The 112,421-nt window shown below is 70.2% G+C and carries 104 protein-coding genes, 1 tRNA gene and 2 pseudogenes (1 of these 107 running past the window's edge); 36 read left to right on the top strand and 71 right to left on the bottom strand.

Translation table 11 applies throughout. From position 1 onward, the window contains the following. Both glgB and ACZ418_RS39880 read left to right on the top strand, forming a co-directional pair. Positions 1 to 1,189: the 3' portion of a 1,4-alpha-glucan branching enzyme gene (gene glgB, locus ACZ418_RS39885; protein ID WP_468372983.1), read on the top strand. 1,031 nt of this gene lie to the left of the window's left edge; the window shows 1,189 of its 2,220 coding nt (coding positions 1,032-2,220); the start codon falls outside the window, past its left edge; the stop codon is at positions 1,187 to 1,189. A 66-nt stretch (positions 1,190 to 1,255) separates the two neighbouring features. Then, positions 1,256 to 2,122, top strand: coding sequence for a hypothetical protein (locus ACZ418_RS39880; protein ID WP_468372965.1), 867 nt, complete (start codon positions 1,256 to 1,258; stop codon positions 2,120 to 2,122). On the opposite strand, the gene ACZ418_RS39875 is transcribed toward ACZ418_RS39880, so the two are convergent. The 6 genes and pseudogenes from ACZ418_RS39875 to ACZ418_RS39850 all read right to left on the bottom strand — a co-directional run bounded on the left by ACZ418_RS39875 (position 2,109) and on the right by ACZ418_RS39850 (position 8,733). After that, positions 2,109 to 4,349 carry a HelD family protein gene (locus ACZ418_RS39875; protein ID WP_468372962.1) on the bottom strand — a complete coding sequence of 747 codons (2,241 nt, stop codon included), beginning with the start codon at positions 4,347 to 4,349 and terminating at the stop codon, positions 2,109 to 2,111. The two genes, ACZ418_RS39880 and ACZ418_RS39875, sit on opposite strands and share 14 nt — an antisense overlap. A gap of 168 nt (positions 4,350 to 4,517) precedes the next feature. Next, the gene (gene trxA, locus ACZ418_RS39870; RefSeq protein WP_468372960.1) at positions 4,518 to 4,850 is read right to left on the bottom strand and encodes a thioredoxin; all 333 of its coding nucleotides are present in this window, start codon (positions 4,848 to 4,850) and stop codon (positions 4,518 to 4,520) included. Further along, positions 4,847 to 5,275: a MerR family transcriptional regulator gene (locus tag ACZ418_RS39865; protein WP_468372958.1), complete on the bottom strand. Its 429-nt coding sequence runs from the start codon at positions 5,273 to 5,275 to the stop codon at positions 4,847 to 4,849. The genes trxA and ACZ418_RS39865 overlap by 4 nt, the downstream gene beginning before the upstream one ends. Positions 5,276 to 5,326: 51 nt before the next feature. After that, a pseudogene (locus ACZ418_RS39860) lies at positions 5,327 to 5,719 on the bottom strand (Lrp/AsnC family transcriptional regulator). Positions 5,720 to 6,179: 460 nt separating this feature from the next. After that, positions 6,180 to 6,944, bottom strand: a complete 765-nt coding sequence (locus ACZ418_RS39855) for a DUF2127 domain-containing protein (protein ID WP_468372956.1) — start codon at positions 6,942 to 6,944, stop codon at positions 6,180 to 6,182. A 115-nt stretch (positions 6,945 to 7,059) separates the two neighbouring features. Beyond that, a complete protein-coding gene (locus tag ACZ418_RS39850; protein WP_468372954.1) occupies positions 7,060 to 8,733 on the bottom strand; it encodes an MFS transporter in 1,674 nt (557 codons plus the stop codon). Between the two features lie 174 nt (positions 8,734 to 8,907). Between ACZ418_RS39850 and ACZ418_RS39845 the strand changes: the two genes are divergently transcribed. Continuing rightward, entirely contained in the window at positions 8,908 to 9,531 is a 624-nt protein-coding gene (locus ACZ418_RS39845) for a TetR/AcrR family transcriptional regulator (protein ID WP_468372952.1), read from the top strand. Positions 9,532 to 9,648: 117 nt separating this feature from the next. Here ACZ418_RS39845 and ACZ418_RS39840 read toward each other — a convergent pair whose 3' ends face one another. Further along, positions 9,649 to 11,028, bottom strand: coding sequence for a cation:dicarboxylate symporter family transporter (locus ACZ418_RS39840; protein ID WP_468372951.1), 1,380 nt, complete (start codon positions 11,026 to 11,028; stop codon positions 9,649 to 9,651). Between the two features lie 155 nt (positions 11,029 to 11,183). On the opposite strand from ACZ418_RS39840, the gene ACZ418_RS39835 reads away from it, so the two are divergent. From ACZ418_RS39835 to ACZ418_RS39825, 3 genes are all read left to right on the top strand, one after another. Further along, positions 11,184 to 12,815, top strand: a complete 1,632-nt coding sequence (locus tag ACZ418_RS39835) for an ATP-binding protein (RefSeq protein ID WP_468372949.1) — start codon at positions 11,184 to 11,186, stop codon at positions 12,813 to 12,815. After that, positions 12,812 to 13,504: a response regulator gene (locus ACZ418_RS39830; RefSeq protein WP_468372948.1), complete on the top strand. Its 693-nt coding sequence runs from the start codon at positions 12,812 to 12,814 to the stop codon at positions 13,502 to 13,504. Before ACZ418_RS39835 ends, ACZ418_RS39830 begins: the two co-directional genes overlap by 4 nt. 571 nt (positions 13,505 to 14,075) lie before the next feature. Beyond that, on the top strand, positions 14,076 to 14,765 hold the full coding sequence (locus ACZ418_RS39825) for a helix-turn-helix domain-containing protein (RefSeq protein ID WP_468372945.1): 690 nt from the start codon (positions 14,076 to 14,078) through the stop codon (positions 14,763 to 14,765). Here ACZ418_RS39825 and ACZ418_RS39820 read toward each other — a convergent pair. Further along, positions 14,762 to 15,787: an ATP-dependent 6-phosphofructokinase gene (locus ACZ418_RS39820; protein WP_468372942.1), complete on the bottom strand. Its 1,026-nt coding sequence runs from the start codon at positions 15,785 to 15,787 to the stop codon at positions 14,762 to 14,764. The two genes, ACZ418_RS39825 and ACZ418_RS39820, sit on opposite strands and share 4 nt — an antisense overlap. A 231-nt stretch (positions 15,788 to 16,018) precedes the next feature. Between ACZ418_RS39820 and pta the strand changes: the two genes are divergently transcribed. From pta to pyk, 3 genes are all read left to right on the top strand, one after another. Continuing rightward, on the top strand, positions 16,019 to 18,094 hold the full coding sequence (pta, locus tag ACZ418_RS39815; RefSeq protein WP_468372941.1) for a phosphate acetyltransferase: 2,076 nt from the start codon (positions 16,019 to 16,021) through the stop codon (positions 18,092 to 18,094). 23 nt (positions 18,095 to 18,117) lie between these two features. Further along, complete coding sequence (locus ACZ418_RS39810; protein ID WP_468372938.1) at positions 18,118 to 19,338, top strand: acetate kinase; 1,221 nt, start codon at positions 18,118 to 18,120, stop codon at positions 19,336 to 19,338. An 87-nt stretch (positions 19,339 to 19,425) separates the two neighbouring features. Next, positions 19,426 to 20,856, top strand: coding sequence for a pyruvate kinase (pyk, locus tag ACZ418_RS39805; RefSeq protein ID WP_468372936.1), 1,431 nt, complete (start codon positions 19,426 to 19,428; stop codon positions 20,854 to 20,856). 98 nt (positions 20,857 to 20,954) lie between these two features. Here the strand turns inward: pyk and ACZ418_RS39800 are convergent, their stop codons facing one another. From ACZ418_RS39800 to ACZ418_RS39785, 4 genes are all read right to left on the bottom strand, one after another. Next, positions 20,955 to 22,337, bottom strand: a complete 1,383-nt coding sequence (locus tag ACZ418_RS39800; RefSeq protein ID WP_468372933.1) for a hypothetical protein — start codon at positions 22,335 to 22,337, stop codon at positions 20,955 to 20,957. Beyond that, entirely contained in the window at positions 22,327 to 22,881 is a 555-nt protein-coding gene (locus ACZ418_RS39795; protein ID WP_468372931.1) for a DUF6114 domain-containing protein, read from the bottom strand. The genes ACZ418_RS39800 and ACZ418_RS39795 overlap by 11 nt, the downstream gene beginning before the upstream one ends. A gap of 117 nt (positions 22,882 to 22,998) precedes the next feature. Next, positions 22,999 to 23,637: a DUF6230 family protein gene (locus tag ACZ418_RS39790; protein ID WP_468372929.1), complete on the bottom strand. Its 639-nt coding sequence runs from the start codon at positions 23,635 to 23,637 to the stop codon at positions 22,999 to 23,001. A gap of 623 nt (positions 23,638 to 24,260) precedes the next feature. Continuing rightward, positions 24,261 to 25,229 (bottom strand): tetratricopeptide repeat protein, encoded by a 969-nt coding sequence (locus tag ACZ418_RS39785; protein WP_468372926.1) that lies wholly within the window; start codon positions 25,227 to 25,229, stop codon positions 24,261 to 24,263. A gap of 234 nt (positions 25,230 to 25,463) precedes the next feature. Between ACZ418_RS39785 and ACZ418_RS39780 the strand changes: the two genes are divergently transcribed. After that, complete coding sequence (locus ACZ418_RS39780; protein ID WP_468372923.1) at positions 25,464 to 26,081, top strand: TetR/AcrR family transcriptional regulator; 618 nt, start codon at positions 25,464 to 25,466, stop codon at positions 26,079 to 26,081. A gap of 6 nt (positions 26,082 to 26,087) precedes the next feature. Here ACZ418_RS39780 and ACZ418_RS39775 read toward each other — a convergent pair whose 3' ends face one another. From ACZ418_RS39775 to ACZ418_RS39750, 6 genes are all read right to left on the bottom strand, one after another. Next, positions 26,088 to 27,788, bottom strand: a complete 1,701-nt coding sequence (locus tag ACZ418_RS39775) for an acyl-CoA mutase large subunit family protein (RefSeq protein WP_468372921.1) — start codon at positions 27,786 to 27,788, stop codon at positions 26,088 to 26,090. Between the two features lie 86 nt (positions 27,789 to 27,874). Then, the gene (locus ACZ418_RS39770) at positions 27,875 to 28,213 is read right to left on the bottom strand and encodes a DUF3817 domain-containing protein (RefSeq protein WP_468372918.1); all 339 of its coding nucleotides are present in this window, start codon (positions 28,211 to 28,213) and stop codon (positions 27,875 to 27,877) included. Positions 28,214 to 28,256: 43 nt separating this feature from the next. Beyond that, on the bottom strand, positions 28,257 to 28,766 hold the full coding sequence (locus ACZ418_RS39765) for a MarR family winged helix-turn-helix transcriptional regulator (protein WP_228623622.1): 510 nt from the start codon (positions 28,764 to 28,766) through the stop codon (positions 28,257 to 28,259). Positions 28,767 to 28,928: 162 nt separating this feature from the next. Then, positions 28,929 to 29,687: a hypothetical protein gene (locus ACZ418_RS39760; RefSeq protein ID WP_468372915.1), complete on the bottom strand. Its 759-nt coding sequence runs from the start codon at positions 29,685 to 29,687 to the stop codon at positions 28,929 to 28,931. 97 nt (positions 29,688 to 29,784) lie between these two features. Continuing rightward, positions 29,785 to 30,078, bottom strand: coding sequence for an MTH1187 family thiamine-binding protein (locus tag ACZ418_RS39755; protein ID WP_468372912.1), 294 nt, complete (start codon positions 30,076 to 30,078; stop codon positions 29,785 to 29,787). Further along, on the bottom strand, positions 30,075 to 30,425 hold the full coding sequence (locus ACZ418_RS39750) for a DUF3817 domain-containing protein (RefSeq protein ID WP_468372909.1): 351 nt from the start codon (positions 30,423 to 30,425) through the stop codon (positions 30,075 to 30,077). Before ACZ418_RS39750 ends, ACZ418_RS39755 begins: the two co-directional genes overlap by 4 nt. 181 nt (positions 30,426 to 30,606) lie before the next feature. On the opposite strand from ACZ418_RS39750, the gene ACZ418_RS39745 reads away from it, so the two are divergent. The 4 genes from ACZ418_RS39745 to ACZ418_RS39730 all read left to right on the top strand — a co-directional run bounded on the left by ACZ418_RS39745 (position 30,607) and on the right by ACZ418_RS39730 (position 33,268). After that, positions 30,607 to 31,239 (top strand): AIM24 family protein, encoded by a 633-nt coding sequence (locus ACZ418_RS39745; RefSeq protein WP_468372981.1) that lies wholly within the window; start codon positions 30,607 to 30,609, stop codon positions 31,237 to 31,239. A 2-nt stretch (positions 31,240 to 31,241) separates the two neighbouring features. Further along, positions 31,242 to 31,892, top strand: a complete 651-nt coding sequence (locus ACZ418_RS39740; RefSeq protein WP_468372906.1) for an AIM24 family protein — start codon at positions 31,242 to 31,244, stop codon at positions 31,890 to 31,892. Beyond that, positions 31,889 to 32,698 (top strand): AIM24 family protein, encoded by an 810-nt coding sequence (locus tag ACZ418_RS39735; RefSeq protein ID WP_468372903.1) that lies wholly within the window; start codon positions 31,889 to 31,891, stop codon positions 32,696 to 32,698. Before ACZ418_RS39740 ends, ACZ418_RS39735 begins: the two co-directional genes overlap by 4 nt. 93 nt (positions 32,699 to 32,791) lie before the next feature. After that, complete coding sequence (locus tag ACZ418_RS39730) at positions 32,792 to 33,268, top strand: MarR family winged helix-turn-helix transcriptional regulator (protein ID WP_388620939.1); 477 nt, start codon at positions 32,792 to 32,794, stop codon at positions 33,266 to 33,268. A 107-nt stretch (positions 33,269 to 33,375) separates the two neighbouring features. On the opposite strand, the gene ACZ418_RS39725 is transcribed toward ACZ418_RS39730, so the two are convergent. The 3 genes from ACZ418_RS39725 to ACZ418_RS39715 all read right to left on the bottom strand — a co-directional run bounded on the left by ACZ418_RS39725 (position 33,376) and on the right by ACZ418_RS39715 (position 36,952). Then, positions 33,376 to 34,575: an MFS transporter gene (locus ACZ418_RS39725; protein WP_468372899.1), complete on the bottom strand. Its 1,200-nt coding sequence runs from the start codon at positions 34,573 to 34,575 to the stop codon at positions 33,376 to 33,378. Between the two features lie 149 nt (positions 34,576 to 34,724). Beyond that, complete coding sequence (meaB, locus tag ACZ418_RS39720; RefSeq protein WP_468372897.1) at positions 34,725 to 35,681, bottom strand: methylmalonyl Co-A mutase-associated GTPase MeaB; 957 nt, start codon at positions 35,679 to 35,681, stop codon at positions 34,725 to 34,727. A gap of 71 nt (positions 35,682 to 35,752) precedes the next feature. Beyond that, positions 35,753 to 36,952 carry an acetyl-CoA C-acetyltransferase gene (locus ACZ418_RS39715; protein ID WP_468372894.1) on the bottom strand — a complete coding sequence of 400 codons (1,200 nt, stop codon included), beginning with the start codon at positions 36,950 to 36,952 and terminating at the stop codon, positions 35,753 to 35,755. A 149-nt stretch (positions 36,953 to 37,101) separates the two neighbouring features. On the opposite strand from ACZ418_RS39715, the gene mce reads away from it, so the two are divergent. The 9 genes from mce (at position 37,102) to ACZ418_RS39670 (ending at position 52,481) form a co-directional block, all read left to right on the top strand. After that, positions 37,102 to 37,542 carry a methylmalonyl-CoA epimerase gene (gene mce, locus ACZ418_RS39710; RefSeq protein WP_388620931.1) on the top strand — a complete coding sequence of 147 codons (441 nt, stop codon included), beginning with the start codon at positions 37,102 to 37,104 and terminating at the stop codon, positions 37,540 to 37,542. Positions 37,543 to 37,748: 206 nt separating this feature from the next. Then, the gene (gene scy, locus ACZ418_RS39705) at positions 37,749 to 41,663 is read left to right on the top strand and encodes a polarized growth protein Scy (protein WP_468372891.1); all 3,915 of its coding nucleotides are present in this window, start codon (positions 37,749 to 37,751) and stop codon (positions 41,661 to 41,663) included. Between the two features lie 182 nt (positions 41,664 to 41,845). Beyond that, positions 41,846 to 42,781 carry a cellulose-binding protein gene (locus ACZ418_RS39700; protein ID WP_468372889.1) on the top strand — a complete coding sequence of 312 codons (936 nt, stop codon included), beginning with the start codon at positions 41,846 to 41,848 and terminating at the stop codon, positions 42,779 to 42,781. An 84-nt stretch (positions 42,782 to 42,865) separates the two neighbouring features. Then, complete coding sequence (locus ACZ418_RS39695; protein WP_468372886.1) at positions 42,866 to 43,819, top strand: ABC transporter ATP-binding protein; 954 nt, start codon at positions 42,866 to 42,868, stop codon at positions 43,817 to 43,819. 5 nt (positions 43,820 to 43,824) lie between these two features. Further along, positions 43,825 to 44,595 carry an ABC transporter permease gene (locus ACZ418_RS39690; RefSeq protein WP_468372883.1) on the top strand — a complete coding sequence of 257 codons (771 nt, stop codon included), beginning with the start codon at positions 43,825 to 43,827 and terminating at the stop codon, positions 44,593 to 44,595. Positions 44,596 to 44,725: 130 nt separating this feature from the next. Beyond that, on the top strand, positions 44,726 to 46,030 hold the full coding sequence (locus ACZ418_RS39685) for an ABC transporter ATP-binding protein (protein ID WP_468372880.1): 1,305 nt from the start codon (positions 44,726 to 44,728) through the stop codon (positions 46,028 to 46,030). Beyond that, the gene (locus ACZ418_RS39680; protein WP_468372878.1) at positions 46,027 to 46,914 is read left to right on the top strand and encodes an ABC transporter permease; all 888 of its coding nucleotides are present in this window, start codon (positions 46,027 to 46,029) and stop codon (positions 46,912 to 46,914) included. The genes ACZ418_RS39685 and ACZ418_RS39680 overlap by 4 nt, the downstream gene beginning before the upstream one ends. A 611-nt stretch (positions 46,915 to 47,525) precedes the next feature. After that, positions 47,526 to 51,980: an RICIN domain-containing protein gene (locus tag ACZ418_RS39675; RefSeq protein ID WP_468372876.1), complete on the top strand. Its 4,455-nt coding sequence runs from the start codon at positions 47,526 to 47,528 to the stop codon at positions 51,978 to 51,980. A gap of 108 nt (positions 51,981 to 52,088) precedes the next feature. Continuing rightward, the gene (locus ACZ418_RS39670; RefSeq protein WP_468372873.1) at positions 52,089 to 52,481 is read left to right on the top strand and encodes a hypothetical protein; all 393 of its coding nucleotides are present in this window, start codon (positions 52,089 to 52,091) and stop codon (positions 52,479 to 52,481) included. A 66-nt stretch (positions 52,482 to 52,547) separates the two neighbouring features. Here ACZ418_RS39670 and ACZ418_RS39665 read toward each other — a convergent pair whose 3' ends face one another. Further along, positions 52,548 to 52,880, bottom strand: a complete 333-nt coding sequence (locus ACZ418_RS39665) for an ATP/GTP-binding protein (protein ID WP_468372870.1) — start codon at positions 52,878 to 52,880, stop codon at positions 52,548 to 52,550. Positions 52,881 to 53,102: 222 nt separating this feature from the next. Between ACZ418_RS39665 and ACZ418_RS39660 the strand changes: the two genes are divergently transcribed. Next, on the top strand, positions 53,103 to 54,131 hold the full coding sequence (locus tag ACZ418_RS39660) for an LLM class flavin-dependent oxidoreductase (protein WP_468372867.1): 1,029 nt from the start codon (positions 53,103 to 53,105) through the stop codon (positions 54,129 to 54,131). 117 nt (positions 54,132 to 54,248) lie between these two features. Here ACZ418_RS39660 and ACZ418_RS39655 read toward each other — a convergent pair whose 3' ends face one another. Beyond that, on the bottom strand, positions 54,249 to 54,641 hold the full coding sequence (locus ACZ418_RS39655; protein WP_030656147.1) for an SCO5389 family protein: 393 nt from the start codon (positions 54,639 to 54,641) through the stop codon (positions 54,249 to 54,251). A 276-nt stretch (positions 54,642 to 54,917) separates the two neighbouring features. Between ACZ418_RS39655 and nucS the strand changes: the two genes are divergently transcribed. Further along, the gene (gene nucS, locus ACZ418_RS39650) at positions 54,918 to 55,589 is read left to right on the top strand and encodes an endonuclease NucS (RefSeq protein ID WP_468372864.1); all 672 of its coding nucleotides are present in this window, start codon (positions 54,918 to 54,920) and stop codon (positions 55,587 to 55,589) included. Between the two features lie 20 nt (positions 55,590 to 55,609). On the opposite strand, the gene ACZ418_RS39645 is transcribed toward nucS, so the two are convergent. The 3 genes from ACZ418_RS39645 to ACZ418_RS39635 form a co-directional block, all read right to left on the bottom strand. Further along, on the bottom strand, positions 55,610 to 58,024 hold the full coding sequence (locus tag ACZ418_RS39645; protein WP_468372979.1) for an ATP-binding protein: 2,415 nt from the start codon (positions 58,022 to 58,024) through the stop codon (positions 55,610 to 55,612). Positions 58,025 to 58,314: 290 nt separating this feature from the next. Then, complete coding sequence (locus ACZ418_RS39640; RefSeq protein ID WP_468372862.1) at positions 58,315 to 58,638, bottom strand: STAS domain-containing protein; 324 nt, start codon at positions 58,636 to 58,638, stop codon at positions 58,315 to 58,317. A gap of 163 nt (positions 58,639 to 58,801) precedes the next feature. Next, a complete protein-coding gene (locus ACZ418_RS39635; protein ID WP_468372860.1) occupies positions 58,802 to 59,650 on the bottom strand; it encodes a 3-hydroxyacyl-CoA dehydrogenase family protein in 849 nt (282 codons plus the stop codon). A 240-nt stretch (positions 59,651 to 59,890) separates the two neighbouring features. On the opposite strand from ACZ418_RS39635, the gene ACZ418_RS39630 reads away from it, so the two are divergent. Next, positions 59,891 to 60,742 carry a helix-turn-helix domain-containing protein gene (locus ACZ418_RS39630; protein ID WP_468372858.1) on the top strand — a complete coding sequence of 284 codons (852 nt, stop codon included), beginning with the start codon at positions 59,891 to 59,893 and terminating at the stop codon, positions 60,740 to 60,742. Next, on the top strand, positions 60,715 to 60,921 hold the full coding sequence (locus tag ACZ418_RS39625) for a DUF397 domain-containing protein (protein ID WP_468372855.1): 207 nt from the start codon (positions 60,715 to 60,717) through the stop codon (positions 60,919 to 60,921). The genes ACZ418_RS39630 and ACZ418_RS39625 overlap by 28 nt, the downstream gene beginning before the upstream one ends. Positions 60,922 to 60,942: 21 nt before the next feature. On the opposite strand, the gene ACZ418_RS39620 is transcribed toward ACZ418_RS39625, so the two are convergent. Then, entirely contained in the window at positions 60,943 to 61,593 is a 651-nt protein-coding gene (locus ACZ418_RS39620; protein WP_468372852.1) for a TetR/AcrR family transcriptional regulator, read from the bottom strand. Positions 61,594 to 61,691: 98 nt separating this feature from the next. Between ACZ418_RS39620 and ACZ418_RS39615 the strand changes: the two genes are divergently transcribed. Genes ACZ418_RS39615 through ACZ418_RS39605 form a run of 3 tightly spaced genes read left to right on the top strand, consistent with a single transcriptional unit; the run spans position 61,692 to position 63,822 of the window. Next, entirely contained in the window at positions 61,692 to 62,477 is a 786-nt protein-coding gene (locus ACZ418_RS39615) for an ABC transporter ATP-binding protein (protein WP_468372849.1), read from the top strand. A gap of 9 nt (positions 62,478 to 62,486) precedes the next feature. Beyond that, positions 62,487 to 63,236 (top strand): ABC transporter permease, encoded by a 750-nt coding sequence (locus ACZ418_RS39610; RefSeq protein ID WP_468372847.1) that lies wholly within the window; start codon positions 62,487 to 62,489, stop codon positions 63,234 to 63,236. Positions 63,237 to 63,249: 13 nt separating this feature from the next. Next, positions 63,250 to 63,822 carry a cob(I)yrinic acid a,c-diamide adenosyltransferase gene (locus ACZ418_RS39605; protein WP_468372844.1) on the top strand — a complete coding sequence of 191 codons (573 nt, stop codon included), beginning with the start codon at positions 63,250 to 63,252 and terminating at the stop codon, positions 63,820 to 63,822. A gap of 178 nt (positions 63,823 to 64,000) precedes the next feature. Here ACZ418_RS39605 and ACZ418_RS39600 read toward each other — a convergent pair whose 3' ends face one another. From ACZ418_RS39600 to ACZ418_RS39580, 5 genes are all read right to left on the bottom strand, one after another. Further along, on the bottom strand, positions 64,001 to 64,204 hold the full coding sequence (locus tag ACZ418_RS39600) for a hypothetical protein (RefSeq protein WP_468372842.1): 204 nt from the start codon (positions 64,202 to 64,204) through the stop codon (positions 64,001 to 64,003). Next, positions 64,204 to 64,620: a hypothetical protein gene (locus tag ACZ418_RS39595; RefSeq protein WP_468372840.1), complete on the bottom strand. Its 417-nt coding sequence runs from the start codon at positions 64,618 to 64,620 to the stop codon at positions 64,204 to 64,206. The genes ACZ418_RS39600 and ACZ418_RS39595 overlap by 1 nt, the downstream gene beginning before the upstream one ends. Positions 64,621 to 64,683: 63 nt before the next feature. Next, the gene (locus tag ACZ418_RS39590) at positions 64,684 to 66,147 is read right to left on the bottom strand and encodes an ATP-binding protein (protein WP_468372838.1); all 1,464 of its coding nucleotides are present in this window, start codon (positions 66,145 to 66,147) and stop codon (positions 64,684 to 64,686) included. After that, positions 66,144 to 66,839, bottom strand: a complete 696-nt coding sequence (locus ACZ418_RS39585; protein WP_468372836.1) for a response regulator transcription factor — start codon at positions 66,837 to 66,839, stop codon at positions 66,144 to 66,146. Before ACZ418_RS39585 ends, ACZ418_RS39590 begins: the two co-directional genes overlap by 4 nt. Positions 66,840 to 66,913: 74 nt before the next feature. Further along, positions 66,914 to 67,486: a hypothetical protein gene (locus ACZ418_RS39580; protein ID WP_468372834.1), complete on the bottom strand. Its 573-nt coding sequence runs from the start codon at positions 67,484 to 67,486 to the stop codon at positions 66,914 to 66,916. 172 nt (positions 67,487 to 67,658) lie between these two features. Between ACZ418_RS39580 and ACZ418_RS39575 the strand changes: the two genes are divergently transcribed. The 3 genes from ACZ418_RS39575 to ACZ418_RS39565 all read left to right on the top strand — a co-directional run bounded on the left by ACZ418_RS39575 (position 67,659) and on the right by ACZ418_RS39565 (position 71,438). After that, complete coding sequence (locus ACZ418_RS39575; protein WP_468372832.1) at positions 67,659 to 68,831, top strand: sensor histidine kinase; 1,173 nt, start codon at positions 67,659 to 67,661, stop codon at positions 68,829 to 68,831. Beyond that, positions 68,828 to 69,478, top strand: a complete 651-nt coding sequence (locus ACZ418_RS39570; protein ID WP_468372829.1) for a response regulator — start codon at positions 68,828 to 68,830, stop codon at positions 69,476 to 69,478. Before ACZ418_RS39575 ends, ACZ418_RS39570 begins: the two co-directional genes overlap by 4 nt. 139 nt (positions 69,479 to 69,617) lie before the next feature. After that, a complete protein-coding gene (locus ACZ418_RS39565; RefSeq protein ID WP_468372827.1) occupies positions 69,618 to 71,438 on the top strand; it encodes a glycosyl hydrolase family 18 protein in 1,821 nt (606 codons plus the stop codon). 7 nt (positions 71,439 to 71,445) lie between these two features. On the opposite strand, the gene ACZ418_RS39560 is transcribed toward ACZ418_RS39565, so the two are convergent. The 28 genes and pseudogenes from ACZ418_RS39560 to ACZ418_RS39425 form a co-directional block, all read right to left on the bottom strand. Beyond that, complete coding sequence (locus ACZ418_RS39560; RefSeq protein ID WP_330337788.1) at positions 71,446 to 71,892, bottom strand: DUF2550 domain-containing protein; 447 nt, start codon at positions 71,890 to 71,892, stop codon at positions 71,446 to 71,448. Between the two features lie 154 nt (positions 71,893 to 72,046). Then, complete coding sequence (locus tag ACZ418_RS39555; RefSeq protein WP_031171909.1) at positions 72,047 to 72,421, bottom strand: F0F1 ATP synthase subunit epsilon; 375 nt, start codon at positions 72,419 to 72,421, stop codon at positions 72,047 to 72,049. A 111-nt stretch (positions 72,422 to 72,532) separates the two neighbouring features. After that, on the bottom strand, positions 72,533 to 73,969 hold the full coding sequence (atpD, locus tag ACZ418_RS39550; protein WP_451005122.1) for a F0F1 ATP synthase subunit beta: 1,437 nt from the start codon (positions 73,967 to 73,969) through the stop codon (positions 72,533 to 72,535). Continuing rightward, positions 73,970 to 74,887: a F0F1 ATP synthase subunit gamma gene (locus ACZ418_RS39545; RefSeq protein ID WP_468372823.1), complete on the bottom strand. Its 918-nt coding sequence runs from the start codon at positions 74,885 to 74,887 to the stop codon at positions 73,970 to 73,972. Between the two features lie 21 nt (positions 74,888 to 74,908). Next, positions 74,909 to 76,501, bottom strand: coding sequence for a F0F1 ATP synthase subunit alpha (gene atpA / locus ACZ418_RS39540; protein ID WP_388620888.1), 1,593 nt, complete (start codon positions 76,499 to 76,501; stop codon positions 74,909 to 74,911). A gap of 132 nt (positions 76,502 to 76,633) precedes the next feature. Then, on the bottom strand, positions 76,634 to 77,449 hold the full coding sequence (locus ACZ418_RS39535; protein WP_468372821.1) for a F0F1 ATP synthase subunit delta: 816 nt from the start codon (positions 77,447 to 77,449) through the stop codon (positions 76,634 to 76,636). Beyond that, entirely contained in the window at positions 77,446 to 77,997 is a 552-nt protein-coding gene (locus ACZ418_RS39530) for a F0F1 ATP synthase subunit B (protein WP_468372819.1), read from the bottom strand. Before ACZ418_RS39530 ends, ACZ418_RS39535 begins: the two co-directional genes overlap by 4 nt. A 38-nt stretch (positions 77,998 to 78,035) precedes the next feature. After that, positions 78,036 to 78,275, bottom strand: a complete 240-nt coding sequence (locus ACZ418_RS39525) for an ATP synthase subunit c family protein (RefSeq protein ID WP_053670587.1) — start codon at positions 78,273 to 78,275, stop codon at positions 78,036 to 78,038. A gap of 69 nt (positions 78,276 to 78,344) precedes the next feature. Next, the gene (gene atpB / locus ACZ418_RS39520) at positions 78,345 to 79,115 is read right to left on the bottom strand and encodes a F0F1 ATP synthase subunit A (protein WP_468372976.1); all 771 of its coding nucleotides are present in this window, start codon (positions 79,113 to 79,115) and stop codon (positions 78,345 to 78,347) included. Positions 79,116 to 79,388: 273 nt separating this feature from the next. Next, positions 79,389 to 79,826 carry a hypothetical protein gene (locus tag ACZ418_RS39515; protein ID WP_468372817.1) on the bottom strand — a complete coding sequence of 146 codons (438 nt, stop codon included), beginning with the start codon at positions 79,824 to 79,826 and terminating at the stop codon, positions 79,389 to 79,391. Positions 79,827 to 80,127: 301 nt separating this feature from the next. Next, a complete protein-coding gene (locus tag ACZ418_RS39510) occupies positions 80,128 to 81,447 on the bottom strand; it encodes an MraY family glycosyltransferase (protein ID WP_468372815.1) in 1,320 nt (439 codons plus the stop codon). A gap of 267 nt (positions 81,448 to 81,714) precedes the next feature. Next, positions 81,715 to 82,677 (bottom strand): hypothetical protein, encoded by a 963-nt coding sequence (locus ACZ418_RS39505; RefSeq protein WP_468372813.1) that lies wholly within the window; start codon positions 82,675 to 82,677, stop codon positions 81,715 to 81,717. A 97-nt stretch (positions 82,678 to 82,774) separates the two neighbouring features. Then, positions 82,775 to 83,167, bottom strand: coding sequence for a peptidase inhibitor family I36 protein (locus ACZ418_RS39500; RefSeq protein ID WP_468372811.1), 393 nt, complete (start codon positions 83,165 to 83,167; stop codon positions 82,775 to 82,777). 184 nt (positions 83,168 to 83,351) lie between these two features. Further along, positions 83,352 to 84,590: a serine hydroxymethyltransferase gene (locus tag ACZ418_RS39495; protein ID WP_468372809.1), complete on the bottom strand. Its 1,239-nt coding sequence runs from the start codon at positions 84,588 to 84,590 to the stop codon at positions 83,352 to 83,354. 90 nt (positions 84,591 to 84,680) lie between these two features. Next, a complete protein-coding gene (locus ACZ418_RS39490; RefSeq protein WP_468372807.1) occupies positions 84,681 to 85,358 on the bottom strand; it encodes an arsenate reductase/protein-tyrosine-phosphatase family protein in 678 nt (225 codons plus the stop codon). Next, positions 85,355 to 86,002: an L-threonylcarbamoyladenylate synthase gene (locus tag ACZ418_RS39485; protein ID WP_468372805.1), complete on the bottom strand. Its 648-nt coding sequence runs from the start codon at positions 86,000 to 86,002 to the stop codon at positions 85,355 to 85,357. The genes ACZ418_RS39490 and ACZ418_RS39485 overlap by 4 nt, the downstream gene beginning before the upstream one ends. A 61-nt stretch (positions 86,003 to 86,063) precedes the next feature. Next, positions 86,064 to 86,909 (bottom strand): peptide chain release factor N(5)-glutamine methyltransferase, encoded by an 846-nt coding sequence (gene prmC / locus ACZ418_RS39480; RefSeq protein WP_351799915.1) that lies wholly within the window; start codon positions 86,907 to 86,909, stop codon positions 86,064 to 86,066. A gap of 31 nt (positions 86,910 to 86,940) precedes the next feature. Then, complete coding sequence (gene prfA / locus ACZ418_RS39475; RefSeq protein WP_468372802.1) at positions 86,941 to 88,008, bottom strand: peptide chain release factor 1; 1,068 nt, start codon at positions 88,006 to 88,008, stop codon at positions 86,941 to 86,943. A gap of 105 nt (positions 88,009 to 88,113) precedes the next feature. Next, positions 88,114 to 88,335 (bottom strand): 50S ribosomal protein L31, encoded by a 222-nt coding sequence (rpmE, locus tag ACZ418_RS39470; protein ID WP_030740744.1) that lies wholly within the window; start codon positions 88,333 to 88,335, stop codon positions 88,114 to 88,116. 223 nt (positions 88,336 to 88,558) lie between these two features. Further along, positions 88,559 to 89,674 carry an LCP family protein gene (locus tag ACZ418_RS39465; RefSeq protein WP_468372799.1) on the bottom strand — a complete coding sequence of 372 codons (1,116 nt, stop codon included), beginning with the start codon at positions 89,672 to 89,674 and terminating at the stop codon, positions 88,559 to 88,561. A 196-nt stretch (positions 89,675 to 89,870) separates the two neighbouring features. Next, entirely contained in the window at positions 89,871 to 91,727 is a 1,857-nt protein-coding gene (locus ACZ418_RS39460; RefSeq protein ID WP_468372797.1) for a trypsin-like serine protease, read from the bottom strand. Positions 91,728 to 91,856: 129 nt separating this feature from the next. Further along, complete coding sequence (gene rho / locus ACZ418_RS39455; protein WP_468372794.1) at positions 91,857 to 93,830, bottom strand: transcription termination factor Rho; 1,974 nt, start codon at positions 93,828 to 93,830, stop codon at positions 91,857 to 91,859. Positions 93,831 to 94,235: 405 nt separating this feature from the next. Continuing rightward, on the bottom strand, positions 94,236 to 95,153 hold the full coding sequence (gene thrB, locus ACZ418_RS39450) for a homoserine kinase (RefSeq protein ID WP_388620867.1): 918 nt from the start codon (positions 95,151 to 95,153) through the stop codon (positions 94,236 to 94,238). 229 nt (positions 95,154 to 95,382) lie between these two features. After that, positions 95,383 to 96,441 (bottom strand): threonine synthase, encoded by a 1,059-nt coding sequence (gene thrC / locus ACZ418_RS39445; RefSeq protein ID WP_468372791.1) that lies wholly within the window; start codon positions 96,439 to 96,441, stop codon positions 95,383 to 95,385. Between the two features lie 6 nt (positions 96,442 to 96,447). Then, positions 96,448 to 97,737 (bottom strand): homoserine dehydrogenase, encoded by a 1,290-nt coding sequence (locus ACZ418_RS39440; RefSeq protein ID WP_468372973.1) that lies wholly within the window; start codon positions 97,735 to 97,737, stop codon positions 96,448 to 96,450. A gap of 146 nt (positions 97,738 to 97,883) precedes the next feature. Continuing rightward, positions 97,884 to 99,275, bottom strand: a complete 1,392-nt coding sequence (lysA, locus tag ACZ418_RS39435; RefSeq protein WP_468372788.1) for a diaminopimelate decarboxylase — start codon at positions 99,273 to 99,275, stop codon at positions 97,884 to 97,886. Positions 99,276 to 99,327: 52 nt separating this feature from the next. Further along, positions 99,328 to 100,365 carry an ArgS-related anticodon-binding protein NrtL gene (nrtL, locus tag ACZ418_RS39430; protein ID WP_468372787.1) on the bottom strand — a complete coding sequence of 346 codons (1,038 nt, stop codon included), beginning with the start codon at positions 100,363 to 100,365 and terminating at the stop codon, positions 99,328 to 99,330. A 351-nt stretch (positions 100,366 to 100,716) separates the two neighbouring features. Continuing rightward, positions 100,717 to 101,214 (bottom strand): annotated as a pseudogene (locus ACZ418_RS39425) (response regulator); the annotation flags it as partial. A 140-nt stretch (positions 101,215 to 101,354) separates the two neighbouring features. Between ACZ418_RS39425 and ACZ418_RS39420 the strand changes: the two are divergent. From ACZ418_RS39420 to ACZ418_RS39410, 3 genes are all read left to right on the top strand, one after another. Then, positions 101,355 to 101,426 (top strand) — tRNA-Arg (locus ACZ418_RS39420). Positions 101,427 to 101,620: 194 nt separating this feature from the next. Then, complete coding sequence (locus tag ACZ418_RS39415) at positions 101,621 to 101,929, top strand: PadR family transcriptional regulator (protein WP_468372784.1); 309 nt, start codon at positions 101,621 to 101,623, stop codon at positions 101,927 to 101,929. Then, on the top strand, positions 101,929 to 102,786 hold the full coding sequence (locus tag ACZ418_RS39410; RefSeq protein ID WP_468372783.1) for an NACHT domain-containing protein: 858 nt from the start codon (positions 101,929 to 101,931) through the stop codon (positions 102,784 to 102,786). Before ACZ418_RS39415 ends, ACZ418_RS39410 begins: the two co-directional genes overlap by 1 nt. A gap of 57 nt (positions 102,787 to 102,843) precedes the next feature. Here the strand turns inward: ACZ418_RS39410 and ACZ418_RS39405 are convergent, their stop codons facing one another. The 11 genes from ACZ418_RS39405 to ACZ418_RS39355 all read right to left on the bottom strand — a co-directional run bounded on the left by ACZ418_RS39405 (position 102,844) and on the right by ACZ418_RS39355 (position 112,255). Beyond that, positions 102,844 to 104,307 carry a tyrosine-type recombinase/integrase gene (locus ACZ418_RS39405; RefSeq protein ID WP_468372781.1) on the bottom strand — a complete coding sequence of 488 codons (1,464 nt, stop codon included), beginning with the start codon at positions 104,305 to 104,307 and terminating at the stop codon, positions 102,844 to 102,846. Next, entirely contained in the window at positions 104,304 to 104,498 is a 195-nt protein-coding gene (locus ACZ418_RS39400; RefSeq protein WP_468372779.1) for a helix-turn-helix transcriptional regulator, read from the bottom strand. Before ACZ418_RS39400 ends, ACZ418_RS39405 begins: the two co-directional genes overlap by 4 nt. Then, positions 104,495 to 105,652, bottom strand: a complete 1,158-nt coding sequence (locus ACZ418_RS39395) for an AAA family ATPase (protein WP_468372777.1) — start codon at positions 105,650 to 105,652, stop codon at positions 104,495 to 104,497. The genes ACZ418_RS39400 and ACZ418_RS39395 overlap by 4 nt, the downstream gene beginning before the upstream one ends. Further along, positions 105,649 to 106,548 carry a bifunctional DNA primase/polymerase gene (locus ACZ418_RS39390; protein ID WP_468372775.1) on the bottom strand — a complete coding sequence of 300 codons (900 nt, stop codon included), beginning with the start codon at positions 106,546 to 106,548 and terminating at the stop codon, positions 105,649 to 105,651. Before ACZ418_RS39390 ends, ACZ418_RS39395 begins: the two co-directional genes overlap by 4 nt. Before the next feature lie 90 nt (positions 106,549 to 106,638). Further along, positions 106,639 to 107,148 (bottom strand): hypothetical protein, encoded by a 510-nt coding sequence (locus tag ACZ418_RS39385; protein ID WP_468372773.1) that lies wholly within the window; start codon positions 107,146 to 107,148, stop codon positions 106,639 to 106,641. Positions 107,149 to 107,351: 203 nt separating this feature from the next. Next, the gene (locus ACZ418_RS39380; protein ID WP_468372771.1) at positions 107,352 to 107,603 is read right to left on the bottom strand and encodes a hypothetical protein; all 252 of its coding nucleotides are present in this window, start codon (positions 107,601 to 107,603) and stop codon (positions 107,352 to 107,354) included. A 139-nt stretch (positions 107,604 to 107,742) separates the two neighbouring features. Beyond that, a complete protein-coding gene (locus tag ACZ418_RS39375; RefSeq protein ID WP_468372768.1) occupies positions 107,743 to 109,998 on the bottom strand; it encodes a P-loop NTPase family protein in 2,256 nt (751 codons plus the stop codon). An 82-nt stretch (positions 109,999 to 110,080) separates the two neighbouring features. Further along, positions 110,081 to 110,464, bottom strand: coding sequence for an RRQRL motif-containing zinc-binding protein (locus ACZ418_RS39370; RefSeq protein WP_468372765.1), 384 nt, complete (start codon positions 110,462 to 110,464; stop codon positions 110,081 to 110,083). Next, a complete protein-coding gene (locus ACZ418_RS39365; RefSeq protein WP_468372764.1) occupies positions 110,464 to 111,114 on the bottom strand; it encodes a GGDEF domain-containing protein in 651 nt (216 codons plus the stop codon). Before ACZ418_RS39365 ends, ACZ418_RS39370 begins: the two co-directional genes overlap by 1 nt. After that, positions 111,111 to 112,112, bottom strand: coding sequence for a DUF2637 domain-containing protein (locus ACZ418_RS39360; RefSeq protein WP_468372761.1), 1,002 nt, complete (start codon positions 112,110 to 112,112; stop codon positions 111,111 to 111,113). The genes ACZ418_RS39365 and ACZ418_RS39360 overlap by 4 nt, the downstream gene beginning before the upstream one ends. Next, positions 112,109 to 112,255 (bottom strand): hypothetical protein, encoded by a 147-nt coding sequence (locus ACZ418_RS39355; protein WP_361303375.1) that lies wholly within the window; start codon positions 112,253 to 112,255, stop codon positions 112,109 to 112,111. Before ACZ418_RS39355 ends, ACZ418_RS39360 begins: the two co-directional genes overlap by 4 nt. Positions 112,256 to 112,421 lie beyond the last annotated feature (166 nt).

The raw sequence follows: 112,421 nt of genomic DNA, 5'->3' as shown, positions 1-112,421 counted from the left end.
CCCGCGCGACGACTGGGCACTGGCCGAGTTCGACGGGCGCCCGCTGTACGAGCACCACGATCCGCTGCGGGCCGCACATCCGGACTGGGGCACACTGGAGTTCGACTTCGGCCGCCGCGAGGTGCGCAACTTCCTGGTGGCGAACGCCGTGTACTGGTGCGAGGAGTTCCACATCGACGGGCTGCGCGTGGACGCGGTCGCCTCGATGCTCTACCTGGACTACTCGCGCGAGCCGGGCCAGTGGACCCCGAACGAGCACGGCGGCCGGGAGAACCTGGACGCGGTGGCGTTCCTGCAGGAGATGAACGCCACGGTCTACCGGCGCTGCCCGGGTGTGGTGACCATCGCCGAGGAGTCGACGGCCTGGGACGGCGTCACCCGCCCCACCCACCACAAGGGCCCGAGCGGCTTCGGCGGGCTCGGCTTCGGCCTGAAGTGGAACATGGGCTGGATGCACGACTCGCTGGAGTACATGACCCACGAGCCGGTGCACCGCAAGTACCACCACCATGAGATGACCTTCTCGATGGTGTACGCGTACAGCGAGAACTACGTCCTGCCCATCTCCCACGACGAGGTCGTGCACGGCAAGCGGTCCCTGGTGTCGAAGATGCCGGGCGACTGGTGGCAGCAGCGGGCCGACCATCGCGCGTACCTGGGGTTCATGTGGGCCCACCCGGGCAAGCAACTGCTCTTCATGGGGCAGGAGTTCGCGCAGGGTGCCGAGTGGTCCGAGGCGCACGGCCCCGACTGGTGGCTGCTCGACCCGTCCTACGGCGCCGAGGCCGACCACCGGGGCGTACGGGATCTCGTACGGGACCTGAACGCGCTGTACCGGGCGACCCCGGCCCTGTGGCAGCGGGACACCGACCCGGCGGGCTTCCAGTGGATCACCGGGGACGCGGCGGACGACAACGTCTTCGCCTTCCTGCGCCTCGACGCCGACGGCAACCCGCTCCTCGCGGTCTCCCACATGTCCCCGGTGATCCGCCACGACTACCGGCTCGGGGTCCCCGAGGACGTGCCCGCCTGGCACGAGTCGCTGAACACGGACGCCGCGCGGTACGGCGGCGGCGATGTCACCAACCCCGACATCATCAAACCGGAGCCCCAGGCCTGGCACGGCCGCCCGGCGAGCATCCGGCTGACCCTGCCGCCGCTGGCCACGGTCTGGCTCCGGCCCGCCTGACCGGGCGGCGCGCGCCTTATAGTGCCCCCAGGTCAACTTGGGTGTACCACGGGGGGATTGAGGCACGTGCGACCGTACAGATCACTGACCGCTCTGCTGTGCGCCGTGGCCGTTCTGTTGCTGAGCGGCTGCGGCACCCGGGTGGCAGGGCCAGGCGGAGGGGCGTCCGCCACGGAGACCGGGCCGATCCCGTGGACCCTCGGGCAGCCCTCCCGGGTCATCGCCGCCCGGCTCGACGCCGACCATCGCACGCTGAGCGTCGACGCGGACGTGCCCAGCGGCGCGTATCCCTGCATGCGGGACTTCAAGGCGGTGGACACCGACGCCCAGTACGGCAGCGTGCCGGGCACCGTGCACGTGCAGCTCACCTTCAGCTCCACCTCCCTCGACCGGCGTTCCGGGTGCACCAAGGAGAGGACGGCCACGGCTCGAGTACGACTGCCCGAGCCGCTGGGCGAGCGGGAGCTGGTGGTCGACAACGACACGGTCTTCACCGCCGACGGCGCGAAGCCGCCCGCACTGCGGCTGTGCGGGCGGCTGGGCTGCCATCCGCCGGCCACCGGCTGCACCACCGCCTCCTACGAGCAGGCGATGATCGCCGCCGACGCGCCCATGCACTCCTACCGTGACGCCGAGCACTGCGACGGGAAGTGGCTGGTGCTGGACTTCTCCTGGCGTACGGGACCGGCGTGCGACGCCGACAACAAGGACCCCGCCTGCACGTCCGGGCTCGGCGACCGCTACTTCTTCCGGGCCGAGCGCTCCGGCTGGCAGCCGTTCTTCGAGAGCGCGGCCGGCGGGTGCCGGGCCGTGCAGCACAGGGAACCGGCCTTCCCGACCGCGCTGTGCGCGAATCTGGCCCCGCTGTCCTCCTCGCTGCACCCGAGCTACCCGCCGCCGTCTCCCACCGGCGGTTCCTCTACTCCCCGGTGACGCCCGCGGCCAGCGCCTTGGGCAGCTCGTCCGTGTACAGCACCCCGAGCCGCTGGGTGGCCCGGGTCAGGGCGACGTACAGGTCGCTCGTGCCGTAGCGGGCCGGTTCCACCACCAGGACCGAGTCGAATTCGAGGCCCTTGGCCTGGCGGGGGTCGAGCAGCACGACCGTACGGGTCAGGTCGGGCTCGGCGCCCGCCGTGACGCCGTCCAGCCGGGCGGCCAGCGAGCGGTGCAGCTCGCGCGGGGCGATGACGGCGAGGCGGCCCTCGGCCGGGGTGAGTTCGGCGACCGCCTTGGCCACGGCCTCGGGCAGGTCGCCGTCGGCCCGCCGCACCCAGGGCCGTACCCCGGTCGACCGGACCGAGCTCGGCGGCTCGAAGTCCGGGTTCTCGGCGCGCACCACGGCCGCGGCCAGCTCCATGATCTCGGCCGGGGTGCGGTAGTTGACGCCGAGCCGGGTGTGCTCCCAGCGGTCCTCGACATAGGGGGTGAGGATGTCCGCCCAGGAGCCGACACCGGCCGCCTCGGCGGTCTGGGCGGGGTCGCCGACCAGGGTCATCGAGCGGGTCGGGCTGCGCCGCATCAGCAGCCGCCAGGCCATCGGCGACAGCTCCTGCGCCTCGTCCACGATGATGTGCCCGAACGCCCAGGTCCGGTCGGCCGCGGCGCGCTCGGCGGCGCTGCGGTGGTCCGCCTCCTCGTGCCGCTCGGCGAACCGCTCGGCGTCGATGATGTCGTGCGCCGACAGCACCTCCGACGCGTCCGGGTCACCGTCCTCCTTGTCCTCGAACTCGTAGGTCCGGGAGGCGTACGACACGTCCAGCACGCCCTGCGCGTAGGCGATCTGGGTCTCTCGTTCGCGCTCGGCACGGGCCCGTGCCGAGCGCTCGTCCTCGCCGAGAAGTTCGGCCGCCTCGTCCAGGAGGGGGACGTCGGCGACGGTCCAGGCGCGGGTCACCGGGCGGCGGATCGCATCCGCGTCCGTCTGAGGCAGGTAGCCGTCCGGCTCCGCGAGGAAGTCGGCGACGAGCCGCTGCGGGGTGACCCTCGGCCACAGCTGGTCGATCGCGGACCAGACCTCGGGGTTCTCGGCGAGTTCGTCGCGGATCTGGGTGATGTCGGAGGCGTCGAGCAGGCTGGAGCCGTCGTACGGGTCGGTGCCGACGCGTTCGGCGTACAGCTCGGTGAGGGTGTTGAGGATGTGGCCCTCGAAGTACTCGCGGGCGGCGTTGTGCGGCAGCTTGGCGGCGCGGGTGCGCTCCCGGGCGACGGAGACCAGTCCGTCGTCGAGCATCAGGACCTCGCGGTCGTGCTCGATGGCGATGACCGGGTCCGGCAGGGCCTGCCGGTCGCGTACGACGGCGGCGAGCACGTCGGCCATGTCGGCGCGGCCCTTCACGGCGGCCGCCTCGGCGGTGTCGGTCGCGGTCGCCTTCACGCCGGGGAACAGCTCGCCGACCGTGGCCAGCAGCACCCCGGTCTCGCCGAGGGAGGGCAGCACCTCGCCGATGTAGCCGAGGAAGGCCGGGTTGGGGCCGACGATCAGCACGGCCCGGCGGGCCAGCAGCTCGCGGTACTCGTAGAGGAGGTAGGCGGCTCGGTGCAGCGCGACCGCGGTCTTGCCGGTGCCGGGCCCGCCCTCGACGACCAGCACCCCGCGGTACGGCGCCCGGATGATCTGGTCCTGCTCGGCCTGGATGGTCTGCACGATGTCGCTCATGCGGCCGGTGCGTGCCGAGTTCAGCGCGGCCAGCAGCACGGCGTCGCCGTGGTGGTCCTCGTACCCGGTGCGGGTGGCGTCGCCGAGGTCGAGGATCTCGTCGTGCAGGGAGGTCACGGTCCGGCCCTCGGTGCTGATGTGCCGGCGGCGGCGCAGGCCCATCGGGGTGTGACCGGTGGCCAGGTAGAAGGGGCGGGCGACGTCGGCCCGCCAGTCGATGAGGACGGGGGTGCGCTCGGCGTCGTCCTCGCGCAGCCCGATCCGGCCGATGTGGTGGGCGGTGCCGTCGGCCAGGTCGATCCGGCCGAAGCAGAGCGAGCCGTCGACGGCGTTCAGCGCGGCGAGCAGCCCCGAGCGCTCGGCGACCAGGATGTCCCGCTCCAGCCGGGCCTGCATGGGCTTGTCGCCCTGGGCGAGCGCGTCCGCGACCGAGGTCTCGGTCTCGCCGCGCAGCATGTCCACGCGCGCGTACAGTCCGTCGATGAATTCCTGCTCGTGCCGCAATTCATCGTCTGGAAATTCGGTGTTTGACAATTCCGCTCCCGCCCGGATATACTGTGCCCAGTGAACTTCTCCGTGACTTGTCGAAATGAAGTCACGAACCACTGAATATACGCAGAGAAATCCCCCGAGCGCAATTGCTCAGGGGATTTTTTCGTGGGCGGCTCCGCTTTACAGCACGTCGGCCAGTTCCTCCAGCAGCCGCCGCTTGGGCCGGGCCCCCACCATGGACCGCACCGGCTCACCGTCCCGGAAGACCATCAGGGTCGGCGTGGACAGCACCCCGTAGGCGACCGTCGTCCCCGGATTGCGGTCGACGTCGATCTGTACGATCTTCAGTCGGCCGCCCTCCTCGAGGGCGATGTCCTTCAGCACCGGCGCGAGCTGCCGGCACGGGCCGCACCAGTCGGCCGTGAACTGCACCAGCACGGGCAGGTCCGAGCCCCGTACCTCCGTCTCGAAATCCGCGTCCGTCACCTCGGTCAGTCCGCTCACCAAGCTCATCGCGAAAGCCCTCCCAGCTCGCACACGGGCTCCGGGCCACCCGGAACCAGCGCCTCGGCGGCCAGCGCGTCACGGGCCGATTCGGCCCGCCGCAGTTGCCCGGCGACCGTCTCCCGCACCGCCGACAGCTGCCCGATGAGCGCGTCCAGCTCCGCCAGCTTGCGGCGGTAGACCTGGAGCGAGGCCGAACAGGAGTCACCGTCCGGGTGCCCGGCGCGCAGGCACTCCACGAAGGGGCGGGTCTCCTCCAGCTCGAAGCCGAAGTCCTGCAGCGTCCGGATCTGCTGGAGCAGCCTGACGTCGCTCTCGTCGTAGGTGCGGTGTCCCCTGTCGTCGCGCCGGGCGGGCAGCAGCCCCCGTGCCTCGTAGTAGCGCAGGGTGCGGGTGCTGGTCCCGGCCCGTGCGGCCAGCTCGCCGATTCGCATGTCCACGACCGTAGGTGTTGACGTCGGCGTCAAGGCAAGCGGTGCCTGCCTTCAGGCCGGCGGCAGCGCCGAGGTCTGCTCCAGGACCTCCTCCAGGTGCGCGGTGTCGGTGACGGCGACCTTGAGGATCCAGCAGTCCTCGCCGACCACGTGGTGCACCTCGGTGATCTCGGGGCGCTCGATCAGCTCCAGGGTCCTCGGGTGCTTGAGGGTGTAGCCGCCGTGCGGATCGACCCGGATGAAGGCCTGGATGCCCTAGCCGAGCCGGGCGGGCGCGACCCGGGCGCCGTACCCCTCGACCACGCCGGCCGCCTCCAGCCGGCGCACCCGTTCGGCCACCGCCGCCGGACTCGGACTGACCTGCCGGCCCAGCTCACTGAGCTTGATCCGCCCGTCGGTCTGGAGCAGCTGGAGGATCTGCCGGTCGACCGCGTCGAACACCACCGGTGTTTCGTTGGCGACGGCCCGCAGATGCCGGGGTTCCTTCGGTGTGGTGGCCGCCTCGGCGGCCGAGGCGACGATCTCCGGGGCCGGGCGGCGCGGAGTGGTCGCGTGGCGGGCGGCGAGGTCCGCCGGGGCTGGATCGGGGCGGGCGGTCCAGGCGTCCTCGGGCAGCAGGGCCTCCCGGGAGCCGTAGCCGTCGGCCAGGACCCGCAGGAAGTCGCAGAGGCTCCCGGCGACCACACCGGCCTCGCCCTCGGAGCCCAGGAACACGGCCGGCTGCTCGGCCAGGGGCCGGCCCGGCCGGGCACACCACACCTGGTTGAGGTGGCCGAGGTGAGCTCCGACTACGACGACGGCAACGGCGTCGACTTCGAGCCGCACGAGGCCTTCGACTCCGCCGGGGACACCACCCACTGGCCGGTCGGCGGCAGACGGCGGTCGTCCTCGGTCCCGAGGCGCGTCAGACGGTCACCCCCGCCGACTCCTCGACCTCCATCAGGGAGGCGCTGTGCCGCTCCTCCTCGAAGGCCCTGCGGCCGCCGCGCAGCCCGAACAGGCGCTTGGCCAGGGCGATGTAGAGGACCGCGAGGATGTTGAGGACGAGGGTGGCGATCTTCAGATAGCTGACCTTCTCGGTGAGTTCGTAGATCTCCAGGGGGAGGAAGGCGGCGGTGGCGACCACCGTCAGATACTCCGCCCAGCGCTTGGCGTACCAGAGGCCGACCGCCTCGACCAGCTCGATCAGGGCGTAGGCCAGCAGCAGGGCGGCGACCAGCAGCAGCGTGGAGTGCTTGTAGCCGAACGCCTTCTGGATGGAGCCGACCACCGGTGAGTGGTCGAGGTCGTAGTGGAAGTGCCTGAAGACCGGACGGAAGACGTCCAGGTTCTCGTTGAACAGCCGGCGCACCGCGTCCTGGCTGTTGCTGAACTTCCACACCGCGACCGCGACCAGCACGATGAACACCCCGCGCACGGCCCGCTCGATCGAGAGGAAGCGCAGGATGAACAGATCGCGGAGCACCTTGCCGCGCGGCACCAGCGGGGCGTCCGCGGCCGGTCCCGAGCCGTGCGGCTCACCGAGCACGAAGTCACCGCAGCGCAGGCAGCGCCACACCTCCCCGAGCGCGGTCTCGGCGTGCAGCCGGATCCGCAGCCGGGGGTCGTCGGGCGCGTAGGTCACGTGCCCCTTGCGCGCGCAGGTCCGCCGATCCCAGTCGATCTTCATTCCCCCGTGCCTCCACTTACACGTACTGACTCGTCACACGTATCTGACGCCACGCACGAACGTGCCGTTCCGGTTGCTTCGGAGCGGCACGTTAGTCGATGGAGGCGGGAATCGGTCAGCCTGCCGAGCTGTGCGCCAGTTCCTTCTCCTCGGTCTTCACCTCCGGCGCGGCGGCTTCACGGCGTGGCAGCAGGACGGACACGAGGACCGTGCCGATGCCGAGGATCACCGCGCCGACCATGCTGGTGTGTGCGACGGCGGAGGAGAAGGAGGAGCCGACCGCGTCGGCCATCTGCCGGGCGCCCGCGGCGAGTTCGGTGGCCTGCTGCTTGAGCTGTGCGGCCTGCTGCGGGTCCTTGGCGTGGGCCGCCTGTGCGGCCAGTGCGTGCGCCTTGTCGCCGATGCCCTGCGCCACCGCGTACCCGGCGCCGACCGAGTCCTGCGCGGTGTCCAGGGCGCTCGCCGGGAGCTTGCTGCCCGCGGTGGCGTCCCTGAGGTGGTTGCCGTACGACGTGGCGAGCAGCGAGCCGAGGATCGCGATGCCGAGGGAACCGCCGAGCTCCAGCGAGGTGTCGTTGACCGCGCCGCCGACGCCGAGCTCGGACTCGGGGAAGGCGCCCATGATCGCGTCGGTGCAGGGCGAGAGGGCGAGGCCGATGGCGAGGCCGAGGATGATCAGGGGGGCCAGGAAGTCGGTGTACGTCGAGGCCGCGTCGACCCGGGTCAGCAGCGCCAGGGCCGTCGTACCGCCGACCATGCCCGCCGCGACGGTCCACTTCATGCCGACGCGCGGGGTGAGCCAGCCGGTCAGCGCCGAGCCGACGAAGACCGCGCCGGCCAGCGGCAGCATGCGTACGCCGGTCTCCAGGGCGTCGTAGCCGAGGACGAACTGCAGATGCTGGGTGAGGTAGTAGAAGGCGCCGAAGACGGCGAGGAAGAACAGGGCGACGGCCAGGTTGGAGCCGGCGAAGCGGCGGGCGGTGAAGCGGCGCACGTCGAGGATCGGGCGGGGGTGGCGCAGCTCCCAGGCGACGAAGGCGACCAGGCCGAGGCCCGCGACCACCGCCGCCGTGACGGCCTTGACGCCCCAGCCGAAGTGCGGGCCCTCGATGATCATGTAGACCAGCGAGCCGGTCCAGATCACCGACAGCAGTCCGCCGACGTAGTCGATGCGGTCGTGGTGACCGGCCTTGGAGGGCGGGACCAGGACGAAGGCGGCGACGAGAGCCACGGCCGCGATGGGCACGTTGATCAGGAAGGTCGAGGACCAGCCGTGGTCGCGCAGCAGGGCCCCGGCGACGACCGGTCCGGCGGCGATGGCGAGGCCGGCGGTGGCGGTCCACAGGGTGATCGCCTTGGCCCGCTCGGCGCGCGGGAAGGTCGCGGCGAGCAGGGAGAGCGTGGCGGGCATGATCAGCGCCGCGCCGACGCCCATCACGGCACGGGCCGCGATGACGGTCGCCGCGCTGTCGGCGAGGTACCCGAAGACCGCACCGCCGCCGAAGACGACGAGGCCGAGGACGAGCGCGCCGCGCCGGCTGTACTTGTCGCCGATGGCGCCGAGCAGCAGCATCAGCGCCGCGTAGGGGACGGTGTAGCCGTCGATCACCCACTGCAGGTCGGCGCTGGTCAGCCCGAGGTCCTTGGTCATGTCGGGCGCGGCGACCGTGAGGGCGGTGTTCGCCATCACGATGATCAGCAGGCTCAGGCAGAGCACAAGCAGCGCCCACCAGCGCCGGGCGTAGGGGCGCTCCATCTTCTCGACCGGTTCGGTCATGACGAGTCGCATGGCAGGGGTCGCCTTCCTCAGGTGTGCGACGAGTACGTGGTGCAGGGCATGGATTTGCACAGTGGCGTGCAATTGCACAACCATGTGCAATGTACGTGGTTGCACAGCACTGTGCAAGTCGATGCGGAGGCAGAGGGAAGGCGGAGGGCAGAGGGAAGGCGGAGGGAAGGCAGAATGGCGGCCATGACCACGGGTAACACCAGCCGCGCCGACGCCAACCGGCGCCGCATCCTCGACGTCGCCCTCGCCGAACTGCTGCGCGATCCCGACGCCTCCATGGACCAGATCGCGCGCGCCGCGGGCGTCGTACGACGGACGGTGTACGGCCATTTCCCCAGCCGTGAAACGCTGATCAGCACCCTCGTCGACGGGGCCGTGGCGGCGCTGGCGGACGCGGACGCCCACGCCCGTGACGGGGTGACGGACCCGGCGGAGGCGGTGGCCCGCTCGGTGCTCGCCATCGGGGAGATCGCCGACCGCTACCGGCTGCTGATCGCCCTGGCCCAGCGCACGGTCACCGTCCAGGGCATCCGCGAGCGCCTCGCCCCGCTGCGCGAGGGCAAGGTCCAACTGCTCCAGCAGGGCCTGGATCAGGGCGTGTTCCGCTCACCCCTGCCGGCGCCGGCGCTGGCGTACGTGCACGAGCAGGTGATCATGGCGGTGATGGAGGCGGTGAACGACGGCCTCCTGGAAGCACGGGAGGCGGGCCGCTCGGCCACGGTCACGGTGCTGACCGCGGCGGGCGTACCCGCCTCGACGGCCACCGAGCTGGTGGCCAGGGTGAGTGAAGCGAAATGACAGCAGCCGGGCGGCTGAGGTACGGGGGGAGCCCCAGCCGCCCGGCGGTGGTTCCCGGATGCCCGGCCCGGGTTCAGGCGGGGCCGGACATCCGGAGTTTCCTTCGGGTGATCGGGATCAGGCCTTGGCCAGCTCCCCTTCCCTCGGCTCAGGAACATCGGCCACGGAGCCCCGGCCCTCGTCCATCAGCGTGGTCTCGTCGAACGGCAGCTCACCCGCGAGAACCTGCCGCACTCGCTCCTTGTCGATCTCCTTCGTCCACGTGCCCACCAGCACCGTGGCGACCGCGTTGCCCGCGAAGTTCGTCAGCGCACGGGCCTCGCTCATGAACCGGTCGATGCCGACGATCAGCCCGACCCCGTCGACCAGCGCGGGCTTGTGCGACTGCAGACCGCCGGCCAGCGTGGCGAGACCGGCGCCGCTGACGCCCGCCGCGCCCTTGGACGCCAGCAGCAGGAAGAGCAGCAGCGGGATCTGCTCGCCGATGGACATCGGCGTACCCAGGGCGTCCGCGATGTACAGCGAGGCCATGGTCATGTAGATCATCGTGCCGTCGAGGTTGAAGGAGTAACCGGTCGGCACCGTGATACCGACGACCGGCTTGCTGACGCCCAGGTGCTCCATCTTCGCGATCAGCCGCGGCAGCGCGGACTCGGAGGAGGAGGTGGACAGGATCAGCAGGAACTCCCGCCCCAGGTACTTGAAGAGGGTGAAGACGTTCAGACCCGCGACGACCCGGAGGATCGCGCCGAGCACCACGAAGACGAACAGCACACAGGTGACGTAGAAACCGAGCATCAGCACGGCGAGGCTCTTCAGCGCGTCCAGCCCGGCGGAACCGGTGACGGCCGCGATCGCGCCGAAGGCGCCGATCGGCGCGGCCCACATGACCATGGACAGGATGCGGAAGACGAGCCGCTGGATGTGCTCGATGCCGCGCAGCACCGGCTGCCCGACCGAACCCATGGCCTGCAGCGCGAACCCGGCGAGCAGGGCCACCAGCAGCGTCTGGAGGACCTGGCCCTCGGTGAAGGCGGAGACGAACGTGGTCGGGATGATCGACAGCACGAAGTCGACGGGCGGCAGCGCGTCCGGGGACACCTGGGCGTGCCCGGTCTGCTTGATCGCGTTCGTCAGGTGCAGCCCGTCACCGGGGTGCAGCACATTGCCGACGACGAGCCCGATGGTGAGCGCGACGAGCGACATCACGAGGAAGTAGCCGAGGGCGATACCGCCGACGGCGCCGACCTTGGTGGCCTTCCGTACGGACCCGATCCCGAGCACGATGGTGCAGAAGATGATCGGCGAGATCATCATCTTGATCAGGTTCACGAAACCGGTACCGAGCGGTTTCAGCTGGACCGCGGCGTCGGGCCAGATGAGGCCCACGGCGATACCGAGCGCGACCGCCACGATGACGGCGATGTACAGATAGTGGGTCCGGTCCCGCTTCACGCGGGGTGCGGCAGGTGCCGTATCGGGGGTTATGGCGGCCACGACTGCCCTCCTTGACGTCTTCGTCGGTGAACAACCGGCGTGCGGCTCACGTCCGGGCGTTGCTTGGGGAATGCCGTGACTATCTCCCGGCCTGTGAGGGCGGTCACCCTTCCGTTCATTTAGTTCACGCTTAACCGGAGAGGCACACTGCTGACATGCGCTTCCCGTCCCTCCCCCGTCCTCGCAGCCTCGCGGGCCAGCTGTTCGCCATGCAGGCCGTGCTGATAGCGGTGGTCGTGGCCGGGTACGCGCTGTTCACCTACGTCAGCGACCAGCGGCAGGCCGAGGACGCGGCGGTGCGCCAGGTCACCGCGGTGGCCCGCTCGATCGCGGACGCCCCCTCGGTCCGCTCGGCGATCCACACCTCCCGCCCCACGGCGGAACTGGAGCCGTACGCGCTGATGGTCATGCGGGACGCGGACGTCGACTTCGTCACGATCATGAACCCGGCGGGCATCCGCTGGACCCACCCCGACCGGAAACAGATCGGCAAACGCTTCCTCGGCCGTATCGGCCCCGCCCTGCACGGCCACACCTTCACCGAGACCTACACCGGCACCCTCGGCCCCTCCGTCCGCGCGGTCACCCCGGTCGAGGAGAACGGCCGCGTCATCGGCCTGGTCAGCGCCGGCATCAAGGTCGAGGCGATCAGCGCCCGGGTCCAGGGCCAGGTCACGGCCCTGCTCGGCGTCGCGGGTGCCACCCTGCTGCTGGGCGCGGTCGGCACCTACGTGATCAACGCACGCCTTCGCCGTCACACCCACGGCATGAACGCCACCGAACTGAGCCGGATGCACGACTACCACCAGGCGGCGCTGCACGCCGTCCGCGAGGGCCTGCTGATGCTGGACGGGCAGTACAGGGTGGCGCTGATCAACGACGGCGGACGGGAGCTGCTGGGCCTGGGGGCTCCGGACACGGAGCTGATCGGCAGCTCGGTGGCCGACCTGGGCCTGCCGGCCCCGCTGACCGGCGCGCTGCTGTCCTCCGAGCCCCGGGTGGACGAGGTGCATCTGACGGCGTCCCGGGTCCTGGTGGTGAACACCTCCCCGGTGTCGGGCGGAGAGCGCCGGGGAACGGTGGTCACTCTGCGCGACGTGACGGAACTCCAGTCCCTGATGGGCGAGTTGGACTCGGAGCGGGGCTTCACCCAGGCGCTGCGCTCGCAGGCGCACGAGGCCGCCAACCGCCTGCACACGGTGGTGTCGCTGATCGAGCTGGGCCGGGCCGAGGAGGCGGTGGACTTCGCCACGGCGGAACTGGAGCTGGCCCAGGCGCTGACCGACCAGGTGGTCGCGGCGGTCGGCGAACCGGTGCTCGCCGCGCTGCTGCTCGGCAAGACGGCCCAGGCCAACGAGCGAGGCGTGGAACTGGTGGTGTCCGAGGACAGCCGCCTGGACGACGGCCTGCTCCCGGCCGACCTGTCCGCCCGCGACCTCGTGACCATCCTCGGCAACCTGATCGACAACGCGGTGGACGCGGCGCAGGGCAGCGTCCGGGCGCGGGTGACGGTGACGGCGTACGCCTCCGACACCGAGGTGGTCCTCAGGGTGTCCGACACGGGCCCCGGGGTCGACCCGGACCATGCCGACCTGGTATTCCAGCGGGGGTTCTCGACGAAGCCGGCCGGGCCCGGCGGACGGGGCCTCGGGCTGGCCCTGGTCCGGCAGGCGGTGACCCGCCACGAGGGCACGTTGACGGTGGCGGAGTCCGACGAGGATGGCGAGGGCGGAGCGGTGTTCGAGGTCCGGTTGCCACTGCGCACCCCTACGGGTGGCAGCAGATGACGAACGAGCAGCAGCCCATCCGCGTCCTGGTCGTCGAGGACGACCCGGTGGCCGCCGACGCGCACGTCATGTACGTCGGCCGGGTGCCGGGATTCCTCGCGGTCGGCAAGGCGCACACGGGCGCGGAGGCGCGGCGTTTCCTGGACCGCACGCCCGTGGACCTGCTCCTCCTGGACCTGCATCTGCCGGATGTGCACGGCCTGCAGCTGGCCCGCTCCCTGCGCGCGGCCGGCCATCACGCGGACGTCATAGCGGTCACGTCGGCCCGGGACCTGGCGGTGGTGCGCGAGGGCGTCTCGCTGGGCGTCGTCCAGTACGTCCTGAAGCCCTTCACCTTCGCCACGCTCCGGGACCGCCTGGTCCGCTACGCCGAGTTCCGTGCGGCGGTGGGCGAGGCGAGCGGCCAGGACGAGGTCGACCGCGCACTGGCGGCCCTGCGGGCCCCGTCGCCCGCCGCCCTGCCGAAGGGCCTGAGCGGGCCGACGCTGGAGCGGGTGACGGGAGCACTGCGCGAAGCCCCCGAGGGGCTGACCGCAGCCGCGCTGGCCGAGACGGTCGGCATCTCCCGGATCACCGCGCGACGGTACCTGGAGCACCTGGTGGAGGCGGGGCGGGCGGGCCGGAGTCCGTTGTACGGGCAGGTGGGGAGGCCTGAGTTGGTTTATCGGTGGGTGGTGCAGGGGCGGTGAGGGCGGCCGCGCGGGCGCGGGCTGCGGCGGCCTGGACGTGGGCGCCGGCCGGGACTGCAGGAGACGGCCTGGAAGTCGTGCCGATGCCGCCGAGCCCGGACACTGCGGTGACGAGGACGGCCTGCCCGGCGCCGGATCCGGCGGGATCCAGTGCGGCGCTCAGTCGCCTCAACTCCTCGTCACGACCGGTGAATCCGGCCACCCGGGGTGGCAGGGCGTCCAGGGCGGTGGGCGCCGGCGCCTGTTGCTTGTACTCCGCCTTGCCGATGACGGGCCCGCGGAAGTCCCCGCCCCGGAATTCGACGTGATCGCTCACCCGGCCGTACTCCCCACCCCGAACGGTCGCCTACACCCGCGCCAACGCCCCAGCCGAGCCGCCCAAGCCCGCACTGCCGCCGAGAACTTGGAATAGGGCCTCGCCGCCGGGGGCGGTCAAGGGGTGAGCCGGAAGGGTGTTCCGTCCGTTACATACCGAACATACCGAACGGCCGGAACTGTACGTTCGGACAATCCGTGATCCTGGCTGAACAGACCGTAGCCATCGCGTCACAGCGGCCCTAGCTTGTGCGAGGTGCGCCAACCCTCAGCTCCCCCCTTCAACGCCCCGGCGGCCCGCCGGCTGCGCGCCGCGCTCGGCATGGGCCCCGAGCACGTCGCCTACGGCTTGCGGGCCTCGTACGGGCTGCCGTACGTCACACCCGATCTGGTGATCGCGTGGGAACGCGGCGCCGCCGCCCCCAGCCACCCGGAACTCACCGCGCTGGCCGGCGTGCTGTGGTGTTCCCCGGGCGAACTCCTCGGCCGGCCGCAGACCCTGCGCGAGCACCGCATCGCCCGCGCGGTCGCGCCCGAGGACGTCGCCCGTGCGGTGGACATGGACCTGCGCACCTATGTGCGCATGGAGGAGAGCGGGCAGTGGCGCGGCAACGAGCGCCAGTCGGCCGCGCTCGCCAGGGTGCTGGATCTCGCCCTGCCCGACTTCGTCGCCGTCACCGGCCGCGAGGCGAAGCTCGCCGACCTGCTGCAGAGCGCGGTGACCACGCGCTGGCAGGCCTATGTGCGTCCGGTGCGCAAGCTGGCACCCGTGGAGGCGGACGTCCTCGAAGGGGTGCTGGAGGAGCTCCACCAGGACTATCAGGGGCACATGGCCGCCACCCTCAGCTGGGGCGGCGGCAGCAGAAGCGCCAGCGAGTCCGGCCGGGACTTCCTCGACCGGATCGTGGAGAACTTCTGGGCGGCGGTGGAGAAGCGGACCGCTTAGAAGACCGACTCCGCCTCGTCCATGCGGTCCTTGGGCACCGTCTTCAGCTCGGTGACCGCCTCCGCGAGCGGCACCATCACGATGTCGGTGCCGCGCAGCGCGGTCATCCTGCCGAACTCGCCGCGGTGCGCGGCCTCGACGGCGTGCCAGCCGAAGCGGGTGGCGAGGACACGGTCGTAGGCGGTGGGGACGCCGCCGCGCTGCACGTGGCCGAGGATGACCGGCTTGGCCTCCTTGCCGAGGCGCCGCTCCAGCTCGTACGCCAGCGCGGTGCCGATGCCCTGGAAGCGCTCGTGGCCGTACTGGTCGATCTCGCCCTTGCCGTAGTCCATGGTGCCCTCGGCGGGGTGGGCGCCCTCGGCGACGCAGATGACGGCGAACTTCTTGCCGCGGTCGAAGCGCTCCTCGACCATCTTGACCAGGTCGGCGGGGTCGAAGGGGCGCTCGGGCAGGCAGATGCCGTGGGCGCCGGCGGCCATGCCGGACTCCAGGGCGATCCAGCCCGCGTGCCGGCCCATGACCTCGACGACCATCACGCGCTGGTGGGACTCGGCCGTGGTCTTCAGGCGGTCCATCGCCTCCGTCGCGACGCCGACGGCCGTGTCGAAGCCGAAGGTGCGGTCGGTGGAGGAGATGTCGTTGTCGATGGTCTTGGGGACGCCGACGACCGGGAGGCCCGCGTCGGAGAGCATGCGGGCCGCGGTCAGCGTGCCCTCGCCGCCGATCGGGATCAGCGCGTCGATGCCGAACTCCTCGACCATGTCGGCGGCGCCTTCGCAGGCCTCGCGCAGCCGGTCGCGCTCCAGCCGGGAGGAGCCGAGGATGGTGCCGCCGCGGGCCAGGATGCCGCCGACCGCGTCCAGGTCGAGGGTGCGGTAGTGCCGGTCGAGCAGACCCCGGTAGCCGTCCTCGAAGCCGATGACCTCGTCGCCGTACTGCGCAACCGCCCGGTGCACGACCGACCGGATCACGGCGTTCAGGCCGGGGCAGTCGCCGCCTGCGGTGAGAACTCCGATGCGCATCGTGCTGTGTCTCCTGCTCGCTGTCGTTACCGGTGAGCCGGTGTCGATTGTTTCACGTCCGCCGGGGCGGTGAGGCACTTGACGGGCGCCTTATCCGGTAGCAGGGGTATTGTCAAGAGGGTTCTGCTCACCTTGGTGGGCGATTTTTATGCCGAAGACGCGACATCCAAGACATCCAAGACATCCAAGCAAGACATACAAGTCACACGAACAGAGGAACGGAGTAGACGCGTGACGCGCAGCGTGTACGTGACCGGGATCGACCGCGGTGACGGCCGCCAGGTCGTGGAGCTGGGGGTCATGGAGCTCCTGACCCGGCAGGTCGACCGGGTGGGCGTGTTCCGTCCGCTCGTGCACGGCGGCCCCGACCGGCTGTTCGAGCTGCTGCGGGCGCGGTACCGCCTCTCCCAGGACCCGGCGACCGTCTACGGCATGGACTACCACGAGGCGTCCGCGCTCCAGGCCGAGCAGGGCACCGACGAGCTGGTCTCCGTGCTGGTCGACCGCTTCCACCTGGTGGCGCGTGACTACGACGTCGTCCTCGTCCTCGGCACCGACTTCGCCGACACCCAGCTGCCGGACGAGCTGTCCCTGAACGCCCGCCTCGCCAACGAGTTCGGTGCCTCCGTGATCCCGGTGGTCGGCGGCCGCGGGCAGACCACCGAGTCGGTGCTCGCCGAGACCCGCAACGCCTACCGCGCCTACGACGGCCTGGGCTGCGACGTGCTGGCGATGGTCACCAACCGGGTGGCCCGCGAGGACCGTGACGAGATCGCCGAGCGGCTGGCGGACCGGCTGCCGGTGCCCTGCTACGTCGTCCCCGACGAGCCCGCGCTGTCCGCGCCGACCGTCGCCCAGATCGCCCAGGCCCTCGACGCCAAGGTGCTGCTGGGCGACGACTCCGGGCTCGCCCGGGACGCCCTCGGCTTCGTCTTCGGCGGTGCGATGCTGCCGAACCTGCTCGGCGCACTGACCCCGGGCTGCCTGGTCGTGACCCCGGGCGACCGCGCCGACCTGGTCGTCGGCTCGCTGGCCGCGCACAGCGCCGGTACCCCGCCGATAGCCGGCGTGCTGCTGACCCTGAACGAGGTGCCGAGCGAGGAGATCCTCACCCTCGCCGCCCGCCTCGCCCCGGGCACCCCGGTGCTCTCCGTGACGGGCAACAGCTTCCCCACCGCCGAGCGGCTGTTCTCCCTGGAGGGCAAGCTGAACGCGGCCACCCCGCGCAAGGCGGAGCGGGCGCTCGGCCTGTTCGAGCGGTACGCCGACACCGCCGGCCTGGCCGCGCGCGTGAGCGCCCCCAGCACCGACCGGGTCACCCCGATGATGTTCGAGCACAAGCTGCTGGAGCAGGCCCGCGCCGACAAGCGCCGGGTCGTCCTTCCCGAGGGCACCGAGGAACGGGTGCTGCACGCGGCCGAGGTGCTGCTGCGCCGGGGCGTGTGCGACCTGACCCTGCTCGGCCCGGTCGACCAGATCCGCAAGAAGGCCGCCGACCTCGGCATCGACCTCGGCGACACCCAGCTGATCGACCCGGCCACCTCCGAACTGCGCGACTCCTTCGCCGAGAAGTACGCCCAGCTCCGGGCCCACAGGGGCGTCACCGTCGAGCTGGCCTACGACGTGGTCTCGGACGTCAACTACTTCGGCACTCTGATGGTCCAGGAGGGCCTGGCCGACGGCATGGTCTCCGGGTCCGTGCACTCCACGGCGGCCACCATCCGGCCCGCCTTCGAGATCATCAAGACCAGGCCGGAGTCGTCGATCGTCTCGTCCGTCTTCTTCATGTGCCTGGCCGACAAGGTGCTGGTCTACGGCGACTGCGCGGTCAACCCGGACCCGAACGCCGAGCAGCTCGCGGACATCGCCATCCAGTCGGCCTCCACGGCCGCGCAGTTCGGCGTGGAGCCGAGGATCGCGATGCTGTCGTACTCCACGGGTACGTCCGGCTTCGGCGCCGATGTCGAGAAGGTGCGCGAGGCCACCGAGCTGGCCCGCTCGCGCCGGCCCGACCTGAAGATCGAGGGGCCGATCCAGTACGACGCGGCCGTCGAGCCGTCCATCGCCGCGACCAAGCTGCCGGACTCGGATGTCGCCGGGCAGGCCAGCGTGCTGATCTTCCCCGACCTCAACACCGGCAACAACACCTACAAGGCCGTGCAGCGCTCGGCCGGCGCGATCGCCGTCGGACCGGTTCTGCAGGGGCTGCGCAAGCCGGTCAACGACCTGTCCCGGGGTGCGCTCGTCCAGGACATCGTCTCCACCGTCGCCATCACGGCGATCCAGGCCCAGACGCCCGCCAACTGAGTACAGAGAGCATCAGAATCACCGTGGCAGAAAATCTCGCGGCGAGCCGCGTCCTCGTCCTCAACTCCGGTTCATCGTCGGTGAAGTACCAGCTCCTCGACATGCGCGACGCCGGCCGGCTGGCCGTCGGGCTGGTGGAGCGCATCGGCGAGCAGACCTCCCGGCTCAAACACACCAGCCTCACCTCCGGCGAGAGCCGCGAGTACACCGGGCCGATCGCCGACCACGACGCGGCCCTCAAGGCGGTCGCCGAGGAGCTGACCCGGGACGGCCTGGGCCTGGACTCGCCGGAACTGGCCGCGATCGGGCACCGGGTGGTGCACGGCGGCATGTTCTTCACCGAGCCGACCGTCATCGACGACGAGGTGCTCGCCGAGATCGAGCGGCTGATCCCGGTCGCCCCGCTGCACAACCCGGCCAACCTGACCGGCATCCGCACCGCCCAGGCGCTGCGCCCCGACCTGCCCCAGGTCGCCGTGTTCGACACCGCGTTCCACACGACGATGCCGGAGTCGGCGGCGCGCTACGCGATCGACCCGAAGATCGCCGACCGGCACCGCATCCGCCGCTACGGCTTCCACGGCACCTCGCACGCCTACGTCTCCCGTCAGACCGCGCGGCTGCTGGGCAAGGACCCGTCCGAGGCCAACGTCATCGTGCTGCACCTGGGCAACGGCGCCTCGGCGTCCGCCGTCGAGAGGGGCCGGTGCGTGGACACCTCCATGGGGCTCACTCCTTTGGAGGGGCTGGTGATGGGTACGCGCTCCGGTGATGTGGATCCGGCCGTCATCTTCCATTTGGCCCGGGTTGGCGGAATGTCCATGGACGAGATCGACACTCTACTCAACAAGAGGAGCGGTCTGTTCGGTCTGTGCGGGGACAACGACATGCGGGAGATCCGCCGCCGGATCGACGAGGGTGACGAAGCGGCCGCTCTCGCGTTCGACATTTACATTCACCGGCTCAAGAAGTACATCGGCGCCTATTACGCCGTGCTCGGGACGGTGGACGCGGTCGCGTTCACGGCCGGGGTCGGTGAGAACGCGGCGCCGGTGCGGGAGGCGGCGATCGCGGGCCTGGAGGGCCTTGGCCTGGCGGTCGACCCGGAGCTGAACGCGGTGCGCTCCGGCGAGGCCCGGCTGATCTCGCCGGAGTCGGCCCGGGTGGCGGTGGCCGTGGTTCCGACGGATGAAGAACTGGAGATCGCGACGCAGACCTACGCACTGGTCGGAAAGAACAACTGAATAGCAGCACCTGAGCGGTGCGGCACTCATTTGTATCTTCCGCCAGACGGAATATTCCGTAGCGAAACAAACCGATAGGATCGCCCCATGCGCCGTTCGAAAATCGTCTGTACTCTCGGCCCCGCGGTCGACTCCCACGAGATGCTCGTCGCCATGATCGAGGCGGGCATGAATGTGGCCCGGTTCAACTTCAGCCACGGCTCCCACGCCGAGCACCAGGCGCGGTACGACCGCGTCCGGGCCGCGTCCAAGGAGACCGGCCGGCCCATCGGTGTCCTCGCCGACCTGCAGGGCCCGAAGATCCGCCTGGAGACCTTCGCCGAGGGTCCGGTCGAGCTGGAACGCGGTGACGAGTTCGTCATCACGACCGAGGACGTTCCGGGCGACAAGAGCATTTGCGGTACGACGTACAAGGGGCTGCCGGGCGACGTCTCGCGCGGCGACCAGATCCTGATCAACGACGGCAACGTCGAGCTGAAGGTCCTGGACGTCGAGGGCGCCCGGGTGAAGACGATCGTCATCGAGGGCGGTGTCGTCTCCGACCACAAGGGCATCAACCTGCCCGGCGCGGCCGTCAACGTGCCCGCGCTGAGCGAGAAGGACGTCGAGGACCTGCGCTTCGCCCTCCGCATGGGCTGCGACCTGGTCGCGCTGTCCTTCGTCCGGGACGCCAAGGACGTGCACGACGTGCACCGCGTCATGGACGAGGAGGGCCGCCGGGTCCCGGTCATCGCCAAGGTGGAGAAGCCGCAGGCGGTGGAGAACATGGAGGACGTCGTGATGGCGTTCGACGGTGTGATGGTCGCCCGCGGTGACCTCGCCGTCGAGTACCCGCTCGAGAAGGTCCCCATGGTGCAGAAGCGCCTGATCGAGCTGTGCCGGCGCAACGCCAAGCCGGTGATCGTGGCGACCCAGATGATGGAGTCGATGATCACCAACTCCCGTCCGACCCGCGCCGAGGCCTCCGACGTGGCCAACGCGATCCTGGACGGCGCCGACGCGGTCATGCTGTCGGCCGAGTCCAGCGTGGGCGCCTACCCCGTCGAGACGGTCAAGACCATGTCGAAGATCGTCCAGGCGGCCGAGCAGGAGCTGCTCTCCAAGGGCCTGCAGCCGCTGGTGCCGGGCAAGAAGCCGCGCACCCAGGGCGGTTCCGTGGCCCGCGCGGCCTGCGAGATCGCCGACTTCCTCGGCGGCCGGGGCCTGGTCGCCTTCACCCAGTCCGGTGACACCGCGCGCCGGCTCTGCCGCTACCGCGCGACCCAGCCGATCATCGCCTTCACCACGGACGAGGGCACCCGCAACCAGCTCACCCTGAGCTGGGGTGTGGAGCCGCACGTGGTGCCGTTCGTGAACACCACGGACGAGATGGTCGACCTGGTGGACCAGGAGGTCGCGAGGCTGGGCCGCTTCGACGCGGGCGACACGGTCATCATCACCGCCGGCTCGCCCCCCGGCGTCCCCGGCACCACCAACATGCTGCGTGTCCACCACCTCGGCAGCAACCAGAACAACTGACAAGTCCTCCAAGGGTCTTGTACGGCGCTGAGGGCGCCCCCTGGACCAGGGGGCGCCCTCAGCTGTGTGCGGCTCCCGAACGGGCTTTGCAGGACCGGTCAGTCGGTCGTGTACACATGCATGCCGGGCACGTGCAGGTTGCCGCCGAACTGCGCCGCCTGCACCACGTGGACGTTGGTGAAGTAGATCAGCGGCAGGTTCAGCGGGGGCGGGCTGTCGGGCGTGAACGTCATCGGGATCAGACCGAACAGGTTGCCCGAGATGCTCTGGGTGTACATCGTGGTGGCGCCGCCCCGGATGGTGGACGTCGAGCCCTTGGCCGCCTGCACGTGGTAGGTCTTGCCGGAGAGCTTGTCGTTCACCGTCTGGTGCAGGTCGCCGATGTCCGTGCCGTCGGAGATGACGTACTTCAGCACCTTCTTGGTGGTGCCGGACGCCGTCTTCACCTCGACGATGCCCTGGTAGTCGGCGCCCTTGAGCAGCAGCGAGCTGGCGCTGAGGTACCAGGGGTCGTCCGCCACCGGCACCTTGTTGTCGACGCCGCTCTGGTCGGTCGTGGCCGCCGGGCAGTCCTGCGCCGAGGCGGAGGAGCTCGCCGACGGGCTCGGCGTGGCCGACGCGGCCGCGTCCTGGACCGTCTTGGTGGCGTCCTGGGCCGTCTTGGAGACCGTGTCGGTGGTCTTCTTCACCGTGTCGCCGGCCGTCTTGGTGGTCTTGGAGACGGTGTCGTTGACGGTGTCGGACAGGGTGGAACCGGACGACGACGAGTCCGTCTTCGACGAGGAGTCCGGGGACGCGCTCGCCGACGGGCTCGCGGACGGCGTCGAGCTCGCGGAGGGGGTGCCGGAGTCCGAACCGCCGCCGCCGAGGATGCCGCCGAGCGTGTCGCCGAGGGTGCCCAGCAGACCGCCGCTGCTCTGTGACGCGGACGGGGCGGGCGTGGCCGTGTCACCGCTGGACGACGACGAACCCGACGAGCCGGAGCCGGAGTCCGAGCCGGAGGTGGAGGAGCCGGAGGTCGCGGACGGCTTGGGCGTGGCCTTGTCGCCGGAACCTGAATCCGACGAAGAGGTCTTGCCCGAGTCACCGGACTGCGTGTCCTTCGAGTCCTGGGCATCCGCACTCGCCGAGGGCGACGGCGTGGTCGTGTCGGCGCTCTTCGACGCGGCCGGCGAGGGCGACGACGAGGCGTCCTTGGACGCGTCCAGCGCCTTCACGCAGTCCTTGTACTCGTCGGCCGTCAGGCTCTTGGACGTGGTCGACGGGGACGGGCTGCCGCCGTTGCCGGCCGCGAGGGCCAGCGAGGACGTGAAGCCCATGCCCATCAGCACCGCCGTCGGCATCGCCACGGTGGCGATCGCCTTGCCGGCCGGCATGTGGAACCTGGTGAACAGCGGCTTCCTGGGGGCCGCGTGTCGGGGCCCGGTTCTCGCGCGCGACCCATCCACATCGGTCGCGCGGGTCACCTCGTCAGCCGGCACTGTGCCTCCCGTTCGCCCCGTTGGCCGGGCTCGTTCCTGACAGGTCGTTCTCCCCCGACGCGTCCGTGTGCTGCTCCGGCAGCGGCGCGGCCTGCGGGGCACCGCCCTCGTCCGGGCCCGCCTCGGCCGGCGGCTGCGGCTGCGGCGGGGCGCCCGGCGCCCAGGCGACGGCCATCGCCCCTCCGATGAGGGCGAGCAGGAAGCCCATGATGAAGCCGCCGAAGTTGGAAACGGGCAGGGACACCAGCGCCAGCAGGATCGCGGCGACGCCCGCGAACGTCCGTACGTGCTTCTGGAACCAGAGGCTGATGCCCAGGACGATGAGCAGTACGCCGATGATCAGGGATCCCGCTCCCGCCGTCGTCGCCATCGCCAGCGTCAGATGCCCGACCTGGAGGTGGAAGTAGGGGAAGTAGATGATCGGAAGACCGCTGAGCAGGACGTACAGACCGGCCCAGAACGGACGCGTGCCCCGCCAGGCGCGGAACTGCAGCCTCCGGCGGGTGAACTGGCCGGGCGCGGCGGCAGGAGTCTCGGCGCTCATGGAAAACAGCTCCCTGGTGCGGCGTTGCTGTGGTGGTGATGTGTGCCGCGCGTGAAGACGCGGCCGGAGAGGGGACGGGCGGGGGCGCCATCGGCTCCCCCGCCCGTCAATGAGTGCTTAGTAGCACTCCGCGCCATCGGTCGACAGCGACATGTGCAGACCGCTCAGCTTGAAGGTGCCGGCGGTGGTCGCCCACGCCGTCTGCTTCACGCCGGTCAGCGTGGCCGAGTCGGCCTGCTGTGCGAAGCCGTACGGGTTGGCCTGCTCGCCCCCGCCCTTCATGCCCGGACCCTTGTCGGCGTCCTTGGCGGCAACACCGATGTCGATGTTGTTGAAGGTGGCGTCGGCGTTGAGGTCCGCGACGTCGATGTAGATCCGGTCGGCCTCGACCTTGTCGTGACCCGGGCCACCCGCCCGCAGGATCAGGCTGACCTTGCCGAAGATCGGCACGTCGGGCGTGACCACGGACTGGCACAGGTTGGTGATCTCGGCGTGGGTGAACGCCGAGACGGCCACCGGGTGGAGCGTCTTCTTACCGTTCAGCTCGTAGCCGTTGTCGAGGGCGCCGTACTGCTCGAAGCCCTTGCCCTCGAGCGAGTCGGCCGTCACCTTGAACGACTGACCCGACACACTGAACGACGCGGCGAGAGCGCCCTGCGCAAGGGCGACACCTATCGCGGCCGTCGCGGCGACGCTGGGCACCATGACCACAGCGAACCGCTTCCATCTGGTCCCGCCACGCACCTGGGACTCCATATTTCCTCCTTCTCGGACGTACATCTCCTGGCCCGGACTCGCCACCGGCCGGCGGCTCAACCAGGCAGGGATGGGAGAAGTGCTACGTCCTCGGGAAGGAGAGCGCCCGCGCTCGGTGGCGCGAACCGCGCCCGAATCACCGGCGATCACCCCCGAGCGACAACCACTGGTCGCGCCTGACACGCATCACGCACAACCTTGCTGGACAGGCTTCGCCGTTGGGCGAAGACCCCCCTGCCCTAGAGCCGGCGCCACTGCCGCCGGCTCTGCTCGGTGGGGACCCAGATTCTCCCGTGACCCGACCGGCTGCCGGGGGAAGGGAATGGACCGAGCGTGGCCGATCGTGGTGCATTCTCGCGCCGGGCACAAGGGGGTTCGTTACTGGCTAGTAACGGCCGGATAACCGGAGGACGACCGACCGGTCTCGGAGTGCGACGCTGGGTGGCATCCAAGGGCAGAGCAAAGCCGTTGATCTCTGGATCAAACCAGACAGATCAACGGCTCTGACTTACTCCGAGTAACAGCTCGCGCGATTACCAAGCTTTGGTAAAGCAGAGTCGTCGTGACGACTCGTCGGCAAACCTTTCACCCCGGCATCACAAGCCGTGGCGTTTAGCGACTGGTCAGAACAGGGCCCGGGCGAGGGCCCGTCGTGCGCCCACCACGCGCGGGTCCTCGGGCCCCACGACCTCGAACAGTTCGAGCAGCCGGCGCCGCACGGTGTCCCGGTCGTCACCCACCGTACGCTGCACGGTCTCGATCAGCCGCCCGAAGGCGTCCTCGACATGCCCGCCCACCAGATCCAGATCGGCGGCGGCGATCTGCGCGTCGACGTCCTTCGGCTTCTCCGCGGCCTCCTGACGGACCTTCTGCGGGTCGAAGCCCTGCACCCGCTGCAGCAGCTCGGCCTGCGCGAGGCCCAGTTTGGCCTCGGGGTGGGCCGGGTCGTCGGCCAGCACGTTCTGGTACGCCTGGATGGCGCCGCCCAGGTCGCCCGCGTCCAGCGCGTCGGCGGCGGCGTTCAGCGCCGCGTCGTACGGCCCCGCCTGCTCCGGCGCGTCCGCCTGGCCCGGCTGCGCGTCCGGGTCGACGGTCAGGCCGGTGATGCCGAACCGCTGCTCGGCGACCTGCACCAGCTGGTCCAGGGTCTGCCGGATCTGCTGCTCGCCGGCCGCCCCCTGGAACAGCGGCAGCGCCTGTCCGGCCACGACGGCGAAGACGGCCGGGATGCCCTGCACCCCGAACTGCTGCATCAGCATCTGGTTGGCGTCGACGTCGATCTTGGCGAGGAGGATGCGCCCGCCGTACTCGACGGCCAGCCGCTCCAGGACCGGGCTCAGCTGCTTGCAGGGCTGACACCACTCGGCCCAGAAGTCGATGACGACGGGTACTTCGGCGGAGCGCTGGAGGACGTCCCTCTCGAAGCCCGCCTCATCGACGTCGATGACGAGATCGGCCGGGGCGACGGCACCCGTGCCGCCGTGCCGGGCGGCCTCGGCGCGCGTCTGCTCGGCCTTGGCCTTGGCCTCCTGGGCCGCCTTCACCGCGGCGAGGTCGACGACGCCGCTCATGGACATGTTCCGTGGCTGCATGCGTCTATCCTCCCCCGTCACCGCGCCGGAATGAAAAAGTGTCGTGCGCGGGCGCCGGGTCCCCACCCCACGCCCCCGTGGTCAACCGCTCGCGTGCGCCTCGTGTACGTCCGTCACGAGGCCTCACGCGCTTTCGCTACGACTCGTAGCGTAATGCCATGCGGACCCCGCGCGACACCACTCCCCGGTGATCTCCCTCACGACCGCACAGATCCCGCCGGTTATGGTCAGGGGATGCAGAGCCGCACTCCCGCCAGCCGTACCGGGCGCCCGCGCAGCGCCGCCGCGGACGCCGCGATCCTGGCCGCGACCCGGGAGGCGCTGGTGGAACTGGGCTGGTCCAAGCTCACCCTGGGGGATGTGGCGACCCGGGCCGGGGTTGCGAAGACGACGCTGTACCGCCGCTGGGCCGGCAAGCCCGAGCTGGTGTGCGACGCGGTGGCGGAACTCTTCGACGAGCTGGAGCTTCCCGACCGCGGCAGCCTGGCCGCCGACATCGAGGGCGTGGTCCTGCAGTTCGCGGCCATCCTGGCCCGTCCGGAGGCGAAGAGTGGCCTGATGGCGGTGGTCGCCGAGTCCACGCGCGACGAAGCCCTGCGCGAACGCATCCGCGCCTCCATCGTGGAACGCCAGATGCGCCTGGTCCTGCAGGGCCGCGCCCGCGCCCAGAGCCGCGGCGAACTCCCCCCGGAACCCGACCCGGAGGAGTCCGCCCGCACGGGCGACATGATCTTCGACATGGTCGCGGGCGCGGTGGTCCACCGCACCCTGGTGAGCGGCAAACCGGCGGACGAGGAGTGGGTGCGCGACTTCACGCGGGTACTGCTGCTGGGGCTGACCTCGTCCGCCTGAGCCCGCTCAGAAGCCCGCGGGCTCCGTGTACACACCCCACTCGTCGCGCAGCACCCCGCAGATCTCGCCCAGCGTCGCCTCGGCCCGCACCGCGTCCAGCATCGGCTCGATCATGTTGGACCCGTCCCGCGCCGCCCCCAGCATCGCGTCCAGCGCGGACCGCACCGCAGCCTCGTCGCGCGCCGCCTTCCGCTCGGAGAGCACCCGCACCTGCTCCCGCTCCACCTCGTGGCTGACCCGCAGGATCTCCAGATCTCCGGTCACGGACCCGGTGTGGACATTGACGCCGACGACCTTCTTGTCACCCTTCTCCAGCGCCTGCTGGTAGCGGAAGGCGGACTCGGCGATCTCGCCGGTGAACCAGCCGTCCTCGATCCCGCGCAGGATTCCGGAGGTGATCGGCCCGATCGGGTGCTGCCCGTCCGGGTGGGCCCGCTGGCCCCGCTCCTTGATCTGCTCGAAGATCTTCTCCGCGTCGGCCTCGATCCGGTCCGTCAGCTGCTCGACGTACCACGAACCGCCCAGCGGGTCGGCCACGCTCGCGACCCCGGTCTCCTCCATCAGCACCTGCTGGGTGCGCAGCGCGATCTCCGCGGCCTGCTCGCTGGGCAGCGCGAGGGTCTCGTCGAGCGCGTTGGTGTGCAGCGAGTTGGTCCCGCCGAGGACCGCCGCCAGCGCCTCCACGGCCGTACGGACGACGTTGTTGTACGGCTGCTGGGCCGTCAGCGACACACCGGCCGTCTGCGTGTGGAACCGCAGCCACTGCGCCTTCTCGCTCCTCGCGCCGTACACGTCCCGCATCCAGCGCGCCCAGATCCGGCGCGCGGCACGGAACTTGGCGATCTCCTCGAAGAAATCGACGTGCGCGTCGAAGAAGAAGGACAGGCCGGGCGCGAAGACGTCCACGTCCAGGCCGCGGCTGAGCCCCAGCTCGACGTACCCGAAGCCGTCCGCCAGCGTGTACGCCAGCTCCTGCGCGGCCGTCGCACCCGCCTCACGGATGTGGTAGCCGGACACGGACAGCGGCTTGTAGGCGGGAATACCGGCGGCGCAGTACTCCATGAGGTCGCCGATCAGGCGCAGATGCGGCTCGGGCTGGAAGAGCCACTCCTTCTGCGCGATGTACTCCTTGAAGATGTCGGTCTGGAGCGTGCCGTTGAGGACCGACGGGTCCACGCCCTGACGCTCGGCGGCGACCAGGTACATGCAGAAGACGGGCACGGCGGGCCCGCTGATGGTCATGGAGGTGGTGACGTCACCGAGCGGGATGTCCTTGAACAGGACCTCCATGTCGGCGGCCGAGTCGATGGCGACCCCGCAGTGCCCGACCTCGCCGAGCGAGCGGGGGTCGTCGGAGTCGCGCCCCATGAGCGTCGGCATGTCGAAGGCCACGGACAGACCGCCGCCGCCGGCGGCCAGGATCATCTTGTACCGCTCGTTGGTCTGCTCGGCGTTGCCGAACCCGGCGAACTGCCGGATCGTCCAGGTACGCCCGCGGTAGCCGGTCGGATGGAGCCCGCGCGTGAAGGGGTACTCCCCGGGCCAGCCGATCCGCTCGAATCCCTCGTACGTGTCGCCCGGTCGGGGCCCGTACACCGGCTCCACGGGATCGCCGGAGAGCGTGGTGAAGTCTGCGTCCCGCTTGCGGGCCGCGTCGTAGCGGGCCTGCCAGCGTCGGCGGCCCTCCTCGATGGCGTGAGCGTCCATACCATCGAATTTACTTGGACGTCCTAGTAAATGTCGATGGCTGACCGCCGTACGGGGTCCGTACGGCGGTGTGACGCCGGTCGCCCTTACGCCTTGGCGACGGCCGGGGCCTGGTCGGCGACCCTGGCCTCCAGCTCGCGGCTGATCCTGCGCTCGACGAAGAAGGCGGCCGTCGGGATCGTCCCCGCGAGCAGCACCCACAGCTGCTTGCCGATCGGCATCTTCGTCTTGGAGCCCAGGTCGAAGGCGACGACGAGGTAGACGACGTACAGCCAGCCGTGGGCGATGGCGACGACCTCGGTGACGGACGCGGCGCCGTCGATGTGGAGCCCGTACTTCGCGATCATGCTCAGGCACAGCAGGACCAGCAGGACACCGGTGGTGTAGGCCATGACGCGGTAGCGGGTCAGCACGCTTCGTTTCATGCGAACGAGCGTAACCACCCGTTCCGGGAGATCTTGCCCGGGGTCACTCGTCCTCGAAGTCGTGCGCCGCGATGCGCAGTGGGCGGAGCATCGCGAAGATCTCCGCGCACTCCTCCGCGTCGTACACGCCGAGCCCGAAGTCCATCGCCATCAGGTCGCGGGTGGCCGCGTCGACCACCTCGCGGCCCTTGTCGGTGATCACGGCGAGGGTGCCGCGGCCGTCGTTGGGGTTGGGCCGCTTGGCGACCAGCCCGGACTTCACCAGCCGGTCCACGGTGTTGGTCACGGAGGTGGGATGCACCATCAGTCGCTCGCCGATCTTGGACATGGGCAGCTCGCCGGCCTTGGAGAAGGTGAGCAGCACCAGCGCCTCGTACCGCGCGAACGTCAGTCCGTACGGCTTGACCACCGCGTCCACCTCGGCGAGCAGGATCTGCTGGGCCCGCATGATCGAGGTGATCGCGGCCATGGACGGCACGTTTCCCCAGCGCTGCTTCCAGAGCTCGTCGGCACGGGCGATGGGGTCGAAGGGGAGGCTGAGTGGCTTCGGCACGTCATCAGACCCTACCGGCCGGTCATATTCCGGGCAGCCCCGTCTCGGCTTTCGGTCGCTTCTCGGCTCTCCGAGCCCTTTCGGCGCAGGGCGTGGCCGCGGTACGGCAGCAGCGCTCGGCAGCCCGGACGACCCGCGCCCCGCAGGCGCCGCACCCGCCCCTCACGTGACCGGAACCGCCTCGAGCCGGCGCAGCACCCGAGGCGCACGCGCCCGGGTGACCGGCGCCCGCAGACACCGCCGGGCGGCAGGCGTCCCGGCCAGCGGCGCCTTGAAAACCGCCAGCGACCCGGCGACCACCAGCAGCAGCGGGCACAGATAGGCGACGGTGTCGGCGAAGGACCCGAAGAGCCGCAGCAGCGACTCCAGCCCGAGCCCGGTCAGACACACCGTGAGGACGACCGCACGGACCGCCAGCTCGCCGATCCAGTTGACCAGGGCCCGCTCGGGAGTGATCCCCCGCTCCAGCCACAGCCGGAGCCGGTCGAAGGACCACGCCGTCGCCCAGCCCGTCAGCGGCCGGAGCACCAGGCGGTCCGCGACCGCACCGAACGCGCCCCCGCGGGCGCGGTACTCGTACCCGGTGAGCAGGCGCACGCCCTGCGCGTCGGGCACGTAACGCCAGTAGGCGCTCGCCTCGGCGATCGGGGAGAGCGGGTGCGCGGAGGAGAAGCGCAGGGCGCACACGCGCGTGCCGTCGGGGCGGTCCCTCTCGCCGGCGGCGACACCGGTGCCGGGCACGGTGAGGAGCGGCAGCACGCGCCAGGTGCAGGTGAAGCGCCGGGGCTCGCCCGCCACGCCCGGCAAGGGGGCGATGGACTTGAAGCGGAGGTCCCAGCGCAGGCGCGTGGCAGGGTCCTGGGTGTGCGCCCACAGCTCGTCGAGGTCGGCGCGTATGTGTGTCTCTCGGTAGAGACCCATGGTGTTCCCCCAGGCCAGAGCGTGAAGTTGAGCGATCGCTCGAATGATCAGGAGGGGAACGTACACCTCCGCCGGCGACCGCTCAAAAGGGGGCCGACTACTGCGCCAGATGCCGTTCCACGGTCTCGATCTTGGAGGTGAGCCCGTCGGTCACGCCGGGGCGGATGTCGGCCTTGAGGACGAGCGACACGCGCGGGGCGCGCGCCTCCACGGCCGCGACGGCGCGCTTGACCACGTCCATGACCTCGTCCCACTCGCCCTCGATCGAGGTGAACATCGCGTCGGTGCGGTTGGGCAGGCCCGACTCACGCACCACGCGGACGGCGTCGGCGACGTACTCCCCCACGTCCTCGCCGACGCCCAGCGGCGTCACGGAGAAGGCGACGATCATGCGTTCACGATTCCTTCCTTGCGGGCGCGGGCCGCGATGACGGCGTCCTCGGCCTCGCGGCGCAGCGCGCGCTCGATGATGAAGCCGCCGCCGGGAATGATCGAGTACGCGAAGTAGAGGGCGGCCTTGCCCTTGGCCCACTTGGTGCGGTTCCAGGCGTCCGCCCAGAAGACCACGTAGAGAACGAAGAGCACACCGTGGATCGGGCCCAGGACCGGGGCCACGTCGAAACCGCTGTTCACCGTGTACTTGATGATCGTGCAGGCCGCGAGGACGATCCAGGAGACGCCCTCCGGCACGGAGATCAGTCGGAGGCGGCGGATGGCGGAGGCTGTCTTGAGGTCCACGGGTCACCTTCGGTGGGAGAGTCGCTGACGGCGCGAGCACGTCGTGATCCGATTTGTGAACGGAAGCACAAACGCCACGCCATTGTGGCAAACGACTGCCCTAGGGGTCCGCTCAGGGTCGGTGTCCACCCACGGGCCCTGTTCCGTCCACCCGCGGCGCCGCTACTTTCGCTCCGTGGCGATGTTCCGACTGCAAGGCAGCAAGGTGCTCGCCGTCGACATGACCGGGGACACCGTGAAGGCGAAGAACGGCTCGATGGTCGCGTACGACGGGCAGATGAGCTTCAAGAAGCTCACCGGTGGGGGCGAGGGGCTGCGCGGGATGGTGACCCGGCGGCTCACCGGCGAGCAGATGACGGTGATGGAGGTGAAGGGGCACGGCACGTGCTGGTTCGCGGACCGGGCGACCGAGATCAACCTCGTGAACCTCCAGGGCGACAAGCTGTACGTGGAGTCGAGCAACCTCCTCGTGACGGACGCGGGGCTGCGCACGGGCACGACGTTCACCGGGCTGCGCGGCGCCTCGCAGGGCAACGGCCTGTTCACCACGACCGTCGAGGGGCACGGGCAGGCGGCGATCATGTCCGACGGGCCGGCGGTCGTGCTCCGGGTCAGCCCGCAGTACCCGCTGATCGTCGACCCGGGTGCCTATGTCGCCCACCAGGGCAACGTCCGGCAGTCCTTCCAGTCCGGGGTGACGTTCCGCACGTTCTTCGGGGAGGGCGGCGGCGAGGCCTTCCAGATCCGCTTCGAGGGCGACGGACTGGTGTACGTGCAGCCGAGCGAACGGAACACGATCGCGGGGGATCTGTAGCCATGGCGTTCCGGGAGATCAACTCGAAGATGGTCGAGGCGACCGTGCTGCCCGGGCAGCGGCTGTTCAGTCAGCGCGGGGCGATGCTCGCCTACAAGGGGGACGTGTCCTTCACACCGAACATCCAGGGCGGCCAGGGCGGGCTGATGTCCATGATCGGGCGCCGGGTGACGGGCGAGGCGACCCCGCTGATGACCGTCGAGGGCAGCGGCACCGTCTTCTTCGGGCACGGCGGCCACCACGTCCACGTCATCAACCTCTCCGGCGACACCCTCTGCGTCGAGGCCGACCGCCTGCTGGCCTTCGAGGGCACGCTCCGGCAGGGCACGATGTTCATGGGCTCGCAGGGCGGGGTGATGGGCCTGGTCCGGGGCCAGGTCACCGGGCAGGGCCTGTTCACCACGACCCTCCAGGGCCAGGGCTCGGTCGCCGTGATGGCGCACGGCGGTGTCTTCGAGATACCGATCACCCCCCAGCGCCCGGTCCATGTCGACCCGCAGGCGTACGTCGCCCACCACGGCGAGGTCCGCAACAGACTGTCCACCGCGCTCGGCTGGCGCGACATGGTGGGCCGGGGCTCCGGCGAGGCCTTCCAGCTGGAGCTGAGCGGCAACGGCACGGTGTACGTCCAGGCGTCGGAGGAGAAGCTGTGAGCGCGTACGGAACTCCGGGCGCCGGGCCGGTGGTGTACGACCCGATGACCCTGCCCGCCGACGACAACGTGAACAAGTACACGTTCTGCGTCGAGCTCAAGAGCGGGCAGTGGTTCCTGCAGAAGGGGAAGATGATCGCCTACTACGGGGCGATCGAGTTCAACGGCATCGGGCACGGCCGACTCGACCGAATTGTCCGCACCTCGTTCCATTCGCCACTGCACGCGAGCGACTGGGTCGTGGCGGCGGGCTCGGGCAAGATGCTGCTCGCCGACCGGGCCTTCGACGTGAATTCCTACGACCTGGACGACGGGAACCTGACCATTCGCGCGGGCAACCTGCTCGCTTTTCAGCCAAGTCTCGCGCTCAAGCAATCGATCGTGCCGGGTTTTCTGACCCTTATCGGAACCGGAAAGTTTGTGGCCGCATCTAACGGTCCGGTGGTGTTCATGGAACCTCCGATCCGGGTCGACCCGCAGGCGCTCGTCGGGTGGGCCGACTGCCCGTCACCGTGCCATCACTACGACCATGGCTATCTGACGGGTGTACTGGGCGGTCTACGTGCGATGACGGGCCTCGGCGGGGTATCCGGGGAGGAGCACCAGTTCGAGTTCGTGGGCGCCGGGACGGTCCTGTTGCAGTCGACGGAGACCCTCATGGAGGAGACGGCGACGGGTGTCGTTCCGCCCGAACCGGGGGTGCCCGGAGGTGGCGGAGCGGCACCGGGCGGACACGGTCAGCAACCATCGGGGGCACCGCGCCTTCCCGGACAGCTGGGGGACCTCCAGCGCCGCTTCGGGCTGTGAGCGGTAGTCTGCGGAGGGTGACATCGAACGCGTGCGCACTGTCACACCCACCCGAAGTAGTTCGTCATTCAACTTCTTAGGTAGACTTCATTCATGGAGACCGAGACGGCCACGCGCTGGCTGACCGATGCGGAGCAGTGCGCCTGGCGCACCCACCTGGAGGTCAACAGGCTGTTGACGTACCAGCTGGAGAAGGATCTGCAGCCGTTCGGCCTGACTATGAACGACTACGAGATCCTCGTGAACCTGTCCGAGTCGGACGACGTAAGGATGCGGATGAGCGACCTCGCCTCCGCGACCCTGCAGTCCAAGAGCCGGCTGTCGCACCAGATCACGCGGATGGAGAACGCGAACCTGGTGCGCCGTGAGAACTGCGAGTCCGACCGGCGAGGGCTGTACGCCGTACTGACCGAGCACGGCATGGAGACGATGAGGAAGGTGGCGCCGCATCACGTCGCCTCTGTGCGGCGCCACTTCATCGATCTGCTGTCGCCGGAGGCGCTGACGGAACTGGACAAGGCACTGAAGCCGATCGCCGACCATTTGCGGGGACAGCGGGGGCGTCCCTGAGCCTCCTGGGGAACCGCGCCCCGTGAGGGGCGCGGGGCTGTATCGATGTGCGGCTCCGCCGCGATGGGGGTCCCCCCGCTCGAGCGAAGTCGAGAGTGGGGGAGCGATCAGCCCCCGGCGACCCGCACCCCGCGACGGCGATACGCAGCCACGGCGGGCAGCACGGCCACCGTGCCCGCCAGCGCGAAACACACCCCCAGCGGCACCCGTCCGATCAGCAGGCCCGTCACCATCGACCCTGCCGAACTCCCTGCGTTCACCCCGGTACTGACCCAGGCGCCCGCCTGGGTGCGAGCACCCTCGGGTGCCGTTTCCTCGGCCACGAGGTACGCCGTCGTAAGGGCGGGGGCGATGAACGCTCCGGCGAGTCCCATGACCCCGGCGAGGGTCCACAGGCCGGGCGCCAGGCCCGCCACCGCGATCACCAGGCCCAGAGCCACGGCGAACCCGCACAGCCGTACCCGGGCCGGCGCCCGCCACCGGACCGCCCCGTTGACCAGGCCGCCCACCGCACTGCCCGCCGAGACCGCACCCAGCACCCAGGGCACCACGGCGGTGCCGTACGAACGCTGCGCGGCGACGGCCATCGCCAGCAGGTCCAGCCCGCTGAGGGCCAGCCCGGCGCCCGTGGCCACGGCGACCGGCACCCGCAGGCCGGAGAGGGTGCCGCGCCTCTTCCCGGGGGCGGCACCACGGGGACCGGGCAGCACCGGGGAGGTGACGAAGACGCAGGTACCGCCCACGATCAGCAGCGCGCTGAGCAGGATCCCGGACGCCGGGGGCGCGAAGCCGAGCAGCGCGCCGACCAGCGCCGGGCCGGACACGTACAGCAGCTCCTCCGCGACCCCGTCCAGGCTGTAGGCGCGGGCCAGCATGCCCGGCTCGGGGGCGAGTCCCGCCCACAGCGCACGCATCGTCGGCCCCAGCGGAGGCGCGCACGCCCCCGCGAGGGCCGCCGCGACGGCGATGGCCGCCGACGGTGACCCGGGGCGCCAGGTCAGCACGGCCAGGACGCACAGCAGGGCGCCGTAGAGCACGGACATGGGCAGCAGGGCCCTGCGCGCCCCGTGCCGGTCGATCAAGGACGCTCGGAACGGGCTCAGGAAGACCGTCGCGGCGCCGAACAGGGAGAGCACGGCGCCGGAGACCGCGTAGGAGCCGGTGGCCCGGGTGACGGACAGCATCACCGCCAGGGAGACCGTGCCGTAGGACAGGCGGGCGATGAGGGCTGAGGCGAAGGTGCGGCGCGCATGCGGGAGGCGCAGCACGGCGGCGTACGAGGGCCGCACAGGGGCATGCGTGGACATGCTGATGTTCCTCTGGTGGAGGCGGAAGAGGGGACACCGAGGGACGCGAGGGCCGGTCGTTCATCGGCCTCGCGGTCCGGTGTGCGCTCTACGCCACGGTGAGGAACATGCGGATCAAGATATCCGCCCGGTACGGGAGTTGGCCAGGCTCAGCCCTGTGTCAGGCCCGCCACCAGCTCGTCCGCCGCCCGGTACGGGTCCAGCTCGCCCGCGACGATGCGCTCCGCGAGCGCGCTGAGACGGCGGTCGCCGTGGAGGTCGCCGATGCGTTCACGCAGGGCCGTCACCGCGATCGTCTCCACCTCGCGGGCGGCACGGGCCTTGCGGCGCTCGGCCAGCACCCCACGCTCCTCCATCCACGCGCGGTGCTTCTCCAGGGCCTCCACGACCTCTTCGACGCCCTCGGCGCGGGCCGCGACCGTCTTCACGATCGGCGGGCGCCAGTCGCCGGGGCCGCGGGACTCGCCGAGGCCCAGCATGTGGTTCAGTTCGCGGGCCGTGGCGTCGGCGCCGTCCCGGTCCGCCTTGTTGACGACGTACACGTCGCCGATCTCCAGGATGCCCGCCTTCGCCGCCTGGATGCCGTCGCCCATGCCGGGGGCCAGCAGGACCACGCTGGTGTCCGCCTGGGAGGCGATCTCGACCTCCGACTGGCCGACGCCGACCGTCTCCACCAGGATCACGTCACAGCCCGCCGCGTCCAGCACCCGGATCGCCTGCGGCGCCGCCCAGGCCAGGCCGCCCAGGTGGCCTCGGGTTGCCATGGAGCGGATGTAGACCCCCGGGTCCGACGCGTGCTCCGACATACGGACGCGGTCGCCGAGCAGGGCGCCGCCGGAGAACGGCGAGGACGGGTCGACGGCCAGGACGCCGACCCGCTTGCCCTGCTTGCGGTACGCCGTGACGAGCGCGGAGGTGGAGGTCGACTTGCCGACCCCCGGGGAGCCCGTCAGACCGACCACATAGGCGTTGCCGGTCAGCGGGGCCAGGGCCGCCATGACCTCCCTGAGCTGCGGGGACGCCCCCTCCACGAGGGAGATCAGCCGGGCCACGGCCCGCGGCCGGCCTTCCCTGGCCTGGGCCACCAGAGAGGAGACGTCCTGCATCAAACAGCTCCGTTCAGTTCACAGACGTACAGACGCGTACAACGACGTACAGGCGCGTACAGCGAGGATGCTTACGCCTTCGGTACCCGCACGATCAGCGCGTCACCCTGGCCGCCGCCACCGCACAGCGCGGCCGCGCCGGTGCCGCCGCCGCGCCGCTTGAGCTCCAGCGCGAGGTGCAGCACGAGCCGGGCGCCGGACATGCCGATCGGGTGACCCAGCGCGATCGCACCACCGTTCACGTTCACCTTTTCGGTGGAAACGCCGAGGTCCTTCATTGACTGCACGGCGACCGCGGCGAAGGCTTCGTTGATCTCGATGAGGTCGAGGTCGGAGACCTCCAGGCCCTCCTTCTTGAGGGCGTGCAGGATGGCGTTGGACGGCTGGGACTGGAGGCTGTTGTCCGGTCCGGCCACGTTGCCGTGCGCGCCGATCTCGGCGAGCCAGGTCAGGCCCAGCTCCTCGGCCTTGGCCTTGCTCATCACGACCACGGCGGCAGCGCCGTCGGAGATCTGCGAGGAGGAGCCGGCGGTGATCGTGCCCTCCTTGCTGAAGGCCGGGCGCAGCTTGCCCAGGGACTCCACGGTGGTGTCGCCGCGGATGCCCTCGTCCTTGCTGAACAGGACCGGGTCGCCCTTGCGCTGCGGGATCTCCACCGGGGTGATCTCGGCCTCGAACAGGCCGTTCTTCTGCGCGGCGGCGGCCCGCTGGTGGGACAGGGCGGCGATCTCGTCCTGCTCGGCGCGGCCGAGGCCGAGGCGGGTGTTGTGCTTCTCCGTGGACTCGCCCATGGCGATGCCCTCGAAGGAGTCGGTCAGACCGTCGTAGGCCATCGCGTCGAGCATCTGGACCGCGCCGTACTTGAAGCCCTCACGGGACTTCGGCAGCAGGTGCGGGGCGTTGGTCATGGACTCCTGGCCACCCGCCACGACGATGTCGAACTCACCGGCCCGGATCAGCTGGTCGGCCAGCGCGATGGCGTCGAGGCCGGAGAGGCACACCTTGTTGATGGTGAGCGCCGGGACGCTCATGGGGATGCCGGCCTTGACGGCGGCCTGGCGGGCCGGGATCTGGCCGGCACCCGCCTGGAGCACCTGCCCCATGATCACGTACTGCACCTGGTCGCCGCCGATCCCCGCACGGTCGAGGGCGGCCTTGATCGCGAAGCCGCCGAGGTCGGCTCCGGAGAAGGACTTGAGGGAGCCGAGCAGTCGTCCCATGGGGGTGCGCGCACCCGCGACGATCACCGAGCTGTTCGTTCCAGAAGGCATGAGCTGCGATCCCCTTACCGGCCTGCCCAGGCCGAGGAGTGAACGAGGGTTTACTTCGAATGTACTGATGGCACTCCGTGCCGTCATCGGCCTGTCAGTGTGATCGCTGGCACGTTGCGTAACCACGGCCTTAGCGCTGCACTGAATCCATGCTGACGCGAATCGACCACATCGGGATCGCCTGCCACGACCTCGACGCGACCGTCGAGTTCTACCAGGCCACCTACGGCTTCGAGGTGTTCCACACCGAGGTCAACGAGGAGCAGGGCGTGCGCGAGGCCATGCTCAAGATCAACGAGACCTCGGACGGCGGCGCCTCCTACCTCCAGCTGCTGGAGCCGACCCGCGAGGACTCCGCGGTCGGCAAGTGGCTGGCGAAGAACGGGGAGGGCGTCCACCACATCGCCTTCGGCACGGCGGACGTGGACGGGGACGCCGCGGACATCCGTGAGAAGGGCGTGCGCGTGCTGTACGACGAGCCACGGCGCGGCTCCATGGGGTCGCGGATCACCTTCCTGCATCCCAAGGATTGCCATGGCGTGCTCACAGAACTGGTCACTTCGGCCCCTGTTGAGTCCCCTGAGCACTGACCCCCGTACATAAGGGCCGGTAGGGTTGGGGGCGGTCGTCCCTGAAAGCGGGGGACGGCCGTTCCGGGGTCCGGGTTTCGGGGGACGAGCGTCGGGGCAGCAGCCCGTGCTCCGCCGTTGATCTGACACCATTCCCCGGGGGCCCCGTTCGGCGGATGGACGGAGCTCGTTGGAGAAGCTGACCAGGGGACGGATGGGACCGCGCAGTGCGGGGCTACGAGAGCCAGGAGCGAGAGCCGGCGGCTGACGTCGACCACCTCTCTCGGTTCGAGGCCGAGATGAAGCGGCTGAAGACCGAGCGGGAAAAGGCGATCCAGCACGCCGAGGACCTCGGCTACCAGGTCGAGGTGCTGCGCGCCAAGCTGCACGAGGCGCGCCGCACCCTGATGACCCGGCCCGCCTTCGACGGCGGTGACATCGGCTATCAGGCCGAGCAGTTGCTCCGCAATGCCCAGATGCAGGCCGACCAGCTGCGCCAGGACGCGGAACGGATGGCCGCCGAGGCACGCGCGCAGACCCAGCGGATCCTGCAGGAGCACGCCGAGCAGGCCGCCCGGCTCCAGGCGGAGCTGCACCAGGAGGCGGTGACCCGACGCCAGCAGCTCGACCAGGAGCTGGCCGAGCGCCGCGCCACCGTCGAGTCGCACGTCAACGAGAACGTGGCCTGGGCCGAGCAGCTGCGCGCCCGCACCGAGCAGCAGGCCCGCCGGCTGCTGGAGGAGTCCCGCGCCGAGGCCGAGCAGGCGATGGCCGCGGCCCGTGCGGAGGCCGAGCGGCTGACCCGGGAGGCCCGCGAGCGGCTGCAGAACGACGCCGAGGCGGCCCGTGCGGAGGCCGAGCAGCTCCTGCGCCGTGCCCGCACGGAAGCCGAGCGGCTGCTGAACGCGGCGTCCACCCAGGCCCAGGAGGCCACCGAGCACGCCGAGCGGCTGCGCACCGACGCGGCCGGCGAGTCGGACGCCGCCCGCCGGCAGGCCGCCGAGCTGAGCCGGGCCGCCGAGGAACGGATGACGGCGGCCGAGGAGGCGCTGCGCAAGGCGCAGGCCGAGGCCGAGAAGCTGCAGACGGAGGCCGAGCAGGCCGCCGCCAAGACCCTCGCGAGCGCCGAGGCCGCGGGCGAGGCACGCACGCGTACGGCGAAGGAGCAGGTCGCCCGGCTGGTCGAGGAGGCCACCAAGGAGGCCGAGCAGACCAGGACCGAGGCCGAGCAGCTGGTCGCGGACGCCCGTGCCGAGGCCGAGAAGATCCTCGCCGAGGCCGCCGAGAAGGCCCGCACGGTCACCGCCGAGGAGAGCGCGACCCAGCTGTCCAAGGCGGCCAAGACCGCCGAGGACGTGCTCAACAAGGCCTCCGAGGAGGCCAAGCGGACCACCAAGGCAGCCGCCGAGGAGGCCGAGCGGATCCGCACCGAGGCCGAGGCCGAGGCGGACCGGCTGCGCGCCGAGGCGCACGACATCGCCGAGCAGCTCAAGGGCGCGGCGAAGGACGACACCAAGGAGTACCGCGCCAAGACGGTCGAGCTGCAGGAGGAGGCCCGCCGGCTGCGCGGCGAGGCCGAGCAGCTGCGCGCCGACGCGGTCGCCGAGGGCGAGTCGATCCGCGCGGAGGCCCGCCGGGAGGCGGTCGCGCAGATCGAGGAGGCGGCCAGGTCCGCCGAGGAGCTGCTGGCCAAGGCCAAGGCGGACGCCGACGAGCTGCGGCAGACCGCGACCACCGACAGCGAGAAGGTCCGCACCGAGGCCATCGAGCGGGCCACCAGCCTGCGCCGGCAGGCCGAGGAGACCCTGGACCGGGCCCGCAAGGAGGCCGAGCGGCTGCGCGCCGAGGCCGACGAGCAGGCCGAGTCGGTCAAGGCGGGCGCCGAGACCGCCGCACGCGAGCTGCGCGAGGAGACCGAGCGCGCCGTCGAGGCCCGCCGCGCCGAGGCCGCCGAGGAGCTGACCCGGCTGCAGACCGAGGCGCAGGACCGGCTGGAGTCGGCCGAGCAGGCGCTCACCGAGGCCCGCGAGGAGGCCGCCCGGATCCGCCGTGAGGCCGCGGAGGAGAGCGAGCGCCTGCGCGCGGAGTCGGCGGAACGGATCCGTACGCTTCAGCAGCAGGCCCAGGCCGAGGCCGACCGGCTGCGCACCGAGGCCGCGTCCGACGCGTCCGCCTCGCGCGCCGAGGGCGAGGCCGTCGCCGTACGGCTGCGCTCGGAGGCCGCCGCCGAGGCCGAGCGGCTGAAGGCGGAGGCCCAGGACACCGCCGACCGGGTGCGCGCGGAGGCGCAGGCCGCCGCCGAGCGGCTCGGCACCGAGGCGTCCGAGACGCTGGCCGCCGCCCAGGAGGAGGCCGTCCGGCGCCGCCGCGAGGCCGAGGAGACCCTCGGTTCCGCCCGCGAAGAGGCCGACCAGGAGCGGCTGCGGGCCCGCGAGCAGAGCGAGGAGCTGCTGGCCTCCGCGCGCAGGCGCGTGGAAGAGGCCCAGACCGAGGCGATCCGGCTGGTCGAGGAGGCCGACCGGCGCGCCACCGAGATGGTGTCCGCCGCCGAGCAGCACGCCCAGCAGGTGCGGGACTCCGTCGCCGGGCTGCACGAGCAGGCGCAGGAGGAGATCGCCGGGCTGCGTTCGGCCGCCGAGCACGCGGCGGACCGTACCCGGCGGGAGGCCGAGGAGGAGGCGGACCGGGTCCGCGCCGACGCCTACGCCGAGCGGGAGCGGGCGAGCGAGGACGCGAGCCGTGTCCGCCGCGAGGCGAACGAGGAGTCCGAGGCCGCCAAGGCGCTGGCCGAGCGTGCGGTCGCGGAGGCGATGGCGGAGGCCGAGCGGCTGCGCTCGGACGCCGGCGAGTACGCGCAGCGGGTGCGCACCGAGGCCTCGGACGCGCTCGCCGAGGCCGACCAGGCCGCCGCCCGCACCCGGGCGGACGCCCGCGAGGACGCCAACCGGATCCGCTCGGACGCGGCGACCCAGGCGGACACCCTCATCACCGAGGCCCGCAAGGAGGCCGAGCGCCTCCAGAACGAGACGGTGGCCGAGGCCGAGCGGCTGCAGACGGAGACCGCCGCCGAGGCCGAGCGGGTGCGTACGGAGGCCCTGGCCGAGGCCGACCGGGTGCGCGAGGAGGCCCTGGCGGCCGCCGAGCAGCTCCTCGGGGACGCCACCGACGAGGCCGAGCGGCTGCGCGCGGAGGCCGCCGAGACGGTCGGCTCGGCGCAGGCCCACGCCGAGCGGGTGCGGGCGGAGTCCGAGCAGCTCAGGGCGGACGCGGAGGAGGCGGCCGAACGGCTCCTCAACTCCGCCCGCGAGGAGGCCGAGCGGACCCTGGACGAGGCCCGCAAGGAGGCCAACAAGCGGCGTTCGGAGGCGGCCGAGCAGGTCGACACGCTCATCACCGAGACCACGGCCGAGGTCGACAAGCTGCTCAGCGAGGCTCAGGAGCAGGCGCTGAAGACCACCGCGGACGCCGAGTCGCAGGCCGACACGATGGTCGGGGCGGCCCGCAGCGAGGCCGAGCGGATCGTCGCCGAGGCTACCGTCGAGGGCAACTCGCTGGTGGAGAAGTCCCGCACGGACGCCGACGAGCTGCTGGTCGGCGCCCGCCGGGACGCGACCGCGATCAGAGAGCGCGCGGAGGAGCTGCGCGACCGCATCACCACCGAGATCGAGGAGCTGCACGAGCGGGCCCGGCGCGAGGCCGCCGAGACCATGAAGTCCACCGGCGACCGCTGCGACGCCCTGATCAAGGCCGCCGAGGAGCAGCTGGCCAAGGCGGAGGCGAAGGCCAAGGAGCTGGTGTCGGAGGCGAACTCCGAGGCGGGCAAGGTGCGCATCGCCGCCGTAAAGAAGGCGGAGGGGCTGCTCAAGGAGGCCGAGCAGAAGAAGGCCAGCCTCGTCAAGGAGGCCGAGGAGCTCAAGGCCGAGGCGATCCGCGAGGCCCGGCGCACGGTCGAGGAGGGCAAGCGCGAGCTGGAGATCCTGGTGCGCCGGCGCGAGGACATCAACGCCGAGATCTCCCGGGTCCAGGACGTCCTGGAGGCGCTGGAGTCCTTCGAGGCCCCGTCGTCCGGCAAGGAGGGTTCGGTCAAGGCCGGCGCGACGGTCGGTGCCCCCCGATCGGGTGGCAAGTCGTCAGACGGCTAATCTGAGCGGTGCGTTCCGGTAACGTCTGGGGGCTTTGCCCGACTCGTTGGCAAGTCGTCCGGCGGTCAGCCACCCAAAAGAGGTGCCATTCTCCAGATCAAAACCGTATCCGCTCGATGACACACCGCTTCGGCCCCTAGGATTCCCCTTATCACCTCACCGGTCTCATTGACAGGAACCCCATGAGCGACACTTCCCCCTACGGCTTCGAGCTTGTGCGGCGTGGGTACGACCGCGCTCAGGTGGACGAACGTATCTCCAAGCTCGTCTCCGACCGTGACAGCGCTCTCGCCCGCATCACCGCCCTGGAGAAGCGCATCGAGGAGCTCCACCTCGAGACGCAGAACGCCCAGGCTCAGGTCACCGACGCCGAGCCGTCGTACGCGGGTCTCGGTGCCCGGGTCGAGAAGATCCTGCGCCTGGCCGAGGAAGAGGCCAAGGAGCTGCGTGAGGAGGCCCGGCGGGCGGCCGAACAGCACCGCGACCTCGCCGAGTCCGCGGCCCAGCAGGTGCGCAACGACGCCGAGTCCTACGCCGCCGAGCGCAAGGCCAAGGCCGAGGACGAGGGCGTCCGGATCGTCGAGAAGGCGAAGGGCGAGGCCGCCCAGCTGCGTTCCGAGGCCCAGAAGGACGCGCAGTCCAAGCGCGAGGAGGCGGACGCCCTCTTCGAGGAGACCCGCGCCAAGGCCGCGCAGGCCGCCGCCGACTTCGAGACGAACCTCGCCAAGCGCCGCGAGCAGTCCGAGCGCGACCTGGCCTCGCGTCAGCAGAAGGCCGAGAAGCGCCTGGCGGAGATCGAGCACCGCGCCGAGCAGCTGCGCCTGGAGGCCGAGAAGCTGCGCACCGACGCCGAGCGCCGCGCCCGCCAGACGGTGGAGACGGCCCAGCGCCAGGCCGAGGACATCGTGGCCGACGCCAACGCCAAGGCCGACCGGATCCGCTCGGAATCCGAGCGCGAGCTCGCCGCGCTGACCAACCGCCGCGACTCGATCAACGCCCAGCTGACGAACGTCCGCGAGATGCTCGCCACGCTGACCGGCGCGGCGGTCGCTGCCGCGGGCACGCCCGGGGACGACGAGCCCATCTCCCGCGGGGTGCCGGCGCAGCAGTCCCGGTAAAGCTTGCGCGCACCGTCGCCGAACGACACGAAGCCCCCTTCCGCTCCGGTGGCAGGGGGCTTTGTCCCGTCTTAGCGTGGCCGCATGATCGAGCTGGAGGGGCTGACCAAGCGGTACGGCGAGAAGGTGGCGGTCGACCATCTCACCTTCGCCGTGCGGCCCGGCATCGTCACCGGCTTCCTGGGCCCCAACGGCGCCGGGAAGTCCACGACCATGCGGATGATCCTCGGGCTCGACCACCCCACCGCCGGTGACGTCCGGATCGACGGCAAGCACTACGAGCAGCTCAAGGACCCGCTGACGTACATCGGCGCGCTGCTGGACGCCAAGGCCGTGCACGGCGGACGCAGTGCCTACAACCATCTGCTGTGTCTGGCGCAGAGCAACGGGATCCCCAAGTCGCGGGTGGCGCAGGTGCTGGACACCGTCGGGCTCACCGCCGTGGCGCGGAAGAAGGCCAAGGGATTCTCGTACGGCATGGGGCAGCGGCTGGGGATCGCGGCGGCGCTGCTCGGGGATCCGCGGATCCTGATGTTCGACGAGCCGGTCAACGGGCTGGACCCGGAGGGCATCCACTGGATCCGGAACGTGATGAAATCGCTGGCCGCGCAGGGGCGGACGGTGTTCGTCTCCAGCCATCTGATGAGCGAGATGGCGCTGACCGCCGATCATCTGGTCGTCATCGGGCAGGGGCGGCTGCTGGCGGACACGTCCATGGCCGACTTCATCCGGCAGTACGCGCGCAGTTGCGTCCGGATCCGCTCTCCGCAGCGCGAGCGGCTGCTCGATGTGCTGCACGAGGACGGGATCACCGTTGTGGAGGCGGGCGGGGGCGCGCTGGAGGTGGAGGGCGGCAAGGCCGAGCGGATCGGTGAGCTGGCGGCGCGGTACGGGATCGTGCTGCACGAGCTGAGCCCCCGGCAGGCCTCCCTGGAGGAGGCGTTCATGCAGCTGACGGCGCAGGCGGTGGAGTACCACGCGCACGCCGGGCCCGCGGGCGCCCCGCGGGAGTGGGGCGCCGACTGGAAGGGGGCCTGACGTCCATGGCTGCGGTGCAGGTCCTCCGGTCCGAGTGGACCAAGATCCGGTCGGTGGCGTCCACGGTGTGGACGCTGTCGCTGGCCGTGGTGGTCACCATCGCCGTTGGGACGCTCATCTCCGCGCTCTCGCGGAGCCAGTTCGACTCGATGCCGGTGCAGGACCGGCTGTCGTTCGATCCGACCTACGTCAGCTTCGCGGGCATGACCCTGGGCCAGCTCGCCATGATCGTGTTCGGTGTGCTGGTCGTCTCCAACGAGTACAGCACCGGCATGATCCGGGTCTCGCTGGCCGCCGTACCGCAGCGCGCCACCTTCCTGTTCGGCAAGATCGCGGTGGCCGGCGCGCTCGCGCTGGTGGTCGGCATGGCCACGAGCTTCGCCGCGTTCTTCCTCGGCCAGGCGATGCTCGGCCCGCACGGGGCGCGGCTCGGCGACCCGGGCGTGCTGCGCGCGGTCGTCGGCGGCGGGCTCTACATGACGCTGATCGCGATGTTCTCCATGGGCGTGGCCGCGATGCTGCGCTCGCCGATGCTGTCGCTCGGCATCCTGATGCCGTTCTTCTTCCTGATCTCCACCATCCTCGGCACCGTCGACGCCACGAAGAAGGTCGGCCGGTTTCTGCCGGACCAGGCGGGCAGCCGGATCATGCAGGTGCTCCCGAGGGCCCACGACACGCCGTACGGGCCCTGGGGCGGGCTCGGGATCATGGTGCTGTGGGTGATCGCCGCGCTCGCCGGCGGGTATGTCCTCCTCAAGCGCAGGGACGCCCAGTAGCGGTTTCGGCCACGCAGCGTAGTGTTCTGGCTTTGCCGTCCCTTGGGCGGAACCGTCAGCGCCTCGATATCCTCCTAACCCTTACGGGGGCGGCTCCCCGCTGTCCTGAACCTTTCGATGGGTGCGGAGCATGATCGAGGCTGTCGGCCTGACCAAGCGCTACGGCGACAAGACCGCCGTGTACAACCTTTCCTTCCAGGTGCGGCCAGGTGCCGTCACCGGCTTCCTCGGGCCGAACGGCTCGGGCAAGTCGACGACGATGCGGATGATCCTCGGGCTGGACAACCCGACCTCCGGATCGGTGACCATCGGCGGCTACCCGTACCGCAAGCTGCCCAACGCCCCCCGCCAGGTCGGCGCGCTGCTCGACGCCAAGGCCGTGCACGGCGGCCGGACCGCCCGCAACCATCTGCTGTGCCTCGCCCAGCTGTCGGGCATTCCGGCCCGCCGTGTGGACGAGGTGCTCGGCGTGGTGGGCCTGCAGGACGTGGCGCGCAAGCGCTCCAAGGGCTTCTCGCTCGGCATGGGCCAGCGCCTCGGCATCGCCGCCGCGCTGCTCGGCGATCCGCAGGTGCTGCTGTTCGACGAGCCGGTCAACGGCCTCGACCCCGAGGGCATCCTCTGGGTCCGCAACCTCATGAAGGCCCTGGCCGCCGAGGGCCGTACGGTCTTCGTCTCCTCCCACCTGATGAGCGAGATGGCGCTGACCGCCGACCACCTCATCGTCATCGGGCGCGGCCAGCTGCTCGCCGACATGAGCGTGAAGGACTTCATCTCGGCCAACTCCGCCGACTTCGCCCGGGTGCGCACCCCGGACGCCGAGCCGCAGCTGCGCGAGAAGCTGAGCACCACGCTCACCGAGGCGGGCGGCCATGTGCTGCCGGAGCAGGACGGCGCGCTGCGGGTGACCGGGCTGCCGCTGCCCCGGATCAGCGACCTCGCGCACGAGGCGGGCGTCCGGCTGTGGGAGCTGTCGCCGCACCAGGCCTCGCTGGAGGAGGCGTACATGCGGATGACGCAGGGCGCGGTCGACTACCGCTCGACCATCGACCAGAAGGCGGGCCTGCAGCAGCCGCTGCCGCCGGGCGCCCAGCCGCCCATGCCGGTGCCCGGCCAGGGCCAGCCCGGCTGGTACGCCCCGCCGCCGCCCCAGCAGGGCGGACAGCCGTTCGCGATGCCCCAGGGGTCCGCAGGACCCTACGGCGGCCCGCAGGCGGCCGGTTACGGCACTCCCGCCGCCCAGGCCCCGGGCTCCGGCGCCAACCCGTACGCCCAGCAGGCCCCGCAGGCCCAGCCGCCCGCCCAGGCGCAGCCGGCCGCTCCGGCCCCGGCCGCCGCCCCCGCACCGCCCGCGCAGCAGCAGGCGCCCGCCGCCGCTCCCCCGGCCCCGGCCACCGCCCCCGCCGACCTGACCAAGCCCGAGGACGCCCGATGAGCACCCACCAGCCCCCCATGCCACAGGCCTCCGCAGCCGCGCCCCACTGGCAGGCGGCGCCCGGCGGGTCGTACCCCGCTTACACCTCGCCGATCCCGGTCGTGCGCACCCACCTCGGGCACGCGCTGTCCTCCGAGTGGACCAAGATCAAGTCGGTGCGGTCGACGATGTGGACGCTCGGCATCTTCGTGGTGCTCGTCCTCGCGATCGGCCTGCTGACCGGCTCGGTGGTCAAGTCCAACTCCAGCCCGGAGACCCTGTCGGACCAGAACCCGCTCCAGTTCGGCTTCTTCGGCCTGCTGCTGGGCAGCATGTGCATCATCACGCTCGGCGTGCTGACCACGGCCTCGGAGTACGGCACCGGCATGATCCGTACGACGATGGTCGCCTGCCCGAGCCGGGGCCGGGTGCTCGGGGCCAAGGCGGTCGTGTTCTTCGGCGTCGCCTTCGTCGTCACCCTGGCCGTGTCCGGCCTCATGGCCATGATCCACGCGTCCATGCTGAACGGCGTCGGCGGCGCCCGCACCCCCTCCACCGGCGACTGGCTGAAGGCAACCGTCGGCATCAGCCTCTACATCGCGCTGCTCGGGCTGTTCTCGCTGCTCATCGGCTCGATCATCCGGCACTCCGCGGGCGCCATCACCATCATGATCGGCGCGGTCCTGGCCCCGCTGGTGATCGCACTGTTCATGGCCTCGGAGTCGCTGTCCAAGGTGCGGCAGTGGCTGCTGGAGTACTCCATCCCGAGCCAGATGAGCTGCTTCTACGACAACTCCCTGAGCAGCTCCGGCCCCACGGGCTGGGACCCGCTGTGGATCATGCTGGGCCTCTCGGCGGCCGCGTTCGCCGGCGCGTACGCGCTGCTGGAGAAGCGGGACGTGTGAGCCTGGTCGCTTGATCGGATGAGGGCCTCCCCGGCGCTGTGGATCGCCAGATCCGCACGGCGCCGACGGGAGGCCCTCGTGTTTGACGGCCATCCCCCAGGGGCGAAAACCAGCCATTTCCGTGCGTCCGACAAACTCCATCACTCCAGCCCTACGCACAAGAAACACACAAACGGTCCACAAATGAGCGGGAGTTGTAACGACTCGGTCTGCCATCGGGCGGCGAGCGATTTCCGGCCAGCGCGCCTCTACCCACTTGGGGTGCTCTGTACCGCTGCATAACCGAATGCATAAGGTGGCGACGCGCATGACGGGTACCTGACCAGTCCCGTCTCTCGCGCACATCACTCTGCGACCGGGGGAACACCGTCGCTCACGGGGAGGGGTTGCATCGCCATGCCGTCGTACCGGCCGTCTCCAGGCGTCACACCGTCGGGGGTTGTGCGCTCCTGAGCGCCCCTCAGGACGACCGCACCCATGTGCTCCGCGTTCTCCGGCCTTCCGCCCGGCCGCCCCCTGAACGAGAAAGAGACGCTCTCTTGCGCTCCAAGCCTTGGTTCCGTCTGCCCACATCCCGAAGACCGGCGAGACCGACCTCCGTCGTCACCTCCGTGGCCGCGCTCGCCGTGCTGGCCGGACTCGCGGTCCAGCCGGGTTCGTCCCCGCTGCACGCCGATCCGGCGAGTGACTCCTATCCCTGGTACCAGGACACCGCCGCCGAGCAGTTGCGGCAGGACCAGTGCCTGATGACCGACGTACTGCGGCTCGGCGGACCGTCGATGGCCGCGACCGCGCAGGACGGCCTGAACCAGAGCGCCGACAAACTCCATGTGCTGGCCAACCGGGACCACTGGGACCAGACACCGCTGGCCGTCGCGTACCAGAGGGACCGGGATGCGGCGGACAAGCAGGAGAAGGATCTCGCTGCTCAGCGGGACGCTTGGAAGAAGCCCCTCGACGGCCTGTCGACGCCCGGCGGGTTCACCGACACCGGGTTCCACTGGCCGCCGGACGGCGAGCAGAGCTTCTACAACCAGACCGGTCTGAGCAAGTGGGTCGCCGACCGGTTCTGGCAGAAGGACGACGACTTCTACCAGGACGACACTCCGAAGGCCGACGACAAGACCCTCAAGGCCGTCGACGACATCGGCAACCCCCTCTACGGCAAGGACCCCGACCCGTCCGGCACCACTCAGCAGGAGTGGAACCGGGCGCTGGCGGAGCACAACGCGTTCCAGTGGATGCACGGCGGCCCGGCCACGAACGCGGGCGCCGACGACGCGCGCATCTTCCTTTCCTCCGGCGGCTTCCCGCGTACGGCCCCGCAGCCGGGAACGCCGGAGTACCGCATCGCGGTGGAGGACGTGAAGTCCCGGTTCGCTGCATGCGGTTGGCGCGACCCCCTCGACCCGGACAATGTGCTGGGCGATGTCACCGCCACCGCGGCCGGCGAGTGGCAGCAGGAGGTCTCCTCCCAGGCCACGCAGCGCAACCAGATCATCGACGCGAACAAGACCGCCGTCGACGCACTCGCCAAGGGCGCCAAGGCGCTCAGCGACATGCTGGGGCACTCCTGGGTCGCCGACCACCTCACCCAGTGGCAGGACTACTGGTCCCCCGGCGGCATCGGCTGGATCGGCGACTCCTCCCTGGTCATGCGGGTCGAGGCGGCCAAGGGCAAGTGCCTCGATGTCCAGGGCGGCAAAACGGACAACGGCACCCCGGTACAGATCTACACCTGCAACAACAGCGCCGCCCAGGAGTGGAAGTTCTGGGGTGCCTACGACGGCGGTTACGCCCTGTACAACACCAACGCGCGCAAGTGCCTTGATGTGAAGAGCGGCGACGATGCCAACGGCACGAAGATCCAGCTGTGGTCGTGCAACGGCTCCCCGGCGCAGCAGTGGGACTTCGATGTCCGTGCCGCCGGTGAGCTGCGTAATGCCGCCACCGACAAGTGCCTGGACCTGCACACCTTCGACAACGGCAATGACGCCCAGCTGTACACGTGCAACGGCACCGACGCGCAGAAGATCCGCATAGTCCCCCAGGGACATGACGGCACCGAGAAGCTGGACTACCCGGACAAGGCCCAGTTCACGAAGGCCAAGTCCGGCGTCACCGCGGCCCAGGCGGGCGCGAAGAAGCAGCTGGACGTTCTCAAGGCCCAGCTCGCCGCCGCGCAGAAGGCCGGAACCAGCTCGGACACCGCCCTTCAGGCCGCGTACGGCATCGCGGACACCAACGGCGCGCCGCGGGGCCGTGGACTGCTGGTCGGTCAGCAGAAGGCACAGGTCACCCGAGGTGCGGTGGCCGCACTCGCGGCGATGGAGAAGGCCGGTGAGACCGCCGAGGCCGCCACCCGTGCCTCGGCCGGTGACAGTGCCACCATCGCCCAGCGCGCGCTCGCGCAGGCCGCGCAGGCCAAGGCGGAGTTCCGCAAGGAGGCCGCCAAGGCCGCAGAGGAGCAGGCCAAGGCCGCCGCCGACGCCGCGAAGGTGCACCGCGACAACGCCAAGAAGGACAAGGAGACGGCGGAGGCCAAGCTCGCCGACGCCCTGAAGGCCGAGGGCGATGCGAAGGCGGCCGCGGCCGACGCCCACGCCAAGCGCCTCGCCGCGGAGGCCGAGGAGAAGACGGCCAAGGCGGAGAAGGAGACGGCCGCCGCCAAACAGGCCGAAGCCGCGCAGGACAGGCAGAACGCCGAGGACCAGGCCGACGAGGCCAAGGACGCCAAGGACAAGGCCGACGCCGCCGAGAAGACGGCCGAGGACAAGCGGGACGCGGCCGTCAAGGCCAGCGACCACGCCAAGGCCATGCGGGACGACGCCTGGGACGCCGAGCAGAAGGCGGACGCGGCCCGCGCCAAGGCAGACGCCAAGGACGCCTACGCCGACTCCCTCGACTCCGGGGACGCGGCGACCGCCGCCCGCTCCGCCGCCGACGACGCGGACAAGGCCGCCGACGACGCCGAGACCGCGGCGAAGAACGCCCGCGCCGCCGCGGATGCCGCCACCCAGGCCGCAGCCGACGCCGACGCCGCCGCCACCCGCGCCGAAGCAGCCGCCAAACGTGCCCGCTCCGACGCGGACGCCGCGCAGGCGGACAAGCTGAAGGCGGACGCGGCGGTCAAGACCGCCACCAGCGCCGCCGCCGACGCCATCAAGGCCTCCCAGGACGCCGCCGACCAGGCCAGGGCTGCGGTCAAGCTCGCCGACGAGGCCGAAGCGCACGCCAAGGACGCCAAGTCACAGGCTGATCAGGCGAACGCGGAGGCGGGCAACGCGCTCGCGGCTTCGGCGAAGGCCGCCGGCTACGCGCATGTCACCGCTCAAGCCGCCGTCGACGCCGGCAAGGCGGCCAAGCAGGTCGCCGACCCGGCCAACGACGCCATCCAGCTCGGCTCGGCCTACGCCGACACCGACTCCGCCGCCGGCCTCGTCGTCCTGACCGGACAGGCCTCCAAGTCCATCGCCGACCAGCAGCAGGCCGTCGCCGACGCCCACGCCAAGAACGCCCAGGCCGAGGCCGACGCCGCCAAGAACCTCGCCGACCAGGCCAAGGGAGACGCCAAGGAGGCCTACCAGCACGCCGCCAACGCCGCCCAGTACGCGGCGGATGCCCGCACCTACTCCAAGCAGGCCCTCGGCTACGCCGCCGACGCCGCCAAGGCCGCAGCAGCCGCCTCAGCGTCTCTGGCCCGCACCATCGACTACGACAAACAGGCCGCCGACGACGCCGCAGCCGCCGACAAGGCTGCCGACACCGCCGACGGCTACGCCAAGGACGCCCGCAGCTCGGCGGATGCGGCGGAACTCGACGCCGACGCCGCCCGCTCCGCAGCAGCCCAGGCCGAACAAGACGCCAAGGACGCCCGCGCCGCAGCCGACCGCGCCGACACCGCCGCGACCGAGGCCGAACAAGCTGCCAAGGACGCCGACAAGTACGCCAAGGAAGCCCAGGACGCCGCTGACCGGGCCGAAAAAGCGGAGGCCGACAAACAGGTCACCACCGGCGCGGGGACCGGCATCGGCGGCGTGTTCTACGTCATCGACGACAAGCAGACGGAAATCACCGGTGGCACACAGATAGGTGAGTGCCCCTCGAAAGCACCGCTTGTCGGCTGTGACGCGAAGTACAAGATCACAGGAACGGTCGAGGTCGACTTCTACCTCTGCACCGACGACAACGCCCTCGCCACCCCCGAAGGCTGCCCGAAGAACGCGTGGAAGTGGCTCGACCACAAGAACATCCCGTTCAAGGACGTCGACTGGTCGCACCATTTCTCCGGCCCCCAGATCATCGAGATCGGCTGGCAGAACCTGTTCGGCGACACCCTCGGCTCGATCCTGTACCAGATCATCCTTGGCGACGCCGTCAGGTGCTTCCACGGCTCCGAGACCGCCTGCGCCTGGGCGGCTGCCGTGTTCATCCCGGTCGACAAGCCCCTGGCCGCGCTCGCCGACGCTCTCCGGGCCCTGGACGCGTCCGTCAAGACCGGCATCGGCTTCAACGACGCCTGGAAGGCACTGCGTGCCCTCGAGGTGTCCGACGAAGTCATCGCCGGCATCGGTGTCAAAGCCGCTGAGGATCTCAGCAAGGCATGCAAGGTAACCCGAACCGCTTCCTTCACCGTCCGCGTCATAGGTCCGGCGTGCCCCTCCTGGTGGGAACTAGGAGGGCCGGGGAGTTGGGAATGGGTCCATGAGGGAGGCAAGAGCGCAAGGACAGTTGCCTACGAGGAACAGATCAGCGGAGGAGTTTCTGACGACTTCGGTTATGTGGTACACAACACGCCGAATCCCAAGGGCGAGCTCAAGTTCGACGGCTACAGGAACGGTGTCCTTCTGGAAGCCAAGGCCTACTACTCGCACATTCTGCAGTTCAGGCCCAAGCTCGTCGAGGAAGAGTTCGTCCCCCAGGCCGAAGCTCAGGTGGCGGCAGCACCCAACACGCCCATCGAGTGGCATATCGGTGAGGAAGACGTATTTCTAAAGGTGAAGGAGGTGTTTTCCAAGAACAGTAGACTCTCCCGGATCAAGGTCGTCTACACCCCGCCCGTGTAGCCATGCCATACGCCGCCGGTGTCCTCGGGCGAGGGCACCGGCGGTGCCCGGTCTTCGCAAGCAGCATCTCGTCCACCTGCCTGCCTTCCCAGCTTTATGGAGATTCCTGTGAGTTACGACATTTTTGTGCACCGATTCTCAGACGGTGAAATGGCGCCGCTCAACAAGAGCACCGTGTACCAGGTCCTCGGGCCGTACATCCACTCGCAGAATCCTGAAGGCACCTTCCTCCAGATCAGGACGGAAGACGGGGGTAGGGCAGATGTGTACCTCAACACCGACACAAGTGTCATGATCAACCACTTCGGCGGGGACACGGCCATGGACCTGATCGCCGAGCTTGTGCGACGACTGGAAGCCGTCCTCCTTCTCCCCGAAGGGACAGTGGTCCTGAACCGTCCTGAGGACCGTGAGTGTCTGCCGCGAACTCTCCGGGACGAGTGGTCGATCACCGTCGCATCCACCGGTGCGGAGATTGCACGAGCCATCCAGGAATCTTGAGCACCGGCATTTTCTCCTGACCCACACGATCCTCACCTGCGCCGATGCCGGATCGCCAAGGTCCGGCTAGAACCTAGGCGCGTTACGGGACCGCGGCACCCTTGTGGTGCGGCGGTCCTTTGCGTTCCAGCAGGCCTTGTGCCAGTGGCGGCGGTCGTCCACGCCCGCGTGCTCCGGCCAGGCCACCACGTGCGGGACGCCGGAGGGGATCAGCTGGTCGCAGCCGGGGCAGCGGTAGGTCTTGCCCTCCGCGCTCGCCCCGGCGACATGACGCACGCTCCAGTCCTCGCCCTGCCAGCTCTCGGTCGACTGCCAGCCGCCGTACCGGCCGGCGCGTTCGTCCTCGGCGCTCCGGTCCGACGATCCGGCTGCCTTCGGTCGGTTGCGACGCGGGGACACGGGACACCTCTCGGGGCTGTACAGGAAGCACGGGCTGCATCCAGCCTACGCGCCGCCGTACGGGGTACGCGTACCGAACCAACCCACACAAGTCACCCTCCAGGACGGCCCATTCTGCAGACAATCCGCAAATCTCTCCGCCAGGCCGTGTCCTGCGCACGTGTCGGACGGTTATGCCCTGTGGGGGAGCTCCGGGTCGGAGCCAAGGAAGCAGGAAATGAGATGTACGTAGGAAGTTTTGTGCTGGGCGCCCAGTTCCCGGGCCAGGGTCCCGGGGAGGCCCTGCACCGGGCGGTCCGCTCCGCGGAGGTCGCCGAGGAGGCCGGTCTTGACGCCGTGTGGCTGGCCGAGCACCACTTCGTGCCGTACGGCACATGCCCGTCCGCCGTCACCCTGGCCGCCCTGCTGCTCGGTCGCACCCGCCGCATCCGGGTCGGTACGGCGGTCAGCGTACTGCCCACCGCCCACCCGGTCGCCCTCGGCGAACAGGCCGCGCTGCTGCACCTGACGAGCGGCGGACGGTTCACGCTCGGCGTGGGCCGGGGCGGGCCCTGGGTGGACCTGGAGGTTTTCGGCGCGGGCCTGGAGGCGTACGAACACGGATTCCCCGAGTCACTCGATCTGCTGCTGCGCTGGCTGCGCGAGCCCCGGGTGTCGGCCTCCGGCGAAAGGTTCAGCTTCCGCGAGGTGCCGGTCGTACCCCGCCCGTCGGAGGCACTGACGGAGACCCCGGGCCCGGAGGTCGTCGTCGCGTGCACCTCACCGGCGAGCGTACGGCTGGCCGCCGAGCGCGGGCTGCCGATGCTGCTCGGCATGCACGTCGGGGACGAGGAAAAGGCCGAGATGGTGGCCCTGTGGCGGCGCTGCGCCCGGGTGGCGGGCCGGCCGGCCGAGGAGATCGCGGGCGCCGCGCATGTCTCGGCCGGGGTGTGCCAGCTCGCCGACCGGCGCACGGACGCGGCGGAGACGCTCATGAAGGCCATGCCGTGCTGGCTGAAGCAGGGCCTGGAGGCGCATGTGACGGTGGACGGCCGGGCGCGCACCATGCGCGATCCGTACGCCTACACCGAACTGCTCTGCGGACTGCACCCGGTCGGCACTCCGCGGCTGGCCGCCGACCGGCTCGCGGCCACCTCGGAGCGCACCGGCATCTCCCGCTTCGCCCTCCTCGTGGAGGGCTCGGGCGATCTCGCCGCGACGGAGGAGAACCTGCGGCGGCTGGGCGCCGAGGTGCTGCCCCAGCTGCGCTGAGCCGTCCGGCAACTCCCCGGCCGCCTTGGGGGCTTGCCGCCCCAGCACTGAATGCACCTCCCGCGGGTGGAGCGGCAAGCAAGCGGTTCACAGCGTCGCCGTACCGGGACCGCCCCGTCAGCAGTCCCGAAGCTCCGGTGACTGGTTCAGCAACTGGCTGCGTACCGAGGTGAAGCGGGCCAACGTCTCGTCGACCGAGGCGTCCAGGGGGAACACCGCCACCCGGTGGCAGTTCTGGAAGGCCAGCCGCACACCGAAGTGCCGCTGCAGGGCGCCGCGGATGGCGTCACTCGCGAGCGCACGCAGCAGCTGACCGCGTGCCTGCTCGTCCGGCGGGGGCGTCTGGTTGTCGGCGAACGGTCCGCCGTCGACCTTCAGCTGGGCCACCAGGGAGCTGATCATCTCCCATGCGTAGGGCAGGGAGGTCCGGACGCAGTCGACGAATGCTGCTTCGTCGACCTCGCCTCGCTCGGCCTGTTCGAGTAGGGCCGGTGAGACGTCGAGCGACATGGGTTCTCCTCTCGCACCCCCGCGGAGCAGGGGTTGCCGGACAGGTCAGGGAGTTCGCGATTTCGAACACGCTCAGTACATAGACGGCGACCTCCCGTTTACTACGGTAGGCAACGGTCGGTGACCACACCAGCAGAATGCGTATATGGAACGGTCCCGTTACGGGCACAATCGGCCAGGGATGAACAAGAGTTTCCAGGGATAATTGGGACGATCGATCGGGAGCGGGACGGGCGAATCGCGCGCACCTCGGGGCGTCGAGTAGCGTTGCCGACCATGCGTCTCGTCATTGCCCGATGCTCGGTCGACTACGCCGGCCGGCTCACCGCCCACCTGCCCTCGGCGCCCCGCCTGATCCTGGTCAAGGCGGACGGCAGCGTCTCCATCCACGCCGACGACCGGGCCTATAAGCCCCTCAACTGGATGTCGCCGCCCTGCACGCTCAAGGAGGGCACGGGCGAGGAAGAGGGCGTCTGGACGGTCGTCAACAAAGCGGGCGAGAAACTGATCATCACGATGGAGGAGATCCTCCACGACTCCTCGCACGAACTGGGCGTGGACCCGGGTCTGATCAAGGACGGCGTGGAAGCGCACCTCCAGGAACTGCTCGCCGACCGCATCGAGACGCTCGGCGAGGGATACACCCTCATCCGCCGCGAGTACATGACGGCCATCGGCCCGGTGGACATCCTGTGCCGGGACGCGGACGGCCGGACGGTCGCGGTGGAGATCAAGCGGCGGGGCGAGATCGACGGCGTCGAACAACTCACCCGCTACCTGGACCTGTTGAACCGCGACCCGCATCTCGCCCCGGTCCGCGGCATCTTCGCCGCCCAGGAGATCAAGCCCCAGGCCCGCGTCCTCGCCACCGACCGCGGCATCAACTGCCAGATCCTCGACTACGACGCCCTGCGGGGCATCGAGGACGACAAGCTCCGCCTGTTCTGAGGCTCACCTTCTCCGCTTGGTCAGATCACCGAGCCTGACGACTGCGACGCGGTCCCCGAGTTCGTTGCGCTCCCCGAACTCTGAGGTGTCGTAGGGCCGCTCGCCGTGTCCGTCGTGGACGGGCTCGAGGCCGACGGGGACGGGGTCGGCGTCGCGGACTTGCTGGGCGACGTCGAGGGCGGGGCCGAGGGGGTCGGCGAGGCCGTCTTCGTCGGTGTCGGCGTACCCGGCTTGGTCGTGGACTTGGACGGCGTCGGTGTCGTACCTCCCCCGCCCGTGCCCCGGGTGTGGCTCGGGGCCGACGAAGGCGATGCGGCCGGCTGGGACGGCGTTGGAGCGTCCGTCGTGCCGCCGGCACCCGGACCCGTGGGACGGGCCGGGGCCGAACCGCCCGCCGACGGAGTCTGGTTCGGGTCGGCGCCCAGGGTGCCGTCGTCCGTGCCCTGGCTCGCCGAGGGGTTGACGTCGACCTTGCCGGCCGGGTTCTTGTCGGCGTTCTCGTTGGACGTCATGCCCAGCGTGACGACCGTACCCAGCACGGCGGCGAGCAGCGCCCCGGAGCCGACCGCGACGAGGTTGCGGCGGGCCAGCCGCCGCAAGCCCCCGCCCCGCGCCGTGGAGGCCGGGAACCGCGTCGTGACCAGAGGGTCGCCGAGGGGCACATACGGCGGCGGGGCCGACTCCTCGTGCCGTACCTCCGGCAGCTCCTCCCCCGCCGTCGCGGCGATCCCGGGTACGTCACCGGAGCGGTCGGCGACCAGTGCGAGCGCCCGGCGCCCGGCGGTCGTGCCGCGCTTGTCGGCGAGCGCCCCGCGCAGCCCGATGGACGCCTCCAACTCGGCGCGGGCCCGGTCGAGCTGACCGCCGCAGAGCGCGAGGACCCCCAACTCATGGTGGAAATAGGCCTGTTCGGCTACCTCGCCGGCCAGCCGGGAGGCCTCCGCGCCGGACCGCAGGGCCCGTTCCCAGGCGGTCCAGTGCAGCCCGGCGGCGAACGCGGGCGCGGCCGTACGGGCGAGCCGTACCGCGCAGCTCTCCTCGCCCTCGGCCGACGGTGCCGGGTGCGGGACGATCACGGCGAGCGCGGCCAGCACCGCGTCCGCCTCGGCGCACACCCGCTCGGGGGTGACCGACGGATGCCCGGCCCACCAGGTGTAGTGCTCGGCGGCGGCCAGCGCCTGGGCCTGGGCGTCGTCGGCGTACCCGGCGGCCTCCAGCTGGGTCAGCACACCGGCCGCGAGCCGGTAGCGGGCGCCGACCGGCGAGACGAGTCCGCAAGCGGCCAGCTCGCCGAGGGCGGCGTCGGCGTGGGTGTCGCCGATCAGCGCCGGCAGATGCGCCTGGTGCGGCACCTCGCCGCCGAGGGCGACCGCGAAGCGCAGGGTGGCGCGGGCGGAGGCGCTGAGCCGGGAGGCGAGCAGCGGGGCGGGCGCGGCGGCCTCGCCGAGAGACGGCAAGGGGACCTCGTCCGCCGGCTCCAGGGTCAGCTCGGCCGCATCGCGTACGTCCTCGAAGACGCCGTACTCGTCCACGGCTCCCGCGCTGGCCCGCAGTTCGTCGCGCTGCCGGAGCAGGGCCCCGGCCTGGACGAACCGCAGCGGCAGCCCCTCGGACTCGAACCACAGGTCGCCGGCCCAGTTGGACTCCTCCTCGGTGAGGACGCGGCCGACGGTCCGCTCCAGGATCTCCACGCCGGCGGCGCGGTCGAGGCCGCTGAGGAAGACCTCCTCGACCTCGGACCCGTCGGAGGGCGCGGGCACGTCGGGGGTGGCGCCGATCAGGAACGCGCACTCGGGGGTGGCGTCGAGGAGCTCGTCGAGCGCGGCGCCGCCGAACTCGATGTCGTCCAGGACGACGACCGCGCCGATCTCGCGGACCAGTGCGCGCAGTTCGTCCGGATCGACGCGGTGGCGCGGGGCGTCGTAGACCGCGTGGAAGAGGTCGTGCAGCAGGTCCGTGGTGGTGCGGTGGAAACCGGTGAGCCGGACCACGCCGTCGGGGGCGAGGTCCAGGCAGTCCTCGGCGACCAGGTCCAGCAGGGCGGTACGGCCCGAGCCGCCGGGCCCGGTGAGCCGAACCGAACGGCCCCGGGCCAGCAGCCGGACCAGGCGCTCGCGCTCGTCCTGGCGTTCCAGCAGGGAGAGCGCCGGCTGGGCGGGGCCGGGCGGCACCGGCGGCCGGGCGGCCCGCTCGGCCTCGGCGCGCTCGGCGGCGGTGCGCTTGCGGGGCCGCTCCGGCCGCCGGTCCGGCGGGCAGGGCTCTATCTCGCTGCCGTCGACGGGGTTCACGGTCAGCAGCAGGTCGCCGGCCACGACGTGCGCCGTACGGGCGAGCGCGGGCGTGCTCTGACCGAAGTCGGAGGTGAGGGATTCCCGGGGCGGGCGGCGGCTCGCCGCCTGACCGTGCTCCTCGGGTCCCCGGTCGATCGGGTCCATGGGTTCCATGGGTTCAAACCCCCCAAAGCGTCGTGTGCCCGGATTCCGGCCCCTCCCGGCCTTGTCGCACACCGCGCTGTCGCTTCTGGTCCGGGCCCGCTCGGTCGAGGGTTGCGAGGCGGCGGGCGACCGAACCCTAAACCTTCGCTCAGTATCTCCGACAGGGCGGGGTGCCGTGCGGTCCGAGACATCACAGTCCGGTGAGGATTGCGCCCGTCGTGCGCTTCGACGGCTGTGCCCGGGTCTCAGCGGCCGCAGCGGTCTCCGTCCGGCTCAGACTCGTACGCGTCTCACACCCGGGGCAGCGACTCGACCCCGATGCCGCCCTCGATGGCGAGGATGCGGTGCAGCCGGGTGGCCACCAGCAGGCGCTGCATCTGCGGCGGGACACCGCGCAGCACCAGACGGCGCCCGCAGCGGCCGGCCCGCCGATGGGCACCCATGATCACCCCGAGTCCGGTGGCGTCCCAGGAGTCCAGTTCGGACAGGTCGAGCACCAGGTCGCCGACTCCGGCGTCGACTGCCGAGTGCAGGGCCGTACGGGCGTCCGCCGCGCTGCGGACGTCGAGGCGGCCCCCGACGACCAGCTCGGCGTGGTCGCCCCTGATGTGCATATGCGCTCCCCGTTGAGTGCGGTTGGCGTACTCCGTGACGTTGCAACGTCTGACTGTGCGAGTGGTGGCTCGGTTGCTGTTTGTAAGCGAACCGATACCGAATTCACCCCTGGGAGTGATACTCCCCGGGGTGATGTCCGGCGGATGTCCGTACGGAAGGTGCTCAGTACTTGTAGAAGCCCTGCCCGCTCTTGCGGCCGATGTCACCGGCGTCCACCATCCGGCGCATCAGCTCCGGCGGGGCGAACTTCTCGTCCTGGGACTCGGTGTAGATGTTGCTGGTGGCGTGCAGCAGGATGTCCACGCCGGTGAGGTCGGCGGTGGCCAGCGGGCCCATGGCGTGGCCGAAGCCCAGCTTGCAGGCGAGGTCGATGTCCTCGGCGGTCGCGACGCCGGACTCGTAGAGCTTGGTCGCCTCCACCACGAGGGCGGAGATGAGCCGGGTGGTCACGAAGCCGGCCACATCCCGGTTGACGACGATGCAGGTCTTGCCGACGGACTCGGCGAACTCCCGTGCGGTGGCGAGGGTTTCGTCGCTGGTCTTGTAGCCGCGGACCAGCTCGACGAGCTGCATCATCGGCACCGGCGAGAAGAAGTGGACGCCGACGACCCGCTCGGGGTGCTCGGTGGCCGCCGCGATCTTGGTGATCGGGATGGCGGAGGTGTTGGAGGCGAGCACGGTGTCCTCGCGCACGAGCTTGTCGAGCGTGCGGAAGATCTCGTGCTTGACCTCCAGCTTCTCGAAGACGGCCTCGACCACGATGTCGGCGTCGGCGGCGGCGTCCAGGTCGGTGGTCGGGGTGATGCGGGCCAGGGCTGCTTCGGCGGCGGCCGCCTCCATCTTCCCCTTGCTCACGAACTTGTCGTACGAGGCCTTGATGCCGTCGGTGCCACGCTTCAGTGCCTCGTCGGTGACGTCCCGCAGGACGACGTCCCAGCCCGCCTGCGCGGCGACCTGAGCGATCCCGGACCCCATGAGACCGGCCCCGATGACGGCGAGCTTCCGTGCCACTCCGACTCCCTTGAACGCGCTCCAAGTCTGCTTCTCCGGCGGACCATAGCGCTCCGGCGGCGCTGTGTGAGCGGTTAGTAACGCGTGTCACGGTCTCAGAGGCTGAGACGCCCGTCACGGGCCACCAATTCCTGGCGGGTTCGTGCCGGTTGGCGGCATCTTCTCCCGGAAACGGCACGGCGATCACGCCCATGTCGCTACGCTCCGTGTTCCGACCGCTACACATGAAGGGGGTGCGCCATGCCGGCGCGGAAGGTGGTCACGGGACGCAGCCAGGAGCCCCGTCGGCGCTATGCGGAGGAACTCCATCGCCTCCGCACCTCCAGGGGCTTGAGCCTGCGCGGACTGGCCAACGCGGTCGGCTGGGACCCGTCGCTCTTCAAGAAGCTGGAGAGCGGGGAGACGCTGGGCAGTCCGGAGGTCGCCGAGGCGCTGGACGAGTTCTACGGCACGCCTGGACTGCTGCTGGCGATGTGGGAGATGGCCGTGGGGGATCCGACACAGTTCAAGGAGCAGTACCGGCGGTACATGGTTCTGGAGTCGGAGGCGGTGAGTCTGTGGCACTTCGGAGTGAGCATCCTGCCCGGTCTGTTCCAGACGGATTCCTACGCGCGCGAGGTGCTAGCGCTCGGCGGCTACAAGGGCAAGGAACTGGACCAGCAGGTCGCTGCGCGCACCGGACGGCGGTTGCTCCTGGAGGGAGAGGACGCCCCGCCGTTCCGCGCCCTCATCGCCGAGCCGGTGCTGCGCACACCGCTGCGCGACGCGGGGGCGTGGCGGGAGCAGTTGGACTACCTCCTGGAGGCGTCGGAACGCCCGGGAATCGCCCTTCAGGTACTACCGGACAGTGCCGGTCTGCACGGCTTGGTGAGCACTGCCGTCATGTTCCTGCGGCTGACGAACGGCACTACGGTGGCGTACACCGAGAACGCATACCGTGGTGAACTGATCGAAGAAAACGCCGCAGTTGAGTGCCTGCAACGTGCGTACGATGCGATGCGCGACCAGGCGCTGAACCCGGCCGAGTCGCGGAAATTCATCCTGCGGATGTTGGAGGAAGTGCCGTGCGAGCCATCGACCCGAGCGGAGTGACCTGGCGCAAGAGCACCTACAGCAACCCCGACGGGGGTGAGTGCCTCGAAGTCTGCGACACCTTCCCCTCCGCCGTCCCCGTCCGTGACAGCAAGACCCCCGATGCCCCCGCCCTCGTCTTCGCGACCGGCTCCTGGTCGCGGTTCGTCGGCGCCGTCAGGGACGGATCGTTCCACTAGCGGCGTTACCGCAGACCAACTTCAAGGCGTCCGGCCTGCCGTGCGCACGGCATAGTCGAGGACCCGTTCGCTCAGCAGGTCCTCGATGTCGTCCAGCAGCACCAGCACCTCTCGTGAGACCTCGCGCGGATCGCGGCCCTTGACCATCTCGCGGCCGATGACCGCGATGACCGTGCTGTGGATCCAGCCGATCTGACCGGCCATCAGGTGCGGGAGTTCGTCGTCGGCGGGTGCGCCGGTCTCCTCGCGGAGGACCTCTTCCAGGTTGGCCTGGACCTCCTGGGCGAGGGCCCAGAGGCGGGAGCGCAGGGCGGGGGCCTCCTCGATGACCTTCATGAAGGCGGCGTAGCCGGGGAGCAGGCCGACCCGGGGGGAGACGGCCTCGACCTCCTCGCGCAGTTCGCGCAGGACGGCGGCGGCGGCCGACTCACCCTCGGGACGGCCGCGGACCCAGCGGGCGAGGCGGTCGATCATGCCGGCGGAGCGGTCGAAGAAGAGGTCCTCCTTGGCGGGGAAGTAGTTGTAGACGGTGTTGACGGAGACGTTCGCCGCCTCGGCGATCTCCGCGACCGTGACCGCGTCGAAGCCGCGCTCGACGAACAGACCTGTGGCGACATCCGAGATGTACTGCCTGGTCTGCCGCTTCTTCCGCTCCCTCAGCCCCTCTGCCATGCCCACATCCTAACTTCGCTGGGCCCCATGAAAACTTGGGCCCATGCAGAAACTTGGTGTCATTGCAAATTTTCAGGCACTCTGTTTTTCTGGTGCGCATGGCAGCAGTCATCAGCGCGGCGGGACTCGCCCGCACCTTCCAGACCAAGGCCGGCCCCGTGGAGGCCGTGCGCGGCATCGATCTCGCCGTCCGCGAGGGCGAGATCCTCGGTTTCCTCGGGCCCAACGGCGCCGGCAAGACGACCACCCTGCGGATGCTCACCACCCTGCTGAAGCCGACCGGCGGGGCCGCCACCGTCGCCGGGCACGATCTGGCGACGGACCCGGCCGGGGTGCGCGCGGCGAGCGGGTACGTCGCCCAGTCCGGCGGGGTCGACCCGCAGATCACCGTGCGGGAGGAGCTGGTCACCCAGGGGCGGATGTACCGCCTGACGAAGACCGAGGCGGTCGAGCGGGCCGAGGAGCTGGTCCGCGAGCTCGGCCTCTCCGGCCTCCTCGACCGGAAGACCGGCGCGCTCTCCGGCGGGCAGCGGCGCCGCCTGGACATCGCGATGGCGCTCACCCACCGCCCGAAGGTGCTGTTCCTGGACGAGCCGACGACCGGCCTCGACCCGGGCAGCCGCGCCGACCTGTGGGACCTGGTCCGCCGGCTGCGCGACGAGCACGGCACGACCGTCTTCCTGACCACCCATTACCTGGACGAGGCCGACGCCCTCGCCGACCGTCTGGTGATCGTCGACCGGGGCACGGTCGCCGCCGAGGGCACGCCGGGCACGCTCAAGCTCCGGTACGGCGGCTCGATCGACGCCACCCTCCAGGACACCTTCCTCGCCATCACCGGCCGCGGCCCCGCCCCGGCCGACGCCGCCCCCGTCGCCGTATAGGGATCCAGCATGCTCCTGAACGACACCGCGCTCATCTACGGCCGCTATCTGCGCCAGTCCCTGCGCTCCCGGTTCGCCCTGCTCTTCGGCGTGCTCACGCCGCTGCTCTATCTCCTCTTCTTCGGCCCGCTGCTCACCGGTCTGCCACTGGGCGGCGCGGGCAGCTCCTGGCAGGTGCTGGTCCCCGGCCTGCTGCTCCAACTCGACCTGTTCGGCGCCCTGTTCGCCGGATTCACGATCATCATCGAGAAGGGGCAGGGGGTGGTGGAGCGGATGCGGGTGACCCCGGTCAGCCGGCTCGCCCTGCTGCTCGGCCGGGTGCTGCGCGACGCCACGGTCTTCGTCTTCCAGGCGGTGCTGCTGGTGCTGGCCGCGCTGGCGATGGGCCTGCGCGCGCCCCTCGCGGGCATCCTGATCGGCTTCGCCTTCGTGGCCGTGCTCACCCTCGCCCTGGCCGCGCTGTCGTACGCGCTCGGCATGAAGGTCCGCACCCCGCAGGAGTTCGGCCCGCTGATCAACATGGTGTCGATGCCGTCGATGCTGCTGTCCGGCCTCATGCTCCCGATGTCCCTCGCGCCCACCTGGCTGAACGTGCTGTCGCACTTCGTGCCGTTCCGCTACCTGGTGGACGCGGTGCGCGACGCGTACGTCGGGCACTACGCGAGTGCGCACATGGTCTACGGCGTCCTCGTCGCCGTCGGTTTCGCGGCGCTGACGGTGACGGTGGGCACACGAGTGTTCCGGACGGCCGGGGCGTAACTAGGCTGGCCACATGGTCAATCTGACGCGCATCTACACCAGGACCGGCGACCAGGGCACCACCGCGCTCGGTGACATGAGCCGGGTCGCCAAGACCGACCTCCGGATCTCCGCCTACGCGGACGCCAACGAGGCCAACGCGGTGATCGGCACCGCGATCGCGCTGGGCGGCCTGGACGCGGACGTCGTCAAGGTCCTCACCCGCGTCCAGAACGACCTGTTCGACGTGGGTGCGGACCTGTCGACGCCGGTGGTGGAGAACCCGGAGTTCCCGCCGCTGCGGGTCGAGCAGTTCTACATCGACCGGCTGGAGGCGGACTGCGACCGGTTCAACGCCGAGCTGGAGAAGCTGCGCTCCTTCATCCTGCCCGGCGGCACGCCCGGCGCGGCCCTGCTGCACCAGGCGTGCACCGTCGTACGCCGGGCCGAGCGCTCCACCTGGGCGGCCCTGGAGGTGCACGGCGAGGCCATGAACCCGCTCACCGCGACCTACCTCAACCGCCTGTCCGACCTGCTGTTCATCCTGGCCCGCACCGCGAACAAGGACACCGGTGACGTGCTCTGGGTCCCGGGCGGGGAGCGCTAGGTCCTGTCGTCGAACTCCCGCCGTCCGCCCGGAGGGCGGGCCTCGCGGCGTCAGGTGCGTGCTCTCGGCGTGCCGGGCCCTGGCCCTCGTACTGGACGTACTTGGGCCCGGGCCCGGTGCGGCGAGGGTGCGTGCATGGCGTCGCGGGGCAGGCGGGAGTTTGACGACAGGGCCTAGCTCAGTTGCCGTCGCGGGCGGCGTCGCGGTCGGCGGCGGCCGCCGCGGACTCCGCCGCGTTCACCTTCTTCTCCATCTCCGCGTAGCCCGAGGGTGTGCCGGAGGCGGACGGTGTCTTCGGGGACGCCCCCTCGTGGTGCGCGCAGCCCGCGGTGAGCGCCACGAGCAGCGCCACCGCCGGCAGCGCCGCCCGACGTACCCGCATCAGCCCGCCGCCTTCCCGCCGCCGGCCGCCTGGCACCAGGTCTTCACGTCGTTCAGGTCCTTCTGCCGCTGCTGCAGGTTCGTGACCAGCGACTTGCGGAAGTCCAGCCGGTCCTGGAGGAAGGTGGCGACCTGGGTGTGGCCCGCCTTCTTCGCGTTGTCCACGCGCTGCTGCAGGCGGGCGATCGAGCCACGGGTGCCTGGCCCGGCGTCCAGCCGCTTCAGGGCCCGCTCGATCCGGCGGTCGATCCTGGGCACGCGCTTGCACAGCGCGTGCGCGCCGTCGCCGGTGGGACCGGACGCGGGGGTACTGGTGGGGGTGCTGCTGTCGGCCGCGGCCACTCCGGCGGTGCCCGCGAGTACGGCCGCCACGGCGCACCCGGCGAGCAGGGTGCGCGTACGTCGTCGTCCGTTCATCCGTCTCTCCTGTCTCTCCGTTCGTTTCCCGGACGGGTCGGTCGTCCGGCCACGCGACGGAGGTTAGGAAGGGTCTTTGGGGAAACTCTGTGACCGGTTTGCCCCGGCTGTACCGATCAGCCAGTCCCGGCGGCCGGGCAGGTCCGCGCCGCCCGACGGCAGCCGTACCTCGAAGCGCGCCCCGGTGCCGCCCGGCCCCTCGCTCACGGTGACGCTCCCCCGGTGCAGGGCCGCCTGCTGGGCGACGAGGGTGAGGCCGAGTCCGGAGCCGGCGCTGTCGGGGCCCCGCTGAAACCGCTCGAAGATCCGGGCGCGGGCGACCGGCGGTATTCCGGGCCCGTGGTCGTCCACGGTGATGCGGACGTGCTCGGCCGTGCCGTGCACTCCGACCCGTACCCGTGCCCGGCCCGCCGCGTCCCGGCCGTGGGCGAGGGCATTGCCGAGCAGGTTGTCCAGCAGCAGGCGCAGGCCCGGTTCCCAGCCGTGCACGGTGAGCCCGGGTGCCGCGTCCAGGGCGATGTCGGCGTCCGGGGCGCGGCGGCGGGCCTCGGCGACGGCCGCGTCGGCGACCTCGGACAGGTCGACCTCCCGGAACGCCTCCGCCTCCACCAGGTCCCCGCGCCCCAGCTCGCGCAGCATCACCAGCAGGCCCAGCAGCCGGGCGTGCTCGCCCCGCAGGTCGGCGAGCACCTCGGTGCGGTCGGGGTCCGGCAGGTCGGGGTGGTCGCCGAGGATGTCGAGGTTGGTGCCCATGCTCATCAGCGGGGTGCGCAGTTCGTGCGCGGCGGCGGAGGAGAAGGACCGGGCGGTGTCGAGGGCCTCGGCGGTGCGGGCGGCCTGCTCGTCGTAGCGGGCGAGCACAGTCCTGAGGGTCGCGGCCAGCTCGTCGACCTCGCGCACCCCGGTCCGCTCCTCGGGGAGCCGGGCCGTGCTGGTGCGCGGGTCGAGGCCGGCGGTACGGCGGGTGAGACGGGCGAGGGGCGCGCTCGCACCGGTGGCCAGACCCCAGGCGAGCAGCCCGGACAGGGGTGCGGCGAGTACGGCGGTGAGGATCACCCGGCGCCGGACGAGGCCGAGTTGGGTGCGGTCGGCGGTGTCGGGCGAGAAGACCCACAGCGTGCCGGAGACGGTGGGGCCCTTCAGGGGCCGGGCCAGGGCCCGCCAACCGCGCCCGCCCTCGCGGACGGTGACGAAGCCGGAGGACCCCTCGGGCAGGGCCACGGCCGGGCCGGGCTGGGGTCCGCCGCTGAAGTCCGCGCCCGGTCCGACGACGCGTACGCCGACGTCGAGCGCGGCGCTGAACAGCTGCCTCTCCCGGGTGTCCGCCGCCTTGGGCCGGCCGTCCGCCGTGGCCCGCAGCAGCGCCCGGGCCTGCGGGGCGACGGCCACCGCACGCTGCCGCAGATGCTGGTCCTCGGTGCGGTGCAGATCGCGGGCGACCAGGTGCAGCAGCAGCCAGCCGCAGGCCAGCACCAGCAGGGGGACGGTGCAGCCGACGGCGAGACCGATGCGGGTGGACAGCTTCATGGCCGTTCCCTCAGGACGAAGCCCACGCCGCGCACGGTGTGGATCAGCCGGGGCTGCCCGTCCGCCTCCAGTTTGCGCCGCAGATAGCTGACGAAGGTGTCGACGGCGTCGGTGCGCACGTCGAAGTCGTAGCCCCACACCCGCTCCAGGAGCTGGTCGCGGGTGAGGACCAGTCCGGCGTTGCGGGCGAGCACCTCCAGCAGCTCGAACTCGCGCCGGGTGAGGTCCAGGGGCCTGCCGTCCCGCTCGGCGGTGCGGGCGGCCGGGTCGATCACCAGGCCCGCGACCCGCAGCTCCGCGCGGCCGGTGGGCGGACGGCGGCGCAGCAGAGCGCGCAGCCGCAGCACCAGTTCCTGCAGGGCGAACGGCTTGACCAGGTAGTCGTCGCCGCCCGCCTGGAGCCCGGCGATCCGGTCGGCGGTCTCGTCCAGCGCGGAGAGCATCAGCACGGGCAGGTCCCGGCCCTCGTCGCGCAGCCGGGTGCACACCTCGATGCCGCTCATGCCGGGCATCGACACGTCGAGCACCAGGACGTCGGGCGCCGCGTCCCGGATCGCCGCCAGCGCCTCGGGCCCGTCGGCGGCGGTCCGCACCCCGAACCCGCTCAACCTGAGTCCGCGCTCCAGCGAGCGCCGGATCGCCGCGTCGTCGTCGACGACCAGCACCGCACCGGAGCCCACCGTGTCCGTCATGCGCCCCCTCCTCGTCGCCGGTCAGCGTACGACCCCGCGCCAGGCGTGCGGCAGTGCTGGCGAGGGCTGCCGGGTCAGGGGCGGCGCTGAGGCTCGCGCCTGGGGCGCTGCCCGGCCGGCTCCCGTTTCGGGAACACCGTGTAGCTGACGGCGATGACCAGGTTGATGGCGAGGACCACGAGCAGCCGCAGCTGCCAGGCCCGCAGCGGATCGGTGTCGCGGCCGTCGCCGACGTACCAGGCGGCGGCCTGGAGCAGGGCGAGGCCGACCGCGCAGGCGAGGATCCAGCGGCCCGCGACCTTCCACTCGTGGACGGCGCGGGCCCTGCCGTACTTCGGGGGCTTGACCGGGGGCGGGCCGCCCGCGAAGCGGTGGGCCACCCAGGCGTCCGCCCATGTGAGGGTGGAGTGGCCGAGGCCGACCGTGAAGCCGATGTAGACGGCGGCCAGTCCGTGCCGCCAGTCCGGTGCGGCGCCGTTCTTCAGGTCGATCGCGGTCACGACGAACAGCATCAGCTCCAGCAGGGGCTCACACAAAAGCAACACCACGCTCGTACGGCGCCATTTCAGCAGGTAGCGCACGGCCAGTCCGGCCGCCAGCAGCACCCAGAACGCCACCTCGCAGGCGATGATCAACCCGACGATCACGGCTCGTCCCCTTCCCTCACCGCTTCGGACCCTCGCTCACCCCTCCAGGCTCCCGGCGCCCGGGGCGCGGATCGTCGTCGGTGCGGGCGAAACCCGGGGTAAGCGAAAGTCGCAGTCCAGGACCGTGCCCAGGGAGCAAGCGGGGTTGCTGTGGGCCGTGTTGGATAAGGGCATGGCTCTCGCACTCCCCCGCCCCCACCGCGACGACATGCGGATCGCCGTGGGCGGGCTGGTCGGCGGGGTGCTGCTGTGGCTGTTGGGGATCCATCCGCGGGTGCCCTCGGACCCGCTGGTGCAATGGGCCGCCCCCTGGGCGCCGTTGGTGCCGCTGGCCGTGACGGCCGCGTGCGAGCCGCTGCGCCGCACCCGTCCCCGGCTCGGCCTGCTGGTCGGCACGCTCGCGCTGACCCTGGACACGGTGACGCTGGGCAGCATCGTCACGATCGTGCTGTACACCGACCTGATGTACGCGGCCGTCCTGTACGGCACCCCGTCCTCGGCCCGCCGCATCCCCTGGATCACCGGGCTGCTGACGGTGCTCGGCGGAGTCGTACCGGCCGCGCTCTGGCGCGATCCGCAGGCGCTGCTGATCGGGGTCGGCGTCGGCGTGGTGGCGCTGGCGCCCGCCGCGACCGGCTGGGTGGTGCGCAACCACCGTGACGCCGCCGAGGCCGCCCGGCTGCGCGCCGAACAGACCGCGCTGCTCGCCGAGATGGACCGCACCCAGGCGGTGACGGCCGAACGGGCGCGGATGGCACGGGAGTTGCACGACATGGTCGCCAATCACCTGTCGGCGATCGCCATCCACTCCACGGCCGCGCTGTCCCTGGACGATCCGGGGACCTCCCGGGAGGCCCTGGCCGTGATCCGGGAGAACAGCGTGGCGGGGCTCGCCGAGATGCGGCGGCTGATCGGCATCCTGCGGGACAGCGGCGGCGACCTGGAGCCGACCGCCACACCGACGCTCGACGGCCTGGCCACGCTGGTCGAGGGCGCCCGCGCGAACGGCCTGGACGTCCGGCTCGACGCCGGGCACGGCCGGGTGCCGGCGCCGGTGGAGCTGGCCGCCTACCGGATCGTGCAGGAGTCGCTGACCAACGCGCTCAAGCACGCCGCGCCGGGGCCCGTCCGGGTCGCCCTGCGGCAGGCCGACGGCACTCTGCACGTCGAGGTCACGAGCCCTTACCGGCCCGGTGACACCCCGCGCGCCCCCGGCTCGGGCTCCGGGCTCACCGGGATGCGGGAGCGGGCGACGCTGCTCGGCGGCGGCTTCGCGGCCGGACCCGAAGCCGGGCTGTGGGCCGTACGCGCCAGTCTTCCGCTCACCGAAGGAGCCCCCGCATGAACCGGCCCATCCATGTCCTCGTCGCCGAGGACCAGTCCGCCGTCCGCGCCGGACTCGTCCTGATCCTGCGCAGTGCGCTCGGCATCGAGGTGGTCGGCGAGGCCGCGGACGGCGAGCGGGCGGTGGAGCTGGCCCGGCAGATCAGGCCCGACGTCGTGCTGATGGACGTACAGATGCCCCGCCTGGACGGGGTGTCGGCGACCCGGCAGATCGTCGCCGAAGGACTCGCGGACGTCCTCGTCCTGACCACCTTCGACCTCGACGAGTACGTCTTCGGGGCCCTGCGGGCCGGAGCCGCCGGGTTCCTGCTGAAGAACGCCGAGGCCAAGGACCTGGTGACGGCCGTCCGCACGGTGGCGCGCGGCGAGGGGATCGTCGCACCGGCCGTGACCAGGCGGCTGATCGCCGAGTTCGCGGCCGGACCGGTGCGGGAGGCGAAGGCCGACCCGGCCGTCCTCGACGGTCTGACCCGGCGCGAGCGCGAGGTACTGTCCTGCGTCGGGCAGGGGCTGTCGAACGCGGAGATCGCGGGGCGGCTGGGGATGGCCGAGGGCACGGTCAAGACGCACGTCAGTCGCCTGCTGGCCAAGCTGGAGCTGCGCAGCCGGGTCCAAGCGGCGGTACTGGCACAGGAGTTGGGGATCTAGCGACACCTGCCAGGCAATTGGTCCAGACCTATTGACCTATGGTCCAGACCTTTCTACCCTCGCAGCACCGTGGGCGTGAAGGCTCAGTCATGCCCCTGACATCCCCACATCCCACAACCCCATAACGAGGAGGCGCAGCATGCGCTTCAGACACAGAGCCGCGGCAGGGTTCGCGACCCTGTTGCTCCCCCTGGCCGGCCTCGTCGGTCTCGCGAGCCCCGCCCAGGCCGCGACCACCGCCACGGCGACGTACGCCAAGACCCAGGACTGGGGCACCGGCTTCGAGGGCAAGTGGACGGTGAAGAACACCGGCACCACGGCCATCAGTTCCTGGACGATCGAGTGGGACTTCCCCTCCGGTACGTCCGTCACCTCGGCCTGGGACGCGGACGTCACCAGCTCCGGCACCCACTGGACCGCCAAGAACAAGTCCTACAACGGGACCATCGCCCCCGGCGCCTCCGTCTCCTTCGGCTTCAACGGCGCGGGCTCCGGCTCCCCGTCCAACTGCAAGCTGAACGGCGACAGTTGTGACGGTACGACCGTCCCCGGCGACGCCGCCCCGAGCGCCCCCGGCACGCCCACCGCCTCGAACATCACCGACACCTCGGTGAAGCTCAGCTGGGGCGCGGCCACCGATGACAAGGGAATCAAGAACTACGACGTGCTGCGCGACGGCAAGGTCGTCGGCACCGTGACCACCACGTCGTACACGGACAGCGGGCTGAGCGCCGGCACCGACTACTCCTACACCGTGCAGGCCCGCGACACCGCCGACCAGACCGGACCGGTCAGCGGCGCGGTCAAGGTGCACACCACCGGCGGCACCACCACTCCCCCGACCACCGGCGACAAGGTCAAGCTCGGCTACTTCACCGAGTGGGGCATCTACGGCCGCAACTACAACGTCAAGAACCTGGTGACGTCCGGCTCGGCCGCGAAGATCACGCACATCAACTACGCCTTCGGCAACGTCACGAACGGCCAGTGCGCGATCGGCGACTCCTACGCCGACTACGACAAGGCGTTCACCGCCGACCAGTCGGTCAGCGGCGTCGCCGACACCTGGGACCAGCCGCTGCGCGGCAACTTCAACCAGCTGCGCGAGCTGAAGGCCAAGTACCCGAACATCAAGGTGCTGTGGTCCTTCGGCGGCTGGACCTGGTCCGGCGGCTTCGCCCAGGCCGCGGCCAACCCGACGGCCTTCGCGGACTCCTGCTACAACCTGGTGAAGGACTCGCGCTGGGCCGACGTCTTCGACGGCATCGACATCGACTGGGAGTACCCGAACGCCTGCGGGCTGTCCTGCGACACCAGCGGGGCCGCGGCCTTCAAGAACGTCATGGCCGCACTGCGCGCCAAGTTCGGCTCCAGCGCCCTGGTCACCGCGGCCGTCACCGCGGACGGCTCCTCCGGCGGCAAGATCGAGGCCGCGGACTACGCGGGCGCCGCTAGTTACGTCAACTGGTACAACGTGATGTCGTACGACTTCTTCGGCGCCTGGGACGCGCAGGGTCCGACCGCCCCGCACTCCCCGCTCACCTCGTACAGCGGCATCCCGAAGGCCGGGTTCGACACGGCCGACGCGATCGCCAAGTACAGGTCCATCGGCGTCCCCGCGTCCAAGCTGCTCATCGGCATCGGCCTCTACGGCCGTGGCTGGACCGGCGTCACCCAGGACGCCCCGGGCGGCACGGCCACGGGACCCGCGGCCGGCACCTACGAACAGGGCATCGAGGACTACAAGGTGCTCAAGACGTCCTGCCCGGTCACCGGCACCGTCGCGGGCACGGCGTACGCGCACTGCGGCAGCAACTGGTGGTCGTACGATACCCCGTCGACCATCGCCGGCAAGATGAGCTGGGCCAAGTCCCAGGGCCTGGGCGGCGCGTTCTTCTGGGAGTTCAGCGGCGACACCAGCAACGGTGAGCTGGTGAACGCCATCAGCAGCAACCTGTAAACAGCTCTTAAGCGACGTTGACGCGCTGACCGGGCGGGGCTGCCTCCAGCCACGCGAGGAATCCGGTCAGCGCGTCTTCGCTCATGGCGAGTTCGAGGCGCGTGCCCCGATGGGTACAGGCCAGGACCACCGCGTCGGACAGCAGCGCCAGCTCCTCCTCGCCCTCGGGCAGCCGACGGCCGGCCACCTCGATCTGCGCCCGCTCCAGGGTGCGGCGGGGCCGGAAGGCGTAGGAGAAGACGCGGTACCACTCGATGCGGTCGCCGTTGTAGCGGGCGACGCCGTAGGACCAGCCCTTGCCGCCCGCGTCCGGTTTCTCGGCCACGTCCCAGCGCAGGGAACAGTCGAAGGTGCCGCCGGAGCGCTGGATGAGCCGGCGGCGCAGCCCGAACAGGAACAGTCCCACCACCACGAGCGCGACCACGATCCCGCACACAGTCAGAGCGAGGACCATCGGCACCGACCTCCTCGTCTCCTAGGTAGGGGAACTGCTTCTGTCACTGAGTAATGAAACCGGAAAAACACCCACATCTACCTCAGCCGCGACCGGCACCGGATTGCTCCGGGCCGGCCGCGGCTGAGTGACGTCAACGTATCGCGCGGCTGGTTCAGCGCGCCGCCGCCGCACGCAGGCGGACGTCTGCGCGGCGCTCGGCGGCGGCGTCGCCCTCCGCCTTCGCGCGCTCCAGCTCCCGCTCCGTGCGCTGGACATCGATCTCGTCCGACAGCTCGGCGATCTCGGCCAGCAGGGACAGCTTGTTGTCCGCGAACGAGATGAAACCGCCGTGCACCGCGGCGACGACCGTTCCACCGTCACTCGTACGGATGGTCACCGGGCCCGACTCCAGCACACCGAGCAGCGGCTGGTGACCGGGCATGACGCCGATGTCGCCGGACGTGGTGCGCGCGACGACCAGGGTGGCCTCGCCGGACCAGACCTGGCGGTCGGCGGCGACCAGCTCGACGTGCAGCTCAGCAGCCAAGGGTGGCTCCTCGGGTCACCACCCGGCAGGGGCGCCGGGTGTTGGGGTCAATTCTAGTGGGCGTGGATGAGGGGGCGGGACGCACCCGCCCCCTCGGTCAGAGCACGAGGCTCAGGAGACGCCCAGCTCCTTGGCGTTGGCCTTGAGGTCCTCAAGGCCACCGCACATGAAGAACGCCTGCTCCGGGAAGTGGTCGTACTCGCCGTCGCAGATCGCGTTGAACGCGGCGATCGTCTCGTCCAGCGGCACGTCCGAACCGTCCACGCCGGTGAACTGCTTGGCGACGTGGGTGTTCTGGGACAGGAAGCGCTCCACGCGACGGGCACGGTGGACGACGAGCTTGTCCTCCTCGCCGAGCTCGTCGATACCGAGGATCGCGATGATGTCCTGCAGGTCCTTGTACTTCTGCAGGATGTTCTTCACGCGCATGGCCGCGCTGTAGTGGTCCTGCGCGATGTAGCGCGGGTCCAGGATCCGGGACGTCGAGTCCAGCGGGTCCACGGCCGGGTAGATGCCCTTCTCGGAGATCGGACGGGAGAGAACCGTCGTCGCGTCGAGGTGGGCGAAGGTGGTCGCCGGGGCCGGGTCGGTCAGGTCGTCGGCGGGGACGTAGATCGCCTGCATCGAGGTGATCGAGTGACCACGGGTCGAGGTGATGCGCTCCTGCAGGATGCCCATCTCGTCGGCCAGGTTCGGCTGGTAACCCACCGCGGACGGCATACGGCCGAGCAGCGTGGAGACCTCGGAACCGGCCTGCGTGAAGCGGAAGATGTTGTCGATGAAGAACAGCACGTCCTGCTTCTGGACGTCACGGAAGTACTCGGCCATGGTCAGGCCGGCCAGCGCGACGCGCAGACGGGTGCCCGGGGGCTCGTCCATCTGGCCGAAGACCAGCGCGGTCTTGTCGATGACGCCCGAGTCGGTCATCTCCTCGATGAGGTCGTTGCCCTCACGGGTGCGCTCGCCGACACCGGCGAACACGGAGACACCCTCGTGGTTGTTGGCGACACGGTAGATCATCTCCTGGATGAGCACCGTCTTGCCGACGCCGGCGCCGCCAAACAGGCCGATCTTGCCGCCCTTGACGTACGGGGTGAGCAGGTCGATGACCTTGACGCCCGTCTCGAACATCTCGGTCTTGGACTCGAGCTCGTCGAAGTTCGGGGCCTTGCGGTGGATCGGCCAGCGCTCGCCGTCGTAGGTCTCGTCGACGTTCAGCACCTCACCGAGGGTGTTGAACACCTTGCCCTTGGTGAAGTCGCCGACCGGCACCGAGATCGGCGCGCCGGTGTCGACGACCGGGGCCTGGCGGACCAGACCGTCGGTCGGCTGCATGGAGATCGCGCGGACCAGGCCGTCACCCAGGTGCTGGGCGACCTCCAGGGTCAGCGTCTTCTTCTCGCCCGCGTTGGCCGGGTCGGCGACCTCGACGTGCAGGGCCTGGTAGATGTCCGGCATCGCGTCGACGGGGAACTCCACGTCGACGACCGGGCCGATGACCCGGGCGACGCGGCCCGTAGCCGTCGCGGTCTCAACAGTGGTGGTCATTTATCGGTCACTCCCCGCGGTCGCGTCGGCCAGGGCGCTCGCGCCACCGACGATCTCGCTGATTTCCTGGGTGATTTCGGCCTGGCGGGCCGCGTTGGCAAGCCGGGTGAGGTTCTCGATGAGCTCACCGGCGTTGTCGGTGGCCGACTTCATCGCGCGCCGCGTGGCGGCGTGCTTCGAAGCGGCCGACTGGAGCAGCGCGTTGTAGATACGGCTCTCCACGTAGCGCGGCAGCAGGGCGTCGAGGACGTCCTCCGCCGAGGGCTCGAAGTCGTACAGCGGAAGGATCTCCCCCTTGGGGTGAGCCTCCTCGGCGACCTCTTCGAGGCGCAGCGGCAGCAGCCGGGCGTCCAGCGCCGTCTGCGTCATCATCGAGACGAACTCGGTGTAGACGATGTGGAGTTCGTCCACACCGTCGGCCGCCGTCTCCTTCTCGATGGCCTCGATCAGGGGCGCCGCGACCTTCTTGGCGTCCGCGTACGTCGGCTCGTCCGTGAAGCCCGTCCACGACTCCGCGACCTTGCGCTCACGGAAGTTGTAGTGGGCGACACCGCGCCGGCCGACGATGTACGTGTCGACCTGCTTGCCCTCGCGCTCCAGGCGCTCGGTCAGCTGCTCCGCCGTCTTGATGGCGTTGGAGTTGAAGGCGCCGGCCAGACCGCGGTCGCTCGTGAGGAGCAGGACCGCGGCACGGGTCGGGTTCTCCGCCTCCGTGGTGAGCGGGTGCTTGGTGTTCGAGCCGGTGCCGACCGCCGTGACCGCGCGCGTCAGCTCGGTCGCGTACGGCGTGGAGGCCGCCACCTTGCGCTGCGCCTTGACGACGCGCGAGGCGGCGATCATCTCCATCGCCTTGGTGATCTTCTTGGTCGCGCTGACGGATCGGATGCGACGCTTGTAGACCCGGAGCTGGGCTCCCATGAGTCAGGTCCCTTCCTTACGTCACTTGGCGGCAGCGGCAGGGACGTCCTCGCCGAGCAGCTTGCCGTCCGAGGTCTCGAACTGCTTCTTGAACTCGGCCACCGCGTCGTCGATCGCCTGGATCGTGTCGTCGGACATCTTGGCGCCCTCCTTGATGGAGGTCATCAGGCCCTGGTGCTTCCGGTGCAGGAAGTCGATCAGTTCCTTCTCGAAGCGGCGGATGTCGGCGACCGGCACGTCGTCCATACGGCCGTTGGTACCGGCCCAGACGGAGACGACCTGGTCCTCGGTGGCCATCGGCTGGTACTGGTCCTGCTTCAGCAGCTCGACCATGCGCGAACCGCGCTCCAGCTGGGCCTTCGAGGCCGCGTCCAGGTCGGAACCGAAGGCGGCGAACGCCTCCAGCTCACGGAACTGGGCGAGGTCCACACGGAGACGGCCGGAGACCTGGCGCATCGCCTTGTGCTGCGCGGAACCACCGACTCGGGAGACGGAGATACCGACGTTCAGCGCGGGACGCTGACCGGCGTTGAACAGGTCCGACTCCAGGAAGCACTGGCCGTCGGTGATGGAGATGACGTTGGTCGGGATGAACGCCGAGACGTCGTTGGCCTTGGTCTCGACGATCGGCAGACCGGTCATCGAACCGGCACCCATGTCGTCGGAGAGCTTGGCGCAGCGCTCCAGCAGCCGGGAGTGCAGGTAGAAGACGTCACCCGGGTAGGCCTCACGGCCCGGCGGGCGGCGCAGCAGCAGGGACACGGCGCGGTAGGCGTCGGCCTGCTTCGAGAGGTCGTCGAAGATGATCAGGACGTGCTTGCCCTGGTACATCCAGTGCTGACCGATGGCCGAACCGGTGTACGGCGCCAGGTACTTGAAGCCGGCCGGGTCGGACGCCGGGGCGGCGACGATGGTCGTGTACTCCAGGGCGCCGTTCTCCTCCAGCGCGCGGCGCACGCCGGCGATGGTGGAGCCCTTCTGGCCGATGGCGACGTAGATGCAGCGGACCTGCTTCTTGGGGTCGCCGGTGCGCCAGTTGTCGCGCTGGTTGATGATCGTGTCGACGGCCAGGGCGGTCTTGCCGGTCTGGCGGTCACCGATGATCAGCTGACGCTGACCGCGGCCGATCGGGGTCATCGCGTCGACGGCCTTGTAGCCCGTCTCCATCGGCTCGTGCACCGACTTGCGCTGCATGACCGTGGGGGCCTGCAGCTCAAGGGCACGGCGGCTGTCGGTCTCGATCTCGCCGAGGCCGTCGATCGGGTTGCCGAGCGGGTCGACGACACGGCCGAGGTAGCCCTCGCCGACCGCGACGGAGAGGACCTCACCGGTGCGGGTGACCGGCTGACCCTCCTCGATGCCGCTGAACTCACCGAGGACGATGGCACCGATCTCGCGCTCCTCGAGGTTGAGGGCGAGGCCGAGGGTGCCGTCCTCGAACTTCAGCAGTTCGTTGGCCATGGCCGAGGGAAGACCCTCGATCTTCGCGATGCCGTCGCCGGCAAGGGTGACCGTACCGACCTCCTCGCGCGAGGCCGCGTCCGGCTTGTACGACTGGACAAAGTTCTCCAGCGCGTCCCGGATCTCCTCCGGCCGGATCGTGAGCTCCGCCATCTGGGTTCCCTGCTCTCCTTGTTGGGCCCGAAGTTTCACTTGGGGGGTCTGGGGGCGACCCCCAGGAATCCTCTGCACGGCCCAACCAGGGCCGTAAGTACGTACTGCTTTTCTCGAAATATCGAGTTGCTGCTAGCTCGCCATGCGGCGGGCGGCGTCATCCAGCCGGTCCGCGAGGGAGCCGTTGATGACCTCGTCACCGACCTGCACCCGGATACCGCCGATGACCTCGGGGTCCACGTCCAGGTTGAGGTGCATCCGACGACCGTAGAGCTTGGCGAGGGCGGCGCCGAGGCGCTGCTTCTGGCCGTCGCTCAGCGGCACCGCCGAGGTGACGACGGCGACCATGCGGTCCCGGCGCTCGGCGGCCAGCTTGGACAGGGACTCCAGTCCCGCTTCCAGGCTACGTCCACGCGGCGCGGTCACAAGGCGCACCACCAGACGCTCGGTGACCGGCTTGGCCCGTCCGCCGAGCAGCCGGTGCAGCAGCTCCGTCTTGGCCGCCGTGCCGGCGGCGCGGTCGGTCAGCGCGGCGCGCAGCTCGGTGCTGGAGGAGACGATCCGGCCGAACCGGAACAGCTCGTCCTCGACGTCGTCGAGGGTGCCCGTCTTCTCCGCGGCGGTGAGGTCGGCGATGCTCGCCAGCTCCTCCAGCGCGTCCACCAGGTCGCGGGGCTGCGACCAGCGGGAGCGCGCCATCCCGGCCACCAGGTCGGCGGCGGACCCGCTGACCTGGCCACCGATCAGACGCTGGACCAGCTGCGCCTTGGCCTCTGCGGGCTGCGCCGGGTCGGTGAGGACCCGGCGCAGGCCGGCCTCGCGGTCGAGCAGCGCGGTGACGGCCGCCAGCTCGTCGGCGAGCGAAGCGGCGTCCACGGACGTGGAGTCCGTCAGCGCGTCGAGACGCTCACCTGCGGCTGCCAGGGCCTCGCGGCTCGCTCCGTTCATCGCGTGGCCTCGGCCTTCTCCTCGAGCTCGTCGAGGAAGCGGTCGATCACACGGCTCTGGCGGGCGTGGTCCTCGAGGGACTCGCCGACGAGCTTGCCGGCCAGTTCGGTGGCGAGCCTGCCGACGTCCTGACGCAGAGTCTGGGCAGCGGCCTTGCGGTCGGCCTCGATCTGGGTGTGACCCGCGGCGACGATCTCCTCGCGCTGCCGCTGGCCCTCGGCCCGCATCTCGGCGATGAGCGCGGCACCCTGCTCCTGCGCCTCCTGGCGCAGGCGCGCGGCCTCGTGCCGGGCTTCGGCGAGCTGAGCCTTGTACTGCTCAAGGACGCTCTGGGCCTCGACCTTCATGGCGTCGGCCTCTTCGATACCGCCTTCGATCGCCGCGCGGCGCTCCTCCAGAACCTTGTTGATGTTCGGAAGCAGCTTCTTCCAGAAGAAGAAGAACACGATGGCGAAGGCGATGGTGCCGACGAGCAGCTCGGGACCGGCGGGGACGAGCGGGTTCTGCTTCGTCTCCTCGGCCGCCAGCTGTGCCAGGTTGGCGATCACATCAGTGCCTTTCGTCGAAACGTGTCGGTGAGGAAGTCTTACTTCGTACCGAACACGAACGGCATAACGATGCCGATGAGGGCGAGCGCCTCACAGAAGGCGAAACCGAGGATCTGGTTGGCGCGGATCAGACCCGCGGCCTCGGGCTGGCGGGCGAGCGCCTGGGTGCCGTTACCGAAGATGATGCCGACGCCGATGCCGGGGCCGATGGCGGAGAGGCCGTAACCGACAGAACCGATGGAACCGGAGACAGCGGCGAGGGTCTCAGTGGCAGCCATGCTGAATCTTCCTTCTCTTTACGGACCGGTGGGGGTTGGCCACCGGACGACCGGGGGGTGTGGTGGGGCTCAGTGGTGCTCGGCGAGAGCGCCCTGAATGTAGGAGCAGGCCAGCAGTACGAAGACGTACGCCTGGACGGCCTGGACGAAAAGCTCGAAGCAGATCATGGCCATCGTCATCACGAAGGAGACACCGGCGGCCGGGATCATCCAGCTGTTCAGCAGGTACCAGGAGGCGACGGTGAACATCACCAGCATCAGGTGACCGGCGAACATGTTGGCGAAGAGTCGCACCGAGTGCGTGAACGGGCGGACGAACAGGTTCGAGAAGAACTCGATGACCATGACGAGCGGGAGCACCGCGCCGAGCGTCTTGTCGTAGCCCGTGACGTTCTTGAAGAAGCCGACGAAGCCGTGGCGCTTGAACGTCAGCCCGACCCACAGGATCCAGACGATCGCGGCGAGGACCATCGGGAAGGCGATGACCGAGGAGACCGGGAACTGGGCCAGCGGGATCACGGACCAGATGTTCATGATCCAGACGAAGAAGAAGAGGGAGACCATGAACGGCACCCACTTCTCGCCCTCGCGCTTGCCCAGGGTCTCGTACACGATCCCGCGGCGCACGAAGTCGTAGCCGGCCTCGCCGATCATCTGCAGCTTGCCGGGGACGACCTTGGCGTGGCCGAAGGCCGCCCAGAAGAAGGCGACCACGAGCACGGAGGTGATGAGCGCGAGCAGCATCACCTTGTTGAACTCGAAGCCCCCGACCGTGGCCATCGGCTTGAAGAGGAAGGACTGCAGGCCCGGGGCCGGGAAGCCACACCCGTTGTCGGACATGATCCGACAACTCCAGTCAAAGGCGAGCTGGGTCTGGTCAGCACTCACCGCGGGCTCCTTCGGCGTGACGCATGGGTACGGCAACCTCGTTGTGTCGGCGCGGCGCGCGGCCGCGGATCGGCACCGGACTGGTGTTACGGATGTGGGGGCGGCTGGGGGGCATCGAGCCTCGCGATCGAGCAGGCGTCAGCTCAGATGCCCGCGCCCGCGATGCCGCAGTTGGCACCGGACGATAGCAGGAGATCTCACAGGCCTTTATCCCGCCCCTACCCCTCACGACGACGGCCCTGTCTTCTCGGGCTTGTCACTCTTCGCGGAGTCGGGGTCGATATAGAAGATCTTGGCCTTCAGGTGCGCGCGGGCCTGCGCGGCCATCCACGCGACGGTCGTGACCACGATCCCCACGGCGAACGCCTTGCCGTTGAAGAGGGAGGTGCCTTTGAAGACGGCGACGAAGATGAAGAGGAGCAGCAACTGGGCCATGTAGAGCATGAGGCCCATCGCCTGGAACAGCTGCGGGAGCGTTTTTGCCGTCCACTGCAGCACGTAGAGGCCGAGTCCCATGAACAGGATGGCCAGCACCGTACCGACAGCCGCACCGAGCGCACCCTTGCCCCCCGCGACCGCGGCGCTCACGGCGACGGCGATCGCGCCTGCAGCCGCTGCGGGCACAGCGATCTGCAGTAGGTTCCGGGCGTCATTGGACGGCATGGCGGCAACTCCGCTTTCACAGGGGGCAGGGTGTCGTCATGGACGAGCGTAGTCCCGGGCTGAGTGATCGAGACCTCACACCAAGGGACCGCCGTACTGCGGTCCTTCGGTTCTATCCGGGTTCTCGTGAACCGTATCACAAACTATTTGATGAGGTCTTTACCTGGTAGGTGTGCGCACTGTCACACATGAGACTGACAGTGCGCGTCTGTGCAAAAACCAGGCCCGGTTGTCTGGTATTGGGGGCCTTTGCACCCCCACGCGTTGGCAATGCTCTAGTCAGATTCTTACCTTGGATGGGTCAGCCCCGGTCAAGGAAACGCGAACGAGCGCCGATCGCGGTCGCTCCGTTGACGCCCGAGACGCCGGCGGCGACGGGGGCTCGCTCCGTGGCCTCGTGCGGCTCCAGCGGCTCGTCTGCCTCGCCTGCCACAGCGGCCTCGGCAGCACGGCGGAGCAGCCGGTAGCGGGGCGGCACGAAGCGCTGAGCCCACACCGGCACCCGCGGCGTGAAGCGCGGGAGCAGCAGCAGGACCAGACCGACCGCGCTGAGGAAGACCACGCCGAGCACGATCCACATCGAGGCCGAGTTGACCGAGTAGGCCAGCGCGCCGAACGCGATCAGCGCCGACCAGAAGTACATGATCAGCACCGCGCGGCTGTGCGAGTGGCCGATCTGGAGCAGGCGGTGGTGCAGATGGCCGCGGTCGGCCGCGAACGGCGACTGACCGCGCCAGGTGCGCCGGACGATCGCGAGGACCAGGTCCGCCGCCGGCACCGCGATGATCGTCAGCGGCATCAACAGCGGGATGTAGACCGGCACCATCTGGTGCACCGAGTTCCGCTCGGAGCCGGAGAACAGCTTCATCACGTCCGGGTCCAGCTGGCCGGTGACCGAGATGGCGCCGGCGGCCAGCACCAGGCCGATCAGCATCGAGCCCGAATCTCCCATGAAGATCCGCGCCGGATGCATGTTGTGCGGCAGGAACCCCAGACACATGCCGATCAGGATGGCCGCGAACAGGGTCGCAGGAGCGGCGGCCTCGATGTTGTAGCCGAACCAGATCCGGTAGGCATACATGAAGAACGCGGTCGCTGCGATGCACACCATGCCCGCGGCGAGCCCGTCGAGACCGTCGACGAAGTTCACCGCGTTGATGGTGATCACGACCAAGGCCACCGTCAGCAGGGTGCCCTGCCACTGGGTCAGCGCCACCGTGCCCACGCCGGGGATCGGCAGCCACAGGATCGTCAGACCCTGCATGACCATGACGCCCGCGGCGATCATTTGCCCGCCGAGCTTGATCAGGGCGTCGATCTCGAACTTGTCGTCCAGGACGCCGATCAGCCAGATCAGCGCCGCGCCCGAGAGCAGCGCCCGCGGCTCGTTGGACTTCTCGAACACCCAGCTGAGATTCGCTAGGTGGTCCGCAACCAGCAGACCCGCGCACAGGCCGAAGAACATGGCGATACCGCCGAGGCGCGGAGTTGGTTCCCGGTGCACGTCACGCGCCCGGATCTCCGGCATCGCCCCGGCCACGATCGCGAACTTCCGTACCGGCCCTGTCAGCAGATACGTCACCGCGGCCGTGATGCAGAGCGTCAGCAGGTATTCACGCACGGGCTTCCCCACGAGTCTCGCTGGCCATCACAGCCCCACACCCTAGCGGCGGACGTATATGGATGGGGACATCCGGGTAGCAAGGATGGTTGCACGTGTGGCTGTGTACGACGGCGCACAACAGGCTGTACGGGTCTGACGCCTACCCCCTTTCAGCCGGGATACGGCGCAAATCCGCCGGCTCGGACCAGCACACCCCGATCGTCGGCGGGCGAGGCGGCGGTGCTGACGCGCCCGGGCGGAGCCGGGGCGGGTCCGCTACTTCGCTTACTTCGCCGGTTTTCCGGTGACCAGTGCATCCGCATAGCGAAGACGGTCCCGGCTCTGCTGCCGGTACGTGGAGAGGACTGCGACGTTGGCAGCGATGGCGCGCTTCTGATAGGCCGACTCCACGGAGAACCAGACACCCACCAGATTGACCTTCGCCTTGCACTGCACGTCCAGTACGGCCGCCTTCACCGCGGCATCACTGGACGGATCCTTCTCCACGCCGAGTTCCTTCATCGGGTTCACGGGGTCCTTGACGGTGTAGCCGCCATCGCGCATGCACGCCGACCACTTCGTGACGACGGCGGTGACGCGGGGGTCCTTGCGGGACTTCAGATAGGCGTCGCGTTCCAGCAGCTGGGCGAACGTGACGTCGATCATTCCCTTTTTCGGAGCGTAGAGCTTCAGATACGACTCCCTGGCGCACCCTCCCGCGGGGACACCATGGCCCCGCTTCGCCTCCGCCTCCGCCTCGGTCCTGGGCAGGGAGTCGGGGTTGACATTCGGATCGCCGTTCAGCACGGCGAGCATCGCCGGCGAGGGTTCGCGGCCGCCGCCATGACCGGCGGGCGGAGTCTCCGGGTCCGCATATCCGTACCGTTTCGCCTGCCTGGCGTCGGAGAGGCCGTAGCGGCGCGCGGTGTCCGACGCGTCACCCGACGATGCGGTGCCCTGCTCGTCGTAGGCGAACCCGAACCGCCGCATGCACTGCCGCGTCAGGATCTGTTGTGCCTGTGTCAGCTTTCTGATCTCGTCCGCCGTCGGGACGAAGGCCTGCAGAGGGTACTTCAGGTCGGCGGACCGGACCACCTCGGGTGCGGTGCCGACGTCGGGGAGCTTCGACGATCCGGAGCCCTCCCTCGAGTCAGAGGAGCTGGAGCAGCCGCTCAGCAACAGAGCAGCGGCCACGGCCAGACATCCGGCGGACTTCGTTCCCAGCGCCCTCAGGTTCGCAAGAGCCATGACTTCTCCATTGACAAAACGAATGGCCGCCCGCACCTGTGAAACAGTGAGGCGGCCACTCGTCACTCGTTTCGCGGCAGTCAGCCCGAGGGGCCGATCAGTCGAAGTCGTACGCGGACGAGATGGAGTTCTGGAAGTTCGTCGACGCGTCGCCCTTGAACCCTGCGGGAATCCAGCCGTGGATGCCGCCACGGAAGGAGTCGGTGTAGACGTGCCAGGTCTTGGAGGAGCGGTTCCAGTACGACATGGTGTTGTCGTTCGGGGAGATGTTGGTGTTGCGGGTGTAGTCCATCGGAGCGAAGTTCGGGATGTTCATCTCCGGGTCGAAGACGTATCCGCCCTCCTGCTTGAGGTAGAAGAGGCAGATGTCCCCGGATTCGCAGTACCCGTTACCGCTGGTTGCGGCGCTCGCATTGCCCGAGAAGAGCCCAACGGCTCCGAGTGCCATCGCCGCGACCAGCACCGACCGAATTCCACGCTTGAATTGCATTTCCTGCCTCTCTCACCCACATAATCGGGCCTTTTCGGCCACACAAGAGAACGCAGGGGCATGACGTCTTTACCCCCGTTTTGTGCAATCAGCAGCTTGTCATGACCATCACCGGCCCACAAGGGACACAGAAGCTTCACCTTGTGATTTGGATCACCGGAGGCACGGCTGTGCCGATGCCCTGTCAGCCCGGATACGGCGGAAAGCCGGCGGTGAGGGTACGCACCTCGTCCCGGGCGGTGGCCGGATCGGTCTCGCCGCGCAGCACGGCCGCCATCAGCGCGGCGATCCGCACCATCTCCGGCTCTCCCATGCCCTGCGTGGTCACCGCCGCCGTGCCCAGGCGCAGGCCGCGGCCGTCGCCGTGCGGCAGCGCGCAGCAGTCCAGGACGATCCCGGCGGCGGCGAGCCGGCCGCGCGCGCTGCGGCCGTCCACCCCGAGCGGGGCCGGGTCGGCGGTGATCAGATGGGTGTCCGTGCCGCCGGTGCTGACGGTGAGGCCCTCGGCAGCCAGATGACCGGCGAGCACCCGTGCGTTGGCGACCACCTGGTGGGCGTACACGGCGAAGGCCGGTGTCGCCGCCTCGCCGAACGCGACGGCCTTCGCGGCGATCGTGTGCATCTGCGCGCCGCCCTGGGTGAACGGGAACACCGCCCGGTCGACGCGCTCGGCCAGCTCGCTCCCGCACAGGATCATCCCGCCGCGCGGACCGCGCAGCACCTTGTGGGTGGTCGCGCACACGATGTCGGCGTACGGCACCGGGTTCGGCGCCGCGCCGCCGGCGACCAGCCCGATCGGGTGCGCGGCGTCGGCGATCAGATAGGCCCCGACCTCGTCGGCGACCTCACGGAAGAAGGCGTAGTCGATGTGCCGGGGATAGGCGATCGAGCCGCACACGATCGCCTTGGGGCGGTGGCCCAGGGCCAGATGGCGCACCTGGTCGTGGTCGATGAGCCCGGTCTCCGCGTCCACCCCGTAGCCGACGAAGTCGAACCAGCGGCCGGAGAAGTTCGCGGGTGAGCCGTGGGTGAGATGGCCGCCGTAGTGGAGACCGAGGGCGAGGACGGTGTCGCCGGGGCGCAGCAGGGCGGCGTAGGCGGCCAGGACGGCCGAAGAGCCGGAGTGGGACTGGACGTTGGCGTGTTCGGCGCCGAACAGCTCCTTGGCCCGGTCGATGGCGGCGCGTTCGGCCAGGTCCACGATCTCGCAGCCGCCGTGGTGCCGGGCGCCGGGATAGCCCTCGGCGTACTTGTTGGCGAGCGCGGAACCGAGGGCGGCGAGCACGGCCGGCGAGCAGAAGTTCTCGGCGGCGATCAGCTGCAGGGTGGTGGACTGCCGGTCCAGTTCCGCGAGCAGGATCTCGGCCATCGCCGGGTCCTGCCGCCGCAGGACGTCGGTCTCGAGGGTATGGGTGACCGACATGGCGGGCTCCCGGGCGGTCGACGGTGACGTGTTCCCAATGTAGGCCGGGGATGTGCGGTATGCCTGGTATTGCAGCTCTTTACGGAGCGCTCACGTCCGCGCCGCCACCCCGGTCAGCGCCGTCACCACCGGGTCCAGCGCCTGGTGTATCTCGTCCCCGATCGACCGGAAGAACGTCAGGGGCGCCCCGTACGGGTCGTGGACCTCGTCCGCCTCCGCCGTGGGCGCCAGCAGCCACCCGCGTAGAGCCGCCGCCGCACGCACCAGGGCCCGGGCGCGCATGACCACGCCGTCGTCCAGGGGCGGCAGGGTGGCCGGATCTATCGCCCGCACCAGCCGGGTGAACTCCTTCAGGGTGAAGGTGCGCAGTCCCGCCGAATGGCCCATGGAGATGACCTGCGCGCGGTGGTCGCGGGTGGCGGTGAGCACCAGGTCGGCCCTGATGACGTGCTCGTCCAGCAGCTCCCGGCCGAAGAAGCCGGAGGCGTCCGCGCCGAACTCGGCCAGCACGGTCTCCGCGTTGGCCTCCATCGGCGCGCCCTCGTGGCCCCAGGTGCCCGCGCTCTCCACGATCAGCCCGCCGCCGAGCACGCCGAGCCGCTCCGCGACGAAATGCCGGGTCAGCCGCTCGGTGATGGGTGAGCGGCACACATTGCCGGTGCTGACGTGGAGGATGCGGAAGGTGTCGCGCGGAAAGCCGAACGTCGTCGTCTGCTCCGCGACACGCTCCCCGACGCCTATGCCACGCCCCGCTTCAGGGGCCGTCAATTCGCCACCTCGAGGTCGGGTACGACCTTGCGCAGCTCCTCCGGGGAGAGCGCGCCCTCGCGCAGCAGCACCGGCACCCGGCCGCTGACGTCCACGATGGAGGACGGCACAATACCGGGGGTGGGGCCGCCGTCGAGGTAGACGGAGACGGAGTCGCCGAGCATCTCCTGCGCGGCGTCGCAGTTCTCCGGCGCCGGGTGGCCGGTGAGATTGGCGGAGGACACGGCCATGGGGCCGACCTCGGTGAGCAGCTCGATGGCGACGGGGTGCAGGGGCATGCGGACGGCCACCGTGCCGCGGGTGTCGCCGAGGTCCCACTGCAGGGACGGCTGGTGCTTGGCGACGAGCGTCAGGGCGCCCGGCCAGAACGCGTCGACCAGCTCCCAGGCCAGCTCGGAGAAGTCCGTGACGAGGCCGTGCAGGGTGTTCGGGGAGCCGATGAGGACAGGGGTGGGCATATTGCGGCTCCGGCCCTTGGCGGCGAGCAGGTCGGCGACCGCCTCCGAGGAGAACGCGTCGGCGCCGATGCCGTACACCGTGTCGGTCGGGAGCACCACCAGCTCGCCCCGGCGGACCGCGGACGCGGCTTCACGCAGACCCGTCACGCGGTCGGTCGCGTCGTTGGTGTCGTATCGCCGTGCCATGTCTAGCGGGCCTCCTCGTACACGTACTGCGGGACTTCGAAAAGAACTGTCGTCGGGGTGCTCACGGCAGCGCCTTGCGGGCGGTCGCGAACCGGGGGCGCTTGTTGAGGTCGGGGTGGTCGGCCGCGTCGGCCCAGCCGCGCTCCTCGGTGAAGATCCACGGCACCTGGCCGCCCTGGGTGTCGGCGTGCTCGATCACGACGACCCCGCCGGGGCGCAGCAGACGGTGTGCGGTGCGTTCGATGCCCCGGATCAGGTCGAGGCCGTCCTCGCCGGAGAAGAGGGCCATCTCGGGGTCGTAGTCGCGGGCCTCGGGCGCCACGTACTCCCACTCCGTGAGCGGGATGTACGGCGGGTTGGAGATCACCAGGTCGACCTGCCCGTCGAGGTCGGGGAAGGCCGTCAGGGCGTCGCCCTGGCGCAGATCCACCCTGGACCCCGCGACGTTCTTCCGCGTCCACACCAGGGCGTCCTCGGACAGCTCCACGGCGTGCACGCGCGAGCGCGGCACCTCCTGGGCGAGGGCGAGCGCGATGGCGCCGGAGCCGGTGCACAGGTCGACGATGCACGGCTCGACGACGTCCATGGCGCGCACGGCGTCTATGGCCCAGCCCACCACGGACTCGGTCTCGGGCCGGGGCACGAAGACGCCCGGCCCGACCTGGAGCTCCAGGTAGCGGAAGTAGGCCCGCCCGGTGATGTGCTGGAGCGGCTCGCGCTGTTCACGCCGGGCGATGACCTCCCAGTACCGGGCGTCGAAGTCCGAGTCCTTCACGGAGTGCAGTGCACCGCGCTTCACGCCGTGCACGAAGGCGGCGAGCTCCTCCGCGTCCGTGCGCGGCGAGGGCACGCCGGCGTCGGCCAGCCGCTGGGTGGCCTGGGCCACCTCGGCGAGCAGCAGGTTCACGCGAGTCCTCCGTGTCGTGCTCGTACGTGTCTTACGCGGCTGCCAGCTTCGCCGCCGAGTCGGCGTCGACGCAGGCCTGGATGACCGCGTCGAGGTCGCCGTCCAGGACCTGGTCCAGGTTGTACGCCTTGAAGCCGACGCGGTGGTCGGAGATGCGGTTCTCCGGGAAGTTGTAGGTGCGGATCTTCTCGGAGCGGTCCACCGTGCGGACCTGGCTGCGGCGGGCGTCGGCGGCCTCCCGCTCGGCCTCCTCCTGCGCCATGGCGAGCAGCCTGGAGCGCAGGATACGCAGCGCCTGCTCCTTGTTCTGCAGCTGGCTCTTCTCGTTCTGGCAGGAGGCCACGACCCCGGTCGGGAGGTGCGTGATGCGCACCGCGGAGTCGGTGGTGTTGACCGACTGGCCGCCCGGGCCGGAGGACCGGTAGACGTCGATCCGGAGGTCGTTGGGGTTGATCTCCACGTCGACCTCCTCGGCCTCCGGGGTCACGAGGACACCGGCGGCGGAGGTGTGGATACGGCCCTGCGACTCGGTCGCCGGCACGCGCTGCACGCGGTGCACACCGCCCTCGTACTTCAGCCGGGCCCACACGCCCTGGCCGGGTTCGAGCTGGCCGCGGGCCTTCACCGCGACCTGGACGTCCTTGTAGCCGCCCAGCTCGGACTCGGTGGCGTCGATGATCTCGGTCTTCCAGCCGACGCGCTCGGCGTAGCGCAGATACATGCGCAGCAGGTCGCCGGCGAAGAGGGCCGACTCGTCGCCGCCCGCGCCCGCCTTGATCTCCAGAATGACGTCCTTGTCGTCACTCGGGTCGCGTGGGATCAGCAGGAAGCGGAGCTTCTCGGTGAGCTCCTCGCGCTGCTTCTCCAGGTCCTTGACCTCGGCCGCGAAGTCGGGGTCGTCGGCCGCGAACTCACGCGCGGTCTCCATGTCGTCGCCGGTCTGCTTCCAGGAGCGGTACGTGGCGACGATCGGGGTCAGCTCGGCGTAGCGCTTGTTCAGCTTGCGCGCGTTCGCCTGGTCGGCGTGGACCGACGGGTCGGCGAGCTTCTTCTCCAGATCGGCGTGCTCGGCGACGAGTTCGTCGACGGCCTCGAACATCTTGGGCTCCTGTACTGCGGTGAAGGGAAGGGCGGGCGACCAAAAACGCCGGTCCCGGGCACACCCCCACGAGGGCGTGACCGTGGACCGGCGAAATGGGGCTCGCTACTTCTTGGAGCCGGCGGCCTTGCCGAAGCGGGCCTCGAAGCGGGCCACACGGCCACCGGTGTCGAGGATCTTCTGCTTGCCCGTGTAGAACGGGTGGCACTCGGAGCAGACCTCGGCCCGGATGGTGCCGGACTCGATGGTGCTGCGGGTGGTGAACGACGCGCCACAGGTGCAGCTGACCTGCGTCTCGACGTACGCGGGGTGAATGTCGCGCTTCAAGGTGTCTCCTAGGTTTCGGGAGGGCGCCGGGTCGCCGCCGCGGGGTGCGGGAGCGTGAACCGGAGCCGACGTACCAGTCTGCCAGGACTGGGGCCCTCTCCCAAAACCGGGGGTGCGGTTGTTGTATTCCTGGGGCTGAGTGGGTTGTCGCCTACGGGGGTGCCGTGGTTTCGCCGTGGGCGGGTGCGGGCGTGGTGGGTACTCGCGCAGTTCCCCGCGCCCCTTACGGGGCGCTCACCACGCCGTTGCCTTCGCCTGTGGCCGTACCCGTCGTGGCCGACTTCGGAATGGGCCGGTCGTTCTTCAGGGCGTCCCACACCAGCTGGGCCTTCTGTTTCTCCATGAGCACACGGTTGGGGTTCGACGGGTCGTACTGGACCGGCATGGTGATCATGGTCATGTGCCGGGAGCTGATGCCCTTGAGGCTGTCGGCGAAGTCGATCAGGGAGTTGACCGAGCCCAGGTCGGAGTCGGTGGTGACCGTCTTGGTGGCGGTGTCGGCGAGGTCGTAGAGCTTCTTCGGGTTGCTGAAGACGCCGACGTGCTTGACCTGGTCGAGCAGGGCCTTGACGAAGGCCTGCTGGAGCTGGATGCGGCCCAGGTCGGAGCCGTCGCCCACGCCGTGCCGGGTGCGGACCAGGCCGAGGGCCTGCTGTCCGTCGAGGGTGTGGGTGCCGGCCCGGAGGTTCAGATGGCTCTGCGGGTCGTCGATGCTCCTCGTCGTGGTGACCGGGACGCCGCCGAGGTCGTCGATGAGCTTCTGGAAGCCCGCGAAGTCGACCTCCAGATAGTGGTCCATGCGGATGCCGGTGAGGGACTCGACGGTCTTCACCGCGCAGGCCGCGCCGCCGGTGGAGTAGGCCTCGTTGAACATCACGCCGCTCGCGGCCGGATGCGTGGTGCCCTTGGTGTCGGTGCAGGCCGGGCGGTCGATCAGGGTGTCCCGGGGGACGGAGACGACACTGGCCTTCTTGTGACCCTCGTAGACGTGCACGATCATCGCCGTGTCGGAACGGGCGCTGCCGTCGTCGGTGCCGCCGCCGAGCTTCCTGTTGGAGCCGGAGCGGCTGTCCGAGCCGAGGACCAGGATGTTCTCGGAGCCGTTGTCGATCTTCGTGGGCCGGTCGGTGCCGAGTGCCTGGTCGATGTCCACGCTTCGGATGTTGCCGTTGAGCTTGAAGTACAGGTAGCCGGCGCCCGCCCCGCCCAGCACGACCACACCGGCGGCCGTCCAGGCCGCGACGCGCAGGGCCTTCCGGCTCCTGCTGCGGGCCCTGCGGCGGGGGCCGGTCTCGCCCGGCTCGGGTATGACGGGCTCCGGCGTGCTCTCGGCGGACACATGGCTCCTAGGTCTCGTCGGTCGGTTACCCCCTGCTTTCAGGGTCAGGCGCGGTCGATACCGCTCCATCGTCGCTCCGTAAAGGCAGACGGAGAAACTCGGGCAAGGGTTGCACAACACACAGTGCCCATCGTGTAGGGCGATGGGCACTGTGTGTGATCGGTTTACGGGCGGTGAGCCTCGCTCACCTGGGGGTTCAGCCCCAGAGGTCGTACGCCTGGAAACCGGTGCCGACCGAGATCCTTGTGGCGAAGATCTCGCTGGTCGCCTTGCCGGTGCCCGGGTACAGGTAGAGCGTGCCGCCGGAGGTGCGGGCCAGGAAGTCGGCCTTGCCGTCGCCGGTCACGTCGCCGACGGCGTCGAAGGCGTTGTAGCCGGTCCAGGCGCTGCGCACCTTGATCCGGGAGGCGAAGGCGCCCGAGCCGGCCGTGCCCGTGCCCCGGTACAGGTACACGTCGCCGGTGCTGCTCTGGCGGGCGATCAGGTCGGCCTTGCCGTCGCCGTCGAAGTCGCCGTGGCCGCGCAGGGAGTTGTACTGGCCCCAGCCGGAGCCGACCTTGACGGGGGTGGCGAAGGAGCCGTCGCCCTTGCCCGGGTAGATCCACAGGTTGCCGGAGGAGTCGACCGAGAGCAGGTCGGGCAGGTAGTCGCCGGTGACGTCGCCGGGGGCGACGGTGGACTTCCGGGTGGACCAGTTGCTGAAGATCTCCTTCTTGCTCCAGCTCTGGGTGGCCGGGATGTAGTGGAGCCAGAAGACCGCCCCGTCACTGCTGCGGCGCAGGATGAAGTCCTGGTAGCCGTCCCGGTCGAGGTCCGTCTGCAGGATCGTGTTGTAGCCGGCGAAGCTGCCCCAGGAGACGCGGGCCGCGAACGAGGTGCCCTTGGAGTCCTTCTCGTAGCCGGTGTTCGTGGAGTGCTCGCGCACGAACAGGTCGGCCTTGTGGTCGCCGCTGAGGTTGGTGTCGTCGATGCGCGGGTAGGCGGCGCCGACGTACGACTTCACCTTGCTGAACACGCTGTAGGCGCCCTTGGCGACGCAGTCCTGCACGCCCCAGGAGACGATGCCGACGATGCGGTTGTTCACGATCAGCGGGCCGCCGGAGTCGCCGTTGCAGGTGGCGGTGGTGCCGGAGTCGCTGCCGGTCGCGGGGTTGCCCGCGCAGACCATGTGGCCGGCGATGAACTCGCTGCCGTAGGCGCCCGAGCACGTGCTGTCGGACTGGATCGGCAGGGTGGCCGTCCTGAGCGTCTGCGAGATGTCCTGGCTGGTGGAGCTGGTGCGGCCCCAGCCGTAGACCTTGGCGCTGGTGCCGGCCACGTAGGACGCCGTGTCGGTCGACGTCGTCATGCGGATCGGCGTGGCCTTGACCGGGCTCGGCAGGGTCAGTACGGCGATGTCGTTGTCGATGGTCGTCGCGTTGTACGACGGGTGGTTCCACTGCCGCCAGACGCCGGAGACGGTGCCGCCGTGCAGGTCGGTGTTGCCGGAGGAGTCGGTGGTGGGCAGCTGGTCGGTGCCGGTGAGGATGGCGCCGTTGGCGTGCCAGTCGAAGCCCTTGACGCAGTGCGCGGCGGTCAGGATCTTCGTCGGCGCCACCACGGCACCGCCGCAGAAGAAGCCGACGTCGTCGCTGGTGTCGCTGGTGCCCTTGTCGTCGTAGTACCAGAGCTGGGCCATCCACGGCGCCGAGGTGATGCTCGTGGTGGTACCGCCGATGATCATCGGGCTGGCGGTGCCGGTGCCGGACGTCGTGGAGGAGGACGACGAGGACGACGAGGAAGCCGTACCGCCGCCGTTCGTGTCCTTGGTCTTCGAGGCCTTCTTGAAGTCCTTGTCGGTGGCGAGCGCGCCCGCGACGCGGTCCGTCAGCTCGCTGAGCGAGGCGGAGCTGGTGGCGGGCTTGACGGTCGGCGAGGCCGAGGCCGTCGTGGCACCGGCCGAGGTGGTCAGCAGCGCGGCGGCGACGGCCGCGGCGACACCGGCGGCGGCGACGGGCAGGCCGATGCGTATACGGCGTCTGTGCCGGCCGCTGCGGGGAAGAGGCGTGGACAAAAGAGTCCCCCATGAAGCGATGAGTCAGGAGGGGCGCGTGATACGCACCCGTACCTCTCAGCGCCAAAAGGCCGCCCCCCGTCACCGATTGACGGAGGGCGGCCCTCTTTCTTACCCAGTCTCTACCGACTAGTCGCCGTTGCCGGGCGTCGGCGTCGTCTTCTGAATCTGCATCAGGAACTCGACGTTCGACTTGGTCTGCTTCATCTTGTCGAGCAGCAGCTCGATCGCCTGCTGCTGGTCGAGCGCGTGCAGCACACGGCGCAGCTTCCAGACGATGCCCAGCTCCTCGGCACCCAGCAGGATCTCCTCCTTACGGGTACCGGAGGCGTCCACGTCCACGGCCGGGAAGATCCGCTTGTCCGCGAGCTTGCGGTCGAGCTTCAGCTCCATGTTGCCCGTGCCCTTGAACTCCTCGAAGATCACCTCGTCCATGCGGGACCCGGTGTCCACGAGAGCCGTGGCCAGGATGGTCAGCGAACCGCCGTCCTCGATGTTGCGCGCCGCACCGAAGAACCGCTTCGGCGGGTACAGCGCGGTCGAGTCGACACCACCGGACAGGATGCGGCCGGAGGCCGGAGCCGCCAGGTTGTAGGCGCGGCCCAGACGCGTGATCGAGTCGAGCAGCACGACCACGTCGTGGCCCAGCTCCACCAGCCGCTTCGCGCGCTCGATGGCGAGCTCGGCGACCGTGGTGTGGTCCTCGGCCGGGCGGTCGAAGGTCGAGGAGATGACCTCGCCCTTGACCGACCGCTGCATGTCGGTGACCTCTTCCGGACGCTCGTCGACGAGGACGACCATCAGGTGGCACTCGGGGTTGTTGTGCGTGATCGCGTTGGCGATCGCCTGCATGATCATGGTCTTGCCGGTCTTCGGCGGGGCCACGATCAGACCGCGCTGGCCCTTACCGATCGGCGAGACCAGGTCGATGATGCGGGTGGTGAGCACGCCCGGGTCCGTCTCCAGGCGGAGGCGGTCCTGCGGGTAGAGCGGGGTCAGCTTGTTGAACTCCGGGCGGCCGCGGCCGTGTTCGGGCGCCATGCCGTTGACGGAGTCGAGGCGGACCAGCGCGTTGAACTTCTCGCGACGCTCGCCCTCCTTCGGCTGACGGACCGCGCCGGTGACGTGGTCGCCCTTGCGCAGGCCGTTCTTGCGGACCTGGGCGAGGGAGACGTACACGTCGTTCGGGCCCGGCAGGTAGCCGGAGGTCCGGATGAAGGCGTAGTTGTCGAGGATGTCCAGAATGCCCGCGACGGGGATCAGGACGTCGTCCTCGGCGACCTGCGGCTCGGCGATGTCGTCGCGGCCACGCCGGCCACGGCGGTCCCGGTAACGGCCGCGACGGCCCCGGCGGCCGCCCTCGAAGTCGTCCTCGTCCTGCTGGCGGTCCTGACGGCCGCCCTGCTGCTGGCCCTGCGGCTGGCGCTGCTGGCCGCCCTGCTGGTCGTCGCCCTTGCCGCGGCGGTCGCGGTCGCGGTCCCGGCCGCGCTCACGGCGGTCGCGGCGGCCACGGCCGTCGCCGTCACCGGCGTCGCCCCTGGCGGCCTCGCCCTGCGGCTGCGGCTGCTGGGCGGGGGTCTCGGCCTTGGGCTCGGCCTTGGCCTCGGCGGCGACGGTCTCCGCGCTGCTCGGGGCGGGGCTGCCGGCCTCGGCGGTGGCGCGGCGACGACGGCGCTCGGTCGGCGCGTCATCGCTGGCGGGCTGGCCGGGGATCTCGATCTGCTGCTGGGCCACGGCCTTCTCGGCGGGGGCCTCGGTCTTGGCCTCCGCCTTCTTCTCGGCGGTGTCCTCGCCGGTGCGGGCCTTGGAGGTGGCGCGGCGCTTCGGCTTGGTCTCGGTGGCGGTCTCCGCCTTGGGGGTGGCTCCCCCGGCGGCCTGCGCCTCCTTGATGACCTCGATCAGCTGGCTCTTGCGCATCCGCGCGGTGCCCCTGATGCCGAGGCCCGAGGCGACCTGCTGCAGCTCGGCCAGCACCATGCCCTCGAGGCCGGTACCGCGGCGCCGCCGGGAGCCGGCACCGGTGGCAGGCGCGGAGGCGTCCGTGGCGGGCGCGGCAGCGGTCTCCTCGACACGTGCGCCCATCAGATCGGTGGTGTCGCTCACGAAGGGTCCTTCCCTGGAGCGGACGTCGGCCTGTCTGGCTCGGCGACCGGTTGTGCTGTCCGGCTACGGTCCTTGCTTTCCGTGAACCGTGCCGGGGCGGTGGTCCGCCAAAGCGGCGGAAGAAATGTGCGGTGATTGGCGCTTCCGCGGGTCGTGGCACTCAGTGTCACGTGGCGTGGTAGCACCGATTCCGGAGCGTGCCCGGCGGCCCGCTCAGTGTCCGCATACGACGTACTGCCCAGGTACGGCGCACGGAACACGGAGTGGCGTGGGAGGCTCCCGGAAGAATGTCTGTCCCGGACTGGGACACGAGGCACCTCGCCATGGTGGGGTCGGGTGCAGACTTGAGGTTAACACTACCGGATCCAACAAACATTCCCCCTCTCCAAATCCGGCAACCGTGTGTCAGGTCGCAAGCGGCAGCACGCTCGCTCCCTGGACATCGAGGTCCAGCCGGTTCGCGGCCCAGCCCGCGCCCGCGAGATGGGCGACCTTGTCGGCGCTGTCGGCGTCGGCCAGCGCCATGACGGTGGGTCCGGCGCCGGAGATGACGGCCGGGATGCCGTCGGCGCGCAGCCGCTCCACCAGCGCGGCGCTCTCCGGCATGGCGGGGGCGCGGTACTCCTGGTGGAGGCGGTCCTCGGTGGCGGGCAGCAGCAGCTCGGGGCGCCGGGTGAGGGCCTCGACGAGCAGGGCGGCACGGCCCGCGTTGGCGGCGGCGTCGACGTGCGGCACGGTGCGCGGCAGCAGGCCGCGCGCGGTCTCGGTCAGGACCGGCTTTCCAGGCACGAAAACCACCGGAACGATGGAATCACTGGCCTCCATCCTGATCGCCCGGGCGGCGCCGGACTCCATCCAGGCGATCGTGAACCCGCCGAGCAGACACGGGGCCACGTTGTCCGGGTGGCCCTCGATCTCGGTGGCCAGCTCCAGCAGGGCCGCGTCGTCCAGGCGGGCCTCGCCGCCTATGGTCACCGCGCGGGCGGCGACGATGCCGGCGCAGATGGCGGCGGAGGAGGAGCCGAGGCCACGGCCGTGCGGGATGCGGTTGGCGCAGACGATCTCCAGGCCGCGGGGCTGTCCGCCCAGCAGGTCGAAGGCGGTGCGCAGGGAGCGGACGAGAAGGTGAGACTCGTCACGCGGAAGGGTCTCGCTGCCCTCCCCCGCGATGTCGATGTGCAGCCCGGAGTCGGCCACCCGGACGACCACGTCGTCGTAGAGCCCCAGCGCGAGGCCGAGGGCGTCGAAGCCCGGGCCGAGATTGGCGCTGGTGGCGGGAACGCGCACCCGGACGGCGGCGGCGCGGAACGCTGGACCGGCCATCGCTCGTTGACTCTCCTTGAGCTGCGTGACTGTCGAAGACATTCGATGACGTACGGGAAGACCCTCGGACCGCGCAGACGGCGCGGTGCTGCCCCGATGCGAGGGCATATGCAACGGGCGGGTTCAGTACAGCCTATCGAAGGAAGGTTCTGTGGCGACATAGGGCGCACAGGAGGCGCACGATGCGTGTCGTAAGCCCCCTGTGCACCCTGTCAGGGTTTTTCCAGGTTCAGGCCAGGCCGAGGCGCTCGGCCGCGGCGGCCGCGTCGACCGGGACGGTGACCGGCTGCGGGGCGCCGGCGACGGCCCAGTCGGGGTCCTTCAGACCGTTGCCGGTGACCGTGCACACGATCTTCTGGCCCGGGTCGACCTTGCCCTGCTCGGCAGCCTTCAGCAGACCGGCCACGGAGGCGGCGGAGGCGGGCTCCACGAAGACGCCCTCCTGCGCGGCCAACAGGCGGTAGGCGCGCAGGATTTCACGGTCCGTCACCTCGTCGATGAGCCCGCCCGACTCGTCCCGTGCGGCCAGGGCGTACTGCCAGGAGGCCGGGTTGCCGATGCGGATGGCGGTGGCGATGGTCGACGGGTCCTTGACCACCTCGCCGCGCACGATCGGCGCACTGCCGGAGGCCTGGAAGCCCCACATGCGCGGGGTCCTCGTGGCGATGCCGTCGGCGGCGTACTCCTGGTAGCCCTTCCAGTACGCGGTGATGTTGCCCGCGTTGCCCACCGGCAGGACGTGGATGTCGGGGGCGTCGCCGAGCATGTCCACGATCTCGAAGGAGGCCGTCTTCTGGCCCTCGATACGCACCGGGTTGACCGAATTGACCAGCGCCACCGGGTAGTTCTCGCTCAGGTTCCGCGCGAGGGTGAGGCAGTCGTCGAAGTTGCCGTCGACCTGGAGGATCTTCGCGCCGTGCACGAGGGCCTGGCCCATCTTGCCGAGGGCGATCTTGCCCTGGGGCACGAGAACGGCCGAAACCATACCCGCGCGCACGGCGTAAGCGGCGGCGGAGGCCGAGGTGTTGCCGGTGGAGGCGCAGATGACGGCCCTGGCCCCCTCCTCCTTCGCCTTGGAGATGGCCATGGTCATACCGCGGTCCTTGAAGGAACCGGTGGGGTTGGCGCCCTCCACCTTCAGGTGGACCTCACAGCCCGTGCGCTCGGAGAGCACCTGCGCGGGCACGAGGGGCGTGCCGCCCTCGCGGAGCGTCACGACCGGCGTGGTGTCGGATACCGGCAGCCGGTCCCGGTACTCCTCGATGATTCCGCGCCACTGGTGGGTCATTGCTGGTTACTCTCCTTCAACCCGCATGATGCTGGCGACACCCCGCACGGTGTCGAGCTTGCGCAGCGCCTCGACGGTCCCGGTGAGGGAGGCGTCGGACGCGCGGTGAGTGACGACGACGAGGGAGGCCTCGCCGTCCTTGCCCTGCTGGCGCACCGTATCGATCGACACCCCGTGCTCGGCGAACACGGTCGCGACCTGGGCGAGAACACCCGGCTTGTCCGCGACGTCAAGGCTGATGTGGTAACGCGTGACGACCTCGCCCATGGGCGAGACGGGCAGGGCGGCGTACGCCGACTCACCGGGCCCCGTTGCACCGCCCCGCCGGTTGCGGCACACGGCGACGAGGTCGCCGAGCACGGCGGAGGCGGTCGGGGAACCCCCGGCGCCAGGGCCGTAGAACATCAGCTGGCCGGCGGCGTCGCTCTCCACGAAGACGGCGTTGTACGCGCCGCGCACGGAGGCGAGCGGGTGGCTCAGCGGAATCATGGCGGGATGCACGCGCGCGGTGACCGACGCGCCGTCCTTGGAGCGCTCACAGATGGCGAGCAGCTTGATGGTGCAGCCCATCTCCTTCGCCGAGCGGAAGTCGGCGGCGGTGACCTCGGTCATGCCCTCGCGGTAGACGTCGTCGAGGCGCACGCGCGTGTGGAAGGCGATCCCGGCGAGGATGGCGGCCTTGGCGGCGGCGTCGAAGCCCTCGACGTCGGCGGTCGGGTCGGCTTCGGCGTACCCGAGGGCGGTGGCCTCGTCGAGCGCCTCCTGGTACCCGGCGCCGGTGGAGTCCATCTTGTCGAGGATGAAGTTGGTCGTGCCGTTGACGATCCCCATCACCCGGTTGATCTTGTCGCCGGCCAGGGACTCGCGCAGCGGACGGATCAGCGGGATGGCACCGGCGACGGCGGCCTCGTAGTACAGATCCCTGCCGTGCACCTCCGCCGCCGCATGCAGGGCGGCCCCGTCCTGGGCGAGCAGGGCCTTGTTGGCGGAGACCACCGAGGCCCCGTGCTCGAAGGCGGTGGTGATGAGGGTCCGCGCGGGCTCGATCCCGCCGATCACCTCGACCACCACGTCGATGTCCCCGCGTTTGACGAGGGCGGTGGCGTCGGTGGTGACGAGGCCGGGGTCGATGCCCTCGCGGACCTTGGACGGCCGCCGTACGGCGACCCCCGCCAGCTCCACGGGCGCCCCGATCCGGGCCGCGAGGTCGTCGGCGTGCGTCGTCATGATGCGCGCCACCTCTGAGCCGACAACCCCACAGCCCAGCAGCGCCACCTTCAGCGGACGCGTACGCATCATCCGACCTCGTTTCCTCATACCGTCTACGGTTGGACCAGTCTCACTCACCGGACGGGAGTTTCTACCCTTCGTCCGGATCGTGAGACATGTATTTCATGGGTGCGGGGCCGAAAGACCGGAGATCTTCCAGCCCCGGTGGCGGGCTAGCCGACGTCGAGACGCAGGAGGTCCTCCTCCGTCTCGCGCCGCACGATCACCCGCGCCTCGCCGTCCTTCACGGCGACGACGGGCGGCCGCAGCACATGGTTGTAGTTGCTGGCCATGGACCGGCAGTAGGCACCGGTGGCCGGTACGGCGATGAGATCCCCCGGCGCCAGGTCGGCCGGCAGGAACGCGTCCTTGACCACGATGTCCCCGCTCTCGCAGTGCTTGCCGACCACGCGGGCGAGCATGGGCTCGGCACTGGAGGTCCGGGACACGAGGGCGACGCTGTACTCAGCGTCGTACAGGGCGGTGCGGATGTTGTCGGACATGCCGCCGTCGACGGACACGTACGTCCGCAAGCCCTCCAGCGGCTTGACGGTGCCGACCTCGTAGAGCGTGAAGGCGGTCGGCCCGACGATGGCGCGCCCGGGCTCGACGGAGATGCGAGGGGTACGCAGCCGGGCGGCCTCGCACTCGCGCGTGACGATCTCGGTCAGCGCCTTGGCGATCTCGTGCGGCTCGCGCGGATCGTCGTCACTGGTGTAGGCGATCCCGAGCCCACCCCCGAGGTCGATCTCGGGCAGCTCGACGCCGTGCTCGTCACGGATGTCCCTGAGCAACCCGACGACGCGGTGCGCGGCGACCTCGAAGCCGGACATGTCGAAGATCTGCGACCCGATGTGGGAGTGGATCCCGATCAGTTCGAGCCCGTCCAGCTGCAGCGCCCGCCGCACGGCCTCCGCGGCCCGCCCCCCGGCCAGCGGAATCCCGAACTTCTGGTCTTCATGGGCGGTGGCGATGAACTCGTGCGTATGAGCCTCGACCCCGACGGTGATCCGAATCTGGACCTTCTGCCGCTTGCCCAGGGACTGCGCGATGTGGGCGACGCGCACGATCTCCTGGAAGGAGTCGAGCACGATCCGCCCGACGCCGGCGCGGATGGCCCTTTCGATCTCTTCCAAGGACTTGTTGTTGCCGTGGAAGGCGATGCGCTCGGCCGGCATGCCGGCGGAGAGGGCGGTGGTCAGCTCGCCCCCGGAGCACACGTCGAGGTTGAGCCCTTCCTCATGGAGCCACCGCACGACGGCACGGGACAGGAACGCCTTGCCGGCGTAGAACACGTCGGCGTCGGCCCCGAAGGCGGAACGCCACGCACGCGCGCGTGCACGGAAGTCGGCCTCGTCGAGGATGTAGGCGGGCGTGCCGTGCTCTTCGGCGAGGGTCTTCACATCGATGCCGCCGACGGTGACGACCCCGTCGGTGTTGCGCCCGACGGTCTGGGCCCACACCTTGTGGTCGAGGGCGTTGAGGTCGGCGGGCGGCGCGGAGTAGTGCCCCTCGGGCAGGACGTCGGCGTGACGGGGCCCGGCGGGATGGGCGGAACGGCTCATGACGGTGACTCTCAGACTCTCTGTCTCTCTCCGGGCATCTCTCGCGAGGGCCTCAGAGGTGTTCGGGTGCGTCGATGCCGAGCAGGGACAGGCCGCCGGCCAGCACCGTCCCGGCGGCTTCGGCGAGGGCGAGCCGGGCGCGGTGGGCGGCCGAGGGTTTCTCCTCGCCGCAGGGCAGCACGAAGGGCACAAAGGGCAGCACGGCATCGGCGACGGTGACGAGGTGCCGGGCAAGCCGGTCCGGGGCACGGTGGGTGGCGGCCGCGGAGAGGATGCGGGGGTGGTCGGCCAGGGGGGTGAGAAGGGTGGGGGTGCCGTTGGCGGTGATGTGAGTGCCGTTGGCGGGGGTGGCCGGGAGGGCGTCGGCGGAGCGGCTGGTGACCAGCGGGCCGGGCTCGGCGGTGAAGCCCAGGCGGGCGGCGTTGCGGCTGAGGGACCGGATGCGGGCATGGGCGTACCGCACCCGGAACAGCGGATTGCTCTCCCGCTGCACCAGATGATCGGCGGTGATCCGCGGCCGGTCGTGCGCGGCGGGGTGCAGCAGGGCCCACTGGAAGGCGTCGTGGCCCAGCGGCGCGGGATCCTCGGGCGCGGGCACGGGCCGCAGATTGACGGGCTCACCGTGCTCGACGGTGGCCCGCCCGCCCTGCGTGGCCACGATCCGTACGACGGCGTCCGCGACGACCTCGGCCCGCACCTCGTACGGCACGCGAAGCGCGACGACCTGTCCGGCGAGGGCGTCCCCATGGCCGTACGAGGCCCCACGGGCCCGGATCTCCCGGACGACCCCGGTGACGAGGTCGTCCCGCGCGTCGAGGCTGATGTTGAGAAACCCGGGCCCGGTCACGACGACGTCCCGGATGCCGTCGGCACCGACGAGCCGGGGCCGCAGAATCTCGGCGACCCGCCGCGGCGGCTGCCCGGCCGGCCGGGCGAGCTGCAGAGCGACATTGGTGGCGAAGTCCCCGCACCCCCCGGGGCCCGGCTCGGTCACCACAACCCGCTCGGGCACGGTCACACTCAGCTCCCCGTCATCGACAGCACAACGCACCGCGTGCAGCACGGTGCGGGACAGCTCGACGGGGGTCACGGGACAAGCGTAGGGGAGGAAGGGGATGGGCAGGCGAAGCGGTTCTCACTGTGGGACGACCCTCTGCCGTGTACCGGACTCCCCACCGATACCTGGCCACGTAGACGCTCCAGCGATCCTTGGCCACGTAAACGCCCCACCGATCCTTGGCCACGCAAACGCCCCACCGATCCCCGGCCACGTAGACGCCCACCGATCCCTGGCCGCCTAACCTCCGGACGGAACCCCACCCGGCAAGCCATCGGAGATCCCGTCGGAGATCCCGTTGGCGACACTTCCGGGAACCCTGCCGTCGCCCCCGTCCCCCTCCGCGCCGCTGCCCCCGTCCCCGTCTCCATCCCCGTCACCGTCTCCGTCGCCGCCCCCACCCCCGCCGCGGTGCCCTCCGTGCCCTCCCCCATACCCGTCTCCCCCGTCATCCCCGCCCCCGCGCTCGATCAGCTGCTTGACGAGGCGTACGAGTTCGGCGGGCTCGAAGGGTTTGGCGAGGAAGGCGTCCACGCCGACGTCGAGACCGGTGTCGACCTCGTACTGGGTGCACGCGCTGATGATGGCGAGGGGCAGATGGTGCGTACGGGGATCGGCGCGGAGCCGGGCGGCGGTGCGCAGGCCGTCCAGCCGGGGCATGACGACGTCGAGCGTCACGACATCGGGCCGCACCTGATGCACCACATCCAGACACTCGGCACCGTCGGCCGCGGTCACGACCTCGAGCCCTTCCAGTTCGAGGTTGACCCTGATCAGCTGCCGGATGACCTTGTTGTCGTCCACAACAAGCACCCGACCCGAGGCGCCTGGCACAAGTCGAGAGTAGGTCCGGACCGGCCACCGCGTCCGGGTTTTCCCCACTTCCACCCCGTACAGGGGACCCTCCCGGCACCCGGTGGACCCGCCCCGACCGGCCCCCGGGGAAACGGGTTCCTGATCACCCCGCCGGACCTGCTAATGTTCTATCCGTCGCCGCGGGCAAGAAGCTCCGCACCCGACACGCCCCCGTAGCTCAGGGGATAGAGCAACGGCCTCCGGAGCCGTGTGCGCAGGTTCGAATCCTGCCGGGGGCACTCGCCGAGGATCAGCAGGGATCACCCACTGACCAGGGCGGATGCCGACAGAAGAGGGCGGGAGTCAGTCTCACTGGCTCCCGCCCTCTCTCGTTGTCTCTCAGCGTTCGCGACACATCTCCGACACACTCATCGCACGGCAGTCCAGCCTGAAGTCTACCTATGTAGATTACGGTCCATGTAGTATCCGAGTCATGAGGAAGACACATGCTCTGATGCAAGTGGCAACGGAGCTACTCGCCGACCCAAGCGGGAAGCACTACGGGTACAGCCTCGCAAAGAGGTCCGGTGTTCGTTCCGGCGTGCTCTACCCCATGCTGGCCAGGCTGGTGGACGCCGGCTGGCTGACGGACGGATGGGAAGACCCGACCACCATCCAAGACAGGCGACCACCGCGCCGCTACTACGAGTTGACCGACGAAGGCAAGTTGCGCCTCGGTGGCTTGCTCGAAGAAGCTCGCTCTGACGCACGGTTCACGAGCCTGAAGGAGCGGTGGACCTGATGGGCGAAGTCATCACGACGTTCGCATCCTGGCCAAGCCTGTTGCTGATCATCGGCCTGTTCGGATTCGCGCCCGGTTTCGCACTACGGCTACTCCTCAAGATCTACCCGCTAGATGACCCGAGGCGCAGCGAACTCCTTGCCGAGCTTCACGTCATCCCACGACTGGAAAGGCCGTTCTGGGTCGCTGAGCAACTAGAGACAGCGATGTTTGAGGGAATTCCACTTCGCACACGGCAGATAAAGGGAAAGCGAAACAAGAAGCACACTCAACGAGCCGTGGAGGCCATCAGGCGCCGAATGGATGCTTGGTCATCCAGTAGCGCCCTCGGCCTGTCCGCCTATCAGGCCGAGCTGCTCAAATCCGTGATCTCCTCAGCTCTGCCACCCTCGTCTCGACTGGCCATCCTCGGCGATCCTGGAACAGGCAAGACGACCGTCGCCAGGCTGATCGCCCGGCAAAGACTCTATGAGTCGAGAAGCGAGGAACCATGGGTGCCCGTATGGGTGCAGATGACACACTGGGACCCCGAGACGGTGCCTTTTAAGGAGTTCATGATCCATGAACTGAAGCACCGTTTTAACGTACGGCGTTCGCTTGCGCGCAAACTCATGAACAGTGAACGTGTCCTCGCCGTGCTCGACGGACTTGACGAGATGAATCCGGAGAGTTGGGACTCTGCTATTGCTGCCCTGAACCGTCACTGGCACGAGCGACCGATGATCATTACTAGTCGCCAAGAAGCATCCCCCGCTCTGGCTAGCCTGGTCGACGCATCAGCTATTACGCGCGCATACCTCCCCAGGTCATCTTTCATCGCAGATCTAGGCACGTCAGAAGGCGCTGGCGACCAATAATTCGTCACGTCGGCGGCCGATACTCCCTGGCCGCCGACGTGACGTTGCAGCGCGTCGCTATACGGCTTCGCCGTCTTCCTCTAGCGCCTTTGTGATCTTCGCGTTGGCAGCTTCCTCATGACCGTCAATACAGCCGTGGTATCGGCGGTGGATCACCTCCGGCGAGTTGCCGACTCGCCGGGCCACCTCAGCAATCGGGACGCCGGCGTTCAGCCAGCGCGTGATGCAGGCGTGGCGGAGGTCGTATGGGCGCCCGGCCAACGGCGAGGCGACGCGCTCAGCCGGAAGCGCGTACGTCCGCGCCTCCTCCCACACCCGCCAGTAGGTGGATGAGCCGACCACTCCCCCGCGCTCGTTGCCAAACACTCGCCCCTCCTTGGCCGTCCCGAACTCCTTCAAGTGAGCCCGGAGGATGGCGACCAGGACGGGCGGAATGGGCACCGGCCGGTCGGTGGACGCCTCGCGCGCCTTCAGGCCCCGGCGGTCGTGCCGCTCCCCGGAATCGGTCCACTGCTTGCCGGAGACAGGACGCGTCTCCCGCAGTGTCAGCGTGCCCCAACCCGTCTCCGGCAGGTGGCAGTCAGACCGCCGTAGCCCAACCGCCTCAGCAGGCCGGAGTCCCGCGTAGTACAGGACTGCATAGAAGGCCACCAGTCGCCGTCCACGGCAGCGATCCCAGGACCCGACATAGGAGACGGCGGTGAGCAGTTGACGGGCCTGTACGGCGTTCACGAGGACACGGCGGTCGACCACTTCATTGGAGCCGACGTGCTTCCGGCGGCCGCGCTGAAGGGGGTTCTCCGGGAGCTCCCCCACGACCACAGCGTGTTCAAGAGCGGTGTTCAGAGCGCGGCGCCGCCGCTTGTACGTATCGCCCGCGGCCGGAGTGCCGTCCAGCTTGTAGCTGAGGCGGTACAGCACATCCTCGAAGACCTCGGGATCGGCGAGATCACCCAACGGCCGGTCGGCCGTCGTGACCCAGTGGTACGCAGCCTTAAGTTCGGCCAGCGGGTCCTCCCCCGCGTTCGCGGGCACGATGCCCCACCGGAAGGCCAGCCGAAGCGTCTCGTCGTCGGGAGCGTCGTCCCCACGCTTGACCATGGCGAGCGTCACGGCCGCAAGGCCGTCCGCCATGCCCTCACGGGTCTTGGCCGCAGCCGTACGCCACCGCCCGGCCACGTACTTCCGGCAGAACTCGAACCACCGCAACGGCGACTCGGCGTCCGCTGCTTCGGCGGCTTCGGCCGCCGCGCGTACCTCGGACTCCGGCAGTCCCGATCCGATCTCGAACGCTTCACCACGCCGGTTCATGGCTTGCCACAGCTCGGACCGTCGGCTCTCCGCGAGAGCCAACGTGGTGAACGTGTCGCTGTGCACCTGCCCTGCGACCACCCATCGGAGGCGCCACGGGCGGGACTTGCGCCCGGTCTTCGACACCTTCCACAGCTTGACGTCGAAGGAGTAGCCCGACCGGGCCGACCCACGAGGGCGCCCAGCCGGGGTGTCGTTCTCAGCGCTCACGCAGCGTCCTCCCGCTCCGCAAGCCAACGCTCGTACTCCGACCGCCGGATCCGCACGTCGCCGTTCGGAAGCTTGATCGCGCGGGGTCCCTTTCCGAGCTGGCGCCACCGGTAGAAGGTCGACGGGGCCACCCTCAGATCAGCAATGACCTCCTTGACGGTCATCTTCTCGTCCCGCGTGCGGGTGCTCATTCCGCCCTCCCTTCGGCTTCGTCCGCACCGGACAGGCCGGACAGCTCCAATTCCGGCTGTCCGGGGTGTTCGTGCTGGTCAGAGGTGGTAACCGGACAGCCGGACAGTGCGGACCCCTCTTGGGCGCCCTGCATCCGGGTTTCGGTGTCCGGGTAGTACCGGCCGCCGGCGTCTTTGGTGAGCTGCCCGGCGTCGGCCATGCGGTTGCAGGTGCGGCGGATCGTGTCGAGGTCGACGTGCGGCAGCTCGCCCGCCATGTCCTTCGGCTTGGCGCCGGGGTGGGCGCGGACGTACCGCAGGATCGTGGCGCGGGTGTCGCTGACGGTGTGGTCGGAGACCGGGCCGTCCAACAGATGCCAGGCGCCGGAGGCGGGTTGGAAACTGAGGGCGTACTCGGCTTCGTCCACGTCGCGGCCGGTGACGTGCAGGATGCCGTCTGCCTGCCCTCGGGCCCGTTTCAGTACGAGCGTGGCGTCAGCGGCTCCGGCGATTCCGTTGGTGCCGGAGACCTCGGTGAGGAAGTCTTCGGAGCCTGCCTTGCGGACGTGGTGGACGAGGACGACGGCCACGTTGTAGTGGTCGGCGAGCCGCTTGGCGTAGCCGACGGCGACATAGTCAGCGTCGTACGCCGACACCCCGGCCGGGGGCTGACCGCGCATCTTGGCGAACACATCGATGACGACCATGCGCGCGTCGGGGTTGCGCTGCAGCCACTGGGCGATGGCCTCGGTGCCGCCCTGGGGGAAGGGCGGGCACTCGGTGACCAGGGTCAGGCCGGCGGGCGCCGGCTGGCCTCCGAGGATCTTGCCCATGCGGGTCTGGAGACGGCGCGGGGTGTCTTCCAGAGCGAGGTAGAGCACCGGTCCACCCTGCACGGGTACAGAGTCGAACGCCCTGCCGCCGGCCGCGACAGACAAGCCCAGTCCAAGGGAGAGCCAGGACTTGCCGACCTTGGGCGGTCCGGCGAGCACGTTGACACCCTCAGCGAGGATGCCGGGCACGGCCCATTTCGGTTCCGGGAAGTGCGCGGCCATGAGCTGATCGGCCGTCCATGCGGTCCGCGGGCGCTCCCGCTTGAGGGGCGCCGCGGGGGCCGTCTCGGGGTCGCTGGGCACGGAGTACAGGTGCAGGGGCGGGATGGGGTTGGCGCTCATGCCGCGACCGTCCGAGGGCGACGTGCTCCGGCACGCAGGCCGGAGGCGATGGTGCGCCGTGCCTCGCGCTCGCCCTGGCCGACTTGAAGCGCGGCCGTAAGGAGCCAGCCGGTGACGTCTGCTTCGCTCAACTCGCCTCCGGCAACGAGCTGTCCCAGGGCGACCGCGGCGATGTAGAGGCTGTTGTTGTGCTCGTGCGGGCCGGAGTTAGTGACGCGCTGCACTTCCCCGTTGATCGCGGAGCGGAGGAAGGCAGTGCGCCGTCCGTGACCGGTAAGGGCGACCGTGACGGATGTCTGCGGGGGCAGCGGGGCCGGGCGCAGGAGTTCGGCGAGCCAACCCGGTAGGGGCGCCACGGGGCCGTGGTGGGTGACCTCGTACGGGTGTCCGGCGAAGGTGCTGCCCGCGCCGACCACGAGTCCGCCCCACGCGCGGGTGTCGACCTTCCAGCCCAGCCCGCGGGCGCTGTCCCCGGCGGTGTTGCGCAGGGGCTCGCCCTCGGGCGCGAGGAAGTACAGGTGCGTGCCGCCGCTCCAGGTGCGAACGGTGTAGGTGTCGGCGGGGAAGGGCTGGCCGTGGCGCTCGCAGAGCACGGCGAGCACGTCGGCGCCGTCGGTGACGCCGTGCTCGGCCCAAGCGGCCGGCGGGGTGTCGCCGGGGTGCTTGGGCTTGTCCAGGTCGATGACCACCAGACCGGAGGGGCCGGTGGCGATGCCGACGTTGAAGGCGGCGACGGACCACGCTCGGGTGATGCGGTCCGGGTTCGTGGTGGCGCGAGTCTCCCAGTCGGAGACGGCCGGGCGCTTGTTGCCGGGAGTGAGGGGGAAGACGTGCCAGCCGTGCGACGCTGCGTCAAGCGCGGCGGTGAGCTGGGCAGAGCCGTCCGAGCGCGGCATGCTGGGGGATCTCCTGTTCTGTCTACGGATGGGCAGGGAGAACCGCGGCGGCGGGCGACCTTGCTGGGGAGTCCCGCCGCCGCGGCGTTGCTAGGGGTTCTTGGCCCAGTGGGCGTACTCCTGGCGGACGTAGCCGCGCGGGTCGGCGGCGGTGGCCGGGTGCTCCGGCCAGTACGGGGCGCCGTGGTAGTCGCCCTCGCCCTCCCGGTCGTGCTCGATGAGCCGACGCGCCGCTTCGGTGGCTGCCGCCGCAGCGTCGCGGCGGGTGCCGTCTTCCTCGTCCTGGAGCGCGATGCGGTCCAGCAGCGCGGCTTTGTGGAGCCAGAACTCCCGCCCCAGATGCTCGCTGAACGGCTTGTCGGCGGCCGTCTGGGCGGTCCATCCGATCTCGCGGATGATGCTCGGGGCGAGCGCGTACGCCTCGTCCGGCGTGGGCCACGGTCCGGGCTCGGGGCGGTGGTCGGCGGTGACGTACAGGCGGGTGCGCTCGCCGTCGCGCGTGGGGTAGGTGCGGACGGCGCCGGCGGTGAACGCGCCGCTGAGTGCGGCGGTGATCCGGTCGGTGTCGGCCGGGTCGCAGATGACGCGGATCTCGAACACGACTCTCCTCTCGGGGTGGTCAGCCACGGAAGTGGCTGCGCTTGATGACGGCCTTGCGGATGTTGACGGTGCTGCCGCGGCCCCCGGCGACGGCGCGGACAGGGGCGCGCCAGGCGAGCACGGCGAGCGCGACCCAGACCAGGGCGCCTGAGCCGAGTCCGGCCAGTGCGTTGACGGCCTCGCCGATGCTTTTGCGTCCGCCCTCAGTGGGTGCCTTCGCGGTAGATCCGCTGGGCTCGGTTGAAAAGCCAGCGGCCGACGCGTATGCGCTTGCCGGTGGCCTTGCAGCGGCGGCAGCTCTTGCCGCGCCTGGGCCGTCCCTTGCGGTCGGTTTCCATGGCGAAGCCGAAGCCGTTGCACTTGCGGCAGGTGCCGAACGGGCTGGCCGCACACATTCCGATGTAACCGAGCGTCACGGCGAACAGGCAGGCGATAGCAAGGGCGATGGGGGTCATGAGGGCCCCTTCCAGGCAGTTTTCGGGGTTTTCGCAGGTGGGCTGCTATGCACTAGACCGCAGATCAGATCCTGTGCGGGGTGCTAGCGGGGGTGCTACCGGTAGCAGGGCGACGTGCTACCGGTAGCACCGTCCAGGGCTAGGCGGCTCCTCGTTTTTCGTCACGCTCCGCAATCGCCTTCATGAGGTCGGTGCGGGCGATGCCGCGGCGGGTGGTGCGGGTGCCGTCGTCGGTGGTCCCGGCCACGTCGCGGGTCTTGATGCCGTGCGGCTTGAGCGCGCTGGTGACGTTCTCGCCCTTCCAGCCGCCGTAGACCTCCGGTCGCAGCTCGGCCAGCCGGGCGGCGATCCGCTCGTTCCACACGCGCTCTTCCGACGGCGGCACGACCGCGGCGACGTCGGCGAGCAGGTCGTACGAGGGGCCGGTCACGGCCTCGGGGTCCTCTCCGAGCGCGTAGCCGGACAGGGTTCCCTCGGCCTTGCGCAGGGCGTAGGCGCGCTGGGCGATGGCGTGGGTGGCGTGGTCGTCCAGGTAGGCGGTGCGCACCACGACCGGCAACGCCGTGGCGCCGGCGAGGTAGCCGTTACCGGCGTCGATCTCCGGACGGAACGAGGTGGCACGAACGCCGTTCTTGTACGCCGACGTACCGAGGATCATGTCGTTCTCGACCTGCCCGGCGACCTTGAGGGCGAAGCGGATGGACACGTTGCCGCTGATGCCGGTCGGGAGCGAGTCCTTGTCCGGGCGCTGTGTGGCCAGGACGAGGATCACGCCCAGGGCACGACCGAGCTTGATGATGAACTCGGCGTCGTCACCTGCCTGTTTTCCGTACTTGGGGTGCGCGAACAAGTTCTGGCACTCGTCGAACACGCCCACGAGCGGCCACAGCATCAGCGAGCGCTTGTCGGCGATCTGCCGGGTGATGCGCTTGTCCGGGCACAGGTCCCGCGGCAGCTTCTTGATCGCAGCCGCACGGCGCATGACCTCCTCGCGCAGCAGCTTCAGGGAGTCGGCCGCGTACTTGATCGAGTCATCATCGATGCCGGAGACGAACCGGTGGCTGACGCATTCGAGGGAGTCCAGGTCGCCGGTGCCCTTGTTCTCGTGCAGCCACAGTTCGACGGACGGGTCCATGGCGGCGCCGCAGGCCAGCACGCGCACGGAGGCGGTCTTGCCCTGGCCGGGCAACGAGCCGATCAGGATGTTGTGCTGGATCATCGGCACGGACTGAGCCCGGCCCCGCGGGTCGATGCCGAACGGGATCCGCTTGAAGATGTCGTGCTTGCGGGCGTTGGCGAGCGGCCACTTGACAAGGCCGGTCTTGGAAAGGTCCCGGTCCCCGACCCAGAGGATGAGGCGCCCCTCATGCTCGTTGGGGTCGGCGTCGGGCCACACGCAGCCGAGTGGGCGGCGCAGGCCGGAGGCGAGTCGGGCGCGCCGGTCGGCAACGTCGGCGACGGTCACCCCGAGCGGCAGGTCGATGTCCGCGCGCCAGCCCGGGCCCTCGCGGGTGATCGGAGCGACGAACTTGATGCCGTCCTGGCCCTTGGCCACGGCACTGGTGATCTGGCCGATGCCGATGGACGCCATGGCCTTGACCACGATGTCGCTGGTCAGCTTCTGCACCTCGGTCTTGATGACCGCGCGGGTGGCCAGCGGCGCATCCGCCGGCGCGCCCAGCCAACCCAGCGCCAGCACGGTGAGCATGGCGGCGATGACCTGCGTGCGCGGCTCGGCGCCGTAGACCAGGAACAGACCCATGACCAGGGCGGCCAGGGCACCGAGGAGGGTGAGGAGCATCCGCAGCCGCACCCGCCGGTCACGCTGCCGCGAGAGCTTCAGGTACAGCTCGGAGTTCTCCCGGCGCGCTTCCGCCTGCCGCAGGGGCTCGCCCTCCGCGTCCACCGCCCACCGGCCGATCCTGCCGAGCGTGTTGGCCAGGCCTCGCGGCGAGCGCCGGATCAGCTTGGGCACGTACAGGAACGGCACGCGGACCGCGTGGAAGGCGATGGTGTGCCAAACGTGTCCAGCCAGCCACCGCATCGCGTCGGCGAACTCCGGGCCAGACTTCACCCATGCCGGGAGGATGTCCAGCCGCTTGGCGTCGCGGATGCGGTCGATCAGGCCGGGGCCCGACTGAGTCGGCGTCGGACGGTCGACCAGGCTCGGGCCGGAGTCGCCCGACTCCCCCTCGCCCGGGTCGGCCGACTCGGGCGGCGTCGGGTCGCCCGACCGGTCGGGCCCGGAGTCGGGCGACGCGTCGTGCGTGCGGTCGGCCGACTCGGTGCGGGCCGACCGGGCCTTGTTGAGGTCGACCACGGCGCCGTCGGAGTCGGCGGCCATCTCGGCTTCCAGCCGGTTGAAGAGTTCGCTGTCGTCGTCGGGGTGTTTCACTGAGGGTTCCTTCTCTCTGAGAGGGATGCGGGGCCCGGTCGCTGCTTTGGTCGGTTTGGGTCCGGGCCCCGCACTGAGCGGGTCAGGTGGCGCGCTGTTCCTCGGGGTAGGCGCAGAGGAGGCAGACCCCGAGCGAGGTCGGGATGCAGTAGCTGTAGGTGATCCGGCACTGCGGGCAGGTGCGGCGGGCGAGCATCGCCAAGGCGAGCGCACCCCACTTGCGGGAGGTCATCGGCCGTACCGGCTTCGCGCAGTCGACGCGGTAGAGGTAGGCGACTTGCACCCCGGCCTTGCGGCCACGGTGGCGGCGCATCACCTGTGCAGCGACCGGCTGTTCGCCCGGCCGCAGACCGGCCGCACGCAGCTGACGGCGGGTGGCGTAGCCGTCCGGGGCGAACCGCCACGGGTACGTGGGGACCCCGAACCGGGCGCCGAACGGGTCGAAGCATTTGCCGTAGGCGGACATCAGCCGGTCACCCCCACCACCGGCGCATCGGTCCGGGCCCCGGCGCGGCCGGCGCGGCGTCCGGCGACAGTGGCGAACAGCCGCACCAGCCCCGCCCGGCGTGCACTGGCACGGGCCTGCTTGGCCGCGTACATCGCCTCATCCGCCCGCCGCAGCAGTCCGGACAGGCCATCGCCGGGGAAGTCCGCAGCGCGCACCCAGCCGAGCGAGACCGTGGTGTGTACGGCCGGGTCCTGGCCGTCGACCGGGCGGGCGAGCACACCGTGCAGCACGGCGAGCATGTCGGAGGCGGTGCCGTGGTCGTCGATCAGGACGGCGGCGAACTCATCGCCCCCGAGCCGCCCGGCCACTCCGGACCGGCCCACGTGGCGGGCGAGCCGGTCCGCGGTCGCCTTCAACAGCGCGTCCCCGGCCGCATGTCCGAAGGTGTCGTTGATCTGCTTGAAGCGGTCGACGTCGGCCAGCACCACGACCGCCCGGGGGTCCCGCAGCAGGGCCGTGGCGCGGCGGGTGAACGCCTCGCGCGTCCGCAGCCCGGTCAGCGGATCACGGCGGGCGACGTTCAGGCGCCGCCGTAGCCACAGCGTGTGCGCTGCCCAGCCGGAGGCGACCGGCGCCGCTGCGGCCAGCATGGTCAACACGGTGTTCATGCCGCCGCCCCCTCGGTCTCCTCGTCACCATCGACGGAGCGCAGGCGGCGCCCCTCGGCCCGGTCGCTGAGCAACAGGTCGCGCAGCACACGAGAGTTGGCAGCCGAGCAGTGCAGCGTGGTCCGGATGGCTTCCGCGTTGATCGCGTCATCGGCCCAGTCGGTCGTGGCCTCGCGCGCCTCGGCGAGCAGTTCGGCCGGGGTCCGCGGTGCCTTGGCAGGCTTGGTCTTGCTCTTGGTGCCGGCAGGGCGCTTGCGTGGCGCCTTGGGTGCCTCCGGCTTCGGCTTCGGCTTCACTGTCTGCTGCGGCGGCACGGGCGGGACCTCTTCGCTCGCAGGGGCCAGCTCCCCCAGCCTCAGCAGCACGCGTTCCGGGCGCGGGGTCTTCGACCGCCACCGCCGGCCGTGCCGCTCGCGCAGCCGGGCACGGGCCAGCTGCCGTTCACGCTCCCGCTTCAGCGCCTCGGAGTAGGAGGTGATCTCCCAGAGCGTCATCCGCCGCCACAGCGCGAACGTCGACAGCGGGGCGAGCATCCAGCGGGAGAACCGCACCTTCTCCATCCGGCGGCCGGTGGCGGCGCCGATCCGGACGGCGTAGACGTGAGCGCCGATCTCGGAGAACACCACCCACAGCAGGGGCATCGTGCCGTGCGCGACCTTGGCCCACAGCGTGTGCCCGGCGGCGACGTTCAGCCCGCATGTGACCAGCGTCAGCGCCCAAGGCACGAACCGCACCCACGCCAACGCCATGTCCATCCGGATCAGCAGCAAGTTGGCCACGGTGAACACCGGAATGGCCACGTCAATGCCTACCGGCAGCACCCACGGCGCGCCGAAGCCCCAACGGACGGCGGCAGAGGAGACCGCATCGAACGAGGCGATCAGCCCCAGGGCGCCGACGCCGGCCGCGGCCAGCGCGCCTAATCCGGCAAGGCCCATCTCCGGCTTCGTCAGCGGCGGCACCGCCGGGCGGCTGGTGCCCTCAGTCGCGGTGGTCATGCCGTCTCGCCCTCCTCCGAAGCCCGGAGGTGGGCGTCCATGAGTTCGGCTTCAACGTCGGTGACCTGGCCGTCAAGGATCCGCTGATAGATGGCCTCGCCTTCCAGGAACATCCGATCCTGGAAGTTCGTGTTGTCGCTCATGCCGCCCTACCTTCTTGAGTGCGTCCTGCGAGTTCGCGACTCTGGGACTGCGCGGGTGGGGCAGGGATGGCTTTCATGCTGGCTGCCCTTGATGGCTCAGGCCGCTGTTCCCCCTGCCCCGCCACTTCTTCCGGACTGCTGATTAGGCTCTGCGGACCATCGCTGG

It is taken from the genome of Streptomyces sp. NPDC030820, from assembly GCF_055572075.1.
Note: the sequence above shows the minus strand (reverse complement) of the source record. Positions and strands in the feature narration are given on the sequence as shown.

What these genes read in the sequence shown, in the direction of transcription:
- trxA (WP_468372960.1), bottom strand. Translation starts at nt 4,850, where the DNA reads ATGAGCTTGGTGAGCGGACTGACCGAGGTGACGGACGCGGATTTCGAG.
- ACZ418_RS39865 (WP_468372958.1), bottom strand. Translation starts at nt 5,275, where the DNA reads ATGCGAATCGGCGAGCTGGCCGCACGGGCCGGGACCAGCACCCGCACC.
- ACZ418_RS39855 (WP_468372956.1), bottom strand. Translation starts at nt 6,944, where the DNA reads ATGAAGATCGACTGGGATCGGCGGACCTGCGCGCGCAAGGGGCACGTG.
- ACZ418_RS39850 (WP_468372954.1), bottom strand. Translation starts at nt 8,733, where the DNA reads ATGCGACTCGTCATGACCGAACCGGTCGAGAAGATGGAGCGCCCCTAC.
- ACZ418_RS39845 (WP_468372952.1), top strand. Translation starts at nt 8,908, where the DNA reads ATGGCGGCCATGACCACGGGTAACACCAGCCGCGCCGACGCCAACCGG.
- ACZ418_RS39835 (WP_468372949.1), top strand. Translation starts at nt 11,184, where the DNA reads ATGCGCTTCCCGTCCCTCCCCCGTCCTCGCAGCCTCGCGGGCCAGCTG.
- ACZ418_RS39830 (WP_468372948.1), top strand. Translation starts at nt 12,812, where the DNA reads ATGACGAACGAGCAGCAGCCCATCCGCGTCCTGGTCGTCGAGGACGAC.
- ACZ418_RS39820 (WP_468372942.1), bottom strand. Translation starts at nt 15,787, where the DNA reads ATGCGCATCGGAGTTCTCACCGCAGGCGGCGACTGCCCCGGCCTGAAC.
- pyk (WP_468372936.1), top strand. Translation starts at nt 19,426, where the DNA reads ATGCGCCGTTCGAAAATCGTCTGTACTCTCGGCCCCGCGGTCGACTCC.
- ACZ418_RS39795 (WP_468372931.1), bottom strand. Translation starts at nt 22,881, where the DNA reads ATGAGCGCCGAGACTCCTGCCGCCGCGCCCGGCCAGTTCACCCGCCGG.
- ACZ418_RS39790 (WP_468372929.1), bottom strand. Translation starts at nt 23,637, where the DNA reads ATGGAGTCCCAGGTGCGTGGCGGGACCAGATGGAAGCGGTTCGCTGTG.
- ACZ418_RS39785 (WP_468372926.1), bottom strand. Translation starts at nt 25,229, where the DNA reads ATGCAGCCACGGAACATGTCCATGAGCGGCGTCGTCGACCTCGCCGCG.
- ACZ418_RS39780 (WP_468372923.1), top strand. Translation starts at nt 25,464, where the DNA reads ATGCAGAGCCGCACTCCCGCCAGCCGTACCGGGCGCCCGCGCAGCGCC.
- ACZ418_RS39775 (WP_468372921.1), bottom strand. Translation starts at nt 27,788, where the DNA reads ATGGACGCTCACGCCATCGAGGAGGGCCGCCGACGCTGGCAGGCCCGC.
- ACZ418_RS39770 (WP_468372918.1), bottom strand. Translation starts at nt 28,213, where the DNA reads ATGAAACGAAGCGTGCTGACCCGCTACCGCGTCATGGCCTACACCACC.
- ACZ418_RS39760 (WP_468372915.1), bottom strand. Translation starts at nt 29,687, where the DNA reads ATGGGTCTCTACCGAGAGACACACATACGCGCCGACCTCGACGAGCTG.
- ACZ418_RS39755 (WP_468372912.1), bottom strand. Translation starts at nt 30,078, where the DNA reads ATGATCGTCGCCTTCTCCGTGACGCCGCTGGGCGTCGGCGAGGACGTG.
- ACZ418_RS39745 (WP_468372981.1), top strand. Translation starts at nt 30,607, where the DNA reads ATGTTCCGACTGCAAGGCAGCAAGGTGCTCGCCGTCGACATGACCGGG.
- ACZ418_RS39740 (WP_468372906.1), top strand. Translation starts at nt 31,242, where the DNA reads ATGGCGTTCCGGGAGATCAACTCGAAGATGGTCGAGGCGACCGTGCTG.
- ACZ418_RS39730 (WP_388620939.1), top strand. Translation starts at nt 32,792, where the DNA reads ATGGAGACCGAGACGGCCACGCGCTGGCTGACCGATGCGGAGCAGTGC.
- ACZ418_RS39725 (WP_468372899.1), bottom strand. Translation starts at nt 34,575, where the DNA reads ATGTCCACGCATGCCCCTGTGCGGCCCTCGTACGCCGCCGTGCTGCGC.
- meaB (WP_468372897.1), bottom strand. Translation starts at nt 35,681, where the DNA reads ATGCAGGACGTCTCCTCTCTGGTGGCCCAGGCCAGGGAAGGCCGGCCG.
- ACZ418_RS39715 (WP_468372894.1), bottom strand. Translation starts at nt 36,952, where the DNA reads ATGCCTTCTGGAACGAACAGCTCGGTGATCGTCGCGGGTGCGCGCACC.
- mce (WP_388620931.1), top strand. Translation starts at nt 37,102, where the DNA reads ATGCTGACGCGAATCGACCACATCGGGATCGCCTGCCACGACCTCGAC.
- ACZ418_RS39700 (WP_468372889.1), top strand. Translation starts at nt 41,846, where the DNA reads ATGAGCGACACTTCCCCCTACGGCTTCGAGCTTGTGCGGCGTGGGTAC.
- ACZ418_RS39695 (WP_468372886.1), top strand. Translation starts at nt 42,866, where the DNA reads ATGATCGAGCTGGAGGGGCTGACCAAGCGGTACGGCGAGAAGGTGGCG.
- ACZ418_RS39690 (WP_468372883.1), top strand. Translation starts at nt 43,825, where the DNA reads ATGGCTGCGGTGCAGGTCCTCCGGTCCGAGTGGACCAAGATCCGGTCG.
- ACZ418_RS39685 (WP_468372880.1), top strand. Translation starts at nt 44,726, where the DNA reads ATGATCGAGGCTGTCGGCCTGACCAAGCGCTACGGCGACAAGACCGCC.
- ACZ418_RS39680 (WP_468372878.1), top strand. Translation starts at nt 46,027, where the DNA reads ATGAGCACCCACCAGCCCCCCATGCCACAGGCCTCCGCAGCCGCGCCC.
- ACZ418_RS39660 (WP_468372867.1), top strand. Translation starts at nt 53,103, where the DNA reads ATGTACGTAGGAAGTTTTGTGCTGGGCGCCCAGTTCCCGGGCCAGGGT.
- ACZ418_RS39655 (WP_030656147.1), bottom strand. Translation starts at nt 54,641, where the DNA reads ATGTCGCTCGACGTCTCACCGGCCCTACTCGAACAGGCCGAGCGAGGC.
- nucS (WP_468372864.1), top strand. Translation starts at nt 54,918, where the DNA reads ATGCGTCTCGTCATTGCCCGATGCTCGGTCGACTACGCCGGCCGGCTC.
- ACZ418_RS39645 (WP_468372979.1), bottom strand. Translation starts at nt 58,024, where the DNA reads ATGGACCCGATCGACCGGGGACCCGAGGAGCACGGTCAGGCGGCGAGC.
- ACZ418_RS39640 (WP_468372862.1), bottom strand. Translation starts at nt 58,638, where the DNA reads ATGCACATCAGGGGCGACCACGCCGAGCTGGTCGTCGGGGGCCGCCTC.
- ACZ418_RS39630 (WP_468372858.1), top strand. Translation starts at nt 59,891, where the DNA reads ATGCCGGCGCGGAAGGTGGTCACGGGACGCAGCCAGGAGCCCCGTCGG.
- ACZ418_RS39620 (WP_468372852.1), bottom strand. Translation starts at nt 61,593, where the DNA reads ATGGCAGAGGGGCTGAGGGAGCGGAAGAAGCGGCAGACCAGGCAGTAC.
- ACZ418_RS39615 (WP_468372849.1), top strand. Translation starts at nt 61,692, where the DNA reads ATGGCAGCAGTCATCAGCGCGGCGGGACTCGCCCGCACCTTCCAGACC.
- ACZ418_RS39610 (WP_468372847.1), top strand. Translation starts at nt 62,487, where the DNA reads ATGCTCCTGAACGACACCGCGCTCATCTACGGCCGCTATCTGCGCCAG.
- ACZ418_RS39605 (WP_468372844.1), top strand. Translation starts at nt 63,250, where the DNA reads ATGGTCAATCTGACGCGCATCTACACCAGGACCGGCGACCAGGGCACC.
- ACZ418_RS39600 (WP_468372842.1), bottom strand. Translation starts at nt 64,204, where the DNA reads ATGCGGGTACGTCGGGCGGCGCTGCCGGCGGTGGCGCTGCTCGTGGCG.
- ACZ418_RS39595 (WP_468372840.1), bottom strand. Translation starts at nt 64,620, where the DNA reads ATGAACGGACGACGACGTACGCGCACCCTGCTCGCCGGGTGCGCCGTG.
- ACZ418_RS39590 (WP_468372838.1), bottom strand. Translation starts at nt 66,147, where the DNA reads ATGAAGCTGTCCACCCGCATCGGTCTCGCCGTCGGCTGCACCGTCCCC.
- ACZ418_RS39585 (WP_468372836.1), bottom strand. Translation starts at nt 66,839, where the DNA reads ATGACGGACACGGTGGGCTCCGGTGCGGTGCTGGTCGTCGACGACGAC.
- ACZ418_RS39575 (WP_468372832.1), top strand. Translation starts at nt 67,659, where the DNA reads ATGGCTCTCGCACTCCCCCGCCCCCACCGCGACGACATGCGGATCGCC.
- ACZ418_RS39570 (WP_468372829.1), top strand. Translation starts at nt 68,828, where the DNA reads ATGAACCGGCCCATCCATGTCCTCGTCGCCGAGGACCAGTCCGCCGTC.
- ACZ418_RS39565 (WP_468372827.1), top strand. Translation starts at nt 69,618, where the DNA reads ATGCGCTTCAGACACAGAGCCGCGGCAGGGTTCGCGACCCTGTTGCTC.
- ACZ418_RS39560 (WP_330337788.1), bottom strand. Translation starts at nt 71,892, where the DNA reads ATGGTCCTCGCTCTGACTGTGTGCGGGATCGTGGTCGCGCTCGTGGTG.
- atpD (WP_451005122.1), bottom strand. Translation starts at nt 73,969, where the DNA reads ATGACCACCACTGTTGAGACCGCGACGGCTACGGGCCGCGTCGCCCGG.
- ACZ418_RS39545 (WP_468372823.1), bottom strand. Translation starts at nt 74,887, where the DNA reads ATGGGAGCCCAGCTCCGGGTCTACAAGCGTCGCATCCGATCCGTCAGC.
- atpA (WP_388620888.1), bottom strand. Translation starts at nt 76,501, where the DNA reads ATGGCGGAGCTCACGATCCGGCCGGAGGAGATCCGGGACGCGCTGGAG.
- ACZ418_RS39535 (WP_468372821.1), bottom strand. Translation starts at nt 77,449, where the DNA reads ATGAACGGAGCGAGCCGCGAGGCCCTGGCAGCCGCAGGTGAGCGTCTC.
- ACZ418_RS39525 (WP_053670587.1), bottom strand. Translation starts at nt 78,275, where the DNA reads ATGGCTGCCACTGAGACCCTCGCCGCTGTCTCCGGTTCCATCGGTTCT.
- atpB (WP_468372976.1), bottom strand. Translation starts at nt 79,115, where the DNA reads ATGTCCGACAACGGGTGTGGCTTCCCGGCCCCGGGCCTGCAGTCCTTC.
- ACZ418_RS39515 (WP_468372817.1), bottom strand. Translation starts at nt 79,826, where the DNA reads ATGCCGTCCAATGACGCCCGGAACCTACTGCAGATCGCTGTGCCCGCA.
- ACZ418_RS39505 (WP_468372813.1), bottom strand. Translation starts at nt 82,677, where the DNA reads ATGGCTCTTGCGAACCTGAGGGCGCTGGGAACGAAGTCCGCCGGATGT.
- ACZ418_RS39500 (WP_468372811.1), bottom strand. Translation starts at nt 83,167, where the DNA reads ATGCAATTCAAGCGTGGAATTCGGTCGGTGCTGGTCGCGGCGATGGCA.
- ACZ418_RS39495 (WP_468372809.1), bottom strand. Translation starts at nt 84,590, where the DNA reads ATGTCGGTCACCCATACCCTCGAGACCGACGTCCTGCGGCGGCAGGAC.
- ACZ418_RS39485 (WP_468372805.1), bottom strand. Translation starts at nt 86,002, where the DNA reads ATGGCACGGCGATACGACACCAACGACGCGACCGACCGCGTGACGGGT.
- prfA (WP_468372802.1), bottom strand. Translation starts at nt 88,008, where the DNA reads ATGTTCGAGGCCGTCGACGAACTCGTCGCCGAGCACGCCGATCTGGAG.
- thrB (WP_388620867.1), bottom strand. Translation starts at nt 95,153, where the DNA reads ATGGCCGGTCCAGCGTTCCGCGCCGCCGCCGTCCGGGTGCGCGTTCCC.
- thrC (WP_468372791.1), bottom strand. Translation starts at nt 96,441, where the DNA reads ATGACCCACCAGTGGCGCGGAATCATCGAGGAGTACCGGGACCGGCTG.
- ACZ418_RS39440 (WP_468372973.1), bottom strand. Translation starts at nt 97,737, where the DNA reads ATGCGTACGCGTCCGCTGAAGGTGGCGCTGCTGGGCTGTGGGGTTGTC.
- lysA (WP_468372788.1), bottom strand. Translation starts at nt 99,275, where the DNA reads ATGAGCCGTTCCGCCCATCCCGCCGGGCCCCGTCACGCCGACGTCCTG.
- ACZ418_RS39415 (WP_468372784.1), top strand. Translation starts at nt 101,621, where the DNA reads ATGAGGAAGACACATGCTCTGATGCAAGTGGCAACGGAGCTACTCGCC.
- ACZ418_RS39410 (WP_468372783.1), top strand. Translation starts at nt 101,929, where the DNA reads ATGGGCGAAGTCATCACGACGTTCGCATCCTGGCCAAGCCTGTTGCTG.
- ACZ418_RS39400 (WP_468372779.1), bottom strand. Translation starts at nt 104,498, where the DNA reads ATGAGCACCCGCACGCGGGACGAGAAGATGACCGTCAAGGAGGTCATT.
- ACZ418_RS39395 (WP_468372777.1), bottom strand. Translation starts at nt 105,652, where the DNA reads ATGAGCGCCAACCCCATCCCGCCCCTGCACCTGTACTCCGTGCCCAGC.
- ACZ418_RS39390 (WP_468372775.1), bottom strand. Translation starts at nt 106,548, where the DNA reads ATGCCGCGCTCGGACGGCTCTGCCCAGCTCACCGCCGCGCTTGACGCA.
- ACZ418_RS39380 (WP_468372771.1), bottom strand. Translation starts at nt 107,603, where the DNA reads ATGACCCCCATCGCCCTTGCTATCGCCTGCCTGTTCGCCGTGACGCTC.
- ACZ418_RS39370 (WP_468372765.1), bottom strand. Translation starts at nt 110,464, where the DNA reads ATGTCCGCCTACGGCAAATGCTTCGACCCGTTCGGCGCCCGGTTCGGG.
- ACZ418_RS39365 (WP_468372764.1), bottom strand. Translation starts at nt 111,114, where the DNA reads ATGAACACCGTGTTGACCATGCTGGCCGCAGCGGCGCCGGTCGCCTCC.
- ACZ418_RS39360 (WP_468372761.1), bottom strand. Translation starts at nt 112,112, where the DNA reads ATGACCACCGCGACTGAGGGCACCAGCCGCCCGGCGGTGCCGCCGCTG.
- ACZ418_RS39355 (WP_361303375.1), bottom strand. Translation starts at nt 112,255, where the DNA reads ATGAGCGACAACACGAACTTCCAGGATCGGATGTTCCTGGAAGGCGAG.